The organism is Variovorax sp. PAMC26660, assembly GCF_014302995.1.
Lineage (GTDB): Bacteria > Pseudomonadota > Gammaproteobacteria > Burkholderiales > Burkholderiaceae_C > Variovorax.
Genome location: NZ_CP060295.1, coordinates 3,737,143 through 3,851,265, shown reverse-complemented (window position 1 = coordinate 3,851,265; position 114,123 = coordinate 3,737,143). Strand labels below are relative to the sequence as shown.

Annotated in this window: 97 protein-coding genes and 1 pseudogene (2 of these 98 cut by a window edge); 47 read left to right on the top strand and 51 right to left on the bottom strand. The window is 66.4% G+C overall.

From position 1 onward, the window contains the following. Positions 1 to 95, bottom strand: partial view of a lipid A biosynthesis acyltransferase gene (locus H7F35_RS18195; protein WP_187108010.1) — the 5' end (the start) only. It extends 790 nt beyond the left edge of the window; 95 of the gene's 885 nt are visible here — the first part of the coding sequence; the start codon lies at positions 93 to 95; the stop codon falls past the left edge of the window. Continuing rightward, positions 92 to 985, bottom strand: coding sequence for a lysophospholipid acyltransferase family protein (locus H7F35_RS18190; protein WP_187108009.1), 894 nt, complete (start codon positions 983 to 985; stop codon positions 92 to 94). Before H7F35_RS18190 ends, H7F35_RS18195 begins: the two co-directional genes overlap by 4 nt. A 214-nt stretch (positions 986 to 1,199) precedes the next feature. On the opposite strand from H7F35_RS18190, the gene metK reads away from it, so the two are divergent. Beyond that, the gene (gene metK, locus H7F35_RS18185; RefSeq protein WP_187108008.1) at positions 1,200 to 2,381 is read left to right on the top strand and encodes a methionine adenosyltransferase; all 1,182 of its coding nucleotides are present in this window, start codon (positions 1,200 to 1,202) and stop codon (positions 2,379 to 2,381) included. 19 nt (positions 2,382 to 2,400) lie between these two features. Here metK and H7F35_RS18180 read toward each other — a convergent pair whose 3' ends face one another. Together H7F35_RS18180 and H7F35_RS18175 are read right to left on the bottom strand one after the other, a co-directional pair. After that, on the bottom strand, positions 2,401 to 3,822 hold the full coding sequence (locus H7F35_RS18180) for a sensor histidine kinase (RefSeq protein ID WP_187108007.1): 1,422 nt from the start codon (positions 3,820 to 3,822) through the stop codon (positions 2,401 to 2,403). Positions 3,823 to 4,152: 330 nt separating this feature from the next. Continuing rightward, positions 4,153 to 4,827 (bottom strand): response regulator transcription factor, encoded by a 675-nt coding sequence (locus H7F35_RS18175; RefSeq protein WP_187108006.1) that lies wholly within the window; start codon positions 4,825 to 4,827, stop codon positions 4,153 to 4,155. 178 nt (positions 4,828 to 5,005) lie between these two features. Here H7F35_RS18175 and H7F35_RS18170 point away from each other — a divergent pair, with 178 nt between their 5' ends. The 3 genes from H7F35_RS18170 to H7F35_RS18160 are packed head-to-tail and all read left to right on the top strand — an operon-like array spanning position 5,006 to position 7,751. Further along, the gene (locus H7F35_RS18170) at positions 5,006 to 6,025 is read left to right on the top strand and encodes an ABC transporter substrate-binding protein (RefSeq protein ID WP_187108005.1); all 1,020 of its coding nucleotides are present in this window, start codon (positions 5,006 to 5,008) and stop codon (positions 6,023 to 6,025) included. A gap of 2 nt (positions 6,026 to 6,027) precedes the next feature. Next, positions 6,028 to 6,843 (top strand): ABC transporter ATP-binding protein, encoded by an 816-nt coding sequence (locus H7F35_RS18165; protein WP_187114327.1) that lies wholly within the window; start codon positions 6,028 to 6,030, stop codon positions 6,841 to 6,843. A 35-nt stretch (positions 6,844 to 6,878) separates the two neighbouring features. Beyond that, positions 6,879 to 7,751 carry an ABC transporter permease gene (locus tag H7F35_RS18160; protein ID WP_187108004.1) on the top strand — a complete coding sequence of 291 codons (873 nt, stop codon included), beginning with the start codon at positions 6,879 to 6,881 and terminating at the stop codon, positions 7,749 to 7,751. Between the two features lie 346 nt (positions 7,752 to 8,097). Here H7F35_RS18160 and H7F35_RS18155 read toward each other — a convergent pair whose 3' ends face one another. From H7F35_RS18155 to H7F35_RS18140, 4 genes are all read right to left on the bottom strand, one after another. Beyond that, positions 8,098 to 10,233, bottom strand: a complete 2,136-nt coding sequence (locus H7F35_RS18155) for a TonB-dependent receptor (protein WP_187108003.1) — start codon at positions 10,231 to 10,233, stop codon at positions 8,098 to 8,100. 70 nt (positions 10,234 to 10,303) lie between these two features. Beyond that, a complete protein-coding gene (locus tag H7F35_RS18150) occupies positions 10,304 to 10,495 on the bottom strand; it encodes a hypothetical protein (protein WP_187108002.1) in 192 nt (63 codons plus the stop codon). Beyond that, entirely contained in the window at positions 10,492 to 11,679 is a 1,188-nt protein-coding gene (locus H7F35_RS18145; RefSeq protein WP_187108001.1) for a PepSY-associated TM helix domain-containing protein, read from the bottom strand. The genes H7F35_RS18150 and H7F35_RS18145 overlap by 4 nt, the downstream gene beginning before the upstream one ends. A gap of 30 nt (positions 11,680 to 11,709) precedes the next feature. Next, positions 11,710 to 13,809 (bottom strand): TonB-dependent siderophore receptor, encoded by a 2,100-nt coding sequence (locus tag H7F35_RS18140; RefSeq protein ID WP_187108000.1) that lies wholly within the window; start codon positions 13,807 to 13,809, stop codon positions 11,710 to 11,712. A 179-nt stretch (positions 13,810 to 13,988) separates the two neighbouring features. Here H7F35_RS18140 and H7F35_RS18135 point away from each other — a divergent pair, with 179 nt between their 5' ends. Further along, on the top strand, positions 13,989 to 15,578 hold the full coding sequence (locus tag H7F35_RS18135; protein ID WP_187107999.1) for a phospholipase D family protein: 1,590 nt from the start codon (positions 13,989 to 13,991) through the stop codon (positions 15,576 to 15,578). Positions 15,579 to 15,594: 16 nt separating this feature from the next. Beyond that, entirely contained in the window at positions 15,595 to 16,521 is a 927-nt protein-coding gene (locus H7F35_RS18130) for a LysR family transcriptional regulator (RefSeq protein WP_187107998.1), read from the top strand. 2 nt (positions 16,522 to 16,523) lie between these two features. On the opposite strand, the gene H7F35_RS18125 is transcribed toward H7F35_RS18130, so the two are convergent. From H7F35_RS18125 to H7F35_RS18115, 3 genes are all read right to left on the bottom strand, one after another. Next, positions 16,524 to 17,816, bottom strand: coding sequence for a Zn-dependent hydrolase (locus tag H7F35_RS18125; protein ID WP_187107997.1), 1,293 nt, complete (start codon positions 17,814 to 17,816; stop codon positions 16,524 to 16,526). Between the two features lie 113 nt (positions 17,817 to 17,929). After that, the gene (locus H7F35_RS18120; protein WP_261803267.1) at positions 17,930 to 20,935 is read right to left on the bottom strand and encodes a GH92 family glycosyl hydrolase; all 3,006 of its coding nucleotides are present in this window, start codon (positions 20,933 to 20,935) and stop codon (positions 17,930 to 17,932) included. Positions 20,936 to 21,032: 97 nt separating this feature from the next. Then, positions 21,033 to 23,726: a GH92 family glycosyl hydrolase gene (locus H7F35_RS18115; protein WP_261803266.1), complete on the bottom strand. Its 2,694-nt coding sequence runs from the start codon at positions 23,724 to 23,726 to the stop codon at positions 21,033 to 21,035. A gap of 247 nt (positions 23,727 to 23,973) precedes the next feature. Here H7F35_RS18115 and H7F35_RS18110 point away from each other — a divergent pair, with 247 nt between their 5' ends. Then, positions 23,974 to 24,951 carry a LacI family DNA-binding transcriptional regulator gene (locus tag H7F35_RS18110; RefSeq protein ID WP_187107995.1) on the top strand — a complete coding sequence of 326 codons (978 nt, stop codon included), beginning with the start codon at positions 23,974 to 23,976 and terminating at the stop codon, positions 24,949 to 24,951. Between the two features lie 476 nt (positions 24,952 to 25,427). Further along, positions 25,428 to 26,936: a carbohydrate porin gene (locus H7F35_RS18105; RefSeq protein ID WP_187107994.1), complete on the top strand. Its 1,509-nt coding sequence runs from the start codon at positions 25,428 to 25,430 to the stop codon at positions 26,934 to 26,936. 117 nt (positions 26,937 to 27,053) lie between these two features. On the opposite strand, the pseudogene H7F35_RS35150 reads toward H7F35_RS18105, so the two are convergent. The 4 genes and pseudogenes from H7F35_RS35150 to H7F35_RS18090 all read right to left on the bottom strand — a co-directional run. Next, positions 27,054 to 27,665, bottom strand: a pseudogene (locus H7F35_RS35150) (TniB family NTP-binding protein); the annotation flags it as partial. 2 nt (positions 27,666 to 27,667) lie between these two features. Beyond that, complete coding sequence (locus H7F35_RS18100) at positions 27,668 to 28,078, bottom strand: hypothetical protein (RefSeq protein WP_187107993.1); 411 nt, start codon at positions 28,076 to 28,078, stop codon at positions 27,668 to 27,670. Further along, positions 28,075 to 28,257 carry a biotin/lipoyl-containing protein gene (locus H7F35_RS18095; RefSeq protein WP_187107992.1) on the bottom strand — a complete coding sequence of 61 codons (183 nt, stop codon included), beginning with the start codon at positions 28,255 to 28,257 and terminating at the stop codon, positions 28,075 to 28,077. Before H7F35_RS18095 ends, H7F35_RS18100 begins: the two co-directional genes overlap by 4 nt. Continuing rightward, positions 28,254 to 28,439, bottom strand: coding sequence for a hypothetical protein (locus H7F35_RS18090; protein WP_187107991.1), 186 nt, complete (start codon positions 28,437 to 28,439; stop codon positions 28,254 to 28,256). The genes H7F35_RS18095 and H7F35_RS18090 overlap by 4 nt, the downstream gene beginning before the upstream one ends. A gap of 845 nt (positions 28,440 to 29,284) precedes the next feature. Here H7F35_RS18090 and groES point away from each other — a divergent pair. Together groES and groL are read left to right on the top strand one after the other, a co-directional pair. Next, positions 29,285 to 29,575 (top strand): co-chaperone GroES, encoded by a 291-nt coding sequence (gene groES / locus H7F35_RS18085; protein ID WP_093125512.1) that lies wholly within the window; start codon positions 29,285 to 29,287, stop codon positions 29,573 to 29,575. A 51-nt stretch (positions 29,576 to 29,626) separates the two neighbouring features. Then, positions 29,627 to 31,279, top strand: coding sequence for a chaperonin GroEL (gene groL / locus H7F35_RS18080; protein WP_099795250.1), 1,653 nt, complete (start codon positions 29,627 to 29,629; stop codon positions 31,277 to 31,279). Between the two features lie 76 nt (positions 31,280 to 31,355). Here groL and xylB read toward each other — a convergent pair whose 3' ends face one another. The 11 genes from xylB to H7F35_RS18025 all read right to left on the bottom strand — a co-directional run bounded on the left by xylB (position 31,356) and on the right by H7F35_RS18025 (position 43,434). Next, a complete protein-coding gene (gene xylB / locus H7F35_RS18075) occupies positions 31,356 to 32,822 on the bottom strand; it encodes a xylulokinase (RefSeq protein WP_187107990.1) in 1,467 nt (488 codons plus the stop codon). A 40-nt stretch (positions 32,823 to 32,862) separates the two neighbouring features. Beyond that, positions 32,863 to 33,804 carry an AraC family transcriptional regulator gene (locus H7F35_RS18070; RefSeq protein WP_187107989.1) on the bottom strand — a complete coding sequence of 314 codons (942 nt, stop codon included), beginning with the start codon at positions 33,802 to 33,804 and terminating at the stop codon, positions 32,863 to 32,865. Positions 33,805 to 33,815: 11 nt separating this feature from the next. After that, entirely contained in the window at positions 33,816 to 34,784 is a 969-nt protein-coding gene (locus tag H7F35_RS18065) for a carbohydrate kinase family protein (RefSeq protein ID WP_187107988.1), read from the bottom strand. Between the two features lie 17 nt (positions 34,785 to 34,801). Next, positions 34,802 to 35,473: a transaldolase family protein gene (locus H7F35_RS18060; protein ID WP_187107987.1), complete on the bottom strand. Its 672-nt coding sequence runs from the start codon at positions 35,471 to 35,473 to the stop codon at positions 34,802 to 34,804. A 387-nt stretch (positions 35,474 to 35,860) separates the two neighbouring features. Beyond that, positions 35,861 to 36,649, bottom strand: a complete 789-nt coding sequence (locus H7F35_RS18055; protein ID WP_187107986.1) for an L-iditol 2-dehydrogenase — start codon at positions 36,647 to 36,649, stop codon at positions 35,861 to 35,863. Then, positions 36,646 to 38,025, bottom strand: coding sequence for a D-arabinitol 4-dehydrogenase (gene dalD, locus H7F35_RS18050; protein WP_187114325.1), 1,380 nt, complete (start codon positions 38,023 to 38,025; stop codon positions 36,646 to 36,648). The genes H7F35_RS18055 and dalD overlap by 4 nt, the downstream gene beginning before the upstream one ends. Before the next feature lie 82 nt (positions 38,026 to 38,107). After that, positions 38,108 to 39,148, bottom strand: a complete 1,041-nt coding sequence (locus tag H7F35_RS18045) for an ABC transporter ATP-binding protein (protein WP_187107985.1) — start codon at positions 39,146 to 39,148, stop codon at positions 38,108 to 38,110. 18 nt (positions 39,149 to 39,166) lie between these two features. After that, complete coding sequence (locus H7F35_RS18040) at positions 39,167 to 39,991, bottom strand: carbohydrate ABC transporter permease (protein ID WP_187107984.1); 825 nt, start codon at positions 39,989 to 39,991, stop codon at positions 39,167 to 39,169. A gap of 10 nt (positions 39,992 to 40,001) precedes the next feature. Beyond that, positions 40,002 to 40,859 (bottom strand): carbohydrate ABC transporter permease, encoded by an 858-nt coding sequence (locus tag H7F35_RS18035; protein WP_187107983.1) that lies wholly within the window; start codon positions 40,857 to 40,859, stop codon positions 40,002 to 40,004. A gap of 152 nt (positions 40,860 to 41,011) precedes the next feature. Beyond that, a complete protein-coding gene (locus H7F35_RS18030) occupies positions 41,012 to 42,322 on the bottom strand; it encodes an ABC transporter substrate-binding protein (protein WP_187107982.1) in 1,311 nt (436 codons plus the stop codon). Between the two features lie 182 nt (positions 42,323 to 42,504). Next, positions 42,505 to 43,434, bottom strand: a complete 930-nt coding sequence (locus H7F35_RS18025; RefSeq protein WP_187107981.1) for a LysR family transcriptional regulator — start codon at positions 43,432 to 43,434, stop codon at positions 42,505 to 42,507. A 94-nt stretch (positions 43,435 to 43,528) separates the two neighbouring features. Between H7F35_RS18025 and H7F35_RS18020 the strand changes: the two genes are divergently transcribed. Continuing rightward, positions 43,529 to 44,506, top strand: a complete 978-nt coding sequence (locus tag H7F35_RS18020) for a Bug family tripartite tricarboxylate transporter substrate binding protein (protein WP_187107980.1) — start codon at positions 43,529 to 43,531, stop codon at positions 44,504 to 44,506. A gap of 47 nt (positions 44,507 to 44,553) precedes the next feature. After that, complete coding sequence (locus tag H7F35_RS18015; protein WP_187107979.1) at positions 44,554 to 45,618, top strand: 4-hydroxythreonine-4-phosphate dehydrogenase PdxA; 1,065 nt, start codon at positions 44,554 to 44,556, stop codon at positions 45,616 to 45,618. Between the two features lie 354 nt (positions 45,619 to 45,972). Here H7F35_RS18015 and pgi read toward each other — a convergent pair whose 3' ends face one another. Then, complete coding sequence (gene pgi, locus H7F35_RS18010) at positions 45,973 to 47,526, bottom strand: glucose-6-phosphate isomerase (RefSeq protein WP_187107978.1); 1,554 nt, start codon at positions 47,524 to 47,526, stop codon at positions 45,973 to 45,975. 2 nt (positions 47,527 to 47,528) lie between these two features. Further along, entirely contained in the window at positions 47,529 to 48,485 is a 957-nt protein-coding gene (gene tal, locus H7F35_RS18005) for a transaldolase (RefSeq protein WP_187107977.1), read from the bottom strand. A gap of 235 nt (positions 48,486 to 48,720) precedes the next feature. Here tal and H7F35_RS18000 point away from each other — a divergent pair, with 235 nt between their 5' ends. Beyond that, positions 48,721 to 49,398, top strand: a complete 678-nt coding sequence (locus H7F35_RS18000; protein WP_187107976.1) for a lipocalin family protein — start codon at positions 48,721 to 48,723, stop codon at positions 49,396 to 49,398. On the opposite strand, the gene H7F35_RS17995 is transcribed toward H7F35_RS18000, so the two are convergent. From H7F35_RS17995 to H7F35_RS17975, 5 genes are read right to left on the bottom strand one after another with little or no spacing between them, the layout of a single operon-like run. Continuing rightward, a complete protein-coding gene (locus H7F35_RS17995) occupies positions 49,344 to 50,006 on the bottom strand; it encodes an HAD family hydrolase (protein WP_187107975.1) in 663 nt (220 codons plus the stop codon). The two genes, H7F35_RS18000 and H7F35_RS17995, sit on opposite strands and share 55 nt — an antisense overlap. A gap of 12 nt (positions 50,007 to 50,018) precedes the next feature. After that, positions 50,019 to 51,062 carry an ABC transporter ATP-binding protein gene (locus tag H7F35_RS17990; RefSeq protein ID WP_187107974.1) on the bottom strand — a complete coding sequence of 348 codons (1,044 nt, stop codon included), beginning with the start codon at positions 51,060 to 51,062 and terminating at the stop codon, positions 50,019 to 50,021. Beyond that, positions 51,059 to 51,610 carry a hypothetical protein gene (locus tag H7F35_RS17985; RefSeq protein ID WP_187107973.1) on the bottom strand — a complete coding sequence of 184 codons (552 nt, stop codon included), beginning with the start codon at positions 51,608 to 51,610 and terminating at the stop codon, positions 51,059 to 51,061. Before H7F35_RS17985 ends, H7F35_RS17990 begins: the two co-directional genes overlap by 4 nt. Before the next feature lie 12 nt (positions 51,611 to 51,622). Continuing rightward, on the bottom strand, positions 51,623 to 53,881 hold the full coding sequence (locus H7F35_RS17980) for an ABC transporter permease (protein ID WP_187107972.1): 2,259 nt from the start codon (positions 53,879 to 53,881) through the stop codon (positions 51,623 to 51,625). Then, the gene (locus H7F35_RS17975) at positions 53,882 to 54,895 is read right to left on the bottom strand and encodes an ABC transporter substrate-binding protein (RefSeq protein ID WP_187107971.1); all 1,014 of its coding nucleotides are present in this window, start codon (positions 54,893 to 54,895) and stop codon (positions 53,882 to 53,884) included. It lies immediately after the preceding gene. A 142-nt stretch (positions 54,896 to 55,037) separates the two neighbouring features. Here H7F35_RS17975 and zwf point away from each other — a divergent pair, with 142 nt between their 5' ends. Next, positions 55,038 to 56,510: a glucose-6-phosphate dehydrogenase gene (gene zwf / locus H7F35_RS17970; protein ID WP_187107970.1), complete on the top strand. Its 1,473-nt coding sequence runs from the start codon at positions 55,038 to 55,040 to the stop codon at positions 56,508 to 56,510. Positions 56,511 to 56,539: 29 nt separating this feature from the next. Here the strand turns inward: zwf and ygiD are convergent, their stop codons facing one another. The 10 genes from ygiD to H7F35_RS17920 all read right to left on the bottom strand — a co-directional run bounded on the left by ygiD (position 56,540) and on the right by H7F35_RS17920 (position 67,804). Then, positions 56,540 to 57,442: a 4,5-DOPA dioxygenase extradiol gene (gene ygiD, locus H7F35_RS17965; RefSeq protein ID WP_261803265.1), complete on the bottom strand. Its 903-nt coding sequence runs from the start codon at positions 57,440 to 57,442 to the stop codon at positions 56,540 to 56,542. Between the two features lie 81 nt (positions 57,443 to 57,523). Continuing rightward, positions 57,524 to 59,029, bottom strand: coding sequence for a monocarboxylate uptake permease MctP (mctP, locus tag H7F35_RS17960; protein WP_187114324.1), 1,506 nt, complete (start codon positions 59,027 to 59,029; stop codon positions 57,524 to 57,526). Then, positions 59,029 to 59,208, bottom strand: a complete 180-nt coding sequence (locus H7F35_RS17955; protein WP_187107968.1) for a DUF3311 domain-containing protein — start codon at positions 59,206 to 59,208, stop codon at positions 59,029 to 59,031. The genes mctP and H7F35_RS17955 overlap by 1 nt, the downstream gene beginning before the upstream one ends. Before the next feature lie 94 nt (positions 59,209 to 59,302). Next, positions 59,303 to 60,334: an ABC transporter ATP-binding protein gene (locus tag H7F35_RS17950; RefSeq protein ID WP_187107967.1), complete on the bottom strand. Its 1,032-nt coding sequence runs from the start codon at positions 60,332 to 60,334 to the stop codon at positions 59,303 to 59,305. Beyond that, positions 60,331 to 61,401 carry an ABC transporter ATP-binding protein gene (locus H7F35_RS17945; protein WP_187107966.1) on the bottom strand — a complete coding sequence of 357 codons (1,071 nt, stop codon included), beginning with the start codon at positions 61,399 to 61,401 and terminating at the stop codon, positions 60,331 to 60,333. Before H7F35_RS17945 ends, H7F35_RS17950 begins: the two co-directional genes overlap by 4 nt. 22 nt (positions 61,402 to 61,423) lie before the next feature. Further along, entirely contained in the window at positions 61,424 to 62,335 is a 912-nt protein-coding gene (locus H7F35_RS17940) for an ABC transporter permease (RefSeq protein WP_187107965.1), read from the bottom strand. A 161-nt stretch (positions 62,336 to 62,496) separates the two neighbouring features. Next, on the bottom strand, positions 62,497 to 64,077 hold the full coding sequence (locus H7F35_RS17935; protein WP_187107964.1) for an ABC transporter substrate-binding protein: 1,581 nt from the start codon (positions 64,075 to 64,077) through the stop codon (positions 62,497 to 62,499). Between the two features lie 31 nt (positions 64,078 to 64,108). Continuing rightward, a complete protein-coding gene (locus tag H7F35_RS17930) occupies positions 64,109 to 65,380 on the bottom strand; it encodes a M20 aminoacylase family protein (RefSeq protein WP_187107963.1) in 1,272 nt (423 codons plus the stop codon). A 1-nt stretch (position 65,381) separates the two neighbouring features. Further along, positions 65,382 to 66,362, bottom strand: coding sequence for an ABC transporter permease (locus H7F35_RS17925; protein ID WP_187107962.1), 981 nt, complete (start codon positions 66,360 to 66,362; stop codon positions 65,382 to 65,384). A 173-nt stretch (positions 66,363 to 66,535) separates the two neighbouring features. Continuing rightward, positions 66,536 to 67,804 (bottom strand): porin, encoded by a 1,269-nt coding sequence (locus tag H7F35_RS17920; protein ID WP_187107961.1) that lies wholly within the window; start codon positions 67,802 to 67,804, stop codon positions 66,536 to 66,538. A gap of 281 nt (positions 67,805 to 68,085) precedes the next feature. On the opposite strand from H7F35_RS17920, the gene coq7 reads away from it, so the two are divergent. Then, a complete protein-coding gene (coq7, locus tag H7F35_RS17915) occupies positions 68,086 to 68,715 on the top strand; it encodes a 2-polyprenyl-3-methyl-6-methoxy-1,4-benzoquinone monooxygenase (RefSeq protein WP_187107960.1) in 630 nt (209 codons plus the stop codon). Between the two features lie 8 nt (positions 68,716 to 68,723). Here coq7 and H7F35_RS17910 read toward each other — a convergent pair whose 3' ends face one another. After that, positions 68,724 to 69,173 carry an OsmC family protein gene (locus H7F35_RS17910; RefSeq protein WP_187107959.1) on the bottom strand — a complete coding sequence of 150 codons (450 nt, stop codon included), beginning with the start codon at positions 69,171 to 69,173 and terminating at the stop codon, positions 68,724 to 68,726. 272 nt (positions 69,174 to 69,445) lie between these two features. On the opposite strand from H7F35_RS17910, the gene H7F35_RS17905 reads away from it, so the two are divergent. Beyond that, complete coding sequence (locus H7F35_RS17905) at positions 69,446 to 70,711, top strand: porin (protein ID WP_187114323.1); 1,266 nt, start codon at positions 69,446 to 69,448, stop codon at positions 70,709 to 70,711. Between the two features lie 94 nt (positions 70,712 to 70,805). On the opposite strand, the gene H7F35_RS17900 is transcribed toward H7F35_RS17905, so the two are convergent. Then, positions 70,806 to 71,936 (bottom strand): hypothetical protein, encoded by a 1,131-nt coding sequence (locus tag H7F35_RS17900; RefSeq protein ID WP_187107958.1) that lies wholly within the window; start codon positions 71,934 to 71,936, stop codon positions 70,806 to 70,808. Between the two features lie 50 nt (positions 71,937 to 71,986). On the opposite strand from H7F35_RS17900, the gene ilvA reads away from it, so the two are divergent. Beyond that, entirely contained in the window at positions 71,987 to 73,597 is a 1,611-nt protein-coding gene (ilvA, locus tag H7F35_RS17895; RefSeq protein WP_187107957.1) for a threonine ammonia-lyase, biosynthetic, read from the top strand. Positions 73,598 to 73,677: 80 nt separating this feature from the next. Here the strand turns inward: ilvA and H7F35_RS17890 are convergent, their stop codons facing one another. After that, positions 73,678 to 74,298 carry a type II secretion system protein N gene (locus H7F35_RS17890; protein ID WP_187107956.1) on the bottom strand — a complete coding sequence of 207 codons (621 nt, stop codon included), beginning with the start codon at positions 74,296 to 74,298 and terminating at the stop codon, positions 73,678 to 73,680. A gap of 49 nt (positions 74,299 to 74,347) precedes the next feature. Here H7F35_RS17890 and gspG point away from each other — a divergent pair, with 49 nt between their 5' ends. From gspG to H7F35_RS17805, 17 genes are all read left to right on the top strand, one after another. After that, positions 74,348 to 74,788 (top strand): type II secretion system major pseudopilin GspG, encoded by a 441-nt coding sequence (gene gspG / locus H7F35_RS17885; RefSeq protein WP_187107955.1) that lies wholly within the window; start codon positions 74,348 to 74,350, stop codon positions 74,786 to 74,788. Next, entirely contained in the window at positions 74,763 to 75,266 is a 504-nt protein-coding gene (locus H7F35_RS17880) for a prepilin-type N-terminal cleavage/methylation domain-containing protein (RefSeq protein ID WP_187107954.1), read from the top strand. Before gspG ends, H7F35_RS17880 begins: the two co-directional genes overlap by 26 nt. After that, positions 75,263 to 75,643 (top strand): type II secretion system minor pseudopilin GspI, encoded by a 381-nt coding sequence (gene gspI, locus H7F35_RS17875; RefSeq protein WP_187107953.1) that lies wholly within the window; start codon positions 75,263 to 75,265, stop codon positions 75,641 to 75,643. Before H7F35_RS17880 ends, gspI begins: the two co-directional genes overlap by 4 nt. Next, positions 75,643 to 76,362, top strand: a complete 720-nt coding sequence (locus H7F35_RS17870) for a type II secretion system protein J (protein WP_187107952.1) — start codon at positions 75,643 to 75,645, stop codon at positions 76,360 to 76,362. The genes gspI and H7F35_RS17870 overlap by 1 nt, the downstream gene beginning before the upstream one ends. Continuing rightward, positions 76,359 to 77,369 carry a type II secretion system minor pseudopilin GspK gene (gene gspK, locus H7F35_RS17865; RefSeq protein ID WP_261803264.1) on the top strand — a complete coding sequence of 337 codons (1,011 nt, stop codon included), beginning with the start codon at positions 76,359 to 76,361 and terminating at the stop codon, positions 77,367 to 77,369. Before H7F35_RS17870 ends, gspK begins: the two co-directional genes overlap by 4 nt. Positions 77,370 to 77,495: 126 nt before the next feature. Next, positions 77,496 to 78,707: a type II secretion system protein GspL gene (gene gspL / locus H7F35_RS17860; RefSeq protein ID WP_187107951.1), complete on the top strand. Its 1,212-nt coding sequence runs from the start codon at positions 77,496 to 77,498 to the stop codon at positions 78,705 to 78,707. Next, positions 78,704 to 79,243, top strand: coding sequence for a type II secretion system protein GspM (gspM, locus tag H7F35_RS17855; protein WP_187107950.1), 540 nt, complete (start codon positions 78,704 to 78,706; stop codon positions 79,241 to 79,243). The genes gspL and gspM overlap by 4 nt, the downstream gene beginning before the upstream one ends. A 16-nt stretch (positions 79,244 to 79,259) precedes the next feature. After that, complete coding sequence (locus H7F35_RS17850) at positions 79,260 to 80,060, top strand: type II secretion system protein N (protein WP_187107949.1); 801 nt, start codon at positions 79,260 to 79,262, stop codon at positions 80,058 to 80,060. A gap of 7 nt (positions 80,061 to 80,067) precedes the next feature. Beyond that, entirely contained in the window at positions 80,068 to 82,380 is a 2,313-nt protein-coding gene (gene gspD, locus H7F35_RS17845; RefSeq protein WP_187107948.1) for a type II secretion system secretin GspD, read from the top strand. Between the two features lie 55 nt (positions 82,381 to 82,435). Beyond that, positions 82,436 to 83,827: a GspE/PulE family protein gene (locus tag H7F35_RS17840; protein WP_187107947.1), complete on the top strand. Its 1,392-nt coding sequence runs from the start codon at positions 82,436 to 82,438 to the stop codon at positions 83,825 to 83,827. Positions 83,828 to 83,844: 17 nt separating this feature from the next. After that, complete coding sequence (gspF, locus tag H7F35_RS17835; protein WP_187107946.1) at positions 83,845 to 85,083, top strand: type II secretion system inner membrane protein GspF; 1,239 nt, start codon at positions 83,845 to 83,847, stop codon at positions 85,081 to 85,083. Between the two features lie 28 nt (positions 85,084 to 85,111). Continuing rightward, entirely contained in the window at positions 85,112 to 86,011 is a 900-nt protein-coding gene (locus H7F35_RS17830) for a 5'-nucleotidase (protein WP_187107945.1), read from the top strand. A gap of 248 nt (positions 86,012 to 86,259) precedes the next feature. Continuing rightward, on the top strand, positions 86,260 to 88,677 hold the full coding sequence (locus H7F35_RS17825) for a phosphocholine-specific phospholipase C (protein WP_187107944.1): 2,418 nt from the start codon (positions 86,260 to 86,262) through the stop codon (positions 88,675 to 88,677). Positions 88,678 to 88,805: 128 nt separating this feature from the next. Continuing rightward, the gene (locus H7F35_RS17820) at positions 88,806 to 88,985 is read left to right on the top strand and encodes a hypothetical protein (protein ID WP_187107943.1); all 180 of its coding nucleotides are present in this window, start codon (positions 88,806 to 88,808) and stop codon (positions 88,983 to 88,985) included. 26 nt (positions 88,986 to 89,011) lie between these two features. After that, positions 89,012 to 91,273 (top strand): phosphocholine-specific phospholipase C, encoded by a 2,262-nt coding sequence (locus H7F35_RS17815; RefSeq protein WP_187107942.1) that lies wholly within the window; start codon positions 89,012 to 89,014, stop codon positions 91,271 to 91,273. Between the two features lie 20 nt (positions 91,274 to 91,293). Further along, positions 91,294 to 92,685: an 8-oxoguanine deaminase gene (locus H7F35_RS17810; RefSeq protein WP_187107941.1), complete on the top strand. Its 1,392-nt coding sequence runs from the start codon at positions 91,294 to 91,296 to the stop codon at positions 92,683 to 92,685. 378 nt (positions 92,686 to 93,063) lie between these two features. Continuing rightward, positions 93,064 to 95,070, top strand: coding sequence for a lipoxygenase family protein (locus H7F35_RS17805; protein WP_187107940.1), 2,007 nt, complete (start codon positions 93,064 to 93,066; stop codon positions 95,068 to 95,070). 40 nt (positions 95,071 to 95,110) lie between these two features. Here H7F35_RS17805 and H7F35_RS17800 read toward each other — a convergent pair whose 3' ends face one another. Genes H7F35_RS17800 through H7F35_RS17790 form a run of 3 tightly spaced genes read right to left on the bottom strand, consistent with a single transcriptional unit; the run spans position 95,111 to position 97,301 of the window. Beyond that, positions 95,111 to 96,397, bottom strand: a complete 1,287-nt coding sequence (locus tag H7F35_RS17800) for a c-type cytochrome (protein WP_187107939.1) — start codon at positions 96,395 to 96,397, stop codon at positions 95,111 to 95,113. 11 nt (positions 96,398 to 96,408) lie between these two features. Beyond that, entirely contained in the window at positions 96,409 to 97,116 is a 708-nt protein-coding gene (locus H7F35_RS17795; protein WP_187107938.1) for a c-type cytochrome, read from the bottom strand. Beyond that, positions 97,113 to 97,301: a DUF2970 domain-containing protein gene (locus H7F35_RS17790; RefSeq protein ID WP_187107937.1), complete on the bottom strand. Its 189-nt coding sequence runs from the start codon at positions 97,299 to 97,301 to the stop codon at positions 97,113 to 97,115. The genes H7F35_RS17795 and H7F35_RS17790 overlap by 4 nt, the downstream gene beginning before the upstream one ends. 99 nt (positions 97,302 to 97,400) lie before the next feature. On the opposite strand from H7F35_RS17790, the gene H7F35_RS17785 reads away from it, so the two are divergent. Continuing rightward, positions 97,401 to 98,819 carry a PLP-dependent aminotransferase family protein gene (locus H7F35_RS17785; RefSeq protein ID WP_187107936.1) on the top strand — a complete coding sequence of 473 codons (1,419 nt, stop codon included), beginning with the start codon at positions 97,401 to 97,403 and terminating at the stop codon, positions 98,817 to 98,819. A 20-nt stretch (positions 98,820 to 98,839) separates the two neighbouring features. Here H7F35_RS17785 and H7F35_RS17780 read toward each other — a convergent pair whose 3' ends face one another. Then, complete coding sequence (locus H7F35_RS17780) at positions 98,840 to 100,093, bottom strand: MFS transporter (protein WP_187107935.1); 1,254 nt, start codon at positions 100,091 to 100,093, stop codon at positions 98,840 to 98,842. A gap of 118 nt (positions 100,094 to 100,211) precedes the next feature. Between H7F35_RS17780 and H7F35_RS17775 the strand changes: the two genes are divergently transcribed. From H7F35_RS17775 to H7F35_RS17760, 3 genes are read left to right on the top strand one after another with little or no spacing between them, the layout of a single operon-like run. Continuing rightward, complete coding sequence (locus tag H7F35_RS17775) at positions 100,212 to 101,111, top strand: DapH/DapD/GlmU-related protein (protein ID WP_187107934.1); 900 nt, start codon at positions 100,212 to 100,214, stop codon at positions 101,109 to 101,111. 22 nt (positions 101,112 to 101,133) lie between these two features. Further along, positions 101,134 to 102,351, top strand: a complete 1,218-nt coding sequence (locus H7F35_RS35060) for a GNAT family N-acetyltransferase (RefSeq protein ID WP_315970457.1) — start codon at positions 101,134 to 101,136, stop codon at positions 102,349 to 102,351. Then, complete coding sequence (locus tag H7F35_RS17760; protein WP_187107933.1) at positions 102,348 to 104,492, top strand: tripartite tricarboxylate transporter substrate-binding protein; 2,145 nt, start codon at positions 102,348 to 102,350, stop codon at positions 104,490 to 104,492. The genes H7F35_RS35060 and H7F35_RS17760 overlap by 4 nt, the downstream gene beginning before the upstream one ends. Positions 104,493 to 104,565: 73 nt before the next feature. Here the strand turns inward: H7F35_RS17760 and H7F35_RS17755 are convergent, their stop codons facing one another. After that, entirely contained in the window at positions 104,566 to 105,387 is an 822-nt protein-coding gene (locus H7F35_RS17755; RefSeq protein WP_187107932.1) for a GntR family transcriptional regulator, read from the bottom strand. A 133-nt stretch (positions 105,388 to 105,520) separates the two neighbouring features. On the opposite strand from H7F35_RS17755, the gene H7F35_RS17750 reads away from it, so the two are divergent. The 9 genes in view from H7F35_RS17750 to H7F35_RS17710 are tightly spaced (at most 40 nt apart) and all read left to right on the top strand, a layout consistent with a single transcriptional unit that may run on beyond the window. Continuing rightward, positions 105,521 to 106,402, top strand: coding sequence for an oxaloacetate decarboxylase (locus H7F35_RS17750; RefSeq protein ID WP_187107931.1), 882 nt, complete (start codon positions 105,521 to 105,523; stop codon positions 106,400 to 106,402). 1 nt (position 106,403) lies between these two features. Then, positions 106,404 to 107,882, top strand: coding sequence for a 3-isopropylmalate dehydratase large subunit (leuC, locus tag H7F35_RS17745; protein ID WP_187107930.1), 1,479 nt, complete (start codon positions 106,404 to 106,406; stop codon positions 107,880 to 107,882). A 2-nt stretch (positions 107,883 to 107,884) separates the two neighbouring features. Then, positions 107,885 to 108,511, top strand: coding sequence for a 3-isopropylmalate dehydratase small subunit (gene leuD, locus H7F35_RS17740; RefSeq protein ID WP_187114320.1), 627 nt, complete (start codon positions 107,885 to 107,887; stop codon positions 108,509 to 108,511). Continuing rightward, positions 108,508 to 109,128 carry a YbhB/YbcL family Raf kinase inhibitor-like protein gene (locus H7F35_RS17735; RefSeq protein ID WP_187107929.1) on the top strand — a complete coding sequence of 207 codons (621 nt, stop codon included), beginning with the start codon at positions 108,508 to 108,510 and terminating at the stop codon, positions 109,126 to 109,128. The genes leuD and H7F35_RS17735 overlap by 4 nt, the downstream gene beginning before the upstream one ends. Positions 109,129 to 109,165: 37 nt before the next feature. Further along, complete coding sequence (locus H7F35_RS17730) at positions 109,166 to 110,155, top strand: Bug family tripartite tricarboxylate transporter substrate binding protein (protein WP_187107928.1); 990 nt, start codon at positions 109,166 to 109,168, stop codon at positions 110,153 to 110,155. Between the two features lie 40 nt (positions 110,156 to 110,195). Then, positions 110,196 to 111,368, top strand: a complete 1,173-nt coding sequence (locus tag H7F35_RS17725; RefSeq protein WP_187107927.1) for a 2-methylaconitate cis-trans isomerase PrpF family protein — start codon at positions 110,196 to 110,198, stop codon at positions 111,366 to 111,368. Next, positions 111,365 to 112,342, top strand: coding sequence for a Bug family tripartite tricarboxylate transporter substrate binding protein (locus tag H7F35_RS17720; protein ID WP_187107926.1), 978 nt, complete (start codon positions 111,365 to 111,367; stop codon positions 112,340 to 112,342). The genes H7F35_RS17725 and H7F35_RS17720 overlap by 4 nt, the downstream gene beginning before the upstream one ends. A 19-nt stretch (positions 112,343 to 112,361) precedes the next feature. Next, on the top strand, positions 112,362 to 113,792 hold the full coding sequence (locus H7F35_RS17715; protein ID WP_187107925.1) for an MmgE/PrpD family protein: 1,431 nt from the start codon (positions 112,362 to 112,364) through the stop codon (positions 113,790 to 113,792). Positions 113,793 to 113,823: 31 nt separating this feature from the next. After that, positions 113,824 to 114,123 carry the 5' end (the start) of a Bug family tripartite tricarboxylate transporter substrate binding protein gene (locus tag H7F35_RS17710; protein WP_187107924.1) on the top strand. 705 nt of this gene lie beyond the right edge of the window, so the window shows 300 of its 1,005 coding nt (coding positions 1–300); it begins with the start codon at positions 113,824 to 113,826; the stop codon falls past the right edge of the window.

The window sequence follows — 114,123 nt, the reverse complement described above, 5'->3', positions numbered from 1 at the left end:
CGGCCGAGGAGCGCGCCGAAGCCACGCACCAGCGGCAGGGGCAATGGCGCGATCGCCCGCATGAAGCCGATGCCGAGTTGGGAACCGAGGCTCATGGCGCCTCCCCGGCCGTGGCGGCAGTCACTCGCTCGGCGCGCGGCTCCTTGTAGCGTGCGTAATCCCACACGTACTGGCCAGGCAGGCTGTGGATCAGCCGTCCGATGGCGTCGTTCATGGCGGCGGCGGCCTCCTCGATGGAGGCCTTCGGATCGGTCAGCGCCGTGCCCACGATGGGCTCGAAGCGGATCACGTAGCCGGCACCGCGCGGCAGGCGTTCGCACACGCTCAGGAAGCAGGCCGCGCCGGTTTGTTGCGCCAGGCGCGGAAGCAAGGTCATGGTGTAGGCAGGCCGTCCCAGGAACGGCGCCCAGACGCCCTGCCCCAGCGGCGGCACCTGGTCGGGAAGGATGCCGGTGTAGCCGCCGCCGCGCAGGGTGCGGATCAGGCCGCGCACACCGCTGTTGTTGGTCGGCAGCGTCTGCAGGCCGGGCCGGTCGCGCGAGCCCGCAGCGATCAGGTTGGCCATCCATTTCTTGCGTGCCGGGCGGAACAGCGCCGTGATCGGGCCATAGGCTGCCAGGAAGCGTTCGCCGATGGCCTGGCCGCACATTTCCCAGCTGCCGAGGTGCGGCGCCACAAGAATCACGCCCTTCTTCGCCTGCATGGCGGCCTCGAAGGCCTCGACGCCTTCCCAGCGCAGCACGCGCGGCAGCACGGTCTCGCCCTGCGGGCGCAGCCACAGCCAGGGCAACTCGGAAGCCATCTTGCCGGCGGCGGCGATGGCGGGACGGTATTGGTCGGGCGCGAAGCCCGCGCGCTCGGCGTGGGCCTTGAAGCGGCGGCGGTAGTCCGGCGCGCTCCACCAGACCAGCCAGCCCAGCATGGCGCCGAGGCGATGCATCAACGGCATCGGCACGCGGGCAAGCAGGCGGAACAGGGTGATCATTGAAACGGGAGGGTCAAAAAACGGACGCGCGCGCATGGTATGCGCGGCTCGAATAGAATCCAAATTGTCGCCGAGTTACGGAACAACTTGCAGGGCGACAAACACAAGCGCAAAGCGATTGTGCCCCGCCGATTCTCGGCACCTGCTAAAGCGTTCGCCAGGGCTCCGCAGAGTTGGCAACGCGCCAATCTCAACTTCAAGGAGCTTTGAAAAAATGGCGAACGATTTCCTCTTCACTTCCGAATCCGTTTCCGAAGGCCACCCCGACAAGGTCGCCGACCAGATCTCGGATGCCATCCTGGACGCGATCTTCGAGCAGGACCCCCGCAGCCGCGTGGCCGCCGAAACGCTGACCAACACCGGCCTCGTGGTGCTCGCCGGCGAGATCACGACCAACGCGCACGTCGACTACATCCAGGTTGCGCGCGACACCATCAAGCGCATCGGCTACGACAACACCGAGTACGGCATCGACTACAAGGGTTGCGCCGTGATGGTCTGCTACGACAAGCAGTCCAACGACATCGCCCAAGGCGTGGACCATGCGAGCGACGACCACCTGAACACCGGCGCCGGCGACCAGGGCCTGATGTTCGGCTACGCCTGCGACGAAACGCCCGAGCTGATGCCCGCGCCCATCTACTACGCGCACCGCCTCGTGGAGCGCCAAGCCCAACTGCGCAAGGACGGCCGCCTGCCTTTCCTGCGCCCCGACGCCAAGAGCCAGGTCACGATGCGCTACGTGGACGGCAAGCCCCACAGCATCGACACCGTGGTGCTCTCGACGCAACACAGCCCTGACCAGAGCGAAACCTCGACCAAGATGAAGGCCTCGTTCAACGAAGCCATCATCGAAGAGATCATCAAGCCGGTGCTGCCGAAGGAGTGGCTGCAGAACACGCGTTACCTGATCAACCCGACCGGCCGCTTCGTCATCGGCGGCCCGCAAGGCGACTGCGGCCTCACCGGCCGCAAGATCATCGTCGACACCTACGGCGGCGCCTGCCCGCACGGTGGTGGCGCGTTCTCGGGCAAGGACCCGTCGAAGGTCGACCGCTCGGCCGCCTACGCCGCGCGCTACGTGGCCAAGAACATCGTGGCCGCCGGCATCGCACGCCAGTGCCAGATCCAGGTGGCCTACGCGATCGGCGTGGCCGAGCCGATGAACATCACGGTCTACACCGAAGGCACCGGCGTGATCTCCGACGAGAAGATCGCAGCCCTCGTGCGCGAACACTTCGACCTGCGTCCCAAGGGCATCATCCAGATGCTCGACCTGCTGCGCCCGATCTACCAGAAGACCGCCGCCTACGGCCACTTCGGCCGCGAAGAGCCCGAGTTCACCTGGGAAGCGACGAACCAGGCCGCAGCCCTGCGCGCAGCCGCCGGCCTCTGAGGCCGAACCCCGGCCGCGTTCAGGCGACCGGCGGAAACCGCACCGTGACCAGCAGCCCCTGCGCTTCGCGCGGGTTGGCTGCGAGGTCCACGTTGGCATCGAAGGCCCGCGCAATCTCGCGCACGATGGCCAGCCCCAGCCCCGTTCCCTCGGTGTCCTGCGCCACCCGGTAGAAGCGCTCGAACACGCGCTCGCGCGCCTCGACGGGAATGCCGGGGCCGTTGTCTTCCACCGTCAATTCCACAACAGCACCTGCCACCTGTCGCACGCCGACGGTCACGCGACCGCCTTCTTGCGTGTAGCGCAGCGCGTTGTCGAGCAGGTTGGTCACCAGCGCATCGAGCAGCGCGGGCTGCGCCAGCACGCACGCGCCCTGCGGCCCTGCATCCGCCTCCAGCCCCAGGTCGATGCCGCGCCGGTCTGCCAGCGCCGCCAGTTGTTCCACGCAGCGCAGCGCCACCGCGGCCAGATCGACCCGCTCCAGCCGCGTGTGCGCGTCGCCGTGCTCGGCCTGCGCCAATAGCAGCAGCTTGTTGGTCACGTCGACCAGCCGGCGGTTGCTGGTCTGCATCGCGATCCACATCGCATCCATGTCGGTGCGGCGCGTGTCCCATTCGCCGCGGTGCTGTCGCGTGTAGCGCGCAAACTCGATCTGCGAGGCCTGCATTGCCAGCGGCGTGCGCAACTGATGCGCCGCATCGGCGATGAAGCGACGCTGCGCTTCCGAGTGCGCCTTGAGTTGCCCCACGAAGCGGTTGATGGTGTCGGCCACCGGCCGCAGCTCGGTATGCAGCGCCTGCGGGTCGACCACCAGGTCGAGGTGCAGCGGGTCGCGCTGCGCAAGCTGCTGGCTCAGCCGCACGATCGGGCGCAGCTCCAGCGTCAGCGCGGCCACGGCCAGCGCGATGGTGAGCACCAGTGCAATCAGCAGGTACTCCATCGACGGCCACCACAGCGTGCGCAGCATGTGGTCACGACTGCGCTCGGTCTTGCCCACGGCGATCGTGATGTCGCGCGCGCCGCCAGCCTCGTACATCGAGCGCGTGGTGACGACGGCGCGCAGCGGGACACCGGCGAAGTGGGTGTCGTACCACTGCGCGCGGTCGGTGCCCTCGGGCTTGCGCACGGCGGGCAGCGGAAAGTCAGGCGAGCCGGCCAGCACCTCGCCGGCGCTGCCCGTCACGCTCAGGAACACGCGGTCGCGCTCGGGCGACACGAACAGGCTCAGCGCAGAAGGCGGCACGCTGGCCTTGACGTCGTCGTCCTCCCAGATCAGCCGGTCTGACAACACCTTGGCGGAAGACAGCAGGTCGTGGTCCTGCACATAGTCGGCCACCTCTGCCGCATTGCGCCAGCTCAGGTAGCCGCAGATCGCCACGAACACAGACATGGGCAGCAGCAGCCAGAGTGCCAATCGCAGGCGCAGGCTGGCGCGCTTCATCTGAACTTCTCCGCCGTGGGGTTGGGGCACTTGCATTCGGGGCGCGTGCGAATGACACCGGGAGCTCCCCTGTGCGAATGTCCCCCGCTTCGCTCCTTCTTTATTTCGCTGCGGGGAGCACCCGGTGTCATTCGCACAGGGGCACGCGGCTGGTGCTTCGCTGAACAACGACCGCTCTGTCCAACGCTCACGCCGATACGGGGCTCTTTTTCGCGAAATAAAGGAGGAGCGAAGCGGGGGACATTCGCGAAAAAGAGCACCGTGTCGGCGTGAGCGTCGCCCTGAACAGCAGCGCTCAGAGCGCACAACACATCGAATCGCCTTTTCACCCTAGTCTTCCTGGCGCGTGCGCAACAGGTAGCCCACGCCTCGCAGCGTGATGATCGTCGCCTGGCTCGCCTCAAGCTTCTTGCGCAACCGATGGATGTAGATGTCGACCGCATCCGCGCTCGGCTCATCGTCCAACCCGAAGATCGCGTCGATCAGCGCCTGTTTCGACACCGTGCTCCCCGCCTTCAGCATCAGCGTTTCCAGCAGCGTGCGCTCGCGCGGCGGCAGCGCCAGTTCCTCGCCCGCCAACGCGAACTGCCGTGTGCGCAAGTCGTAGTGCAGGTCGCCGCAAGCAATGTCGTTGGCCTTGCCCGGCATCTGGCGGCGCACCAGCACCTTGATGCGCGCGACCAGCTCGCGGATCTCGAAAGGCTTCACGAGGTAGTCGTCGGCACCGATCTCCAGGCACAGCACCTTCTGGTCGAGCGACGCGGTGGCCGTGAGGATGATCACCGGCACCGCATCGCCGCGCTCGCGCAACCGCCGCAGCACCGCCTTGCCCGAGAGCTGCGGGATGTTCAGGTCCAGCAGCACCACGTCGTAGGCCGTCTGCAGCAGCAGGCGGTCGGCCGCGTCGCCGTTGTCCACGTGGTCGACCACGAAGTCCTGCTCGCGCAGCAGGCTCGCGAGCCAGTGCGCAAGTTGCGGGTTGTCTTCGATGAGCAGCAGCTTCATGGGGTCGGATGGGTGGCGGTGGATTCTAGGAAGCATCGCCCAGCCCTAGGGATAACCATGACAAATCACTCAAGGCTCCGAAAGCTGGCCGAAGGATGCCGCTTCCTAGACTGGCCTCGTCCTGCGACAGATGCGCGGGGACTTTCAACTTCTTCCAAAAAACGGAGACCCGAAAACCATGTCCGCTTCACGCCGCACCCTGCTGGCCGCCGCCATTTGCACCGCGCTCGCCGCCACCGCCCCGCTCGCACAGGCCGCCGACGCGCCCATCACCATCATGGTGGGCGGCATCAACAAGATCATCTACCTGCCGGCCAAGCTCACCGAGGCACTGGGCTACTTCAAGGACGAAGGCCTGAACGTCGAGCTGCAATCGCAGCCCGCCGGCGTCGATGCCGAGAATCAACTGATCGCCGGTGCGGTGCAGGGCGTGGTGGGCTTCTACGACCACACCATCGACCTGCAGAGCAAGGGCAAGGAAATCCAGGCCATCGCCGTGTTCTGCAAGGTCCCGGGCGAAGTCGAGCTGGTGTCGACCAAGGCGGCAGCCGCAGGCTTCAAGACCATGGCCGATGCCAAGGGCGGCAAGACGCTGGGCGTGACGGGCCTGGGCTCTTCCACCGACTTCCTCACGCGCTACCTGGCCGACCGTGCCGGCGTGGCCTCGAAGGACTACTCGCTGCTGCCCGTGGGCGCCGGCAACACCTTCATCGCTGCCATGAAGCAGGACCGCATCCAGGCCGGCATGACCACCGAGCCCACCGTGTCGCAGATGCTCAAGACCGGCGACGCCAAGGTGCTGGTCGACCTGCGCACCGAGGCCGACACCATCAAGGCGCTCGGTGGCCTGTACCCCGCCGCCAGCCTCTACGTGCAGAACACCTGGGCCGAGTCGCACAAGGCCGAGGCCACCAAGCTGGCCCGCGCCTTCGCTCGCACCATGGAATACATCCACACCCACAGCGCCGAAGAAATCGCCGAGAAGGTGCCGCGCGACTACTACGGCAACGACAAGGAGCTGTACGTCACGGCGCTGAAGGCCTCGCTGCCGATGTTCACCACCGACGCCAAGATGCCCGCCGGCGGCCCCGAGACCGTGCTGAAGGTGCTCGCCACCTACAAGCCGCTGGTCAAGAGCAAGAACATCGACCTGTCGAAGACCTACAGCAACGCCTACCTGGCAGCGGCGGCGAAGTGACCATGCGCAACGGAACGCCCCCCACCAACAGCAGCAGTGCCGTGACGTCGGCGATCGACTTCAACGACGTGTCGCTGCGCTTCATCTCGCAGGACGGCAACGCCACCGTGGCGCTGCGCAACTTCAGCATGTCGGTGGCGCGCGGCGAGTTCGTCGCCATCGTCGGGCCCACGGGCTGCGGCAAGTCGACCACGCTGAACATGATCACCGGCCTGCTCAAGCCCACCGTGGGCGACGTGAAGGTGATGGGCCAGCCCGTGAACGGCATCGATCCGCGCATCGGCTTCGTGTTCCAGGCCGACGCGGTGTTCCCCTGGCGCAGCGTGGAAGACAACGTGGCCGCTGGCCCGATCTTTCGTGGCAAGCCCAAGAAGGAAGCCATGGCGCTGGCGCAAGAGTGGATCCATCGCGTGGGCCTCTCGAAGTTCGGCAAGCACTACCCGCACCAGCTCTCGGGTGGCATGCGCAAGCGCGTGGCGCTGGCGCAGACCTTCATCAACAACCCCGAGATCCTGCTGATGGACGAGCCTTTCTCTGCGCTCGACATGCAGACGCGCACGCTGATGCAGGACGAGCTGCTGCAGCTGTGGTCGGGCAACGGCGGCTCGGTGGTGTTCGTCACGCACGACATCGAAGAAGCCATTGCGCTGGCCGACCGCGTGTTCGTGCTGTCGGCGCGGCCCGCCACGCTCAAGCGGGTGTACGAGATCGACCTGCCGCGCCCGCGCGTCATGTCCGAAGTGCGCTACACGCCGCAGTTCATCGAAATCTCGAAGCACATCTGGGACGACCTGCGCGAAGAAGTGGTCATCCAGTGAACACCGCCACGACGACAACAACAACGACGAAGACCATGACGCCCTCCCCCATCCCCGCGGCAGCCGTGCTGCCCTCCTCGCTCAGCGATGCCGCGCTGGCGCGCGAGTCCGAAATCGCGCAAGCGGCCATCCGTGGCCGCCGCCGCATGATCATCGCGCTGCGGCTGATCGTGCTGGTGGTGGTCCTGGGCGGCTGGGAGATCGCGGCGCGCCTGAAGTGGATCGACCCGTTCTTCTACTCGATGCCCTCGATGATCTACGACCAGCTCGTGGAGTGGATGCGCGACGGTACCTCGCAAGGCTCGCTGTGGATGCAGGTCGCGGTGACGCTCGAAGAAACGGTGATCGGCTTCCTGATCGGCGCCATCGCCGGTGTGTTCTGCGGCATCCTGCTGGGGCGCAACAAGCTGCTGTCGGATGTGTTCAGCCTCTACATCCAGATCGCCAACTCGATCCCGCGCGTGGTGCTGGGCTCGATCTTCGTGATCGCCCTGGGCCTGGGCATGGCGTCGAAGGTGGCGCTGGCTGTGGTGATGGTGTTCTTCGTGGTCTTCGGCAATGCTTTCCAGGGTGTGCGCGAGGCCGACAAGTTCATGATCGCGAACGCGCAGATCCTCGGTGCTTCGCCGCGCCAGGTGACGATGTCGGTGGTCATCCCATCGGCCATGTCGTGGATTCTTGCCAGCCTGCATGTGAGCTTCGGCTTTGCGCTGGTCGGTGCGGTGGTCGGCGAGTTCCTCGGCGCCAAGGAAGGCATCGGCCTGCTGATCTCGACGGCACAAGGCGCGTTCAATGCCAGCGGTGTGTTCGCGGCGATGATCGTTCTTGCTGTTGTGGCACTGGCGGCGGACTTCTTGTTGAGTTCGCTCGAGAAGCGATTGCTGAAGTGGCGGCCTGCTGCGTTCTGACGGCGGCACGTTGATAGAAAAACGGCGGGCATTACCCGCCGTTTTTTGTTTTTGTGTCCGTGGTTCGGGGTGCGTGCGAATGACACCGGATGCTCCCCTCCGCGAATGTCCCCCGCTTCGCTCCTCCTTTATTTCGCTGCGGGGAGCACCCGGCGTCATTCGCACCTGGGCACGCTGCTGGTGTATCGCCGATCAACAACCGCTCTGTCCAACGCTCACGTCGATACGGGGCTCTTTTTCGCGAAATAAAGGAGGAGCGAAGCGGGGGACATTCGCGAAAAAGAGCACCGTGTCGGCGTGAGCGACGCCCTGAACAGCAGCAGCGCCCACCGCACAACGCGTCAACTCAGAACCGATAAGCGCCACTCAACCCCACGGTCCAGTTACGCCCAGGCGCAGGCTCGTAGTAACGACCGTTGCCCTCGTTGACGATCACCGACCCCACGTAGCGGCGGTCGAACAGGTTGTCGATGCGCGCGAAAGCGTTGAGCTCCCAACGCTCCCACTTCTTCAGATAGCCGGCATAGGCCGCAGCGACCGCGTAGCCAGCGGCGACGGCAGTGTTGACGTCGTTGGCCTGGATACGGCCCAGCGCGCGCATTTCCACACCCGCGCGCCAGCCTTCGGGTGGCACCCAGCCCAGCGACGCGAACAGCGACTGCCGCGCGATGCCCGGAATGCGATTGCCCGCAGCCACGGTGTTCGCGGCGCCGCAGGGCGACGGTGAGCAGAAGGCGTCACGGTACGTCGCGTCCAGCCAGGTGTAAGCCAACTGCGTGCGCCAGTGGTTGGCCGTCTCGTGCTGCCACCCCAGCTCGAAGCCGTTGCGCCGCGTGCGGCCGGCATTCTGGAACGTCGCACGGCCGCCGACGTTGGTGTCGGTCACGATCTCGTCGCGCGTGCGGGTCTGGAACAGTGCGGCCGTCAGCAGTCCGCCCGCAAGCCGGGCCTTCGCACCCAGCTCGATGCTGTCGTTGACCGAAGGCCGCAGCGCAAAGTTGAGCCCGCTGGCGCCGTTCGCGCGGTATGAGAGTTCGTTGAGCGTCGGCGTCTCGAAGCCCCGGCCGATGGAGCCATACAACGCGAGGTCCGGCGTGGCCTGGTAACGCAGCGACGCCACGGGCAGCGTCCTGCTGTAGCGCACGTTGCCGCTGTCGTCGCGGTTGGTGCCGACGATGTAGTGGTCCTGCGAATCGAAGTGCACGCTGCTGCGGCGCACACCCGCTTCGAGCGTCCAGCGGTCGGTGAAGCGCCAGGTGGCTTGCGCGTAGGGGTCGAGGTTCCACACCGTGTTGCGCTCGTTGCGGCGCAGTCGCCCTTGCACGCCGAGCAGCGGCGCCGCAACGGGGCCGAGGTAGTTCTCGTAGCCGCGGCGCTGCTCGCGCAGGCTGTCGTAGCCCAGGCCTGCGACCACGTCGAGCGGCCGTTCGGCCAGCTTCAGCGCGGCGCTCCAGCGCAGGTCGACGCCGCCGTACTGGCGCGACAGATCGATCACACCGCCCGCGTGCAGCGGGTTCTGCTGCGCCGACACCGGGATCGACTGGTACTGCGTGGTCTTGCGTTCACCGCCGTAGACCATGAGGCGCAGCGCCTGGTCGGCATCGATGCGCCGCTCGTAGAGCAGGCCGATCTGCGTCTGCTCGACCGTCTTGCGGGTGTTGTACTGGTTGGCGAGCGGCGCATTGCGCGGCGCCAGGGCGTACTGGTCGGCCGTGAGGCCCAACGGGTCTTGCGCGTCAATGCGCACGCTGTTCAGAATCAGCGTGAGCTTGTCGCCGTTGTCCAGCGCAATGCCGAGCTTGCCGTTGGCGATGTCGCGCCGCGCGGCGCTGTGCTCGCGCCAGCCGTCGGTGTGAAAGCGGCTCGCATCGAGCATGTAGTCGACCGCGCCCTGCGAACCGCTGAGCTGCAACGACTGGCGCCAGGTGCCGAAGCTGCCGCCGGCCAGCGAATACGACAGCCGGGGCGCGCCCTCGCCCGAGGCGGTGAATGCCTGCACCACGCCGCCGGAAGAATTGCCATAGAGCGCTGAGAACGGCCCGCGCAACACCTCGATGCGGTCGACCGAGCCGATGTCGATGTTCGAGGTCTGGCCCTGTCCATCGGGCAAGGTGGCGGGAATGCCGTCGACGTACAGCCGCACGCCGCGCACACCGAAGGTGGAGCGCGCCCCGAATCCGCGAATGGACAGTTGCAGGTCTTGCGCGTAGTTCAGCCGGTTCTGCACCTGCAGCCCCGGCACGGCGCCCAGGCTTTCGGAGAGATTGACCTGCAGGCGGCTGTCGCGCATCTCGTCGCCATCGATGCGGTCCACCGAGCCGGGCACGTTGAAGGGCGTGACCTCGCCGCGCGGGGTGGAGACGGTCACTTCACGCAGCCGGGCCGCTGCCGTGTCAGCCTGCGGCTCCTGCTGCTGTGCCTGCGCGGCGAATGGAACGCCCAGCATCAGCAGGCGGGCGACGGTGGCGAAGGCGACATTCATCGCACCGATTCTGCTTCGGTGCGCCGGGCGGCCTCCCTAGCGAGAACCCGCTCAGTGGCAAGAAACGCAGTCAGCGCGCAGGCGCAGGGCGGCGCCAGCCATACCAGGCACACACGACCACCGGGATGCCCAGCGCGAACCAGGCAAAGATGTCGCCCAGCCCGCCGTCGCTGAAGAGCGCGGAGATCAGGCCGAAGCTTGTCAGCAAGCCCAGCACGATCGGCCAGCGCCACATGCGCCAGAAGCTGTGATGCTGTTTCATGCCTGCGCTTTCATGGCCGGTGCCGGCTCGGGTTGCGATGCGTCGGGCGCATGTTTTTCATGCGTCACCGCCTTGGTGGATGCGGGCACGGGGTTGCCGCGCTTGAGCCAGAGATACAGCCCGCTGCCCAGCACGATGATGGTCGCGATGTCGAGCAGCGCCCAGAGGATCTGCATCGGCATGCCGCCGTAGTCGCCGAAGTGCAGCGGCTGCGACACGAGCAGCGCCGTCAGGTACCAGGGCATCTTCGGCGCCGCCGTGACTTCGGTGGTCTTGGCATCGACCAGCACCGGCTGCAGCAGCTTGGAAGTGAAGGGCTCGCTGCCGCGCAGGAAGAAGGTGTTGTGGTGCGGGCTCGAGAAAGAAGTACCGGGGAAGGCGATGAACGACAGCTTCATGCCGGGGGCGCGCTGCATGGCCTGCTCCATTGAGCGCTGCACCGAGCCGCGTTCGGACGCCGCCACCACCGGCTCGTTCTTGTAGGGCGCGAGCAGCACACTGAGCTGGTCGTACTGCCAGTACTTGATGACCAGGTCAGCCCACGTGTTGATCATGCCGGTGGAGCCCACCACGAACAGCCACACCAGCGTGACGACGCCCAGCAGGTTATGCAGGTCGAGCCACTTCAGGCGGGGCCGCTTGTCGCGCCGTACCGTGCCGAATTCAAGCTTGCGCATGAAGGGCGAATACAGCACCACGCCCGAGACGATGGCCACCAGCAGCAGCAGGCCCATGAAGCCCAGGAAGAGCTTGCCCGGCAGCCCCGCGAACAGGTCGACGTGCAGCTTGAACATCACGTACATGAAGCCTTCGTCGAACTTCGGCTGTGCAAGCACCTCGCCCGTGCGCGAGTCGACCGCCACCGACTTGAAGTCGTCGGTGGGCGCCGGCGTGGGCGTGAGCGTGACGAACCACAGGCCGTCGTCGTCCTCGGGCTGCGAGGCGAACTGCACCACGCGGTCGGGGTGCTTGGCCTTCGCGATGTCGAGCACGCGGTCCAGGCTGATGTGCGGCGTGCCCGCAGCCATCTTCGGCGCTTCGACGTCCGTGCCCAGCAGGTGCCCGAGTTCGTGGTGGAAGATCAGCGGCAGCCCCGTGATGCACAGCAGCAGCATGAACACGGTGCACACGAGGCTGCTCCACTTGTGCACCCAGGCCCAGGTCTTGATCTTTCGGCTGTTCATGTCGTGGTGGTTGTGGTCTGAGGGCGGATTTTAGAAACGATAAGTCGCGCTCGCGACGATGTTGCGGCGCGAGCCGTACCAGCAATCGCCGCGCGAAAGACAGGTGCTGAAGTACACCTTGTCCGTCACGTTGTTGATGTTGAGCGCATAGCGCCAGCGCTCGGTGTCGTAGGCGAACACGAGGTCGGCCAGCGCCACGCCCGGAATGCGCGGCCCGACGCCGGACTGCATGTCGCGGAACGAACTCATCAGGCGCAGACCCGCGCCGGCCGAGAAGCCGTTCACGCCGCCGATGGAAAACCGGTACTTGGCCCAGACGCTGGCCTGGTGCTTGGGCAGGCCTTCGATCTTCGCGTCGGCGTCGGTGTAGTTGTAGTGGGCGACCAGGTCGACGTTCGAGCCGATGGAGCCCTTGGCCTCCAGCTCCACGCCCCGGGTCCTGGTCTGGCCGAGTTGCGAGAACACCTTGGGCTGCAGCTCGACGATCTGGTTCTTCTCGCGCAGGTCGTACACCGCGGCGCTGAAGGCCAGGGCACGGTCCTTGGGTTCGTACTTCACGCCGGCTTCCCATTGCTCGCCGCGCAGGGGCGTGAAGATGCGGCCTTCGCGCGCCGACTGGGGCGTGAACGATTCGCTGTAGCTCAGGTACGGCGACCAGCCCGATGGCAAGGCGTACATCACGCCGAATCGCTTGGTGGTTGCGCTGCTCTTCTCGTCGTTGCTGCCTTCGGCGCTCGACACGGCCTTGTCGTGGCGCAGGCCCGCCACGAAGATCCAGTTGTCGAACTTGATCTGGTCCTGCAGGTAGAAGCCGTTCTGGCGCTGGCGGGTGCGTGGCCGGGCGGTGCGCTCGGGCACATCGGCATGGCCGTAGACGGGCGCATAGACGTCGATGGTGTCGAAGGTGGTGCCGCCCCAGACGCTCTCGCGCTGGCGCGCGAAGTCTGCGCCCACGAGCAGCGTGTGCTTGAAGGCGCCGGTCTGGAAATGACCTTCGACGTGATTGTCGAGCGTCTGCGTGCGGTTGCGCGTCAGCGAGCTGTCGTAGTAGCGGCCCAGCACGCGCTTGAAGACCGGGTCTGCGGCCCAGCCGCCGGGATCGCTGAAGGAATCGCCGTAGTGGTAGCGGTTGTCGTTCTGGTTGCGCGCGTAGCGGAAGTTCTGCCGCACGGTCCAGTCGTCGTTGAACTTGTGCTCGAACTGCCAGCCGAAGGTCTTGCGCTCGCTGTCGTAGTGGTCGAAGCCCGGCTCGCCGATGAAGCGGCTGGTGGGAACACGGCCGTTGATGCTGGGCAGCAGCGTGCCCTGCCACGGCAGGAACTGCGAGCTGCTGCCGCTCTTGTCTTTTTGCCACAGGCCTTGCAGCGTCAGCGAGGTCGCGGCGTTGGGCCGCCAGGTCAGCGAGGGCGCGATCACGCTGCGGTCGTCGGGGACGTGGTCGACCTGCGTGTCGGACTTGCGCTGCAGGGCGATCAGGCGGTACGACAGGGTGCCGTCCGCATTCAGCGGACCGGTCAGGTCGGCCTGGATCTGCTTGCGGCCGAAGCTGCCGAACTGCACGCCCACTTCGCGTTGCGCCTCCTGCAGCGGCCGCTTGCTCACCATGTTGATCACGCCGGCGGCCGTGCCTGCGCCAAACAGCATGCCCGAGGGGCCGCGCAGCACTTCGAGGCGCTCCAGCGTGTAAGGCTCGGTGCGGGTGGTGCTTGTGTAGTAGCCGTAGGCTTGGCGCAGGCCATCGAGGTAGACGTCGGGCAGCGCACCGCGCACGCGCACGGAATCGTTGCGCGAGTCGAGGCCGTAGGCGTCGGAGCGCACGCCGGCCGCGTAGTTGAGCGCGTCCTGCAGATTGGTTGCGCCCTGGTCGACCATCTGGTCACGGGTGACCACAGTGACGGATTGGGGGGTTTCGGACAGCGGGGTGTCGGTCTTCGTGGCGGTCACGGCGTTCTTCGCGCGGTAGCCGATCACGGGCGATTTCGCGGTTTCGGGCTCGGCGTTTGCATTCACCCGCACTTCCGGCAGCGAACCCGTGCCCGCCGTCTGGGCCAGCACCTGATGCTGCATGTAAATCGCCAGGCACCCCACCAGCACCGATGCGGCTTTGCGCCGCGCCAACAACCTCGTCATTCCTGCTCCACTCCGAAAACACAATTAAGAACCATTCGCATTCTATTAGCCAAAAAGTCTCAATCCGTTCAAATTCCACCCTTGGCGGGGGACGTTGCGTTGTGAAATTGCGTCTTCGATCACAGGCGAAGCGGCTACGATGCCGCGCGCACGGGCTTCTCCGTGCGTTGGCGGCCCTCATGCTCAAGCTCATTGCCTTTCTGTTTCCTGCGCTGCGCGGTCCGGCTCTGCTGCTGATTGCCTTTGCATTGGTGGGCTGTGCAGGCCTGCCTCCCCGGACACCCGAACCACCGACGCTCGCGATTGCCGCTTCGCCCGCCACCGCGCTCGGCCGCGCGGCCGAAAGCCTGAACTCCCCGCCCGACGGGCTGTCCAGCATGCGGCCGTTGATCGAAGCGTCCTACGCGCTCGATGCACGGCTGGAACTGATACGCCGCGCGCAGTCGTCGCTCGATGTCCAGACCTACCAGCTCGGCAACGACAAGACCGGCCGCCTGCTGCTGCGCGAGCTGCGCAATGCCGCCCGGCGCGGCGTGCGCGTGCGATTGCTGCTCGACGATTTCTACACGGCCGGCATGGACCGCCTGCTGCTGGGCCTGGCCGCGGAGCCCAATGCCGAGATCCGCCTGTTCAATCCCTTCGTCAACGCACGCGACCATTCGTCCGGGCGCTGGTTGGAATTCTTCGGTGATTTCCGCCGGCTCAACCACCGCATGCACAACAAGCTGTTCGTGGCCGATGGCGCCATGGCCATCGCAGGCGGACGCAACCTCGCCGACGAATACTTCCTGCGCAGCGAAAGCGCGAACTTCATCGATTTCGAGCTGCTCATGGCCGGCCCGGTGGTTCCCCAGGCCGCCGCCATCTTCGACACCTACTGGAACAGCGACGTGGTCTACCCGCTGCAGCGGGTCGCCAGCACCAGCCTGACGCCGGAAAAGCTGAAGGCCGATTTCGACGCCGACACCTCTTCGGCCCACGCCCCGCCGCCCGACCCCTTGCCCATCACCGACATGCTGGGCGACCTGCCGCTGGCCGCGCAACTCGCGAACATCGACGAGGTGAAATGGATGCGCGCCGAAGCACAGGCCACCGCCGACAGCCCCAACAAGGCGCTGGGCGTCATGACGCATCCCACCGAATCGCTGGCGCAACGCTTTCACGAAATGATGGCGACTGCCCAGTCGAACGTGGTGGTGATCTCGCCCTACTTCATTCCGGGCGACGAGGGCATGGCCCGCATCCGCATGGGGCGCGAGCACGGCGTGAACATCACGGTGATCACCAACTCGCTCGCCGACAGCGACGAGCCGCTGGTCAACATCAACTACAACCGCTACCGCGTCGACATGCTCAAGCTGGGCGTGAACCTGTACGAAGTCAGCACCCAACAGCTCAAGCGCAGCGGACAGTTTCGCGACCTGCTCAAGAAAGCACGCGGCCGGCTGCATGCCAAGCTGGCGCTGGTCGACCGCCAGTGGGTGCTGCTCGGCTCCATGAACCTCGACCCGCGCTCGGCCCTGCTGAACACCGAGTTCGGCGTGCGCGTGCGCAGCTTCGACCTGACGCAGGCGCTGCTGTTCGCCTACCAGCTCGACGACATCGAAGGCGTTTACCGCGTCGTGCTCAAGCCCGACGGCGAGAACGTGCAGTGGATCGGCACCGGCGACGTCAACAACGAGGTGCTCGACAGCGAGCCCGATTCGAGCATGCTGACGCGGCTGCAACTGCTGCTCTTTTCCTGGTTCGTGCCCACGGACCAGTTGTGAGTCGAGCAGCCCCGCCTTGAAAAATCATCTCGACCTGCCGATCAACTTCGAGCAATTGCGCACCTTCGCGCTCGTCATCGAGCTGGGCAGCTTTTCCGCAGCGGCCGAGCGGCTGGGGCTGACCCAACCGGCCGTGAGCGTCCAGGTGAAGCAGCTTGAAAAGCGCCTGGCCGTTCGCCTGGTCGAACGGGTCGGCCGCGGGGTCGGGCCGACGCCGGCTGGCGCGGACCTGATGGCGGAGCTTCCCGGCCTCGCAGCGGCCGTGTCCAACGCAATCAGCGCCGCCACGGTTCATTCGGAAAGCGTTGCGGGCCGCGTGCGGCTGGGAACCGGTGGAACCAGTTGCCTGTACCTGTTGCCTACCGTGCTGCGAGACCTTCGCATGCACTACCCGCTGCTGAACATCGTCGTGAGCACGGGAAACACCGAGAGCTATGTGCGTCGCGTCGAGGACAACACGGTCGACGCCGCGGTGGTCACGCTGCCGGTCACGTCGCGCGCGCTGGCCGTGACGCCGATCCTGCAGGACGAGTTTCTGGCCGTCTGCCAGCGCGGCGACTGCCATTGGCCGGCCGAGGTCACGGCGAGCGACCTGGAATCGCTTCCGTTGGTGAAGTTCGCTTCCGAAGCCAGCGCGCGGGGCCTCGTGGACGATTGGCTGCGCGCCGGTGGCCGCACCTCGGCGCCCGTCATGGAGTTCGACAGCGTCGCGGCCATCAAGGAAATGGTGGCGTCGGGGCTGGGGGTGGCGATCCTGCCGAAGATGGCGGTGACAGGGCGAGGACATCACCCCGAACTCGAACTGCGGCCGCTCTCCCCCAAGCTGTACCGCACGCTGGCGCTCATCACCCGCAATGACAAGCCGCTGAGCAAGGGCCTGCAGAAGCTGATCGAAGGCATTGTCGCAGCGGGAAAAGCGGTCGGAGCCGCCAGCGCACGCTGACCCTACGCGCCTGACGCATCCGTTGGCATGCCGGCCTCTGCATCGCATTGCCGGTCCAGAAGCACGAGCGTTTCCGCCAGCACGCGAACGCCCGTGGCCACTTGGTCCTGGTCCGCCCACTCCTCCTGGCAATGGCTGCGCCCGTTGAGACAGGGGATGAAGATCATCCCCATCGGGCCGGCCGACGCCACATGCATGGCGTCGTGGCCCGCGCCGCTGGGCAACGTCCGGTGCCGCAGCGCCAGCTGGTCCGCAGCCTGGCCGATGGCGCGCTGGACCAGACCCGAACACGCGACCGGCGGCGTCTGCGTCAGCGGTGCGGCGCTGGCTTCGACCCTCAGCCCTTGAAGACTGTCGCGGCACAGGGCCAGCAGGCGCTCTGGAAAGGTGTCCAGCACGGCCTGCGAATCGCTGCGCACTTCGAGCACCATGTCGACCCGGCCGGGCACGGCGTTCGGCACGTTGGGGCTCAATGCCAGCCGCCCGACCGTTGCCACCACGTAGTGCGGTTGTCCGTTCATTGCACTCGCCTCGCGGTGCGCCGCATCGATCACCCGGGCAGCGCCCACCAACGCATCGCGGCGAATGTCCATCGGCGTGGTGCCGGCGTGGTCAGGCTGGCCGGTCACGGTGATCGCCACGCGACGTATGCCGACGATATGGCTGACCACGCCGACGGGAAGCCCTTCGCTCTCCAATACGGGACCTTGCTCGATGTGCAGCTCGACGAATGCGGCGATGCTCCCCGGTCCCCTGGCCGCATGCGTCAGCGCTTCGGGCCGGGCACCGATGCGCCGCATCGCCTGCGCCAGGCTCTCGCCGGCGTCGTTGCACAAGGACAGCATGGCTTCGTCCAGCGTGCCGGCGAACGCGCGGCTTCCCACGCAGGAAACGCCGTAGTCGCTGGGCTCCTCGGACAGGAAGTCGATCACCTCCAGCGGGTGGCGAAGCGACACCCCGCTGTCTTGAAGCGACTGCGCCACCTCGATGCCCGCGAGCACGCCCAGGATGCCGTCGAAGCGGCCGCCACCCACCACGGTGTCGCAATGCGAGCCCGTCACCAGAGGTGGAAGCCCCGCTTGAGTCCCCTCGCGACGGCCTGTCAGATTGCCGGCGGCGTCGACATGTACCGTCAACCCGGCTTGCTCGAACTGCGCGCGCAGCCAGTCGCGGGATTGCACGAATTCGGCTGAAAAGGCGCGACGTGTCCACGGAACATCGGGACGGGTGAAAGCGGCGAGTGCGTCGATCCGCTGCCAGAGGCGGTCCGGCTGGATGGGAAATGAAGGATTCATTCCGCATGTTGACCCACACTGCGCCATCCATGAAGAGCGGGCACGTGATGCGCCCCATAAGTATTCTTTGGGGTTCGCCGCTGCTGATGCCGGCGACCCGCTTCAGCGCACTCCTACTTCAGCGTCATGGCAAACACATGCATGACCGCGCCGTTGTCGGTCTGGAACGGCAGCGTCACGCTCTTGACCATCCGCTGCTTGTCGAGCGCCGCGTCCCAGTAGAAGACGAACGCCTTGGTGGTGTCCGCCTTCCCGCTCTTGTCGATGCGGTGGTCCGTGGTCAACGCCACCTTGTTGTACGCGCCGACCTTGCCCCCGCCACCGCCAAGGGTCCAGTCGTCGAAGCGCAGATCGAAGTCTTGGCTGGTGCCGTCGGTGTAGGTCACTGTCAGCTTGCCCGTGGGCGCCGTCGACGCGACAGTGGCACTGCCGAGCAAGGCCAGCGTGCCCGCTGCCTGCGGTGTGGCGAAGCTCAAGGTCTGCCCCTGGACGACCATGTTGTCGAGCCCTGCCTTGCCATCCGGCCATCTAAAATCGATGCCGTTGAACGACACGGTGCCGCCCGGCGTCGCGCCCACCCCGGCCAGCGCCTTGGCAGAGTAGCTCCAGCCGCCCATGTCGAAGGTGTAGCCCTCCAGCGACCGGTCGGTGGCCTGGTCGTCGGTGCCGATGCCATGGTTGTTCAGCGCCGCGTCCAGGTTGTCGAAACCATCGAGCCCGAACGACGGCATGCGTGCAGCGGAGTCCTTGCCCCACTGCGATTCGCTGGCGCCCAGCGCAAAACCCAGTGTCGATTCCTTCTTGAGGTCCGCCAGCCACACCCACGGCGTGTCGATGGCTTGACCGTCCAGCTTCAGGCTCTGGATGTACGGCGCATCGGCGCCTGCGCCGGAAGCATCGAGCGTGAGCTTCTTCGCACCGTCCGCCCAGTGGATCACAACCTGGTCGAAGACCGGGCTGCCGATGGTCAGGCCACCGACTGACGGGATCTCGGGGTAGAGCCCCATCGCCGCCCACACGTACCAGGACGACACGGCACCGAGGTCATCGTTGCCCGGCAGGCCGCCTTCATCGTCGAAGAACACGGTGTTGATGACGTCGCGCACCACCTTCTGGGTACGCCATGGCGTGCCGGTCCAGTTGTAGAGCCACGGTGTCGCAAAGCTCGGCTCGTTGCCGACGTAGAAGTTCGGCTTGTTCATGCCCGCGTTCAGGTCCTGGAAGAACGCATCGAGCCGGGTAACCGCCGCGGCGTTGCCGCCGATCAGCCCGATCAGGCCGCGCGCGTCGTACGCCGACATCCAGGTGTATTGCTCTGCATTGCCCTCCACCATGTCTGCATTGGCCGTCGGGTTGAACATCCAGTTGCCGTTGCGGTAACGCGGCAGGAGCTGCTTGCGGTCGACGTTGAACTGGTTCTTCCAGTTGGCCGAGCGGCTCAGGAACAGGCGATGGTTCGTCGTGTCGCCCAGCGCTTTGGCCATCTGCGAGGTCGCGAAGTCGGCCGTCGCGAACTCGAAGGTCAATGAGCCGGCCCACCAGCCGTTGTCCTTGCCGGCATAGCCGCGCGTCAGGTAGTCGCCCATGCGGTTGGCGTCGTCGCGCAGGCCGCTGCCGGTGCACTTGAGATCGGCCTTGCTGCCGACCAGGGTCATGTAGCCAAGCGCCTTCTTCGCGTCGAAGTTCGTCGCACCGAAGGCGTAGGCGCCCGCGACCGTCGGCACGCCGGAGTCGCCCGGCATGATGCCCTGGTCCGAGTTGACCGGCGCCCAACGTGGAATGGCACCGCACTGGTCGGCGTCGTTGACCAGCGACTGCATCATGTCGCTGGCCTCTTTCGGAAACAGCATGCCAGTCAGCGGCATCAGGCTGCGGTAAATGTCCCAGTTCGAGAAATTGACGTACTGGGTGCGACCGTCCTGCACCTGGTGCACCGCCTGGTCGAAGCCGATGTAGTCACCGGTCACGTCGCTGTTGATGTTCGGCGAGAGCAGCGAGTGGTAGAGCGCCGTGTAGAACTTGCGCTTCTCGGTCAGCGTGCCACCGCGCGTCTCGATGGCGTTCAGCCGGTCGTTCCATGCGTCCGCTGCGGCGGTGCGCACGGTGTCGAAGCTCCACTCAGGGCTTTCCTTCTCCAGGTTCTTGCGCGCGTTGTCGCTGCTGACGTAGGACAGGCCGATCTTCATCATCACCGCGGGGTTGCTGCCGGTGACAAAGCTCACTTTGGCCTTGCCCGCCTTGATGGTGGCTGTGATCTCGCGATCGAACTTCGCGTAGAAGTACAGCTTGTACCTGCGTGCGCCGCAGAAATTACCACCGACCGTGGAGCCCGAAAGGCCATCCTTTCCTTCCATCTGGATCGTGCCCGTGGTGGACGCGATGGTGTTGGTGCGGGTGGCATCGATCACCAGGTACGGCTTCTTGCGGGTGCTGTCCAGGGCCGATTGCGCCGGGTAGGTGAAGCGGCCGAAACCGGTGCGGGAAGTGGCCGTCAGCTCGGTGGTCACGCCGTCTTTCAGCGTGACCTTGTAGTAGCCAGGGCTGGCCTCTTCGTCCTTGTGGTCGAAGTTTTCCTTGGCGCCGGGGCCGATGGAGCCGGTGTCGAAGGTCGGCATGACCGGCAGCTCGCCCGCATTGCCATCGCAGCCCGAGCCGCTCATCTGCGTGAGCGGAAAACCGGTGATGGTCTTTTCTTTGTAGATGTAGCCCACGGGATGGTCGTTGCCGCCGTTGCTCGGCGTCATCGGTGTCCACTGCACCATGCCAAAGGGCGTGGTCGCTCCGGGGAAGGTGCCACCGCGCGCACCGGCCGGCACGGGATCGGAGGCCGGCTTGGTCGCGTCCGCCGTGCCGACGAAGGGGTTCACATAGCTGGTCAGCGACTGCTTGGCAAACAGTTCGGCCGCTGGAAGCGGTGCGGTGCCATTCACCGCAAGCACTTCCGTGACCGCAGGCGCGCTGGCGTCCGCGATGGCGACCGGATCGCCGCCGCTTGCACCACCCGCCGCGCCGACCGGAAGGCCGGCCACCGGCACGTTGGAGCCGCTGCCACCGCCACAGCCAAGAAGGAACGCCACGCTCAGGGCGACCGCAAGCACTGTTTTCCGCTGAATCTTCATGATCATGTTTCCTTGATTTCCATTGATGGGGGCGGCACGCGCTCCAGGCGATGCCGATGCGGCTGCGGCCGCTCCGTTGCGCAGCAAGCTGTGCCGCTCAACCCGGCGACGCTGTCGCCCTGGTGTAGTCCGCTGCGGGCCCCGATGGGGGCGTCAATGCCGGATCTGAAGCCCAGTCGGTGGGCGTGGGCGACAGCGTGTAGCTGAGCGTTCCGCCATCCTTGATCTTGTCCAGCGGCAGCCACGAGCCTGCGTAGGTCGTCCCGTTGAACTTCATCTCGCCGATGTAGCGCACGTCGTCGAGCAGCGCCTGACGGTCAGCCTCGATCCGCAATTTCTTTCCGTTGCCCAGCCAGAGGGTCATGCCCGAGAACTGCGGTGTCGACACGGCCAGGCCCGGCGCCGACGGAATCACCGGATAGAGGCCCATCGCCGCCCACACGAACCAGCCCGAAGTCGCGCCCATGTCGTCATTGCCCGGCAGGCCACCCGGATCCAGGGAGAAGTTCTTTCGCAGGATGACCGGAATGATGTACTGCGCGTACTTGGCCGAACCGATCCAGTTGTAGGCCCACGGCGTCTGGAAGGCCGGCTCGTTGCCGATGTAGTAGTCGCTCGAATTTTCCCCGCCGTTCAGGTCCTGCCCAGTCGGCTCGCGCCCCTTGAATGGGTCCGCGGCATCCAGCGAGAACAGCTTGCCGAGCCGGTCCAGCGCGCTCGACTTGCCTCCGAGCTTTTCGGCGAGACGGGTCCAGTCGTAGGCGAACGTCCAGATGTAGTTGGCCTCGGTCGACTCGTGGAAGTCACCGCTGCCTGCCCACACACCGGCGGCAGTCTTCGACTGCAGCGACTTCGTGGTGTCGTTGAAGATGTTCTGCCAGTTGCCGGCCCGCTTGAGCACCTTCTGAATTACGCCCTGGTCCGCAACCCTCGTATCGGGGAGCGCATCGAGAAACGCCCCGACCGAGCGGTCCGTCGTGATCGCTTCGAGCGTTGTCGACGAGGGCTTGTCAAATCTCTTGCCGGAAGGAATCCAGCCGAGGTTGATGTAATCGATGCGGCTGTCGCCCGGCTTGCCGATCGCGAACTTGTCGTTGCATTGGCCGTTCGTGTCGCCGACCGCCTGAAGCATATATTTCCGGGCCGTCGCCAGATCGAACTTTCTCGCGCCGAACAGATAGGAGCCGGCAACGACGGTGGGTGCGTGGTCGCCATTCATCGGCACGGTGTCTTCGCTGCCGTCCACCCAGTGCGGGAAGGCGCCGCATTGCTGCGCGTCGGCCACCAGCGACTGCATCATCTCGCTGGCCTCGTTCGGCGCGATCAGTGCCAGCAACTGCGACTGGCTGCGGTAGGTGTCCCACATCGAAAAGCCGCTGTAGTGGGTCTTGTAGCCCGCGTCCTTTCCATCGACCTTGAACTTGTAGTTGGCGACGTTCTCGTTCGCTCGCGGAGGCAGCACGCCGCTGGATTGCGAAAGATCGACCTGCTTCATGCTGCGGTAGTCGCCATTGACGTCGCTGTAGACCGTCGGGCCGCTGTAGACGCGGTAGAGGGCCGTGTAGAACTTTGTCAGATTGGTGGTGGCGTCGCCCTTCTTCTTCGCGTCCACCTTGTCGACTTCACCCGGCTTCGCAAGATCGAGCTGGACGACATTCAGCCGGCGGTTCCAGGTGTTCTCGGCTGCCGTCCTGACCGTGACGAAAGACCAGTCTGCGTTTTCCGCTTCGAGGTTCTGCCTGGCGTTGGCGGTGCTGACCGAGGAAATTCCGACCTTGACCTGCACGGCGAGGTCCGTGCCGCTCAAGTCGAACTGCAGGATCGCCGCTTTCCCCGACACGGCGGCGCTTGCCTTCAGCGGCTTGTCGAAGGTTGCGTAGTAGTAGACGGGCTGCTTCCACGTGCCACCGCAGAACTCGTTCGCGACAGCGGTTCCGGAAACGGATTTGCGGTCGTCGCTCAACGCAATGGCCGTCAGCCCGGTGTAGGACACACCGTCCTGGTTGGGGTTGTTGCGGGCCGAGTCGATGACGAGAAAGGCCTTGTCCTTGTCCGCGTAGCTGATCTTTGCCATGCCGGTGCGCGTCGTCGCGGTCAGCTCGCTGGTGATGCCGTTGTTGAACTTCACCTTGTAGTAGCCGGGTGCGGCCGACTGGTTGGCCTTGGTGTAGGCAAGACCGTCCGAGGGAATGCCGGTGCCCACGTCGTTCGGCAGAAGGGCCACGGCCCCCTGCCCTCTGCAGCCGGGCCCGTTGAGATGGGTCATGCTGAAGTAGCGGATGGCCGCGTCGTCGTAGTAGTAGCCGCCCGAGCCGTAGCCCCACGGCGATCCGCTTCCCCTGGTTTCGGGGCCGAAACTCACCATGCCGAACGGTGTCTGAGCACCCGGATTGACGTTGCCGGAATGGCCACTGCCGGTGTCGGAGATCTTTGTTCCGACAAAGAGATTGACGTACTTCGTCAACGGAATATCGACCCGCACTTCCTGTGCGGGCGCCGGCAACGTCGTGCCGCCATCAGGCCCGGTGGCCGATGCGCCCACGACCTCGGGAGTGCCCGCGCCGGTTGCCGTTGTCGATGGTGGAACGGCCTCCTGTGCGGGCCCCGGCAACGTCGTGCCGCCATCAGGCCCGGCGGCCGATGTGCCCGCGACCTCGGGGGTGCCCGTGCCGGTTGCCGTTGTCGATGGCGGAACGCTGAAGCTGCCAGAGCCTCCACCGCCACAGCCACCCAGCAACAACACGACGATCAGCCCCGCTGCCAGGCTTTTGCATGCGCTTTTCTTTTTCATGTTGTCTCCCTTGCTGCTTGCACATCGCTCGTGGTCCGAGCGCCAAACGGCCGCAGTGTATGCACGGCCTCCATGCAAGCGCTCTTGTGATTTCCCGAACGAAACACAGCGCTGGGAACGCAACAAGCTTGCGTTGGCTTCTGTTCTCGCGCAGCGAGCGGTGCGCGTGAAGGACTGCCTCGACAACCCGCGACGGTCACAGCAACAATGGCGTCTTCCAAGTGAGAACAACACCAAAGAACGAACCATGCCCGTGACCATCCGCGATGTGGCCGAAGCCTCCGGCGTCTCCATCAGCACCGTCTCGCGTGCGTTGAAGAACCAGCGCGGCCTGTCCGACGAGACACGTCGCATGATCCGGAAAGTGGCGCGAGAGATCGGCTACAACTCGGGACGGTTGCGCGGGGCCAAGGCCAAGCAGTTGGCCTTCATGGTGCACCGGCAGCACAGCCACTTTTCGACCAATCCGTTCTTCTCGGACGTGCTGCACGGCGTCGAGGAGGCGTGCCGCAAGTTCGGCATCGTGCCCACGTTGCTGACCTGCGGGCCGACCGATCCGATCCGCGAGCAGTTGCGCATGCACGAGCCCGACATGGTGCTCGCGGCCGGCTACTTCGAGAGCGAAGTGCTCGACATGGTCGCCGGACTCGACCTGCCGATCGCGCTGATCGACTGCTCGCTGCGGGACCTTCCTTCGGTGAACCCCGACAACGCGTTGGGTGGCTACCTGGCCACGCAGCACCTGCTGGACATCGGGCGTCGGCGCATCGCCTACATCGCGGGCTCGCTGGCGCACGTGAGCATCCTGGAACGTGCGCAGGGCTATCGTCGGGCGCTGTTCGAAGCCGGCATCCTGGCCGACCCGGAACTGGAAGTGGTGGCACCGCCCGGGCAATTGCACGACCTGGGCGCCTCGGCGGCCATGCAGCAGTTGCTGCGGCTGCGCCGGCCACCGGATGCCGTGTTCGCCTACAACGATGCCGCAGCGCTGGCGGCGCTCGCGGCCTGCCGGCAGGCGGGCCTGTCCGTTCCCGGAGACATCGCCATCGTCGGCTTCGACGACACCCTGGCGGCCGCGCAAGCCAACCCGCCGCTGACGACCCTGCGCGTGGACCGGCAAGAGCTTGGCCGTTTCGGCGTCGAGCTGGTGATGCAGGGGCCTTCCATGCCCCGATTCAACACGCTGCCAGTCGAGTTGATCGTGCGGGCAAGCACCCGGGCCTGACGCCTGTCTCGAAGGCCATGCCGTGCGATCTGCGCGGTATGGCACCAGGTGTTTTGTTGCGCTGGGCACGCTGTGTTTCGTCCGGGAAATCACACGAGACCGCGCGAAATCACGCTCCTACACTGCGTGCCGTCACACATCAGGCCCTCTCACACGAGGCTCTTTGGCAAGTGGCAATACGCAGCACAAAAAAGAGGAGACACCACATGCCAACGCACTGCACGCACAACCGCCGTATGCCCGCGCGCTGTCCCCTGCTGCCATCCGGTGAACCCGCACCCTGCGGCGCCACCGCGCGTCCTCCTTCTCACGAACGCTTCGCACATCGCCCGATGAGGCGATAGCGCGCCCCTTCCCCCTCTTCGTTCGAACGCAACACCGCCGGTTTCGGCCGGTGCGGGAGAGCTTTTTCCCGAAGCGGTCGCACGCCCCCTTGCCCCCATCCCACAACAACCACCCCGACCAAGGAGACAACCGTGAAATTCAAGTTGAACCGATTCGCCACTGCCGCCATCGTGCTGCTCGCTGGATTCCAGGGGCTGGCCCACGCCCAGCTGACGGATGCACCGCCTGAAGCCGAGGTGAAGACCGACCCCACCAAGGACTTCATCAAGAAGGTCAACGACGCCACCGGCCTGGAGTTCTGGGGCTATGGCCGCGGCGGCTTCTTCGGCGCGCCCAAGGGTGCGCCCAAGGGCGGCTACTCGCTCGGCGGCGACCTGCAGAAGTACCGCCTGGGCAACGAGGGCGACAACTACCTGGAATTCGGCATCGGCAAGAAGTTCGACCTGGGCGACGGCATCAAGTGGGGCGTGTTCTACATGCCCACGATCTACAACGGCAAGAGCGGCACGGCGCAGGCGTACTTCTCGCTCAGCGGCATCTTCGGCAACAGCGCCACGCTATGGGCCGGCCAGCGCTACCACCGCATCCAGGATGTGCACATCGTGGACAAGTGGGTGGTGGAGGACGGCGACAACTACGGCGCCGGCATCGACGACATCCCCCTTGGCGGCCTCGGCCGGCTCAACGTGGCCGTGCACACCGCGGACTCCGTCGACAACAAGAGCGGCAATCCGAACAACGCCAAGCGCATCAACGTGCAGTGGCGCGACATCCCGACGAACCCCGACGGCAAGCTCACGGTGACCGGCGGGCTGGTCTCGGGCAACTTCGCCAAGGGCAAGGACGGCGGCGCGCTGGGGCTCATGCACATCCAGAAGAATTTCCTGCTGCCGGGGCTGAAAAACATCTTCATCGCGCAGGCGTCCAGCGGGCACGCCTCGCTCAGCGGCAAGTTCTACAACCTGGACAACAGCACCACGACCACGGGGCTGCTGCTGCCGCCGGGCTTCGGTGCATCCGCGTCCGACACCTTCCTGTTCGCGCCGCTGGTGGAGCGCACGGTGGTGACGCCGCAGGCGGGTGCCAAGCAGCGCCGCATCCTGGACTCGATGGACTTCCAGATCGGGCGCTTCGGCGGCCAGACGCTGATCGGCTACCAGACCACGCGCCCGGACAACGGGCCCGAGACGAAGGACTTCACGCTCGGGCAACGACCTGGTGCTCTCCATCGCAGGCACGACCGACAAGGTCACGCTGCAGCGTCTTCGGATCGAAACGGTCTTGGCTGCGCCACATTCAACCTGCAGCGCAGCCAAGATAGCGTCACCATATTTGCCGTGGCGATGCGAAGCAAAAGACTCATCCCGGACTCATCCGATGCAGGGACCTTTGACACGGGCAGGTTACGACGCTCGGGCATATGGGCACCCCACGTCGGACGCGTCGCCGAAAGCTGCTCGGAAAGCTCTTGCCGCGTGCGATTCCAGCAAAACGCGGCCCCCCTCGTTCGCGGCACAAAGGCAGCACTCCGTGACAAACCGCTTGAAGGTGCGTGCGTTCCCTTCTACGAGTCTATGCAGCGTTTTGAGCCCGCTGTCGCTCAGGAACATGGTCAGATCGAACCCAGAGCATTGCCGTAGAAATGCATGGGCAAAGTTCACCCATTCGTCGTCGTAGAGGAAATTTTCTAAGCGCTCATGTGTCGCCACTCGACTCGCGAGCGAGGGATCGGTCTCCTCAAGGTTTGAGAGTAATCGTGATCCCAACAGCACGACGCCAACGCCGGTGTCATCGATGACCTCGCAGAGGTAGTCTGTCGCGGATGTCCCGTCGCCTTTTGTGGATGCCAGCCGTCGCATCTGAGGGCGAAGCAGATTGGACGCCTCGTCGACGCCGATCAGCTTGGTTTTTTTCTGCCGGATCGCCTCCTTGGTGATATTGATCCTTGGCTCCAGAGTTGCGCCTGAGGCACTTCGGATCGGGTAGCCATAGCAGCGCAAGACGGACGCCACCAGTTGGCCTGCAGCGGCGTTCTTTTTCGCACGAATGGTAATCACCCTAAGTTCGTCGCTGAAGAGCGTTTGCTTCGGCAACGAAGCTGCGAAGTACCGCAAGACCGAGGATTTCCCCGTCCCCACCGGGCCCTCAAGGCACATCCCCTGCGGCATCGACGTCTCCCTGGCAAGCTCGTAAATGCGGCTCACCGCGTTGACTGCGCGCAAGAATTGGGCATGCGCGACGAATACTTCATCGACAGGCAACGCCGCCTTCAAGGCATCGATTGAGTAAGTTCGATAGCGCCGCTCCAGGACCTGGCGCTCCTCGATCTCATAATCCGTCAGGTCGGTATCCACCGCAGGCTCGACCATCCTCATAGTGACCTCATCCGAAAGCCCTCGTACGATGGGGTATCAGGTAGGGTGAAGCAGACCTCCTCCGGCGCGATGATCTGCGAGGCGGGCGTTGGTGGCCGAATCTCAACGTCGTCGGCCAGCACAATCTGGTTGGAAGACAACCCCGAAAACTTCGCCGCGGTACGCAGATCCTGACGGCGATTGCGTCGTGCCAGGGGATTCATCCACAGTTCGTGAAGCTCCTGCTTTGCACGCATCAATCGCTCCTGGTCGCCACCGGCCACATGCTTTTCGCGCGCGTGCTTGCGGATGAGCCCATGCTGGACCCAGGACAGGCCCTCGGTGTATTCGCGCCGCAGGCTCGGCACCACCAATGCCCGCGAGGACACCGAGTTGTGCGCGCGTTCGGTTCTGAAGCTTTTCGTCAATCTGCCCTGAACACGATCAGCAAGTCTTTCGCTTGCATCCGGTCGCCGGGCTTCACAAGCAGCCGCTCGACAATCCTGGCGCGATCAGCCGTCATGTGCGTTTCCATCTTCATGGCCTTGAAGGACAGCAACGTCGCACCGGGCTCTACGCGTCGGCCTTCCGAAACGGCGACTGTCACGACGCGCCGGGCATCGGTGCGCCGATCTGCAAGGGGTTTCCAGGCTCGGCCTGATCACGCTGGAGCGCGCTTCCGGCCGCGTCTGACCGCGCCGCGATGACGGTGCGCGATTGACCATTGAATTCGCACCGAACCTTGGTCGCACCGGAAGACTCGTCATCGTGCAGGCCCTGCAAGCTCAAGATTATGGATTGCCGGGCCTACGTTGAACAAACCGCCATCTATGCAGTGGCAAAGGGCAAGCGAGTGGCCATCCTGTGTGTCCTCGATTGCAGCGCGAAGGACTCCGCTCCATGGCCGGCTGCCGAAGGTCTTGGGGTCCTGATGTCTGCACCTCCTGCGGCCGTTACGGTCGCCACCGTGGTCATGCAGGGAAACATCACGCGACCGAGCAAACTGTCCCGTTAAGCACGCGCGGTGAGTCTCGGCCCCTGTGTAGGTTGCGCAACACAGCGATTGCGGCCGCGACACAGCCCCGAGGTCTCCTTTTGGATCATAGCCGCCGGTCGATCGGTGAAGATGAGGGACAGCAACCGCTGCAAACCGGATGTTCGTCATGCGACCTCTGAGGGATGCAATGACCGATGAGTTGAGCTCGGTGCGAAGGAGGTTTTCCGCCGAGGTTGCTGTTCTAAATCTCGCCGACTGAACTTGTTACCCCTCTTCTGTGCCCCCTGGCGACGCACTTAATCTGCAGGGGCGAGCACCCGAATTTTATCCGGGTAGATCTACCCGTAGCCAGCAAAAGCCCGGTGGCGCACTCGCAAAAATCAGGGTCGCTTGTAATTACATAAAAAAGCACGGGCGTGCAATTCCGAGTTAGATGAGAAAAGTTCAGAGTTAGCTGAGAACCGACACCTGCCCCTCGGGCAACGCCCCCCGCCCTTGAAAGGCCGCCGATTGCCCTTATCATTAGCACTCGCTGATGATGAGTGCTAACAGCCCTCGCTCCCAGTCGATGGGCCGCCGGTCTTCCAGTTCGGCGCCCGACCACAAACCCGTTTCTTATCCATATCCAGGAGATGCAATGAAACTTCGTCCTTTGGCCGATCGCGTGATCGTCAAGCGTGTTGACAGCGAAACCAAGACCGCCTCCGGCATCGTCATCCCCGACGCAGCCGCCGAAAAGCCCGATCAGGGTGAAGTCCTGGCCGTGGGCCCGGGCAAGCGCACCGACAAGGGCGAACTGACCGCACTGACCGTCAAGGTCGGCGACCGCGTCCTGTTCGGCAAGTACAGCGGCCAGACCGTCAAGGTCGATGGCGACGAACTGCTCGTGATGAAGGAAGACGACCTGTTCGCAGTCGTCGAGAAGTAAGTCTTCTCCCTTTCGATCCATTCAATCCAATCCATTCGGAGTTAATTCATCATGGCAGCAAAAGACGTAGTCTTCGGCGGAGAAGCCCGCGCACGCATGGTCGAGGGTGTCAACATCCTGGCCAACGCAGTCAAAGTGACCCTGGGCCCCAAGGGCCGCAACGTGGTGCTCGAACGCTCGTTCGGCGCCCCCACCGTGACCAAGGACGGTGTGTCGGTCGCCAAGGAAATCGAACTCAAGGACAAGCTCCAGAACATGGGCGCCCAGCTCGTGAAGGAAGTGGCTTCCAAGACTTCGGACAACGCCGGTGACGGCACCACCACCGCGACCGTGCTGGCACAAGCCATCGTTCGCGAAGGTTTCAAGCTGGTGGCTGCCGGCATGAACCCGATGGACCTGAAGCGCGGCATCGACAAGGCCGTGACGGCCCTGGTCGCCGAGCTGAAGAAGGCTTCCAAGCCCACCACCACCTCGAAGGAAATCGCGCAAGTCGGCTCGATCTCGGCCAACAGCGACGAAACCATCGGCAAGCTCATCGCTGACGCGATGGACAAGGTCGGCAAGGAAGGCGTGATCACTGTCGAAGACGGCAAGTCGCTGGACAGCGAACTCGACGTCGTCGAAGGCATGCAGTTCGACCGCGGCTACCTGTCGCCCTACTTCATCAACAACCCCGAGAAGCAATCGGCGCTGTTGGACAACCCCTTCGTGCTGCTGTTCGACAAGAAGATCAGCAACATCCGTGATCTGCTGCCGGTGCTGGAGCAAGTCGCCAAGGCTGGCCGTCCGCTGCTGATCATTGCCGAAGAAGTCGAAGGCGAAGCCCTGGCTACGCTGGTCGTGAACACGATCCGCGGCATCCTGAAGGTTGTGGCTGTCAAGGCACCTGGCTTCGGCGACCGCCGCAAGGCCATGCTGGAAGACATCGCCATCCTGACGGGCGGCAAGGTCATCGCTGAAGAAGTGGGCCTGACGCTCGAAAAGGTGACGCTGGCCGACCTGGGTCAAGCCAAGCGCATCGAAGTGGGCAAGGAAAACACGATCATCATCGACGGCGCCGGCGCTGCTGGTGACATCGAAGCCCGCGTGAAGCAAGTGCGCGTTCAGATCGAAGAAGCGACCAGCGACTACGACCGTGAAAAGCTGCAAGAGCGCGTGGCCAAGCTGGCCGGCGGCGTTGCAGTGATCAAGGTTGGCGCTGCCACCGAAGTCGAAATGAAGGAAAAGAAGGCCCGCGTCGAAGACGCCCTGCACGCCACCCGCGCTGCAGTGGAAGAAGGCGTTGTGGCTGGCGGCGGCGTGGCTCTGCTGCGTGCCAAGCAAGCTGTGGGCGACTCGGTCAAGGGCGACAACGCTGATCAAGAAGCCGGCATCAAGCTGGTGCTCAAGGCCATCGAAGCGCCCCTGCGCGAAATCGTGAACAACGCCGGCGGCGAAGCCTCGGTGGTGGTGAACGCTGTGTTGGCCGGCAAGGGCAACTACGGCTTCAACGCTGCGAACGACACGTACGGCGACATGCTCGAACTGGGCATCCTGGACCCGACGAAGGTCACCCGCACCGCGCTGCAAAACGCAGCATCGGTGTCCTCGCTGCTGCTGACGACCGAAGCCATGATCGCTGACGCACCGAAGGACGAATCGGGCGCCGGCGGCGGCATGCCTGACATGGGTGGCATGGGCGGCATGGGCGGCATGGGCATGTAATGCCCGGCTGAGCACTGCTCACCAAAACAAAAAAGGGCCGCGCAAGCGGCCCTTTTTTATTGCGCGCCCCGTTCGTTCAACGGAATTGGTCGCGCAACGCCATGTACAGCACCTGGAAGCGCGCATGGCGCGTCTTGTGTCCATCGGCGCCTTCGGACGAAGGCACCAGCTTCTGCTTGACCGGCGGCAGCGTACACACCTCGGCCACCGCGCCACCGTGGGCCAGCCATGCCAGGCGCGCCGCACCGAGCGCCCCGCCCGTCTCGCTGCCCGCGTACAGCGTGAGCGGCACCTGAAAGATGTCGGCCAGCAGCTGGCCCCACCAGATGCTGCGCGCACCGCCGCCCACCAGCGCGACTTCGCGCAGTGGCATGTCGGCCGGCAGGCGCAGGGTGTCGAAGCCGTCGCGCAAGCCGAAGCTCACGCCCTCGACCACCGCATAGGCGATCTCCGCCGGGCCGTGCGCATGCGTCAGCCCGAACAGCGCGCCCTGTGCATTCGGGTTGTTATGCGGTGAGCGCTCGCCCGACAGGTACGGCAGGAACAGCGGGCATCGCGCCCGATCCACCAGCGCAACCGATGCCGCCGCTTCGAGCAGCGCTGCCTCGTCGGCAAACTTGAATGCCTTCACGGCCCAACTCACCGCGCTCGCGGCGGAAAGCATCACCGACATCTGGTGCCAACGCTTCGGCAGCGCATGGCAAAAAGCATGCATCGCCTGCGCGGGATTCGGCAAGAAGCGATCGGTCGACACGAACACCACGCCTGAAGTACCGAGCGACACAAAACCCTGTCCCGGCTCGACCAGCCCCATGCCGACCGCGCTGGCCGCGTTGTCGCCCGCACCGCCTGCGATCTTCACGCCCTCGTGCAATCCCCAGCGCGCCGCAAGCTCGGGCTTGAGTTGCGCCGACACCTCGCTGCCTTCGACCAGCCGCGGCATGTGATCGCGCGTCAGCCCCGTGGCTGCGAGCAGTTCGTCGGACCAGTCGCGTGCCCCCACGTCGAGCCACAGCGTGCCCGCCGCGTCCGACATCTCGCTGACCGCCTCGCCACTGAGCATGAAGCGCAGCCAGTCCTTGGGCAGCAGCACGCGCGCCACGCGCTTGAATATCTCGGGTTCGTGCTCGCGCACCCACAGCAGCTTGGGCGCAGTGAAGCCGGGCATCGCAAGGTTGCCCGCGATCTCGCCCAGGCGTGGCACGGCGCGCGTCAGCGCCTCGCACTGCGCGCCACTGCGCCCGTCGTTCCAGAGGATCGCCGGCCGCAGCACCTCGCCCGCCGCATCGAGCAGCGTGGCGCCATGCATCTGGCCCGACAGGCCGATGGCACGCACCGCCGACAGCGCCTCGCCATGCGCGGCCCGCAGGTCCGCCATGACCTGCTCCAGCGCCTGCCACCACTGGCCCGGTGCCTGCTCCGACCAGAGCGGTTGCGGTCGTTCGACCGTGAGTGCTGCACGTGCCACGCCAACGATGCAGTGATCGTCGGCGAGCAGCAGCGCCTTGAGCTCGGACGTGCCGAGGTCGAGTCCCAGATACAAGATAGTTCTCCCTGATTGCGCCTTGAAAACCCGGCGCTCGTCAGCCGAAGCGTGTGTCGGCCTGGCGCCTGAATTCGCTCGGCGTCATGCCCTTGATTTCAAGAAAGCGCCGGTTGAAGTTCGCCACGTTGTTGAAGCCCACCTGGTAGCAGATGTCCGTCACGTAGTGGTCGGTCTGCATCAACAGATGGCAGGCGCTGTTGATGCGCACGCGGTTGACGAAGTCGGTGAAACTGTTGCCGGTGGAGCGCCGGAAGAACCGGCTGAAACGGCTCTCGCTCATGCCCAACTCGGCCGCCACGTCCGACATCGAGATCGGCTCCGCCATGTTGTTGGTGATGCGGTTGACGATGCCGTTGATCTGGTCGACCTGCGCATCACCGTCTGCGCCCTGCGCGCCCTGCATCTGCACGCTCGACAGCAGCCGGTAGTCGGTGCATTGCGCCAGGTCGGCCATGAACTCGAAGAACAGCCCCAGGCGGCGCACGCCGCGCGCAGCCTTGATGCTGTCCCAGTGCGCCTGCGCCTGCTGCGACATGCCGAAGAACTCGATGCCGTGGCGCGCGCGTTCGAGCAACTGCATCACCTCGCGCAGCTCCGGAATATCAGAGGCGGCGCGCTCGATGGGCTCGTGGCGAAACTGGATCACGCGGTCTCGCCCGGCAGCGCCGCCTTCAGGCACGTCGAGCGAAATCCAGTTGTGCGGCAGCCGTGGCCCACACAGCACCAGGTGCCCTGGCTGGAACGGCCCGATCCAGTCGCCGATGAAGGCCTTGCCCGATGTCTCGGTGATCAGGTGCAGCTCGTAGTCTTCATGGAAGTGCCATCGCACCAGCGGGCTTGGAAAGCCGTGCGCCAGGCAGCGCACGAGGCCGGTTTCTTCAGGCGCCTCGTAGCCCAGCGAGGGCGAGCGCGCAAAGTCGCGCTCCAGCTCCGGCTGGCGCTGACGGGGAATCGCGCGTTTGCGTGTGGAGGTTGTCATGGCAGCACCGATCAGAACCGGGAAGCGACGGCCCCATTGTCTTCCTGCGCGAGTGCGGCGTGAACGGCTTCCAGCGTCGGTGGGTCCGCGCCCTCGCGGGTGCAGTTCAGGGCGGCGGCGGTGGCGGCAAAGCGCATCACCTCTTTCCAGGCCTCGTCGCCCAGCGCGTTGAGCTGCTCCGGCCGCTCGACGCCATGCGCCAGCAGCGAGACCGACAGCCCCGCAGTGAAAGTATCGCCCGCGCCGATGGTGTCGACCACCTTCACGCGCGGCGCGGCCACGGTCAGTGCCTCATGGCCCGTGCGCCAGAGCGTGGCGCCGTCACCGCCGCGCGTGACGATCACGGCACGCGCGCCAGCCGCAAGGCAATCGGCCGCAAGCGCCTCGACCGGCTTGCCCGGTGCAAGCAACTCTGCATCTTCATCGCTCAGCTTGACGAGGTCAGCCATTGCAAACCAGCTTGAGGCACGCGTCCGGTAGGTGGCCATGTCGGCAATCAGGCTGGGCCGCACATTCGGATCGAACACGATCACGCAGCGACCCGCGTTCGCCGCAATCAAATCGGCGATGCGCGTGGCGGCCGGGTCCTGCAGCAGCGAGATCGAACCGAAATGCAGGAAGCGGCACTCCGCCGGCAACTGCGGCAGCGGTTCGGGCGCCCAAGTGGCATCGGCACTGCCGCGCGTGTAGAAGGCATAGCGATTGGTCTGCGGCGTGCGCTCGACAAAGGCCAGCGTCGAGGGCGCGTTGCTGCGCAGGATGAAGCTGGTGTCCACGCCGTTGCGCTCAAGAAAGCCCATCAGCCGCTCGCCGAACAGGTCGGTCGACAGTTGCGTGAGAAAGCCGGTCGGCTGCCCAAGCCGCGCACAGGCCACGGCCGTGTTGAGCGGCGAGCCGCCTTCATGGCCCAGGAAGGCCAGGGTGCCCGCCTCGCTGGCGGTGAAATCGATCAGGGCTTCGCCCGTGAGTGCAATGCGCATGGTGCTTCGGTTTTTGATCAGGGCAAGGCGCGCGCATCCGCCAGGAAGCCGCGTTCGGCGGCCAGCGTGGCGGGATGGTCGAGCAGTTCGACAAAGAGGCGCGGCGGAATGGTGATGGCTCCCACGCCGAGCCCCAGCAGGGACAAGTAGGCTTCACGCGAGCGGATGCTGGCGACCAGCAGGCGCGTGCCCGACGAAGGCCGCTGTGCCACGAGCGATTGCATCTGAGCAATCAACGCCAGTCCGCTCACGCCCGCGTCTTCGAGCCGCCCGAGGTACGGCGCCGCGTAGGCCGCACCCAGTTGCGCCGCGAAGTGCGCTTGCTCAGGCGCATACACCGCAGTGAACGTGACCGGCACGCCCTGCGCGATGAGCCGGGCGCCGGCATCGAGGCCCTGGCGCGTGGCGGGAATCTTGATGACCAGTTGGCCCCGGTCGAACTGCGACAGCAGGGCCTGCGCGTCTTCGAGCATGCCGTCGACCTCGCTCGAATACACCTGCGCCTGCACCTGGCGCGCGCCCAGTTCGATGCAGCGCTTGAGCAGGTCAGGCACAGCGGCGCGGCCAACGCATGCGCGCTGCAGCAGCGTGGGATTGGTCGTCACGCCATGAACCACCGGGTGCGGCAGACAGGTCTTCAACTCTGTCAGGTCAGCACTGTCGAGGTACAGGTGGAAATCTTCGTTCATGGGGTGCACGCTGCAAAAGAAATCGATCTTCTCACTGTGCTGTGCGTAAGTCGCCGCGCCAAAGGGAACAACGCTGATACTTTTTTTGCTGGTGTGAGGTGTTCGGGGCGAGTGCGAATGACACCAGGTGCTCCCCTCCGCGAATGTCCCCCGCTTCGCTCCTCCTTTATTTCGCTGCGGGGAGCACCCGGTGTCATTCGCACAGGGCACGCTGCTGGTGATCGCTGATCAACCAGTGCTCTGAAAACGCTCACGCCGATACGGGGCTCTTTTTCGCGAAATAAAGGAGGAGCGAAGCGGGGGACATTCGCGAAAAAGAGCACCGTGTCGGCGTGTGCGCGCCCTGAATGCCCCCAACCCCGACGAACAGAAAAACAGGCGTCCATCTCAGCTCATGACGTTGCCGCCATCGACATTCAAGGTCTGCGCCGTGATGTAGCGCGCCTCGTCGCTGGCAAGAAATACAGCAGCACCCGCGATGTCTCCCGGCAAACCCATGCGCCCGAGCGGCACTTCGAGGCCGACACGCCGCTTCTTCTCACCGGGCGGCAACCCTTCGGCCTTGGCGAACAGGCTGTCGACATGGTCCCACATCGGCGTATCGACCACCCCGGGCGCAATGCCATTGACGCGGATGCCGTGCGGCGCCATGGCCAGCGCGGCGCTCTGGGTGTAGCTGATGACGGCCGCCTTGGTCGCACAGTAGTGCGACACCAGCGCCTCGCCGCGGCGCCCGGCCTGCGAAGCCATGTTGATGACCGACGCGCCCTGCGTGCCGACCTCCACCATGTGGCGCAGCACGGCCTGCATGACGAAGAACATGCCCTTCACGTTGACCGCGAACAGCCTGTCGAACGAGGCCTCGTCGCTGTCGAGCAGCGGTGCGAGGTCGAACACGGCCGCGTTGTTGAACAGCGTGTGGATCGGACCGAAGGCGACCTGCGCCTCGGCCAGCAGGTGCGCGATGGCCTGGGTGTCCGTCACGTCGGCCGCGATGTAGGCCAGGCTGTCGGGATGGCGCTGCTGGAGCGCCCGCACCGCATCGGGTGCCGCCATTGCACGATCGATCACGCTGCAGCGCGCACCTTCGGCAATGCAGGCCTCGGCCACCGCGAGCCCGATGCCGCCGCCCGCACCGGTCAGCAGCACATGGCGATCTTGCAGGCGGCTGCTCATGGCTGGCTTTCCGTTTCGACGAAGCGCGCCACGCGCTCGCTCGCGCGGCGCACCGCATCGACCAGCCGCGCATCGCCCGCGATGTTGCCCCACAGCGCCGCGCCTGCGCACAGCGCGGCCACTGGGTCGGTGGCGTCGCAGATAGCGTGCGCCGCCGCTTCGTCCATGCCCTGGTCCTGGTAAGCGTAGGGCAGCGACCCGTTGTGCCAGCGCTGCAGGAACGCCAGGAACAACGCGGGCAGCATCGCCACGCTGTCGATGCTCTGGCCCGCCGCCAGCCGCTCGCGCACGGTCGGTGCAATGAAGCCGGGGATCTTCGAGAAACCGTCCGCCGCCACGCGCTGGTTGGTGTCACGAATCGCGGGGTTGCCGAAACGGTCGAGCACCACGTCGCGGTAGGCCGCAAGGTCGATCGGACTCGGGCTCAGGCATGGGATCACGTCGTCGGTGACGTAGTCGTAGGCCATCTTGCGGATCGCCGCGTTGTGCGTGCCCTCGTGGATGAAGTCCAGCCCGATCAGCGTACCCGCCCAGGCGATGCAACTGTGCGTGGCGTTGAGGATGCGGATCTTGGCCTCTTCATACGGCTGCACCGATTCGACCAGTTCCACGCCCACGCGTCCCCAGTCGGGACGCCCGGCCGCGAAGTTGTCTTCGATGACCCACTGGATGAAGCTTTCTCCGGTGACCGGCGCCGCATCGTCGCGGCCGGTGGCGGCCTTCACGCGCGCACGCAGTTCGGGCGGTGGACGCGGCGTGATGCGATCGACCATCGCGTTCGGGCAACGCGTGTTCGCGTTCACCCAGGCCAGCAGGTCAGCGTCGCCCGCGTATGCGATGAACTCCAGCAGGCCCGCGCGGAAGCGGTCGCCGTTGTGGCGCAGGTTGTCGCAGTTGAGCAGCGTCACTGCGCCGGCCCCTGCCGCCTTGCGCGCACGCAGGATCGCGCAGACGGCGCCGTAGACGGTCTCACCCGCTTCGCCACGCCGCGCACGCTCGATGTCGGCCGCCAGGTCGGCGAACGACAGGTCCAGCTTGCCCTTGGTGTCGAGGTAGTAGCCGGCTTCGGTCACCGTGAACGACACGATGCGCGTGGACGGCGCCGCACCGCGCGCGATCACGGCCGCCAGCGAGCGCTCGTAGGGCAGCACCTCGCGGATGGCCTCGATCTGCTCGTAGCGGTATTCGCCGGCCGGCGACACGGTTTCGAGCGTATAGCGCCCGCCCTGCGCCTGCAGGGCCGCGACGACGTCGGCCATGTCGGGCCGGATGTTGGCGCCCGACAGCGACCAGCGGGTGTCTCCCGCATCGATCAGCCGCTGCAGGTAGACCGCCTGGTGCGCCCGATGGAACGAGCCCAGGCCCAGGTGAAGCACCGTGAACTCGGAAAGAGCCGGTGGCGTGTGTGCAAGAGACGCTGCTGCGAGGGTCACGGGGAAATGTCCGGAAGAAAAAAGATCAGGCGGAGACCGAACGGCCTTCGCGGTTGAACAGATGAAGCACCGAGGGGTCGAGTTCGATCGCCACGTCGTCGCCCGCCTGCAAGGGCGTGCGGTCGTTCTGTCGCGCGATCAGCGGCACGCCGCCCACGTCGACGTGGATCAGCGTGTCGGCGCCCAGCGCCTCGATCAGCTCGACGCGGCCCTGCACCTCCGACACCGGCGCACCCTGCTTCGGATGCACGCGCAGGCCCTCGGGGCGCACGCCCAGGAAGCCGTCGCTCGGCAAGCGGCCACCGGTGGCGGCGGAAAAACTCGGAATGGCGCTCGCCGCCACCATGTTCATCGACGGCATGCCGATGAACTGCGCGACGAACTGGTTGGCCGGGTGGTCGTACAGCTCCAGGGGCGTTCCGACCTGCTCGATCAGCCCGTCCTTGAGCACCACCACGCGGTCGGCCAGCGTCATGGCTTCGACCTGGTCGTGCGTGACGTAGATCGTGGTCGCACCCAGCGCACGGTGCAGCTTGTGGATTTCGACGCGCGTGTTGCCGCGCAGCGCCGCATCGAGGTTGGACAACGGCTCGTCGAACAGGAACACCTTGGGCGCACGCACGATGGCGCGGCCGATGGCCACGCGCTGGCGCTGGCCGCCCGACAGGTCCTTCGGCGTGCGGTCCAGGTACTGCGTGAGGTTCAAGGTGTTGGCCGCGTGCTCGACCTTGGTCTTGATCTCGCTCTTGGACACGCCCGCGAGCTTGAGCGCGAAGGACATGTTGTCGTACACGCTCATGTGCGGATAGAGCGCGTAGCTCTGGAACACCATCGCCAGGTCGCGCTTGCCCGAAGGCGCCCAGGTGATGTCCTTGCCGTCGAGCAGCAGGCTGCCGCTGGTGATCGGCTCCAGCCCCGCGATCAGGCGCAGCAGCGTCGACTTGCCGCAGCCCGAGGGCCCGACGAAGACGATGAACTCGCCCTTCTTTATCTCCAGGTCGACGCCCTTGATGATGTTGACGTCGCCAAAGCTCTTCTTGATGCTTTTGAGTTCGAGGTAGGCCATGAGGTGTCTCCCTTTTCTTTACTTGACGGCGCCGAAGGTCAGGCCTTGCACCAGTTGCTTTTGGCTGAACCAGCCGAACACGACGATGGGCGCAATGGCCATCAGCGAGGCGGCCGACAACTTGGCCCAGAACAGGCCTTCGGGGCTGGAGTACGAAGCGATCAGCGTGGCCAGCGTGCCGGCATTGGCCGAGGTGAGGTTGAGCGCCCAGAAGGCTTCGTTCCAGCTCAGCACCAGGCACAGCAGGCCTGTCGATGCAAGCCCACCGACCGACAGCGGCATCACGACATGGCGGAACTCGGTCCACAGGCTGGCGCCGTCCATGCGCGCGGCTTCGAGGATCTCGTTCGGAATGTCCTTGTAGGCGCTGTAGAGCATCCACACCATGATCGGCAGGTTCGACAGCGTGAACACGATGGTCAGCGCGGGCAGCGAATCGAGCATGCCCGCAGTCTGCGCAAGCACGTAGATCGGCACCAGCGCGCCCACGGCCGGCATCATCTTGGTGGAGAGCATCCACATCAGGATGTCGCGCGTTTTCTTGGTACGAAAGAAGGCCATCGAGTACGCGGCAGGAGCCGCGATCAGCAGGCCCAGGATGGTCGAGCCCAGGCTGGTGATGAGCGAGTTGCGCGCATACAGCAGGTAGGCGCTGCGGCGCTGCACTTCGCTGAAGTTGTCGAGCGTGGGCTCGAAGACGAACAGCGGCGGCACGTGGATCGCCTGCAGCTCGGTCTTGAAGGCCGTGAGGAACAGCCAGCCGAGCGGAAAGAACAGCAGCAGCGTGATGGCCCACGCACTCACGGTGCGCAGCGCCTGGGGAAGGAAATTGCTGGGTTGCATGGCGTGTCCTTCAGTCGAGGTTCTTGCCGATGATTCGGATGAGGAACACCGCGACGATGTTCGCAAGCACCACCGCGAAGAGCGCACCGGCGGAGGCCACGCCCACGTCGAAATTCATCAGCGACTGCTTGAAGATCATGTAGGTCATGTTCGTGCTCTCGTTGCCCGGGCCGCCATTGGTGGTGATGGCGATCTCGGCAAAGATGCTGAGCAGAAAGATCATCTCGATCATGATCACCACCGCCATCGGCCGGCCGAGGTGGGGAATGGTCAGGTAGAAGAAACGCTGGAACGAACTCGCGCCGTCCATGCGCGCGGCTTCCATCTGCTCGCGGTCGAGCGACTGCAGCGAGGTGATGAAGATCAGGCAGGCGAAGGGCAGCCATTGCCACGCCACCATGATGATCACCGAGAGCAGCGGCACGTCGGTGAGCCAGTCGATGGGCGTGGCACCGAAGAAGCGCCACAGGTCGGCGAGCACGCCGTAGATGGGGTTCATCATCATGTGCTTCCACAGCAGTGCATTGACTGCGGGCATGACGAAGAAGGGCGAGATCAGCAGCACCCGCACGATGCCGCGGCCCGGAAAAGGCTCGTTGACCAGCAGCGCGAGCAGCACGCCGAACACCACCGTGATGACGATCACGCTGCCGATCAGCAGCAGGGTGTTCCAGGTGGCGGGCCAGAAGTCGGGATCGGTGACGAAGTACCGAAAGTTCTCGATGCCCGCGAACGTGTGTTCGCCGGGCTGCATGAGGTTGTAGTTCACGAACGAGAAGTACAACGTCATCGCGAGCGGCACGATCATCCAGAGGAAGAGCGTGAGCACTGCGGGCGCCATGAGGGCGCGGGGCAGGAGTCTTTTCATGAGGAAGTCCCTTCTTGTTGTCTCTGGCTCCTTCCCCCTCTGGGGGAAGGCAGGGATGGGGGCTCCCTGATCGACCACCGCGGCGATTGATTGAGGCGCCGCGTGCCCCCACCCCGACCCTCCCCCGGAAGGGGAGGGAGCAAGGCCCGGGCTTACTTGTAGTAGCCAGCCTTCTTCATCTCACGCTCCGCAGCCAGCTGCGATGTCTTCAGCGCCTGGTCCACCGTGACCTTGCCCGACAGCGCCGCGCTCATCTGCTGGCCCACCGCCACGCCGATCGCCTGGAACTCGGGAATGGCTGCGTACTGCACGCCGACATACGGCGACTTGGGCAGCGTGCTGTCGGTGAGGTTGGCCGCATCGATGGCCTTCTTCTCGGCGACAGCGAACTTGGCGACCTTCTGGAACTCGGGGTTCGCATAGGTCGACTTGCGCGTGCCGGTCGGCACCGAGGCCCAGCCGGTTTCCTTGGCCACGAGGTTGATGTAGTCCTTGGAGGTGGCCCACTTGATGAACTTCTGCGCGGCCTCGTCCTTGGTCGAGCTGGCCGGAATCGCGAGGTTCCACGACCAGAGCCAGTTGGCGCCCTTGGGCGTGGCGGCGGTCGGTGCCTGCGCAAACGCCACCTTGTCGGCCACCTTCGACTGCTTCGGATCGCTGATGAACGAAGCCGCGATGGTTGCGTCGACCCAGGCCGCGCACTTGCCTTCATTGAACAGCGCCAGGTTCTCGTTGAAGCTGTTGGCCGACGCGCCGGGCGGGCCGTCCTTCTTCATCAGGTCGACGTAGAAGGTGATCGCGTCTTTCCAGGCCTTGGTGTCGATCTGCGGCTTCCACTGCATGTCGAACCACTGGCCGCCGTTGGTGTTGACCAAGGTGGTCAGGAAGGCCATGTTGTCGCCCCAGCCCGGCTTGCCGCGAAGGCACATGCCGTACACGCCACCCTTCGGGTCGTTGGCCTTGTCGGCGAATTCCTTGACCTGGGTCCAGGTGGGCTGGTCGGGGATCTTGATGCCCAGCTTGTCGGCCAGGTCCTTGCGGTACATGAGCATCGAGCTTTCGCCGTAGAACGGCGCGGCGTACAGCTTGCCGTCGGTCGACAGGCCGGCGCGGATGGCGGGCAGCAGGTCGTCCACGTCGTAGGCCGCATCGGTGGCGATGGGCTTGAGCCAGCCCTTCTTCGACCAGATCGGCGCTTCATACAGGCCGATGGTCATCACGTCGAACTGGCCGCCCTTGGTGGCGATGTCGGTGGTCACGCGCTGGCGCAGCGTGCCTTCTTCCAGCGTGACCCACTTGAGCTTGATGTCGGGGTTGGCCTTCTCGAAGAAGGGCGTGAGCTTCTGCATCTCGATCATGTGGCCGTTGTTCACGGTCGCGATCACGAGTTCGGTGGCGGCCTGGGACACGAGGCCCGTGCCGACGAGTGCGAGGACGAGGCCCGCTTTCAGAAAACGCTTCATGTTGTCTCCTAGAGGTGAGCGACGCCCTGTTGTGCCTGTCGGGTCGCCGTGGCCGAATTCTGGAGAAACGCGCTTGCGGCTTTGGTACTTCGACCGTCAACGATGGTACTTTCATGCACCAGTTGACTGGGATATTCCCTAGTTAACGCAATACAGCATGCAAACAGGGTGGTCCAAAGGCCTCAGGCGGCGCCCAGCAGTTGGCGCCGGAACTGCGCCGCCGCCGGCGACAGCACCCGGTCTTCGCGGGTGACGAGGCAGATCGGCGGCACCCGCACCGGCAACTCCAGCGGCACGGTGCGCAGCACGCCCAGCCGGGCGTAGTGATTGGCCTGCGAGGCAGGCATCACGGCCGCCATGTCGGAGTTTTCGAGCAACGCGGTGGTGGCGATGGGCGATGCCGTTTCGATGATGTCCAGGCGCGCCTGAATGCCCGCTTCGCGCATCGCCGCCTCGAAGCGCCCGCGCTGCGGCGAGCCCGGCGGCTGCAGCACCCACGACCAGTTCGCCATGTCGGCCAGCGTGACGGTCGCGCGCTCGAACACCGGGTGGGCCGTGCGCACCACGATCACCTGCGATTCGCCCAGCAGCGGCACGCTGGCGTATTTCGATTCGTCATGGCCGTCGGTGAGCCGGCCCAGCACGAGGTCCACGTCGCCCCGCTCCAGTTGCGACTGGATCACGTCGCTGGTTTCGACCACCACCGACACCGCCACCTGCGGATGGCGCCGGTGGTACTCGACAAGTGCTGGCACCAGCAGCTCGGGCACGGCGCCGGGCACGCTGCCCACGCGCAGGGCGCCGCTCAGGCCCGAGCGCAGCGCGAGCATTTCCTCGCGGGCAGAGCCGAAGTCGCTGAGCACGCGGCGGGCATAGCGGATCAGGATCTCGCCGTAGGGCGTGGGCTCCATGCCGCGCGCCAGGCGCTCGAACAGCTTTTCGCCCAGCGAATCCTCCAGTTGCTGCAGCAGCTTGGTGGCCGCAGGCTGGCTGATGTTCATGGCTTCGGCCGCGCGGCCGAGGTGCCGGTGGGTGTCGAGCCGGGCCAGCAACAGCAGTTGACGCGGCCGGACATGGAGCATCAGCGAGGCATCGGTCAGGCCGTTTGTCATGCACAAAAGTATATGGATCTTCAGGCTTTTTCGATTGGATCGTGCGAACGAAGCTCCGTAGGCTCGGGCCCATAACAAGCAGGAGACAAACCCGATGAAGATTTTTTCCCTCGCCCGCGGGGCGGGACTGGCGGCGGCGCTGCTCGCCGCGTCGCTGGCCGGCGCGCAGCCGGGCACCTACCCCGAAAAGCCCCTGCGCATCATGGTCGGTGCCTCGCCCGGCGGCGGCACCGACATCCTGGCGCGCGTGCTGGCCGAGAAGTTCTCGTCGGTGCTCAAGCAGCCCGTGACGGTGGAGAACCGGCCCGGCGCCTCCAACACCATCGCCGGCGAACTCACGGCCCGCGCGCCGGCCGATGGCGGCACGCTGCTGCTGGCCACCAACACGGCGCAGGCGGTGGCGCCGCACATCCTCAAGCTCAAGTACGACCCGCTGAAAGACCTGCAGCCCATCGGCCTCGTGGCCGTGATGCCCAACGTGCTGGTGGTGTCGGCGAACTCGCCCTACAAGTCGGTCAAGGATCTGGTAACGGCGATGGCAGCCAAGCCCGGCGGCTTCAAGTACGCCTCGTCGGGCATCGGTAGCACGCAGCACGTGGGCGGCGAGGCCTTCAACCTGGCCACGGGCATGAAGTCGATCCATGTGCCGTACAAGGGCAGCTCGCAGGCCCACATCGACATCATCTCGGGCGAGGTAGACATGATGTTCGACAGCACCTCCTCGGCCATGGGCCAGATCAAGGCCGGCAAGTTCCGCGCGCTGGCCGTGAGCGCGCCGCAGCGCTCGCCCGAGCTGCCCGACGTACCGACGCTGGCCGAGCAGGGCATCAAGGGTGCCGACGTATCCACCTGGTATGGCCTGTACGTGACGGCCGGCACGCCGCGCCCCGCCGTCGAGCGGCTGAGCGCCGAACTCACCCGCACGCTGAAGCTGGCCGATGTGCAGACCCGCATCAAGGCCCTGGGTGGTGAACCCGGCGCACTGACCGGCGAGCCCTTCGCGGCCATGAACAAGCAGGAGTTCGACCACTACGGCCAGCTCGTGCGCGACGCCAACATCAAGGCCGAATGAGGCGGCCTTCCTTCGTTTTTTCTCTTCCTTAACCGCATCCGACCGACATGCCCACCCCAACGAAAACCCCGAGCGTGATCTCCGCCAAACCCCGCATCATCGTGCTGCTCGGCGACCCCAGCGGCGTCGGCCCTGAAATGGCCGTGAAGCTGCTGGCGCGCCAGCGCAACCTCGACACCGCGCGCGTGCTGCTGATTGCCGATCCGGTCGTGCTGGCCGCAGGCGAGCGCGTGGCGGGGACGAAGCTCGACGTGCTGCACGTCGAGCACCTTGACGCCCTGCGATTCGAAGATGGCCGCCCCACCCTGCTCACCTGCGACTGGATGCAGGGGCAGGAGCCGGTGCTCGGCGAGTCGAACGAGCAGTCGGGCCGCGCGTCTTTCGAGGCACTGGAACTGGCGACGGCCACCGTGCGGCGCGGGCAGGCCGAAGCGATTCTCTTCGCGCCACTCAACAAGCATTCGCTGCGCCTGGGCGGCCTCACGCACGAGGACGAGTTGCGCTACATGCAGGAGCGCTTTGCCGTTACCAGCTTCGTTTGCGAGTTCAACCTCACGGGCTCGCTGTGGACTTCGCGCGTGACCTCGCACATTCCGCTGAAGGATGTGGCGAGCCACATCACCGTGCAGGGTGTGCGCGACGCAGTGAAGATCATCGCTTCCGCGCTGCGCCGCTCGGGCGTGGCGCAGCCGCGCATCGCGGTGACGGGGCTCAACCCGCATGCGGGCGACGGGGGTTCCATCGGCATGGAGGAAATCGAGATCATCGCGCCGGCCATCGAGCAGTTGCGCGCCGAAGGCTTCGATGCGCGTGGCCCGTTCTCGCCCGACACGGTGTTCATCGGTGCGCGGCGCGGCGACGTGGATGCGGTGGTGTCGATGTACCACGACCAGGGCCAGATCGCGATGAAGCTCATGGGCTTCGAGCAGGGTGTGACGTTGCACGGCGGACTGCCGGTGCCGGTGGCCACCTCGGCCAGCGGCAGCGCCTTCGACATCGCTGGCAAGGGCATGGCGCAGATCGAAGGGCTCCAGCAGGCCTTCGACCTGTGTGTGCGCATGGCAAGTGGCGCGCCGGTGCGGGCGCCTGCCGAGACGGCTACTACGTTCTGAAAATCAGTTCACGATCTCTGGGGTGAGCTGTACGGTGGGATGCGCTGTGGGTTCATTCGGGATACGTGCGAATGACACCGGGTGCTCCCCTCCGCGAATGTCCCCCGCTTCGCTCCTCCTTTATTTCGCTACGGGGAGCACCCGGTGTCATTCGCACCTGGGCACGCTGCTGGTGTGCAGCCGATCAACGACCGCTCTGACCGCTCACGCCGATACGGGGCTCTTTTTCGCGAAATAAAGGAGGAGCGAAGCGAGGGACATTCGCGAAAAAGAGCACCGTATCGGCGTGAGCCATGCCCTGAACAGCAGCGCCCAGCCCGCCCCGAACAGACACAAAAAGGCCCCGAAGAACCCTCAGGAACTCAGGCGCTTCAGCAGCCCCGCCGTCGAGGCATCAAGCCCCGTGATGTCGCCGGAAGCCAGGCGCGGTTCGATATCGCGCGCCAGCACCTTGCCCAGTTCCACTCCCCACTGGTCGAAGCTGTTGATGCCCCACAGCGCACCGCTGGTGAACACGCGGTGCTCGTACAGCGCCAGGAAGGCGCCGAGCGTTTCGGGCGTCAACTTCTCGAACACGAAGAAAGTGCTCGGCCGGTTGCCCGGAAAATTCTTGTGCCCACCGGCATCCAGCTTGCCCACCATCAACGCCTGTGCCTGCGCGAGCGCATTCGCCAACAGCTTGGGGTGATGGCCTTCGAGGTCGTGCGCTGCATCGCGCACCGCCACGAATTCAAGCGGAATCACGTCCGTGCCCTGGTGCAGCATTTGGAAGTAGGCGTGCTGGCCGTTGGTGCCGGGCTCGCCCCAGAGCACAGGCGACGTGCCGAATGCCACGGGCTTGCCGCTGGCATCGACCTGCTTGCCGTTGCTTTCCATCTCCAGCTGCTGCAGATAGGCCGGCACACGCTTCAGCGCGCTGTGGTACGGCGCGATGCTGCGGCTGGTGAACTTGTGGAAATTGCGATACCAGACGTCGAGCAGGCCCAGCCGCACCGGCAGGTTCTGCGCCAGCGGCGCGGTGCGGAAGTGCTCGTCCATTGCATGCGCGCCCGCCAGCAGACGGCGAAAACCGTCCGGGCCGATGGCCAGCGCAATCGGCAGGCCGATGGCCGACCACAGCGAATAGCGGCCACCCACCCAGTCCCAGAAGCCGAAGGTCGTGTCGATGCCGAACTTCTTCGCGGCCTCGACGTTGGTGGTGAGCGCGGCGAAGTGGCCCGCGATGTCCGTGCCGCCCGACTGCTCGTACCAGCGCTTGGCCGAGAGCGCGTTGGTCATTGTCTCGGTCGTGGTGAAGGTCTTCGAGGCGATCAGGAACAGCGTGTGCTCCGGTGCCAGGTCGCGCAACACGCCGGCCAGCTCGTGACCGTCGACGTTCGAGACGAAATGAAAGCGCTTGCCCGGTGCCGCGAACTCGGCCAGCGCAAGCACCGCCATCTGCGGGCCGAGGTCGGAGCCGCCAATGCCGATGTTGACCACGTCGGTGATCGTGTGATCGCCGCGCACCTTCTCTGCGTAGGCCAGCATGGCGTCGAGCGTGGCGTGCACTTCGCGCAGCTCATTCACTGTCTTCGGGCCGGTGGGCGCATCGGCCGGTGCGCGCAGCAGCGTGTGCAGCACCGCGCGGTCTTCGGTGTTGTTGATGTGCTCGCCCGCGAACATCGCGTCGCGGTGTGCTTCGAGGCCGCATTCGCGCGCCAGCGTCAGCAGCAACTCTTCGATGCGCGTGTCGATCAGGTTCTTCGACAGGTCGGCAAACACATACGGAGCTTCCTGGCTGAAACGCTCGTGGCGCCCGATGTCGTCGACAAAGGCATGGCGCACATCGAACTGGCGGCCCGCCGTCTCGAAGTAAGCCTGCAGTTGCGCCCAGGCCGGCGCACGGTCGCAGCGAAGGGTCATGGCCATGTTTACTTGCCGCTTTCCAGCATGAGCTTTTCGAGCTTCACCGCGTCGGCCGCAAAGGCGCGGATGCCTTCGGCGAGCTTCTCGGTGGCCATCGCGTCTTCGTTGAGCGCGAAGCGGAAGCCGGCCTCGTCGTAGCTCACCTTCTTCGTGTCGCCGGTGGCTGCTGCCTTGGCGTCGAGCGCGTGTTCCAGCAGCGCGTTGCTTGCGGCCAGTTCGGCCAGCAGTTCGGGGCTGATGGTCAGCAGGTCGCAACCGGCCAAAGCCTGAATTTGCCCCACGTTGCGGAAGCTCGCGCCCATCACCTCGGTCTTGATGCCGTGCTGCTTGTAGTAGTTGAAGATCTCGCGCACCGACTTCACGCCGGGGTCGTTGGCACCCGCGCTGGCGGCCTCGTCCCACTTGGCGCCGGCCGACTTCTTGTACCAGTCGTAGATGCGGCCCACGAAGGGCGAGATCAGTTGCACACCCGCGTCGCCGCAGGCCACGGCCTGTGCGAACGAGAACAGCAGCGTGAGGTTGGTGTGGATGCCCTTTTGCTGCAATGCACGAGCGGCCTGGATACCTTCCCAGGTGGAGGCAACCTTGATGAGCAGTCGCTTTTCGGTGTCGATGCCTTCGGCCTTGTAGAGCGCCACGATGCGCTCGCCGCGTGCCACGGTGGCGGCGGTGTCGAAGGACAGGCGGGCATCGACTTCGGTCGATACGCGGCCCGGAATGATCGAGAGAATTTCGGTGCCGAAGCGCACCAACAGGCGGTCGATGACCTCGTCGAGCGGCTTGCCGGCATGCTTTTTCACGGTCTCGTCGAGCAGGGGCCGGTATTCGGGCTTCTGCACGGCCTTGAGGATCAGCGACGGATTGGTGGTCGCGTCTTGCGGCTTGGAAGCGCTGATCTGCTTGAAGTCGCCGGTGTCGGCAACCACGGTGGTCCACTGGCGGAGGGCATCGAGTTGGTTCATGAAATCATTATCCTGTGCGGGTTGTGACAAGTCCTGCACGCAGTTGCGCGTCGGCCGATGTTTTCATGCGCACCGTAGCACGGGTTTTCACGCGGTGGCATCGGCCTGCTGGCCGTGTGGTTGTCCGGCCGCCCCGCCCTACACGGGCTGTGGTCCGCCGCTGACGGGGTTTGGCAAGAGGCCCGAGCTAACCTGCACCTTACGCCGAATGTTTGACCCCCTCAGGAGTGCACCCATGTCCCTTCGCCAACGCCCCGCAGCGCCCGCTGCAGCCGCCGTCAGGCCTTTCGATGACCGCCGCACCAGTGCCGCGATCGGTGCCATGGCCACCGCTTTCGTCGTGGGCGGCGTGGCAGCCTGGCTCACACTGGGCGCGGCGCGCACCGCCCGCGCCCAAGTGGCCGGCCCGGCCGATGGCGCGCCGCTGATGCGTGCGCCGCTGCAGGTGGTGGCGCCGGTCGATCTGCAGCGCTATGCGGGCATGTGGCATGAGCAGGCCCGCCTGCCGAACCGCTTCCAGAAGCAGTGCGCCGGCCCTGTGACGGCCGAGTACACGCCGCAGCCCGATGGCACGGTGCAGGTGCTCAACCGCTGCGTGCGGGCCGACGGCAATTTCGACGAAGCCCTCGGCGCCGCGCGCGTGGTGCCCGTGGCGGGCCAGCCCGGCGCGGGCCGCCTCGAAGTGCGCTTTGCGCCGTCCTGGCTGAGTTGGCTGCCGATGGTCTGGGGCGACTACTGGATCCTGAAGCTGGACCGCGAGTACCAGGTGTCGCTGGTCGGCACGCCCAACCGCGAGTACCTGTGGGTGCTGTCGCGCGCGCCGCGCCTGGACGACGCGGTACTGCAAGCCGAACTGGATTACGCCCGCAGCTTGGGGTTCGACACCGACAAGGTGGTGCTGACCGGCAGGTAACGCTGCAACTGCGACGCCAGCGTGGCTGGCGTCGTGCAGTGGATGGCCTGCCAGCCGAAGGCGCGCGCCGCCTCGACGTTGGCCGCCGAATCGTCGATGAACACGGTCTGCGCGGGGTCGAGCGCATGGCGCATCGCCAGCACTTCGTAGATTTCACGATCCGGTTTGACGAACTTCACGTCGCCCGAGAACACGCCGCCGTCGAAGCGGCGCATGAACGCATGCTGGCGCTCGATGGCGCGGGCATAGGGCGAGGGCATGTTCGAGAGGTAGTACAGCCGCAGCGGCTGGCCGGCCTCGCGGTGGGCGATCAGCTCTTCGAGCATGGCCACCGTCACGTCGATGGGCTCCAGCCGCTCACCCAGTGTGTCGAGCATCGCGTGAAGCGCCTCCGCCGGCAGCGACAGCCGGGCCGACATGCGGGCGATGGAATCACCCAGCGCGCGGGTGCCGCAATCGAAGCTGGTCCAGTCGTCGTGATGGAAAAGCGCACGTCCCAGGGCCGCGGCGGCGGCCTCGGTGGGCGCGTGCGGTGCGAGATGGGCCTGTACCAGCCGTGTGGGCTCCCATGCGAACAGCACGGCGCCAAGATCGAAAACCACGTTCATGGCGCCATTGTTTCACGGGCCGGGTACCACGCTCACGCCATGGGCTCCGAGGGACAGCGTGGTCTGTGCGCCCGCGGCCAACGGCTGCGACAGATCGGTCGACACCACGAAGACCGGCCCCAGCGTGGTGTCGAAGCCGTATTCGTAGAAGCTGCCGAGGTAGGCGGCCTTGCGCAAGGTGGCCGGCAAGCCCCCGGCGGTGCCGATCTGCCAGGCCTCGGGCCGCACCGCGACCTTCACCGCACCGGGCGCGACCGCATGGCGTGGCTGCAGGCGCAGCGGGCCCAAGGCCACGCTGCCGTCCGCTTCGGCGACGGCGGGAAACACCATGGCTTCGCCCATGAAGCCGGCGACGAATTCGCTCTCGGGCCGGCCGTAAAGCTGCTCGGGCGTGCCACGTTGGGCGATCACGCCGTGGTCCATCACGATGATCTGGTCGCTCACGGCCAGCGCTTCGCTCTGGTCGTGCGTGACGTAGGCGACGGTGAGCTTCAGCCGCTGCTGCAACGCGCGGATTTCCTCGCGCATCTCGCGTCGCAGGCGGGCATCGAGGTTGGACAGCGGCTCGTCAAACAGCAGCACCGCCGGTTCGAGCACCAGCGCGCGCGCCAAGGCCACGCGCTGCTGCTGGCCGCCCGACAGTTCGCTGGGCAGGCGCTCGTCGAAGCCGACAAGCCCCACGCCCTTGAGCGCATCACGCGCACGCGAAGTGGCCTCGTCCTTCTTCACGCCGCTCATGCGCAGGCCGTAGCCCACGTTCTCGATCACGTTCATGTGCGGGAACAGCGCGTAGCTCTGGAACATCATGCTGACGTTGCGCTCGGCCGGCCCGAGCGTGGTGACGTCGCGACCGCCCATGAAGATCGAGCCCGAGGTCGGCGATTCGAGCCCCGCGATCATGCGCAGCGTGGTCGTCTTGCCGCAGCCCGAGGGGCCGAGGATGGTGGTGAGCGTGCCCACGGGCACCTCGAAGCTGATGCCCTTGACGGCCATCGGCCCGTTCTTGTCGGTGCCGTAGCGCTTGGTGACGTTGCGGAATTCGATGCCGTTGCTCATGTGCTGCGCCTCTGCTCGGCAAGAAATTGGATATCGCGCTCGTATTGCGCATCGGCATCCACGCGCGTCACATCATCGATGCGCAGCCATAAATGCGAGGTCTGCCACGTCTTCATGGTTCCGAACTCGTTCAGAACGAAAGAGACTGTGTCGATCTGCGCGATCTCGCCAATGAACGTAATGGATGAATTGGAGTTCTCCGTCATTGCGTTGACGTAACCGAACGCCCTCTGGATCGATTCGAGGACTGAGCACGTCGATTCAAGATCGATTTCGGGCGCCGTTGGCCTCGACGCCTTTGCGTCGATCAAGGCCTGGATGGAGAGCAGCGCGTTGCCTTGCCATCTGATCCTGGTGACGTCACCCAGATGAACCACGCTGATGCCGTTGGGCAATCCGTCCTCGCTGAACAGGCTCAGGTAGACAAAGGTGTCGGTGAATCCGGAAACGACGCCGGTGAGCGACTCCTGGCTGAAACGGTCGCGGTACAGGTCGATCAGCGTTTGCGCCGTCTGGAGCTGACGCAAAAGGTCTGCATGAACACTCATCTTTTCTTTTCCTCAATGAACTGGCGCGGGCACGACCGGCGCCATTGCCTTGCGCCGCCCCAGCTTGCGCTCCCCGACCACGAACTGCACCAGCGCAATGGCCAGTGACATCAGGATCATGAGCACCGTGCAGTAGGCCAGTGCGATGCCGTAGTCACCGTTGCCGACGCGGCCAATGATGTAGGTGGTGGCCAACTCGTTCTCGGCGGTGACCAGGAAGATCACCGCGCTCACCGTCGTCATCGCGCGCACGAAGCTGTAGACCAGTGCGGCCACCAGCGCCGGCTTGAGCAGCGGCAGCACCACCTTGAAGAGCGTCTGCGAGGTCGAGGCGCGCAGCATCAGCGAGGCTTCGTCGAGCGAACGGTCGAGCTGCTTGAAGGCTGCCGTGCCGGCCCGCACGCCCACCGGCAGGTTCCGGAACATGAAGCACAGCACGATGATGAGCCCGGTGCCCGTCAGCTCCAGCGGCGGCACGTTGAAGGCCAGGATGTAACTCACGCCGAGCACCGTGCCCGGAATGGCGAATGCCAGCAGCGCGCCGAACTCGAAGGCGCCCTGCCCCTTGAACTCGTTGCGTGCCAGCAGCCACGCGATCAACAAGCCCAGCGCCGCGGTGATCGGCGCAGAAATGCTCGCCAGCTTGAGCGTGGTGATCAGCGAGTTCCAGGCCGTACCGGCCCAGACCAGCCCGAACTGCCCCCACTCCAACGCGAACGCACTCTTGAAGTGGTTCAGCGTGAACGTGTAGTCGCGCCCCCAGGTCTGCACGAAGCCGCCCGCGAAAGCGAACAGGTAAACCACCACGGTGAACGCGATCCACGGCAGCGCGATGCAGTAGATGGTGCGGCGCACGCCGTCGGGCAGCGCCATCGCGATGCCGGCGTCGCCCTTGCCGCTGACGGTGGTGTAGTTCTGCTTGCCCAGCAGGCCGCGTTGCAGCGCGAACACGCCGAGCGCGAAGATCGTGAGCACCCAGGCCAGCGAAGCGGCACGACCCTGGTCGTACTGCGCGCCGACGATGGCGAAGAAGATGTCGGTCGACAGCACAGAGAACTGACCACCCACCACCACCGGGTTGCCGAAGTCGGCAATGCTCTCGATGAAGCCGACCAAGAAGGCGTTGGCCAGCCCCGGCTTGAGCAGCGGCAGCGTGATCGTGAAGAAAGTGCGGCGCCGGTCGGCGCGCAGCATCTGCGCAGCCTCTTCGAGGCTGGGCGCGATGCCCTGCACCACGCCGCGCATGATCATGAAGGCGATGGGCGTGAAGGCGAACAACTGCGCCACCAGCACGCCCGGCATGCCGTAGAACCAGCGCGTGGGCTCGATGCCGAAGACGTTCTCCAGCACCTGGTTGACGATGCCGGCACGGCCGAACAGCAGGATCAGGCCCAGGCCGACCACGAAAGGCGGCGTGATGATCGGCAGCAGCGCCAGCACCCGCAGCACGCCCTGCCCGCGCTTGCTGCCGCGTTCGGCCATCAGCGCCATCAGGGTGCCAAGAAAGGTCGTACCGGCAGCCGTCAGCAAGGCCAGCACCAGCGTGTTCCAGGCCACGCCGCAGCGCACGCCGCCCGACAGGCAACCTACGCCCCAGATGCGCTCGGTGAACACGCGCGCAACGAAAGCGCTGATCGACCACTGGCCGTCTTCATTGAAGAAGGCACCGGCCAGCGCCTTGCTCACCGGGTAGGCAATGAACAGCGCCATCAGCACGCCGCAGCCGACGACCGCGGCCGCCACGAACAGGTCGCCCTTGAACAGACCGAGCCGCGCGATGCCGAAGGCTGCCAGCAGCGTGAGTGCGGTGAGCGCCAGGAAGCCACCCGCGCCGATGCCGAACTGGTTGATCGCCAGTTCGCCGAACTGTGTGTTGAGCGCCGCGAAGCTCCAGCCCTTCGCGCCGATGGTGAAGCCCGCGACCGCCAGGCCGACGGCGCCGATCGCGCCGCCCGCCAGCAGCCAGCGCCCCTGCGCCCGGCCCGCTGGCAGCCATGCGCCGACGCCGCACATCGCCAGTCCCGCGAGTCCGATGAAGAGCCAGACGCGGCCCTGCGTGATGGCCTGCATCAGGCCATTGGCGCCTTCGGCACTGCCGAAAACCTGCGGAACGGCTTCGTACCAGGTCGCGTCCTGGATCGCATACCAAGGCAGCAGCAGGTACGCCGCGAAGCCCAGCGCGACCCACGCCCAGATCCAGCGCTGCGAGCGCCGGGCCGCCGCCAGGGACGCCGGATTGACGGGCGCCCCTTCGATGGAACGCGCTTCCACTTAACGCGGCAGCGAGTTGACGTCTTTTTCCCAGCGCGCGATCAGGCGGCGGCGCTCTGCGCTGGCACCGTACTTCGCGTAGTCGTAGTTGATGAACTTGATCTTCTTGAAATCCGGAATGCGCGGGTCGAGCTTGGCGTTCACGTTGCTGGGCAACTGGAACTGCTTGTTGGCGGCGCCCAGTTCCTGTGCGGCCGGGGTCAGCGCCCATTCGTAGAACTTCCTGGCCGCGTCCAGGTTGCGCGCGCCCTTGATGATGCTCATGGAGCCGATCTCGGCGCCGGTGCCGTCGCTCGGCGTGATGGTCTCGACCGGGAAGCCCTGCATCTTCTCGCCCGGGCCGTCATGCACGAAGCTGATGGAGATGGCGGTTTCGCCACGCGCCACCGCCTTGATCGGGCCGGTGCCCGAGCGGGTGTACTGGCCCACGTTCTTGTGCAGCGCCTTCAGGTACTCGAAGGCCTTGTCCTCGCCCATCATCTGAACGAGCGTGGCGATCATGGTGTAGGCCGTGCCGCTGGAAGCGGGGTTGGCCACCTGGATGTCGCCCTTGTATTCAGGCTTGAGCAGGTCGGCCCAGGTCTTGGGCACGGGCAGCTTCTTCTTGGCGAGCAGCTCGGGGTTGTAGCCGAAGCCCAGCGGGCCCGAGTAGATGCCGACCGTCTTGTAGCCCGACTGCTTGGCCTGCTGCTGCGCCCAGGGGTGCAGTTGCGACAGCGTGGGCGACTTGTATTCGAGCGTCAGGCCCTGTTCGGCCGCCTGCAGGTGCGGATCGCCGGTGCCGCCGAACCAGACATCGGTCTTGGGGTTCTCTTTCTCGGCGATGAGCTGGGCCAGCGCCTCGCCCGAGCCCTTGAGCGCCATGTTGATGCGCACGCCAGTCGTGCGGGCATACACGGTCGAGATCACGTTGCACCATTCGGCCTGCACCGAGCAGATCACATTGACGGTCTGGGCCGATGCGGCGGCCGACAGGCCCAGCAGCACGGCTGCGGTAAAAATCTTGCTCTTCATTGGGTATCTCCGCCTCAGCAATAAAAAAAGGCCTTGCGGCCACAGGCGAGCGTAGCTTTAGTACAGGTCTCCCGAATCGGTACAAGTACCATCGCGACTGGCACACTGCCTGCTCGGCACTCAGACAAAGGAAAGTTTTCTCATGAGCTTCGATCTCGTTCTGTTCGGCGGTACTGGCGATCTCGCCTGGCGCAAGCTCATGCCCGCGCTGTTCCAGGCATTCCGGCACGGCAGCCTCCCGCCAGACGGTCGCATCATCGGGGTGGCGCGGGACGATCACTCCGACGACCAGTACCGCGAACTCATCCAGTCGCGCTTCAGCGCGGTCGAAGGCGCCAAGCGGCCGTCGCCCGAAGAGTTCAAGAAGTTCGCGTCGATGCTGCATTACCTGCGCATGGACCTGTCCAAGCCCGACGACTACGCACGGCTGGCCGAGTTGCTCAAGCAGCGCGATGCCAAGACGGTCGTGATGTACGTGGCCACCGCGCCGGCGCTCTTCACGCAGGTGGTCGAGCAGATCGCCGCGGCCGGCCTGAACGGGCCGAGCACGCGCATCGTGCTGGAAAAGCCGCTGGGCCACGACCTGGCGTCCAACCGCGCCATCAACGCGGCCGTGAGCAAGGTGCTCGAAGAAAAGCAGGTCTTTCGCATCGACCACTACCTGGGCAAGCCCTCGGTGCAGAACCTGTTCGCGATGCGCTTCGGCAATGCGCTGTTCGAGCCCATCTGGCGGCGCGAGCACATTGCCAACATCCAGATCACCATCGCGGAAGACCTGGGCGTGGAAAAGCGCGGCGCCTTCTACGACCAGACCGGCGCACTGCGCGACATGGTGCAGAACCACGCGCTGCAACTGCTGTGCGCCGTGGCCATGGAGCCGCCGATCAACGCGCACGCGGACGCGATCCGCGATGAAAAACTGAAGGTGCTGCGAGCGCTGAAGCCCTGGACGGCAGAAAGCCTGAGCCTGCATGCGGTGCGCGGCCAGTACACGGCTGGCACGGCTTACGGCGAGCGCGTGCCGGGCTACCGGGACGAACCCGGCGTGCCGCCCGACAGCCGCACCGAGACCTTCGTGGCGCTGCGCACCGAAATCGCCAACTGGCGCTGGGCTGGCGTGCCCTTCTACATCCGCACGGGCAAGCGGCTGGCCTCGCGCGACGCGCGCATCGAGGTCAACTTCCGGCCGACGCCGCACGCAATTTATCGCGCGCCCGCCGGCAATGTGAACAAGCTGGTGATCAACCTGCAGCCCAAGGACGGCCTCGAGCTGCACATGCTCGCGCAGGCACAGGACAACCGCCAGCGCACCAACGGCACCCAGAGCGCGGCCACGCAACTGGCGCCGGTGCAGCTCGACTTGGACTTCGACAAGCGCTTCGGCGCCGAACGCGTGGGCGCCTACGAGCGCCTGCTGCTGGACGTGATCGACGGCAGGCTCAACCTGTTCGTGCGCAGCGACGAGCAGGAAGAGGCCTGGCGCTGGGTCGAGCCGCTGATCGACAGCTGGGAATCGGATGGCGGCCCGCGCCCTTATGCGGCCGGCACCTGGGGACCGAGCGCATCGAGCGCGATGATCGCCCGCGACGGCTTCGCCTGGGGCGAAGAGCAGTAGTCAGCCGCAGCGGCGCGCTCGCTCTTCATTCAGCCGAACTGGATGCAGCGCATGCTGAGCGTGCCCGACTGGAATCCCTCGTAGACGGTCTTCGCGCGCTCGCCGGTTCCTGCCGCACCGAGGGCATAGAGAAACGGGAAGTAGTGATCGGGCGTGGCCACTGCGGTGGACGCGCCCTCCAGCTTTTCATAGCCGATCAAGGCGCGGTCGTCACGGCCTGCGAGCGCTGACTTCACTGCATCGTCGAAGGACTGTGCCCAGGGGCGACTCGCCTTCGGGCCATCTACGGTGCCGCGATCGGTCGCACGCAGGTTGTGCGCCACGTTGCCGCTGCCCATCACCAGCACGCCCTGGTCGCGCAGCGCCGCCAGATCGCGGCCCACGGCGTAGTGGAAGGCGGCCGGCTTGTCGTAGTCGATGCTGAGCTGGAACACGGGCACATCCGCCTTCGGATAGAGGTGCTTCAACACCGACCACGTGCCGTGGTCCAGCCCCCATTGGTCGGTGCCGATCACCGGCGCCTGCTTCACCGTGCCGATGGTTTCGCGCGCGAGCGCGGGGTGGCCCGGGGCCGGGTACTCCACGTCGAAAAGCGCCTGGGGGAAGCCGCCGAAATCGTGGATCGTCTTCGGCCGCTCCTGCACGCCGACGCCGGTGGCGCCCCGGCTCAGCCAGTGAGCCGACACGCTGAGGATGGCCGTCGGCCGGGGAAGCTCCTTTCCCCATGCCGACAGGCGGCGCGTGAAAGCGTTGTCGGTGATGGCATTCATGGGCGTGCCGTGGCCGATGAACACCACCGGCATGCGCCGCGAGGGCGCACCGGCCGCCTGCACGCTGCAGGCCAGGGAAGCCAGCACCGCGGTCGCACCGACGGCGGTGCCCATCAGGAAGCCGCGGCGGCCCAGTTCGGAGGTTGCAAGAGTCGTCGTCATTGGCATGGCCGCACTCTGCAACAGTTTTCGGCGCAAGGCGGTGCCTTTGCGCACACTTTCAACCGACTGCGGCTGGCTTGCTTATTTCCTCGCGAGCACGGGCGCTTCGCGCAGCGGACTGCCCTTGACCACCAGTTGCACCAGCACCGCCACGACGATGTTGAGCACCAGCGCCGTCAGCCCGGTGTAGAGCGTGTAGCTGCCATCGCCAATCACGAAGGTGTGGACCGGCTTGATGCCGTCCGAGAAGGCCAGCCAACTTCCGCCGACCAGCCCCACGGCCCATCCGGTGAGCAGCGCCGGCGCGCGGAACCAGCCGAAGAACAGGCCGAACACCACCGAGGGGAAGGTCTGCAGGATCCACAGGCCGCCCAGCAACTGCAGGTCGAGCGCGAACTGCGTGGGCAGGAACAGGATGAACACCAGCGCCCCCAGCTTGACCACCAGCGACACAATCTTCGCGACCTTGGCCTCGCCCGCCGGCGTGACGTCGGGCTGCACATAGGCCTTCCAGAAATTGCGCGTGAACAGGTTGGCCGCGCCAATCGACATCACCGCCGCCGGCACCAGCGCGCCGATGGCGATGGCCGCGAACGCGAAGCCCGCGAACCACGACGGGAACAGCGCATTGAAGAGCGCCGGCACCACGTCGTTGTTGCTCTTCACCGTGAGATGGGCCGCATAGGCCATGTAGCCCAGCAGTGCGATCAGCCCCAGCAGCACCGTGTAGGCCGGCAGGAAGACAGCGTTCTTGCGGATGGTGTTGGCGCTCTTGGCCGCGAAGATGCCGGTGAGCGTGTGCGGGTACATGAAGGCCGCCAGCGCCGAGCCCAGCGCCAGGCTCGCATATGGCAGGTACTGCGCCGGCTTGAGCGTGAGGCCGGTCGCCCCGCCCTTGGCCGCGAAGGCGTCGCCGGCGGCCTGGAACACATGGCTGTAGCCGCCGAGCTTCATGGGCACCAGCACCACCGCCACCAGCACCACGATGTAGATCATCAGGTCCTTGACGAAGGCGATCAGCGCCGGCGCGCGCAACCCGGCCGAGTAGGTGTAGAGCGCCAGGATCACGAAGGCCGCCGCCAGCGGCAGCTCGCCCGTGAGGCCCAACGCCTTGATGACGACCTCCATGCCGACCAGTTGCAGCGCGATGTAGGGCATGGTCGCGACCACGCCGGTGACCGCAATGGCCAGCTCCAGCGCGCGCGAGCCGTAGCGGCCATAGACCACGTCAGCCGCCGTCACGTGGCCGGCACGGTGCGCGGCATGCCAGAGCTTGGGCATGATGACGAAGACGATCGGGTACACGAGGATGGTGTACGGCAGCGCGAAGAAGCCGTAGGCGCCCACAGCGTAGACCAGCGCGGGCACGGCGATCACGGTGTAGGCGGTGTAGAAGTCGCCGCCCACCAGGAACCAGGTGATCCAGGTGCCGAAGTTGCGCCCGCCCAGGCCCCATTCGTCGAGATGAGCGCCCTTGCCCTTGGCGCCGCCGCTCTGCCAGCGCGAGGCCCAGAAGCCCATCACTGTGACCAGCAGGAAGAAGAAGACGAAGACCGCCAGCGCGGTCCAGTTGACGTGGCCGGCCATCATTCGTCTCCCTCGTCATACTGGCTGCGGTAGACGACCCAGATCAGCAGGGCCGTGATCGGTACCCACAGCAGCTGATACCAGTAGAAGAAGGGAAAGCCGAACAGTGCCGGCAACTCGCCGTTGTAGAACGGCGGCCACAACAACCCCACGAAGGGCAACAAGAGCAGGGCCCACATGTGCTGTTCTCCTTGGTGTGATTTTTACGAAAGCACCAAGGAGTTATAGACCTGAAGCGGAACACGCGGCGCCGACCCGGACAAAGGAACCCTGCTAGATGCGCCCCTCTTCCGCCGCATGGCAAGCCACCTGCACGCCCTTGATGCTCAACAGCTTCGGCCGCTCCGCCGAGCAGCGCGCATTGGCATGCGGGCAGCGCGGGTGAAAGGCGCAGCCCGTGGGCGGGTTCAGCGGGTTCGGCACCTCGCCCTGCACCGGCGTGCGCGAGCGCCCGGTGTGCTTCATCTGCGGGATAGCGTCGAGCAGCATGCGGGTGTACGGGTGCTGCGGCTCCGCGAAGAGCTTGTGCTTGTCGGCCACCTCGACCAGCCGGCCCAGGTACATCACGCCGACCTGGTCGGCCACGTGCCGCACCACCGCGAGGTTGTGCGAGATGAAGAGGTAGGTCAGGCCCTGCTCGCGCTGCAGGTCCTTCATGATGTTGAGTACCTGCGCCTGCACGCTCACATCGAGCGCGGAGGTGGGCTCGTCGCACACCAGGAACTCGGGCTGCGTGGCAAGCGCACGCGCAATCGAGATGCGCTGGCGCTGGCCGCCCGAGAACTGGTGCGGGTACTTGCTCATGTCCAGCGGCGACAGGCCGACCGACTTGAGCAGTTCGCCCACGCGTTCGCGCAGCGCGGCCTTGTCGGTCAGGATGTCGTGCTCGCGCAGCGGCTCGCCGATGATGTCTTCCACGATCCAGCGCGGGTTCAGGCTCGCGTAGGGGTCCTGGAAGATCATCTGGATGCGGCGGCGCAGCTTGCGGCCTTCGGGCGTCTTGAACGCGGCGTGCGCGTCCTGCCCGTCGAACTGCAGCCCGCCGCGCGTGGGCGCGTACAGGCCGACCAGCAGGCGCGCCACGGTGCTCTTGCCGCAGCCCGATTCGCCCACCAGCGCCAGCGTCTTGCCGCGCTCGATGGAAAAACTCACGCCGTCGACCGCATGCAACAGCACGCGCGGCTTGCGCTCCAGCACGCGGTTGAGCCAGGGCGGCGACACGTCGAAGGTACGGGCCAGGTCGTGGGCCACCACCAGTGGTTCGCCGGCGCCAGCGTCCTTGCGGGGTTCGATCACGGCACTCATCGCGTCACCTCGGCGAGGGTTTCGGCCGCTTCGGGCGTGGCGCGTTCGCCGGCCGCCAATGCGTCGTGGTGCCGGGCCGCGATCTCGGCCTGGCCCGCATGCGGATCGGCGGCATCGTGCAGCCAGCAGGCGGCGCGCGTGGCACCGGCGTTCATCAGCTCGGGCCGCTCGCTCAGGCAGCGGGCAAAGGTGCGCGGGCAGCGCGGGTTGTAGGCACAGCCCGTCGGAATGGCATTGAGCCGGGGCATGGCGCCGTCGATCTGGTTGAGCCGCTCGCGGTCGCTCGTCATGTCGGGAATCGAGGCCATCAGGCCCGAGGTGTAGGGGTGCGCGGGCTGGTGGATCACTTCGTGCACCGGGCCGATCTCGGCGATGCGGCCGGCATACATCACGGCCACGCGGTCGCAGGTCTCGGCGATCACGCCCATGTCGTGCGTGATCAGCATCACCGCCGCGCCGCGCTCCTTGCAGATGCGCTTGAGCAGTTGAATGATCTGCGCCTGGATCGACACGTCGAGCGCGGTGGTCGGCTCGTCGGCCACGATCAGCTTGGGCTCGGCCGCGAGCGCCAGCGCAATCACCACGCGCTGCCGCATGCCGCCCGAGAACTGGTGCGGAAAGTGGTCGATGCGCTGCGCGGCGGCAGGAATGCCGGTGTCTTCCAGCAGGCCGATGGCACGGCGGCGCGCTTCGGCCTCGCTCACCGGCAGGTGGGCGCGGATGGTCTCCATCAATTGCCGGCCCACGGTGTAGAGCGGGTTCAGCGAAGTCAGTGGGTCTTGAAAGATCGCGCCGATCTTGCGGCCGCGAATCGGGCGCATCGCATCGAAACCGAGGTTGTCGATGCGCTGGCCTTCGAGCAGGATCTGCCCGCCTGCCACGCGGCCCGGCGGTTCGAGCAGGCCGATGATGGCCGCGCCGGTGAGCGACTTGCCCGCGCCCGATTCGCCCACCACGCCGAGGATTTCCCCGGGCGCGATGTCGAAGGAAATCTGGTCGATCGCGCGCAGCGTGCCGCGGCGGTGGGGAAATTCGACGACGAGGTCTTTGACCTGGAGCAGCGTCATGGTGGCGGTCTCCTTCTTGTCTTCAGCGCAGGCGCGGGTTGAGCGCGTCGCGCAGCCAGTCGCCGAGCAGGTTCACGCTGAGTGCGATCAGCACCAGCATCAGGCCCGGAAACACCGTGATCCACCATTCGCCCGAGAACAGGTACTGGTTGCCGATGCTGATGAGCGTGCCCAGCGAGGGCGAGGTCGGCGGCACGCCGACGCCGAGGAACGACAGCGTGGCCTCGGTGATGATCGCGGTCGCGACCTGGATCGTGGCCAGCACCATCACCGGCCCCATCACGTTGGGCAGCACATGGCGCAGCATGATGCGCAGCGGCGCGACGCCGGTGACGCGCGCGGCCTGCACATATTCTTTATTGCGCTCCACCAGCGTGGAGCCGCGCACCGTGCGGGCGTACTGCACCCAGCCAGTCAATGAAATGGAAATGATCAGCACGCCGAAGGCCAGCGACTCGTGCGCGTTGGGAAAGAGCGCACGACCGACGCCGGCAATGAGCAGCGCGACCAGGATGGGCGGGAACGACAGCATGACGTCGCACACGCGCATGAGGAAGGAATCGAGCCAGCCGCCGAGGAAGCCAGCCAACAGGCCGAACACGACGCCGACGAGCACCGACAGCACCACCGACACCAGGCCGACGATCAGCGAGATGCGTGCGCCGTAGATGACGGCCGAGAGAATGTCGCGGCCCTGGTCATCGGTGCCGAGCAGGTACTTGGATGTGCCCTCGGCGCTCCACGCGGGCGGCAGGCGCGCATCGCTCAGTTCGAGCGTGGCAAGGTCGAAGGGGTTGTGCGGCGACACCCAGCCGGCGAACACCGAGCAGAAGACGCACACCAGCGCAATGAGCGCCGCAGCCATCGCGACCGGCGAGGTGCGAAAGCTGTAGCCGACATCGCTGTCGAGCCAACGGGCCAATGTTTTTTTCATCGCCGGGCCGCCCCAAGAGGAAAAGCGGCCCCCTCAGGGGGCAGCGGACCTTGCGCAGCAAGGGGAGCGTGGGGGTTATTTTTCATCGTGAGGCAAAAAGGAATGGGCCCGCAAGAAGCGGGCCCATGGTCGGGCCGTGCAGGCGACGGCCCAGGGTCAACTTACTTGATGCTCATCCACTTGAAGTACATGAAGTTGTCGGCCAGTTGCACCAGCTCGACCTTCTTGCTCACGCCCCAGGCCAGCGACTGCTGATGCAGCGGCAGGTGGCCCACGTCGTCGGCGTGCATCTTGAAGGCTTCCTTGATCATCTCGTTGCGCTTGCCCTTGTCGGACTCGGACTGGATCTTCTTGGTCAGCTCGTCGAGCTTGGGATTGCAGTAAGCACCCAGGTTGAACTGGCCGGTGCCCTTGTCGTCGGGGCAGGAGGTGAGCGAACTGAGCGCGTTGTGCGAGTCGTAGGTGGTCGGGGTCCAGCCCAGCATGTAGAAGCTGGTGTCGCGGCGCAGCACCTTCGGGAAGTAGGTGCCCTTGGTCTCGGCCACGAGGTTGATCTTGACGCCGATCTTCGCAAGGTTGGACGCGACGCTCTGGCAGATCTGGCCGTCGTTGACGTAGCGGTCGTTCGGGCAGTTCAGCGAGACCTCGAAGCCGTTCGGGTAGCCGGCTTCGGTCAGCAGCTTCTTGGCGGCTTCGACGTCATAGGGCAGGCGTTTGTCCTGCTCGGCGGTCCAGCCGTTGATGCCGGGGCCGACCAGCAGGCCGGTGGGACGCGAGGCGCCGCGCATCACGGTCTTCTGGATGCCGACGATGTCGATGGCCTGGTAGAAGGCCTGGCGAACGCGCTTGTCCTTGAACGGGTTCTTGCCCTTGATGTTCGAGTACTGCAGCTCGTCGCGCTTCTGGTCCATGCCCAGGAAGATGGTGCGCATCTCGGGGCCGGTGATGACGCGCGCATTGGGTGCGGCGTTGATGCGGGCGATGTCCTGCACGGGCACGGGTTCCATCACGTCGACTTCGCCGGAGACCAGCGCGGCCACGCGGGTGGCGGGGTTGGCAATGGGCGTGAAGATGATCTCTTGCGCGTTGCCTTCGATCTTGCCCCAGTAGGTGCCGTTGCGCGTGAACACGGTGCGCACGTTGGGCTGGCGTTCGCGCACGCGGAACGGGCCGGTGCCGTTGGCCTTGAAGGAGGCGGTGTTCTCGATGCCCTTGCGTCGGTCGACCGGCTTGGTGGCCTGGTTTTCCTCGCACCACTTCTTGCTCATGATCATGGTGAGCGAAATGACGTCGGGCAGGATCGGGAACGGGCCGTTGGTTTCGATTTCGACGGCAAGGTCGCCGACCTTGCGCACGGCCTTGATGTCGCTCAGCGTGGCGCGCATGTCGGAGCCGTCGCCCTGCGCACGCGCGAAGCTGAAGACCACGTCGTCGGCGGTGAACGGCGTGCCGTCATGGAACACCACGCCCTTGCGCAGCTCGAAGCGCCAGACGTTCGGCGAGGTCTGCTTCCAGCTGGTGGCGAGCAGCGGCGCAAGGCTCAGGTCCTTGTTGCGCCCCACGAGGGTTTCATAGACGTTGGCGGTCACGCTCAACTGCAGCGATTCGTTGAGCGAATGCGGGTCGAGCGAGAGCGCATCGCCCTGATTCGCGATCCGGATGGTCTGCGCATTCGCGACCAGGCTGGCGGTGCTCAGCGCGCACAGGGCTGCGGCCGCGGCCACTTTCTTCTTGAAACTCATGGGAACACTCCTCGGGTTGAAATCGAACACATCACGACGCCGCGGTGGCGGCGGCTTTCCCTGGCTGCGCGCCGCGGGTAGCGGCAAGCGGCATGCCCTGCTCGACCAGGCCCGCGTGCAACGCGGCGCCCAGCGGCAGGATCTCGTCATTGAAGTCGTAGCGGCTGTTGTGCAGGAAGGCGCCGCTGCGGGCGTCCTGGCCGATGCGCAGGTAGGCGCCAGCCTTCTTCTGCAGCATGAAGGAGAAGTCTTCGGCGCCCATGCTGGGCTCCATGCTGCGGTCGACGTTCTTCGCGCCGACCAGCGACTCGGCCACGTCACCCGCAAACATCGCCTCGGGGGCGGTGTTGATGGTGGCCGGGTAGATGCGTTCGTACTTGATGGCGGCGGTGGCGCCGAAGCCCGTGGCCACGGCCGTGCACAACTCGGTCAGGCGCTGCTCGACCTGCGCCTGCACGCGCGCGCTGAAGGTGCGCACGGTGCCGACCAGCGTGGCCTCGCCAGGCACCACGCTCATCGCGCCGAGATCGCCCGCCTGCATTGCGCAGATGCTGACGACGGCAGCGTCGATCGGGCGCACGTTGCGCGAGACGATGCTCTGCACCGCAGTGATGATGTGCGCGGCGACCACCACCGGATCGACGGTGAGGTAGGCATGCGCGCCATGGCCGCCCTTGCCCTTGATGCTGATGGTGATGCGGTCGGCCGCCGCCATCATTGCGCCGCGGTTGATGCCGACGGTGCCGGCCGGCATGGCGGGCCAGTTGTGCATGGCGTAGACGGACTGCACGGGAAAGCGGTCGAACAGGCCGTCTTCGATCATCACGCGGGCGCCGGCAAAGCCTTCTTCACCGGGCTGGAAGATCAGCACGGCGGTGCCGTCGAAGTCGCGGGTTTCGGCGAGGTAGCGGGCGGCGCCGACCAGCATCGCAGTGTGCCCGTCGTGGCCGCAGCCGTGCATGAGGCCGTCATTGGCGGAGCGCCAGCCGAAGTCGTTGTCCTCGCGCATGGGCAGCGCATCCATGTCGGCGCGCAGGCCGATCATGCGGCCGCTGGCGGTGGACCTGCCGCGGATGACGCCGACCACGCCAGTCTTGCCGATGCCCTCGTGGATCTCGTCCACGCCGCAGGCCCGCAGCGCCTCGCGCACGCGGCCCGAGGTGTAGACCTCTTCGAAGCCGAGTTCGGGATGGGCATGCAGGTCGCGGCGAAAGGCCGTGATCTCGGGGTAGAAGCTTGCGATGTGCGCGAATGCCCTGCCAGAGGCTTGCAGGCGCGGTGCGGTAGCGGTCGCTGTCGTCATTTCAATGCCCTCCTGCCTTGCCCACGCGCAGACGCGGATCGACCACGAAGTACAGAAGGTCGACCACGAGATTGATCACCACGAAGATCAAGGCAATGAGGCACAGGTAGGCGGCCATCACCGGAATGTCGGCGAAGGTCACGGCCTGGATGAACAGCAGGCCCATGCCAGGCCACTGAAACACCGACTCGGTGATGATGGCGAAGGCGATCAGGCCGCCGAGCTGCAGGCCGGTGATGGTCATCACCGGCACCAGCGTGTTCTTGAGCGCATGGCCGAAGTGGATGGCGCGGTTCGACAGGCCACGTGCGCGCGCGAACTTGATGTAGTCGGTGCGCAGCACCTCGAGCATCTCGGCCCGCACCAATCGCATGATGAGCGTGAGCTGGAAGATCGCCAGCGTTACCGCCGGCAGCACGATGTGGTGCCAGCCGTCGGCCTTGAAGAGCCCGCTGCTCCACCAGCCGAACTGCACGGTCTCGCCGCGCCCGAAGCTCGGGAACCAGCCCAGCGTCACCGCGAAGACGAGGATCAGCAGGATGCCGATCAGGAAGGTGGGCAAGGACACGCCGAGCAGCGACACGGTCATGAACACCTGGCTCATGAAGGTGCCACGGCGCAATGCGGTGTACACGCCCATCGGAATGCCGATGAACAGCGCCAGCGCGGCGGCCACGAGCGCAAGTTCGAGCGTGGCCGGAAAGCGCTCGCCGATCAGGCGCGACACCTTCGCACCCTGGCGCAGGCTCAGGCCGAACTCGCCTTGCGCCGCATTGACGAGAAAGTGCCAGAACTGCACGAAGAAGGGCTGGTCAAGCCCCAAGGCAGAGCGCAGTTCGCGGATCTGGTCGGGCTTGGCGTCTTGTCCCAACAGGAACACGACGGGGTCGCCGACATATTGGAACAAGAGGAAGGCAATGAACGCGACCGCGACCATCACGATCACGGCCTGGATCAGGCGGCGCAGTACAAAGGCAGTCATTCAGAAACAAAAGTGATCGGGCATGCTAGCAGTGCAAGGTGCGTGCCCGCACGGTGGTTCCCCGGGGGTGGAGCGCATGTTTTTCCGGGTTGCAGAACGAAAAAAAGCCACTCGACTTTCGTCGAGTGGCTTTCGCATCTTTCGATTCGAAGCTGGCTTACGCCAGCGTCAAATTAGAAAGCGTGACGGATACCGAAGTCGTAGCCGGTTGCGCTCTTCGGAGCGTAGCCGCCACCAGCCAGGTAAGCAGGCGAGCCACCGGTGGTTGCGCCCATGACGGCCGGGTTGTTGTAGGCGTTCTTCAGGTTGATGCGCGACAGCGTAGCGTACAGGGCAGTGCGCTTCGACAGGTTGTGCACGTAGCCGATAGCGAGCTGGTTGCCGCGAGCATTGCCGTTGTTCGTGTTGAAGAAGTTGAACGTCTGCGGAGCGCCGTTCTTGTACTTCACCGACGAATACGAAGCGCGGATCAGGCCAGCACCGACCGGCACGGTCACACCCAGCAGGTAGCCGTTGTACTTGTCGCTCTGCGTCGTGGTTGCCAGGTACGGCAGACCGAGCAGGGCAACCGGAGTGCCGAGTTGGTTCTTGTCCTTGACTGCCGAGTACTCGCCGAACAGCTTGACGGGACCGAAGTCGTAAGAAGCACCCAGGTTGAAGGTGTTGATCTTGCGATTTTGGCTGGCCGTCAGGCTGGCCGAGTCGGCTGCCGTGCTTTGACCGTACGAAGCTGCGACGTCCAGCGGGCCGTTGGCGTAGCCGAAGCGGCCACCAACGTAGCGACCCTTGCTCGACGGGCTGCTGGTCGTATCGCTCAGCTTGACGTTCTCATGCAGGGCGTACTGGAACTGACCGTAGAAGCCACCCAGGTTCGGCGGCAGGAAGTAGCCGATCGAGTTGCCGGTACGAACGTAGTTGTCGCTAGCAGCGACTGCGGAGCCAGGGCCCGCAGAGCTTGCCAGACGAGTGTTGACATTCGAGATCAGGTTGGTGCCAACGCCGTTGGTGCCGAACGGATCGAACACGGTGTCGTTCCAGAAGGTCGGGGTGTAGTCGCGACCGAGGCGAACTTCACCGAAACCACCCGACAGGCTCACCGTCGAACGACGGTTGAAGTTATTGATGCCCTTGGCACCGTCATCGTTGCTGATGCCGGATTCGAGCCAGAAGCTGGCAGCCAAGCCACCACCGAGGTCTTCCGTACCACGGAAGCCCAGGCGGCTCGAGTTGTAACCCGAGTTAGCCAGCGACGTCTGGCTTTGCTTGCGGCCAGCGGGAACGGCAAAAGGCTGGATCGCGAACGGGGTCGCGGGCTGCCAGGTGCTCTTGGTCGAGTAGTTACTGATCGACGCGTCGACCACACCAAACAGAGTGACGGACGACTGGGCCGAGGCGACACCGGCAACAGCCAGGGCAGCCAGAGCAACTAGAGATTTTTTCATTGCAAGTTTCTCCAAGGTTAAACATAGGGCTCCGGTGCGAAGGGCTCACCGTGACTGGCACTTTGTGCTCCCACCGGACCCCGGGCCAACCTCCTTTTGGGAAGTTGATGCTATTGCACCAGAGCCGCTGCGGCAGGGCAAAACAATTCGCCCGAAATCTTGGATGGCCAGCGCGTTTCGTTGCAGTCGTGCAACAAAGGACTTAGCCCACCTGGCGCACCACGATATGAAATCGAACGGCGATTCCGCGCGACATTTGCCATGTGCGTTCAAATAGCTACATGACGCCCTTGCTCGACCCTGTTCTGACCGCAGCAGATGCGGCATTGCGCACCCTTTTTGCTCGCCCTCATGCAACCCGGCCCATACCCCTGCCTTCGCAAGCGCCCGGAGAAATGAGCGAAAGCGAACGCCGGGACGCCGGTGCATTGATGCGCGTGAATCATGTGGGTGAGGTCTGTGCGCAGGCGCTGTACACGGCCCAGGCGGCCGTCGCACGCGATCCGGCACTTCGCGCCCAGCTCATGGAGGCTTCGCATGAAGAAACCGATCACCTCGCGTGGACACGCCAGCGCCTCGATGAACTCGGCGCGCGGCCTTCGATCCTGAATCCGCTCTGGTATGCGGGAGCGTTCGGTCTCGGCCTCGTCGCGGGGCGCCTCGGGGATCCGCTGAGCCTTGGGTTCGTCGCGGAAACCGAACGCCAGGTAGAAGCTCACCTCGACAGCCACCTGGATCGTCTTCCACTTGCTGACAGCGCTTCCAGGGCCGTGGTCGAGCAGATGAAGCTCGATGAAGCACGCCACGCCGCACAGGCTGTCGACGCTGGCGCGGCGGAACTCCCGGCGCCGGCCAAGGCCCTGATGCGCGTGGCCTCCCGCGTGATGACCACGCTGGCGCATCGCATCTAGGGGCGACTTCAGGTTTCGATCAGGTCGAAACTGGTGGTGATCTCGGCGGTCTTCGCAAGCATGATGCTGGCCGAGCAATAGGTTTCGTGGCTCAGTGCAATCGCGCGCTCCACGGCCAGCGTCGGAATTCCCTTCCCCGCCACGGTGAAGTGCATGTGGATTTTCGTGAAGACCTTCGGGTCTTTTTCCGCACGTTCGCTGGTCAGCTTGACGCTGCAGCGTTCGACACGATGGCGCCCGCGCTTCAGGATGAGCACGACGTCATAGGCCGTGCACCCTCCCGTACCGGCGAGCACGGCTTCCATTGGCCGGGCCGCGAGGTTCTGTCCGCCGTTTTCGGGTTTCGCGGCATCGGGGGCGCCATCCATCATCAAGACGTGGCCGCTGCCCGTTTCGGCAACAAAGCCCATGGCCGATCGGGTGCCTGCGTCGCCAGTCCAACTTACTGTGCATTCCATGGTTTTTGAGGGTTCCAGTCGGGGATGTCGGGCAAAAATGCACGCCGGCATCCATTTATGTGTGGGAAAAGCATCACTCGCTTGTTGCAACGCAACAAACAGTCGATATACTTTATTTCATTGCGCGCCAAGCTGTGCGCACCCAGTTGTCTCCTCCACCCTTCCAATTGGTGGATTTAGCCCCGAGCTGCAAAGCTCGGGGCTTTTTTCTTTCCGGTGAGGCACGGGGACGCCGAAGCCACTCTAGTGCACGTCCGAAAAGGGCAGCTGCTCTGGCTGCCCTGGCTGTTGCCGGTGTTGCCTCGGCCCAGTCGTCCGTCACGCTGTTCGGTGTGGTCGACGCGTCGATCAGCGGCTATTCGAACAGCTCGCGTGATCTGAACAATGGCGTCACGCGCAATGCCAACGGTCTGCCGGTCATCGATCCGTTCTACGTGAACCAGGGTAGCGTCAAGACCAGCAAACGCGCTCTGGCCAGCTCGGGCTACAACGGCAGCCGTCTGGGCTTCCGCGGCACCGAAGACCTCGGTGGCGGCCTGGCTGCCAGCTTCTGGCTCGAAGCCCCGATCAGCAATGACGATGGCGCCACCGGCGTTTCATCTTTCAAGCGCCGCTCGACCGTGAGCCTGTCCGGTGGCTTCGGTGAACTCCGCCTCGGTCGCGACTACACCCCGACCTTCTGGAACGACACCGTGTTCGATCCGTTCGGCACCAACGGTGTGGGTACCAACCTGATCAACACCGCCAATGGGTACAACACCAAGAGCAGGTTCGACCCTACAGCCGCTGGTGGTTTTGGCGGCAATACGAACTATGACCGCGCAAGCAATTCGATCGGCTACTTCCTGCCGCCGAACCTCGGAGGCTTCTACGGTCAGGTGATGTATGCCTTCAACGAGCAGACGAAGTTCAAGTCCAACTCGGCCGCTTTGACCAATGCGTTCTACAAGGACAACACGGCACGCGCCGGTCGCTACGTCGGTGGCCGCTTCGGGTACGCCAATGGTCCGCTGGACGTTGCAGTCGCCTACGGCAGCAGCACCACTGGCGATCAGTACCAAGCCGGCATCACCAGCAAGGTGAACACGTTCAACCTCGGCGCTTCGTACGACTTCGGTCCCGTGAAGCTCTTCGGAGAGTACTCGAAGGCCAAAAACAAGGTTGACTACGAAACCCAACAGTTCGACATCCTTGGTCGTGACAACGGCACCGATCTGACAGGCTACCTGCTCGGCGTGACCGTGCCGGTCGGCGCTGGCCTGATCCGCGCTTCGTACTCGGCGGTCAAGTACGACCGGAATCAGAAGTTCGCGTTCAACCAGTTCGCGTTCAACAAGGCTGATGAGAAGGCCAACAAGCTAGCCCTCGGCTACGTGCACAACCTGTCGAAGCGCACGGCTCTGTACGCAACGATCGCTCGTGTCAGCAACAAGAACGGCGCTGCTCTGTCGACCAGCAACCTGCTCTTCAGCAACAACACGACCTTCACCCCGAAGACGTCGACCGGCTACGACTTCGGCATCCGTCACGCGTTCTGATCCGCAATTCTTGATTCCCATGCTGGCTCACGCCAGTTCGAATCGGCAAAGCCTCAAGTCGCCCAGCTCACGCTGGGCGGCTTTTTGTGCTTTCTCAGCTCATCCGGCCACGCCTGCTTTGCAGCAGCCCCACATTCATTTCTCCGCTCAGCACCGATGCGTAGAAACGCTCGACCATGTTGACGCTCGTTCGCGCATTGCGCGCCAAGGTCAGCATGTCGATCCCCTGCCCATACAGAAGCCGCAACGTGATTGCGGTATGGCGCAGGCAATACAGCGTCCTCGATTGACCCAGTGGCCCCTTTCCGAGCCCCGTCTTTTCGAGCACCCAGTGAAAGAAAAAATTGAGCACCGCGAGCGCGTGCTCGCGGTTCTTCAACTGCGGCAGGAAGATGTAGTCTTCCGCCCCGCCAAAACCATGCTCGCGGCGATGAACAAGCAAGCATTCGTAGACACGCACGGCCGGACGCAAGCTCACGATGGGCTGGCTGTGCCGCTTGGTCTCAGGCAGGTTCATCCGCAGGTAGACATGCTTGCCGCGCACAACCTCGATGTGCTTGTGCTTCATGAGCTTGATGTCGCTCGGACGAACGAAGGTGTTCACCATCCAGCGGATCAACCAGGGCAGCTCGTCGGGCATGACGAGCAACTCGCGCGCAATCCAGAAGCGCTCGCCGGCGGAAAGCCGGTCGAGCACCGGATGCGAATGTCCGCGCAGGCTGCGCGCAGCAGCAATCAACGCCCGGTACTCCGCAACGCTGAAGCTGCCACGTGGCTGGCTGCGCACCTTGATCTTCGGAAATGCAGGCGCGTCGCGCAGCACGCCGGTGTGCACGCCGTGCATCACGACCTTGCGCAACAACACCAGGTACTGGGCGATCGTCGTGCTTGTGAAACCTTGCGCCCCCAGGTGATCGATCAAGCGTTGCGCATCGGCCGTCCCGAATTCTTCTGCAGGCAAATCACCCAGCAGTGGAACGATGTGCGCCCGCAATCTGTTGCCCATCACCTGCCATGTGGGTCGTCCAATTTCTTTTCGCTGAACGCGTGCGGCCTCGGCTTTCATCAGTCCTTTGGAAAGGTCACTGACAGAAACTGATAACAAATTTTGCTCAACGTTTACTAGTTTGGCGGGCGTATGAATCGCGGAATAGGTGCGTTTAAAAAAACCCGAATCATTTGCTGCTGGGACGCGAGGGAAGAGGTTTATGACATTTGTGTCCATGTACTCTTCCGCAAGCAATCCCGATGCCTCTTATCATCGTCAGTTAGCAAATGAAAACTCCCTTGAAAAAAATCGTGCGCGATGCGCCTGTTCATTCGGCGCTGACGCCCGCTGACTATCTCAGAAAAATTCTCAACGCCCGGGTCTACGACGTTGCCGTCGAGTCCGCGCTGGAGAAAGCGCGCGCGCTCAGCGAGAGGCTCGGCAACACTGTTCTGCTCAAGCGCGAAGACCAGCAACCTGTCTTCAGCTTCAAGCTGCGCGGTGCATACAACAAGATGGCGCACCTGGATGCGGAGCAATTGGCGAGGGGGGTGATTTGCGCGTCGGCCGGCAATCACGCGCAAGGCGTCGCATTGGGTGCACGCAAACTCGGCACGCGTGCGGTCATCGTCATGCCGGTGACCACACCCAAATTGAAAATCGATGCGGTTCGCGGCTTCGGTGGCGAAATCGTTTTGCACGGCGACAGTTATTCAGACGCCTATTTGCACGCGCTCGAATTGCAGGCCCGGCAAAACCTGACCTTCGTTCATCCATTCGACGACCCCGATGTGATTGCGGGCCAAGGCACCATCGCCATGGAAATCCTGCGGCAGCACCAAGGTCCGCTCGATGCCGTGTTTGTGGCGATCGGCGGCGGTGGCCTGATCTCCGGCGTGGCCAACTACATCAAGGCCGTGCGACCCGAGATCAAGGTGATCGGCGTGCAGATGAACGACTCCGACGCAATGATGCAATCGGTCGCTGCGCACAAGCGTGTGAGCCTGCCCGACGTGGGCCTGTTCTCGGACGGCACCGCCGTCAAGCTCGTCGGCGAGGAAACCTTCCGCATCGCCAGCGAGCTGGTCGACGACTACATCGCCGTCGACACCGACGCCGTATGCGCGGCCATCAAGGACGTCTTCGTCGACACGCGCAGCATCGTCGAGCCGGCGGGTGCGCTGGCGGTGGCGGCAATCAAGCAATACGTCGCCCAGCACGGCCGTCATGGCGAGACCTACGCAGCCATCCTGTGCGGCGCCAACATGAATTTCGACCGGCTGCGTTTCGTGGCCGAGCGGGCCGAAGTCGGCGAGGAACGCGAAGCGCTGTTCGCAGTCACGATCCCCGAGGAGCGCGGCAGCTTCCGCCGCTTCTGCGAGCTGGTCAGCGAGATGCCCGCGAGCACCGCCGAAGCCTCCGGCGGCGGCGCGCCACGCAACGTGACCGAGTTCAACTACCGCATCAGCGATGCCGCCAAGGCCCACGTGTTCGTCGGCCTCACCACGTCGGCACGCGGTGAATCGGCCACCATCGCGCAGACCTTCATCGACCACGGCTTCGACGCGCTCGACCTCACGCACGACGAACTCGCCAAGGAGCATCTTCGGCATCTCGTCGGCGGCCGCACGGGCCTGGCGCACGACGAACGCCTGCTGCGCTTCGTGTTCCCCGAGCGTCCCGGTGCGCTGCTCAAATTCCTGAGCCTGATGCGGCCGAACTGGAACATCAGCCTGTTCCACTACCGCAACCAGGGCGCCGACTACGGCCGCATCCTGGTCGGGCTGCAAGTGCCGGCCGGGGAGTCCACCGCCTTCGATGCCTTCCTCGAAACGTTGGGCTATCCCTACGTCGAGGAAACGACCAACCCGGCGTACCGCCTGTTCCTGCAAGCCTGACGCACGACGGAAAAAGAAAAGCCGGCGCAAGGCCGGCTTCGGTCGTCCGTTCGCGCGCTCGCGCGACAACACAGACAGCGCTATTGGGCAGCCGCCTGGGGCGGCACCGTCATTGCGGGCTGCTGCAAGGTTCCGCCGGTTTGCTGCGGTGCCACCACGGCCGGCATGGTCGACGGCAAGAGCCCTGCCGGTGCAGGCAGCGGCGCGGGCACGACGGCCATCGGGGGCGGCGCCACGCTGCTGACACTGATCGGCGCTCGCACCGGCAGTTGCAGCGTGAACGCTGCAGGCCCATCGAACTGGGCACCGAGCGTTGCCGCGCGCACGCCCACCGACTGCAACACGTAGTTGTCACCGACCCGCGAGCCGACACGGAACGGCCGAGGCGGCTTGCCGTCGATGGAGATCAACGCAGCCCCCTGCCTCGAGGGGTCCGCCACCACGCCCGACAGCGCGAAGCGGCTGGCCGCTTCGGGAGCCACAGGCGCAGTGTGCGACGAGGGAAGCACGCCGAGCAACCGCGCGACCGCGTCGGAATCGGCGGACACCGAAGGTCGGGGCATGGTCGCCGCAGCCGCCACGGCATCGGCCGGCGAAGCCAGGCGCAGCACCCAGAACACCGCGGCGCCAGCGGCCAGTGCCCAAAGGCCGGTCGTTGCAAGTGGGGCATGCCAGCGGGCTGCGGAGTAAGGACTTGTCATGGCCGCGGATTATCATGCAGCGCGCTTTCCGAACCATGTCACCCAACCTATGACCAAATTCATTCGTGCCGCTTCCCGCACCGCCCAACGCGGCTTCACGCTGATCGAACTGATGGTGGTGCTGGTCATCATCGGCGTGCTGGCGGCATTGATCGTGCCGAACGTGATCGAGCGCGCCGACGATGCCCGCGTGACGGCCGCCCGCACCGACATCAACAACCTGATGCAGGCGCTCAAGCTCTACCGCCTGGACAACCAGCGCTACCCGACTGCCGAGCAGGGCCTGCAGTCGCTGCTTACGCGCCCGACCACCGGACCGGCCGCACCCAACTGGAAGCCTTACGTCGAGAAGTTGCCCAATGACCCCTGGGGCCATCCGTACCAGTACATGAACCCGGGCATCAAGGGCGAGATCGACGTGCTCTCGTTCGGCGCAGACGGCGTGAGTGGTGGCGAAGGCAAGAATGCCGACATCGGCAGCTGGCAGTAGCAGCACGGGCGCCCGGCGCCACACAAGGCAACAGCCGCGTGCCGCTCGCGGCTTCACCCTGCTGGAGCTGATCGTCGTGATCGCGATCATCGCGATCGCCACCGCCAGCGTGAGTTTTGCGATGCGCGACACCAACGCGGCCAAGCTCGACCGCGAAGCCGACCGGCTCGCCGCCCTGCTCGAATCGGCCCGCGCCCAATCGCGGGCCAGCGGCGTTGCGGTGCGGTGGCGCCCGGTCGAAGGCAGTTTCGTGTTCGATGGCCTGCCGGCCGATGCGCTGCCCGGCGGCTGGGTCGCCGAGGGCATCACCGCCCAGGCCTCGCTCGCCAATGGCGTGCTGGTTCCTGCCCTGCAGCTCGGGCCCGACCCGATCATTGCGGCGCAGCAGGTCACGCTGTATTCCGCCGGCCCGCCTGCGCGTTCGCTGCGCATCGCCACCGATGGTTTGCGCCCCTTCACCGTCTCCCCCGTGCCATGAGCCGCAGGCCTGCTTCTTCTTCACGCATCGGCGGCTTCACGCTGATCGAGGTGCTGATCGCGCTCGGCATCGTCGCGCTGGCGCTTGCCGCCGGTTCGCAGGCCACGATGTCGCTCACGCGCAATGCGCAGCGGCAGTCCGACCTGGTGCTGGCCGACCTGTGCGCAGAGAACGAACTCGCCAAGGCTCGCCTGTCGCGGCAGATGCCGGCCGTGGGTGACTCGGGTTCGATCTGCGTGCAAGCGGGTGCGTCGTTCAACGTGACGACCTCGACCGTATCCACGCTCAACCCGAATTTCCGCCGCGTCGATGTGCAGGTGCGCGACGAGGGCAACGCACCGATCCTGCGCATCTCGACCGTGGTGGGGCGCTTCTGATGACGCCACGCGTCCATCGCACAAAGGCCCCGCGCGGCTTCACGCTGATCGAACTGCTGGTCGCCATCTCCGTCATGGCGCTGCTTTCGCTCGTGAGCTGGCGCGGTCTGGACAGCATGTCGCGCGCCACCACGCAGAACCAGCAGCGTGCCGACGCCGTCCTGACGCTGCAGGCCACGCTCGCCCAATGGGGCGCCGACCTCGACGCCACGACCGCCCTGGCGCAGACCCGCCCGATCGACTGGGACGGCCGCGTGCTGCGCCTCACGCGCCGCAACAGCGACGCGACCGCGCCTTCGGTGCTGGTGGTGGCGTGGACCCTGCGCGGCGGCCCCGATGGCGTGCGCTGGCGACGCTGGCAATCGCCCTCCTTCACCACACGCGGCGAATGGCAGCAGGCCTGGAATCTCGCTGCCAGTTGGGCGCAGGACGGCGGCGCGCAACCCGGCGGCTACGGCGATGTCGCCTTGATGGCCGCCGACAGCTGGCAGCTTTACTTCTTCCGCGACAGCACCTGGGTGCCGGCCGGCCAGTTGCCCAATGCCACGCCGCCGCCGACCAATCCGCCCACACCGGGCAACCCCGCCAACCCCACGGGCCCGATCGTCAACATGCCCGACGGCGTGCGCCTGGTGCTGAGCCTGCCGCCCGGCGACGGCCTGTCGGGCGTGCTGACCCGCGACTGGGTCAGGCCGACGGTCGGGGCGCCGAAATCATGACGCCGCAGCGCACCGCCAAGCCGATGAAGCGCACGCATCGCCAGTCCGGTGCCGCGCTGCTCGCCGCGATGCTGACCGTGATGCTGGTCGCCACTTTCTCCGCCTCGGCGCTGTGGCAGCAATGGCGCGCCTCGGAAGTCGAAGGCGCGGAGCGCGCACGCGTGCAGGCGGCTTGGGTGCTGATTGGCGCGCTCGACTGGTCGCGCCTGATCCTCGGTGAAGACGGCCGCGCCGGCGGCCCCGACCACCTGGGCGAGCCCTGGGCCGTGCCGCTCGAGGAAGCGCGCCTCACCAGCTTCCTGTCGGCGGACAAGAACGTGTCGAGCGACAACCTCGAAGGGCTGCCCGACGCCTTCCTGTCGGGCCGCATCGTCGATGCGCAGTCCAAGCTCAACGTGCTGTCGCTGGTCGATGGCGGCAAGCCGATGCCGGCGAGCGTCGCCACCTTCACCCGGCTGTTCAACCTGCTGGGCCTGCCGGTGTCGGAACTCAACCTGATGACCAGCCGCCTCGCAAGCGCGCTGTCGAACGGCACCGCGTCCGACGGCAGCGCCGATGTCGACGCCGGCGCTGCGCCGCTGATGCCGCAGGAGGTCTCGCAGCTGGTGTGGCTCGGTCTCTCGCCTTCGACCGCCACGGCCCTCGAACCCTACGTGACGATCCTGCCGGTGCGCACCACGCTCAACATCAACACCGCCAGCGCCGAGGCGATCAGCGCCAGCATGGAATCGCTCAGCATCGCCAACGCGCGCCAGTTGGTGGACCGGCGCACGCGCTCCTTCTTCAAGGACCTCGCCGCAGCCAACGCCGCATTGCCCAGCGGCGGCACGCCCTTCAACGCGACGCAGCACGGCGTGGGCACGCAGTTCTTCGAGGTGTACGGCAAGCTGCGGCTGGACCGCACCTGGGTCGAAGAGCACTCGCTCCTGCAGCGCAACGGTGTCACGGTGACGACGATCTGGCGCACGCGCGGCGCCGGCGCAACGAACACTCCGGTCAAACCCTGATCCCGGTGACATTTTTTTAACAAAAAAGCCTTCAAATGGGCGTCACACCTACGCGCTACGCTATCGAAATTAGAGCGCTTTGCTGTAAGACGCCCACCTACAATCACCGGCTTTTCCAAGATCGACATGACCCCCCTGCTGCTCATTGCCCCCCTCCCTCCGGCCGACGCCGCGGGTGAGTACGACTGGGCCCAGGCAGGCGACGACGGCATTGCGTTGCGCAACCAAGGCCGCGCGCTGCTGGCGCTCCTGCCCTCGAGCACAGAAGTCACGCTCGGCATTCCTTCCGCGGCGTTGTCGTGGCACCGCATCGCGCTGCCCAAGGGCAGCATGGGCAGCGCCTCCAAGCTGCGCGCCGTGCTCGACGGCCTGCTCGAAGAGCATCTGCTCGACGAGCCCGAGGTCCTGCACTTCGCGCTCGAACCCGACGCCAAGGCCGGTGGCCCGGTGTGGGTCGCGGCCTGCAATCGCATCTGGCTGCGCAGCATCGTGCAGGGGCTCGAAGCGGCCGGTCGGCGCGTGGTGCGCATCGTCCCCGAGTTCGCACCCCAGCCGGCCGACGGCCCGCCGCTGTTGCAGATCACGGGCGAGCCCGAGGCGCCGCAGCTCACGGTCTGCGATGCCGACGGTGTCGTCTCGCTGCCGCTGGCCGGCGCCGGGCTGGCCCTGTCGGGCGGCCTGCCGCTGGACACCGCCGTCATCACCACCGAACCCGCCGTGGCCGAAGCGGCCGAGCACCTGCTCGAACGCCGCGTGCCCATCGTGCAGACGCCGCAGCGCTGGCTGCAGGCCGCGCGCACGCCCTGGGAGCTGGCGCAGTTCGACCTTGCCGTGACGGGCCGTGCGCGCGCCGGCAAGAAGTTCGCGTCGGTGTTCCAGACCCTGCGCTATGCGCCCGAATGGCGCGCCGCGCGCTGGGGCGCCGTGGTGCTGCTGCTGACCCAGTTGATCGGCCTCAACGCCTGGGCCTGGAAAGAGCGCAACTCGCTCGAAGCCAAGCGCAAGGCCGCCGACGTCATCCTCACCCAGACCTTCCCCTCGGTGAAGATCGTGGTCGACGCGCCGCTGCAGATGGCGCGCGAAGTCTCGGCGCTGCAGCAGGCCGTGGGCGACGTGGCCGGCAGCGACTTCGAACCCATGGTCGGCGCACTCGCCACGAACCTTCCGCCCGGCAAGGTGCCCAGCGCCGTCGACTACAGCGCCGGTCAGTTGCGCCTGCGCGGCCTCGGGCTGCAACCCTCCGAGGTCTCCCAGCTCACCGGTGCGATGGCGCCGCGCGGCTACAACGTTCGCACCGAAGGCGATCTGCTGTTGGTACAGGCCGAGGCCACCCGATGAATTTCAGCGAACAGCTCAAGGCCCGCTGGGCCGCCCTTGAAGCGCGCGAGCGCCGCATGGTCGCCGCCGCCATCGCGCTCGTGGCACTGGCCTTGCTTTGGTGGATTGCGCTCGCTCCCGCGTTGCGCACGCTGGCTGCGGCCCCGGCCGAACACGCGAAGCTCGATGCCCAACTGCAGCAGATGGCCACCTTGCAGAACCGCGCGAAGGCGCTGCAGTCGCAGCCCCGGCTGAACCGCGACGACGCCATGCGCGCGCTCGAAGTCTCGGTACGCGACGGCCTCGGCACAAGCAACGCCCAGCTCATGAACGCCGGCGGCGACAGCGCCACCGTCACGCTGCGCGCAGCGCCTGCGAACGCGGTCGCCCAATGGCTGGCGCAGGCACGCGGCAACGCCCATGCCGTGCCACGCGAAGCCCACCTGACCCGGGCCCCCGCCGCCCCGCCGGCGGCAGGCGGCAAGGACGCCTCGTCGCAAACCCCGCAGATCCGCTGGGAAGGCACGCTCGTCATGGCGCTCCCCGCAGCGCGATGAGCCACGGCAACCCGGCATGGTGACGCGCCCCCTTCTTCCCGAAACCAAACCGCGCCGCGGCTGGCGCTGGGCGCTGCTCGGCATCGCGATCGGCGCGGTGCTGGCGGTGGTGCCGTTCGCGCCGGCGCGATGGCTCTCGGGGGCACTGTCGAACTGGAGCCAGGGCCGGCTGGTGCTGGCCAACCCGCGCGGCACCGTCTGGAACGGCACGGCCGCCGTAGTGTTTGCCAGCGGTGTCGGCGGGGCCGAAGCCATCTCGCTGCCGGGCCTGCTGCACTGGCGCATGCGCCCGAACTGGAGCGGCCTGTCCGCCAGCCTCGATCTGCCCTGCTGCGCGGCCACACCGCTCGAACTCAAGGCCAGCCTGCGCGCCGGCGGCATGCAGCTCGAGTGGCAGGACGCCCGCTCGCGCTGGCCCGCCACCATGCTCACCGGCCTGGGCGCGCCCTGGAACACGCTCAAGCTCGACGGTGCGCTCGACCTTTCCACCAAGGCCTTCGCGATGCAGTGGGACGGCCCCACGCTGCGCATCGCGGGGCAGGCGACGCTCGACGCCACCGATGTTTCTTCCAGCCTGTCGACCCTGCGGCCGATGGGCAGCTACCGGCTCACGCTCGAAGGCGGCAATCGCCCCACGCTGCTGCTCAGCACGCGCGAGGGCAGCCTCGAGTTGAACGGCAGCGGCAGCTGGAACGGCACCACCTTCCGCTTCAACGGCGAAGCCAGTGCCGCGCCCGGCCGCGAAGACGCGCTTTCCAATTTGTTGAACATCATCGGACGGCGCGACAACGCGCGTTCGATCATCACCCTGGGTTGATCCGATCATGATGAAGCCACTGTCTTCGCCCGGCGCCCGCCTCGGCATCGTCGCACTCGCGGCACGCATGCTGATCGCGGCGTCTCTCCTGCAGGCCGTCTCGCCCGCCTTCGCGCAGGCCGGCGACGCACCGCGGCGCGGCGAACCGATCACGCTGAACTTCGCCAACGCCGACATCGAGGCCGTGGCCCGCACCATGGCGGTGGTGACCGGGCGCGACGTGGTGGTCGATCCGCGCGTCAAGGGCACGATGAACCTCGTTACCGACCGCGCCATCGCGCCGGCCGCCGCGTTCAACCAGTTCGCCTCGGCCTTGCGGCTGCAGGGCTTCACGGTGGTGGAAGCCGATGGCCTCTACAAGGTGGTGCCCGAGGCCGATGCCAAGCTGCAGAGCAGCACGGTCAACACCTCCATCGGCGCGACCGCGTCGAGCGGCAGCAACCAGATCGTCACGCAGATCTTCAGGCTGAACTACGAGTCGCCGAACAGCCTGCTGCCGGTGCTGCGCCCGCTGATTCCGCCCAACAACACCATCAACGTGAACCCGGGCAACAACTCGCTCGTGATCACCGATTACGCCGACAACATGCGCCGGCTGGCCCGCATCATCGCGTCGCTCGACGTGCCGAATGCGTCGGACATCGAGATCATCCAGCTCAAGCACTCCGTGGCCACCGACCTGTTGCCGCTGGTGCAGCGGCTGGTCGACGGCAGCGGCTCGGGCGCACCGGGCGCCGCCGCGGCGCCGGGCGCGGCCGATGCGTCGTTCCGCACCACGCTGCTGGCCGACCCGCGCAGCAACTCGCTCATCTTGCGCGCGGCCAATCCGGCGCGCGTGCAGCTCATTCGCACGCTGGTCGAGAAGCTCGACCGCGCGCCGACCGAAAGCAGCAACGGCGTGGCCGGCAACATCTATGTGGTCTACCTGAAGAACGCCGACGCGGTGCGGCTGGCGGCCACGCTGCGCGCCGCGATGGCGGCGAACCAGCAGTCGGGCACGCAAGGTGCCGCGGGTGGTGGTGGCGGCGGCAGCCCGGTGCCGCAACAGAGCAGCGCGCCACAGGCCATGCAGGCCAGCATGAGCGGAGGCAGCGGAGGCTCGGCCGCCGCCAACGCGCCGCTGAACAACAACAACCAGCCCTCGACCGGCGGCCAGATCCAGGCCGACCCGTCGACCAACTCGCTGATCATCACGGCGCCCGAGCCGCAGTACCGCCAGATGCGCGCGGTGATCGACAAGCTCGACGGCCGGCGCGCGCAGGTCATGATCGAGGCGCTGATCGTCGAGGTGAGCGACACCGCCGCCGCGAAGTTCGGCGTGCAATGGCAAAGCGCGCTGGGCGGCAATGCCGTGATCGGCACCAACTCCACCGTCGCGGGCGCCAGCATCCTGGCGCTGACGCAGGCGCTGGCCACGCGCAACGTGAACGGCCTCAATCTGGCGCCGGGCATGAACCTCGGCATTGCCGGCAAGGTGGGCGGCCAGTACATCCTGGGCGCGATCGCCAGCTTCTTCGACAGCGACAAGGACGCCAACGTGCTGTCCAAGCCCAACCTGCTGACGCTGGACAACGAGGAAGCCAAGATCGTCATCGGTCAGAACGTGCCCTTCCCCACGGGCTCGTACGCCAGCACCTCGGGCTCGGTGGGCGTCAATCCGTTCACCACGGTCGAACGCAAGGACGTGGGCCTCACCTTGCGCGTGCGCCCGACCATCAACGAGAACGGCACCGTCAAGCTGACGATCTTCCAGGAAACCTCCACGGTCGACCAGCAGACGCTGACCAACGTGAACGGCCCGACCACCAGCAAGCGCTCCATCGAGTCGAGCGTGCTGGTGGAAGACGGCGGACTGGTCATGCTCGGCGGCCTGCTGTCGGACAGCTACAACAACACGGTCGAGAAGGTGCCGCTCGCGGGTGACATTCCTGTGCTCGGCAACCTGTTCAAGAGCCAGGCCCGGTCGCGTGAAAAGATCAACCTCATGATGTTCCTGCGTCCGGCGGTGATGCGCGACGGCAATGCGACCGACAGCTTCGCCTACGACCGCTACGACGAAATCCGTGGCTTGCAACAGCGCTCGCAACCGGACACCTCCAACGTGATGCTGCGTGCCGTGGACGGCGCCAACGTGTTGCCCGCGCTGCCGGCGCGCACACCCGACACGACCAGCACCAGGCAGAGAGAGTCCCGCATCGAAGGCACTCAGCTCATTCCGCCGCCGCAACCCGCCGCGGACACCCGCCGGCTGGCCCCGAGCCCGCTGCGCGGCGCACTCCCGCCCACGGGCGACCCGGTGAGTTCGCGCGAACTGCCTTGATGCCTCTATCCTCTGCCTCAACGCCACCCACGCACACGCCCCGCTGACCCTGCCCATGCGCTATCCCCTGCCCTATGCCTTCGCTCGCAGCCAGCAATTGCTGCTGGAGGAGGCCGACAACGGCCGCTACACGCTGTGGATGTCGGCCCACCCCGCACGCAGCGCGGTCGGCGAGGTGTCGCGCAAGTACGGCGTGCAGGCCTTCGAGGTGCTGGCCGGCGGCGCGCTGGCGCAGCGCATCAGCGCGGCCTATGCGCAGGGCGAATCGAGCGCCGCCGCGGTGGTGAGCGAAGTGCAGAACGACGCCGACCTCTCGCGCATGATGCAGGAGCTGCCGGCGGTCGAAGACCTGCTGGCCAGCGCGGGCGACGCGCCCATCATCCGCATGCTGAACGCGCTGCTCACGCAGGCCGCGCGCGACGGCGCCAGTGACATCCACATCGAGCCTTACGAGCGCACCTCGTCCGTGCGCTTTCGCATCGACGGCACGCTGCGCGAAGTGGTGCAGCCCAACCGCGCGCTGCACGCCGCGCTGATCTCGCGCCTGAAGATCATGGCCGACCTCGACATCTCCGAGAAACGGCTGCCGCAGGACGGGCGCATCAGCTTGCGCATCGGCACGCGCGCGGTCGATGTGCGCGTCTCCACGCTGCCCAGTGCGCATGGCGAACGCGCCGTCCTGCGCCTGCTGGACAAGAGCGAGTCGAAGCTCACGCTCGAATCGGTCGGCATGCAGGGCGACACGCTGCAGCGCTTCGAGAAACTCATCACGCAGCCCCACGGCATCATCCTGGTGACCGGCCCGACCGGTTCGGGCAAGACCACCACGCTGTATGCGGCACTGGCCCGGCTCGATGCGAGCCGCAGCAACATCATGACGGTGGAAGACCCCATCGAGTACGAACTGCCGGGCGTGGGCCAGACGCAGATCAACGCCAAGATCGAACTGACCTTCGCCAAGGCCCTGCGCGCCATCCTGCGGCAAGACCCGGACGTGATCATGATCGGCGAAATCCGAGATTTCGAGACCGCACAGATCGCCATCCAGGCGTCGCTGACCGGCCACCTCGTGCTGGCCACGCTGCACACCAACGATTCGGTCAGCGCCGTCACGCGCCTGACCGACATGGGCGTCGAGCCCTTCCTGCTGAGTTCGTCGCTGCTGGGCGTGCTCGCTCAGCGCCTCGTGCGCAAGGTCTGCACGGCCTGCGCCGGCGAGGGCTGCGATGTCTGCGGCCAGACCGGCTACCAGGGCCGCACCGGCATTTTCGAGCTGCTGGTGGCCGACGAAACCGTGCAGGGACTGATCCACAGCAAGGCGGCCGAGAGCGAACTGCTCCAGGCCGGCGCGCGCGGCGGCCTGCGCCTGATGCGCGAAGACGGCGAACGGCTGGTGCAGGCCGGCATCACCTCGCGCGCAGAACTCGTTCGCGTCACGCGAGACTAGGCCACCAGGCGCTCCCCATGCCCGCCTATTCCTTCGAAGCCATCGATGCCAGCGGCCAGTCGCGCGAAGGCGTGCTGGAGGCCGACACCGCGCGCAGTGCCCGCAGCCTGCTGCGCGCGCAAGCGCTGATTCCGCTGTCGGTCACGCCGGTCGGCAGCGACCACATCAATGGCACCGGCCAGCGCAGCGGCCTCGGCCGATGGCTCGGCGGCGGCAAGCGTGTCTTCAATTCCACCGGCCTCGCGGTGTGGACGCGGCAGCTCGCGGGCCTCGTGTCTTCAGGCCTGCCGCTGGAACGCGCGCTCACCGCGCTCACCGACGAAGCCGAGTCCGAGCCGCAGCGCAACCTCGTCGCCTCGCTGCGCTCCGAGGTCAATGCGGGTTCGCCTTTCGCGCGCGCACTGTCGGCGCACTCGCGCGAGTTCTCGCCCATCTACACGGCCGTGATCGGCGCCGGCGAACAGAGCGGCAACCTCGGGCTGGTGCTCGACCGCCTCGCCGACGACCTCGAAGAACGGCAGGCGTTGCAGCAGAAGCTGATCGGTGCGGCGCTGTACCCGGCCATCGTCACGCTGGTGGCCATCGTCATCGTGATCTTTCTCGTGAGCTACGTGGTGCCGCAGGTAGCACAGGTATTCGCTGGCACCAAGCGCTCGCTGCCCTTCCTCACCACGGTGATGCTGTCGCTGAGCGCGGGCGTGCGCAGCTACGGCTGGTGGATGCTGTGCGGCGTCGTGCTCGCCGCCATCGGTGTGCGGGTGGCGCTGGCGCAGGAAGCCTTCCGCCTGAAGTTCGATGCGGCGTGGCTCAAGCTGCCGCTGGTCGGCAAGCTCGCGCGCGGCTACAACGCGGCGCGCTTCGCGAGCACGCTCGCCATGCTGGCCACGGCCGGCGTGCCGATCCTGCGCGCGCTGCAGGCCGCCTCTGAAACGCTGGGCAACCGCGCAATGCGCGCCGACGCGCTCGACGCGCTGGTGCTGGTGCGCGAAGGCGCGCCGCTGGCCTCGGCACTGGCGCAGAAGAAACGCTTTCCGGGCCTGGTCTCGATGTTCGCGCGCCTGGGCGAGCAGACCGGCACGCTGCCGCTGATGCTGCAGCGCGCGGCCAACCAGCTGGGTGCCGAAGTGCAGCGCCGCGCGATGCACCTGGCCACCATCCTCGAACCGCTGTTGATCGTGGCGATGGGCGGCGTGGTGATGCTGATCGTGCTGGCCGTGATGCTGCCGATCATCCAGCTCAACCAGTTCGTCAAGTGACAACGACGGCCAGCAAGCAGGACGCCCCATGCCGGTAACGCTCGAAGACAAACTCGTGGTCGCGATCTCCTCGCGGGCGCTGTTCAACCTCGAAGAAGAAAACAAGATCTTCGAGGCCGGCGACAACGAGGGCTACATGCAACTGCAGCTCGACCGCATCGACGTGCCGGCCGCGCCCGGCATCGCGTCCTCGCTGATCCGCAAGCTGCTGCGCTTCAACGACGACGGCGTGCAGCGCGTCGAAGTGGTAATCCTCTCGCGCAACGACCCGGTATCGGGCATGCGCATCTTCAAGTCGAGCGCGGCGGCCGACATCAAGCTGCAACGCGGCGTGTTCACGCAGGGCCGCCCGCCCTTCGGCTACCTGCGCCCGCTGCGCGCGCACCTGTTCCTGTCGGTCAATGAGCAGGACGTGCGCGAAGCGCTCGGCGCGGGCTTTCCGGCCGCGCGGGTGCTGGTCGAATCGGTCAAGGCCAGCGCCGCCTGGCCGAACGAAGTGCGCATTGCCTTCGACGGCGACGCGGTGCTGTTTTCCGATGAGGCCGAGCGCGTGTTCCAGGCCGAAGGGCTCGACGCCTTCCAGGCGCATGAACTGAGCAAGGCCGACCTGCCGCTGCCCGAAGGCCCGTTCAAGCCGCTGCTGGCCGCGCTGCATCGCCTGCAGATGGCCGGCAATGCGCAGATGCGCATTCGCACCGCGCTCGTCACCGCGCGCAGCGCGCCGGCGCACGAACGCGCCATCCGCACGCTGATGAAGTGGAACATCCGCGTCGACGAGGCGATGTTTCTGGGCGGCCTGCCCAAGGGCGAGTTCCTGCGCGAGTTCGAGCCCGACTTCTTCTTCGACGACCAGACCGGCCATGTCGATGCAGCATCGCTGCATGTGCCCGCCGGCCATGTGTCCAGCGGCATCAGCAACGAGCCCTGAGAAGGTGCGAACCTCGCGCGGCGCAGCCTCGCTGCACGCGCTGCACGCACTCCATAGCGCCAAGGATTGCACACGCGCCGGCATCTTGTGCCGGCGGATTCATCCCGCTGTCATCCGCGCTTTCTAGTCTCGAAGCTCGGCACCGGGAATCCCCGCCATCCATTCAATGGGTCTGCCTTCGCACGGGCATCGAGCCCAGGATGTGCTGCGCGCCGATCCCGCTCATGAAGAACCACCACAAGACACCCATGACCTCCCGTCGCAAATTCCTTCAGCGCGCCGCCAGCACAACGGCCGCCGCCGTCACGCTCTCGGCGCTCCCGCTCGGCATTCGCCGCGCGCTCGCGATTCCAGCCAACAACAAGACCGGCACGATCACGGACGTCGAGCACATCGTGATCCTGATGCAGGAGAACCGCTCGTTCGATCATTACTTCGGCACCCTCCAGGGCGTGCGCGGTTTCGGCGACCCTCGGCCGGTCGCCTTGCCCAACGGAAAACCCGTCTGGTACCAGCCCAACGGCGGCGGCTATGTGCTGCCCTATCACCCGGATGCCGGCAATCTCGGCTCGCGGTTCACCTCTGGCCTGAACCACAACTGGGGTGACGGGCACGACGCGTGGAACAAGGGCCGATACGACGGCTGGGTGGCCGCAAAGAGCGTCCGAACGATGGCCTACATGACGCGCGAGGACATTCCCTTTCATTTCGCGCTGGCCGACGCCTTCACGATCTGCGATGGCTACCACTGCTCGCTGCTGGGCCCCACCGACCCCAACCGGTACTACATGTTCAGCGGCTGCTGCGGCAACGACGGCACCAACGGCGCCACCGGCGGGCCCGACATCTCGAATGGCGAGACAGGCAACTACAGCTGGACAACCTATCCCGAGCGGCTCGAGGCGGCAAATATCTCGTGGAAGGTCTACCAGGACATCGGGCTGGGGCTCGGTGGCAAGGCTCCCGCCGGACAAGGCTGGGGCTGGACCCAAGACAAGTTCATTGGAAACTACGGCGACAACTCGTTGCTTTACTTCAAGCAATACCGAGCCGCCAAGCCGGGCGAGCCGCTGCACGACAAGGCCCGGACCGGAACCAACATCGCCGTCACCAAGGGGTCGCTCTTCGAGCAACTCAAGAACGATGTCGCCAGCGGCAATTTGCCAAAGGTGTCGTGGATCGCCGCGCCCGAGGCCTACACCGAGCACCCCGATTGGCCGTCGAATGGCGGCGCCTGGTACATCGACCAGGTCTTGCAGGCACTGACCTCCAATGCAGACGTGTGGAGCAAGACCGTGCTGCTCGTGACCTACGACGAGAACGACGGCTGGTTCGACCACATGCCGCCGCCTTTCGCACCCTCTTCGAAGAACCAGGGCCAATCCACGGTCAGCATCGTCAACGAATACCACACCGACGGGCAGCCCTTTGGCCTGGGCGTGCGCGTGCCGATGCTCGTGGTTTCGCCCTGGTCCAAGGGCGGCTGGGTCGACTCCCAGGTGTTCGACCACACCTCGATCATCCGTTTCATCGAAGCCCGGTTTGGCGTGCAGGAGCCGAACATCTCGCCCTGGCGCCGCGCAGTCTGCGGCGACCTGAGTTCGGCTTTCAATTTCGCCAATCCGGACCCGGTCATTCCGGCACTCTCGCCCACCGCCGGCTATGTGCCGCCTGCGACGAACCCGGGCAGCTTCGTATCGACGGTCCCTGCGGTTCAGACGCTGCCAAGGCAGGAACCCGGCCAGCGACCCGCTCGCCCAGTGCCCTACGAACTGTTCACGCATGGCAGAACCGATGCAGCCACCGGCCGGTATTGGCTCGACTTCGGCAATACCGGAAGCGTGGCCGCGGTGTTCCAGGTTTACGCCGGCAACCGCACGGACGGCCCCTGGGTGTACACCGTCGAAGCGGGCAAGAAGCTTTCCGATTACTGGAGCGCCGTTGCCTACACACAGGGCATCTACGATCTCAGCGTCTACGGCGCCAACGGCTTCCTGCGCCAGTTCAAGGGCAATGTGTCGACCGCGACCACCCCCGGGCATGCCAACCCGGAAGTCGCCGCCTGCTACGACGTGACCCGCCGCAACATCCTGCTGACGCTCAAGAACACGGGCGATACGCCCTGCCAGGTGACGGTGACCCATGGCTACGGCAACGCGGCGCCCCGCAACTTCACATTGAGCGCCGGCGCCAGCCTCGACGACTACTGGGACCTGGGCACCAGCGACGGCTGGTACGACCTGTCGATCACGGCCAACACCGGCGACGACTTCCTTCGGCGCTTTGCGGGGCATGTCGAGAATGGCCAGCCGAGCAAGTCTGACCCGAAGCTGGACCTGGCGCCGCCCGTGATGCCGCCCGCCGCAGCCCCCACGCTCGCGGCGTTGAAGAACAGCATTGCGGCGGGAAGCAGCATCGATTTCAGCTACAGCATTTCGGCTGCGAGCGTGAGCGCCAAAAATTGGATCGGTGTCTTTCCGGCTTCCAGCACCGTGCCGGATCAGACGGGCTATCGCACGTACAGCATCTATGGATATGCGACCGGTGCCAGCGGCCAGGTGACGCTGAAGACGACGACCCTGGCCGCAGGTTCCTACAAAGTCTGGTTCCTGGCCAACGATGGCTACGGTGTCCTGGCCGGACCCGTGGCGTTCTCCGTGACTTGACCCACCACAGGAATCGATGACGAGGGGCAGCGCGCGCGATGTGCGCTTGCACCTCGTCACCCCAAGTTCATGCCGGTGTCCCTGGCGCTTTCCAGCCTCGGGACGCACAACATCAGGAGGTTCTCTCTATGCGGTTCTTCTCCCTTCGCCAATGCCTTGCAGCCGCATTGGTCATCATGGCCTGCACACTCTCCGCCTGCGGTGGCGGCAGCGACAGTGTCGGCGTCTTCAGCGGCTTGCCCACCGCGGGCACGCCCACGACACCACCCGACACCAGCGTCAAGTCCGAGATGCATTGCGCGCCCTGAACGCCCGGGGCAGACTTCGTAAGACCATGCCCTCACGCCGCCAATTCCTCACAGGCACCGCCACCACGGGCGCCGCGGCGCTTGCGCTGTCGGCCTTTCCGCCGAGCATCCGCCGCGCGCTCGCGATTGCCGCCAACAACAAGACCGGCACGATCATGGACGTCGAGCATGTCGTGATCCTGATGCAGGAGAACCGCGCCTTCGACCATTACTTCGGCACGCTCAAGGGCGTGCGCGGCTTCGGCGATCGCATCACCATTCCCCTGCCCGGCGGCCTGAGCGTGTGGCAGCAGCTCGACGACGCGGGCAGGCAGGTGGTGCCCTACCACCTCGATGCCACCCAAGGCAACGCGCAGCGCGTGAGCGGCACGCCGCACACCTGGGTCGACTCGCACAAGGCCTGGGACGGCGGCCGCCTGTACCAGTGGCCGCGTTTCAAGAAGGTGAGCAAGACGTCGCCCTTCACGCAGTCGATGGGCTACCTGACAGAGGCAGAGCTGCCATTCCAGTTCGCGCTGGCCAACGCCTTCACGATCTGCGACGCCTACCACTGCGCGATGCACACCGGCACGCACGCCAACCGCGCTTTCCACTGGACCGGCACCAACGGCCCCACGGGCGCCAACGTGGCCTACGTGAACAACGTCAACACCTGGGCGATGACGGGACCCTCAAGCGAAGGCTATGAGTGGAAGACCTATGCGGAGCGCCTGCAGGAAGCGAACGTCAGTTGGCTCGTCTACCAGAACATCTCCAACAACTACGGCTGCAATCCGCTGCTGGGCTTCAGGCAATACCGCAGGGCGAACGAAGCGTCCGCCAAGCCGGTGAATTCCACCGACGCCCAGGGAACCGCACACGCCTATGCACCCGGCGACGACACCGGCAACCCGCTCTACAAGGGCACCGCCAACACGCTGCCGGTGGCCGACCAGGCCGCCTTCGACGCGGGCGCGATCTTCGATGCCTTCCGCGCCGACGTGAAGGCCGGCCGGCTGCCGCAGGTGTCATGGATCATTCCGCCCGACGTGTACTCCGAGCACCCCAGCCCTTCGAGCCCGGTGCAAGGCGCGTGGTACATCCAGCAGGCGCTGGACGCGCTCACCGCGGTGCCCGAGGTGTGGAGCAAGACCGTGCTGTTCGTCAACTTCGACGAGAACGACGGCTACTTCGATCACGTGCCCTCGGCCTCGGCGCCCTCGCCCATTCCCTCGGCCGACGCCGGCGTGAAAGTCTTCGCCGGCAAGACCACCATGTCCGACGCAGACCTGAGCTGCGAGTACTTCAACCACCCGCCGCCGCCGGGCGTGCCCACCGCCCAGCCCAAGCCCGACGGCAACGTCTACGGCCCCGGCATGCGCGTGCCGATGTACGTGATCTCGCCCTGGAGCCGCGGCGGCTGGGTCAACTCGCAGACCTTCGACCATACCTCGGTGCTGCGCTTTCTCGAAGCGCGCTTCGGCGTCAGGGAAACCAACATCAGCCCGTTTCGCCGCGCGGTCAACGGCGACCTCACGAGCGCCTTCAACTTCGCCACGCCGAACCAGGACGCGCTGCCTCCGCTCGCGGGCAGCAGGACCAAGGCCGAGGCTGACCAACTGCGTGCCGCGCAAGACCCACTGCCGCAGGTCACGCCGCCGGCCGACGGCAAGCTGCCCGTGCAAGCCCCCGGCACACGGCCTTCGCGCGCGCTGCCCTACGAGTTGCACGCGAGCGCCAAGGCCGATGCGGCCGGCGGCACATTGCAGTTGCTGTTCGCCAACACCGGCAAGGCCGCCGCCGTGTTCCATGTGTACGACAAGCTGCACCTCGACCGCCTGCCGCGCCGCTACATGGTGGAAGCAGGCAAGACACTCGACGACACCTGGGCCGCGATGACCGACGACGCCGGCGCCTACGACCTGTGGGTGCTGGGGCCGAACGGCTTCCATCGCCACTTCAAGGGCGGCCTGCGCAGCGTGCAGGCAAGCGCTGCGGCCATTCCCGAGGTGCGCGTGCACTACGACACCACCCACGGCAAGGTCCACCTGCGCATGCGCAACGACGGCAAGAACGCCTGCACCTTCACCATCGCGGCCAAGGCCTACCGCACCGATGGCCCGTGGATCGCAACGGTGAACGGCGGTGCGACCGCAGACCAGAACTGGGACCTGGCGAACAGCGGCCAGTGGTACGACTTTGCCGTCACCTGCGACGCCGACCCCGCCTACTACCGGCGCTTTGCGGGCCGCATGGAAACAGGCAGGCACACGGTGAGCGATCCGGCGATGGGCTTGCCGGACCTCTGAGCGCAGGCAAGAATGCTGGCATGCTGATCCTTCGACATGCCGACGTTCTGGTCACCATGGACGCCACGCGGCGCGAAATCGCCGATGGCGCCGTGGTGTGCGACGGGCCCGCCATGGCCTGGGTGGGACCCACGGCCGAGCTGCCCGCCGTGTACCTCGATGCGCTGCGCAACGGCGGCGCCGAAGCCATCGACATGCACGGCCACGTCGTGATGCCGGGCCTGGTCAACACGCACCACCACATGTACCAGAGCCTCACGCGCGCCGTGCCCGAGGCGCAGAACGCCGAGCTGTTCAGCTGGCTCACCAACCTGTACCTGCTGTGGGCGCGCCTCACGCCCGAGATGATCCGCGTGTCGACGCAGACCGCAATGGCCGAGCTGATGCTCTCGGGCTGCACCACCACCAGCGACCACCTCTATCTTTTTCCCAATGGCTCGAAGCTCGACGACTCGATCGAGGCGGCCGATGCGATGGGCATGCGCTTTCATGCGGCGCGCGGCAGCATGAGCGTGGGCCGCAGCACCGGTGGCCTGCCGCCTGATGAAGTGGTGGAGACGGAAGAAGCGATCCTGCGCGACAGCGAACGGCTCATCGACCGCTGGCACGACGCCTCGCGCCATTCGATGCGCCGCATCGTGCTCGCGCCCTGCTCGCCGTTCTCGGTCTCGCGCGACCTGATGCGGCTGTCGGCCGAGCTTGCGCGCGAGCGCGGCGTGTCGCTGCACACGCACCTGGCCGAGAACGACAACGACGTCGCCTACTCGCGAGAGAAGTTCGGCATGACGCCGGCCGAGTACGCCGAAGACCTGGGCTGGGTCGGCCGCGATGTGTGGCACGCGCACTGCGTGAAGCTCGACGAAGCAGGCATCGCGCTGTTCGGCCGCACCGGCACCGGCGTGGCGCACTGCCCCTGCTCCAACATGCGGCTCGCCTCGGGCATCGCACCCATCGGCGCGATGCGGCGCGCGGGCGTGCCCGTGGGGCTGGGCGTGGACGGCAGCGCATCGAACGACGGTGCGCACATGCTGGGCGAAGCGCGGCAGGCCATGCTGCTGCAGCGCGTGGGCTACGGGCCGGCCGCGATGACGGCGCGCGAGGCGCTGGAGATCGCCACGCTCGGCGGCGCGCGCGTGCTGGGGCGCGACGACATCGGGGCGCTGGCACCGGGCATGTCGGCCGACGTCGTGGCCTTCGACATGCGCGGGGTGGCGCATGCGGGCGCGGGGCATGACCTGGTGGCGGCGTTGGTGTTCTGTACGCCGGGAGCCGCCTCACTGAGCGTGGTCAATGGCCTCGTGAAGATTCGCGATGGGCGCTTCACCGGGCTTGAACTCGCCCCGCTGCTTGCAAGGCATCGCACCCTCGCGCGCACTCTCTACGAGAGCGCACGGCATCCACACAGCGCCTGAGAGCCTGTTCTACGCCCCCTGGGCACAGGCAAGACAATAGCGCTCAGGAACCGGACCCTGCGCGCCTGCAAACGTCCCTGACCCAAGAGCTGCGGATTTCCCAATCGGGCCTCTCCTTGTCATCGAACACGATTTGCCCGCTGTCTCGCGAAACCAGCAGGTAGGTCGTGGCGCCGGCTGGAACGGACCCTGCGCCGTTCGCACGCCCCTGAGCATCCTCAAGTGATTACCTTCGCGCTAGGCACCAACCCTCATTGCCAACGCCAGAGCACCTCCGCAGAATCCGCCCACTGAATAGAACGGTCGTTCGATTTAGTGGGCCGAATCCATCCCCCCCTCTTCGGCTCCCCCACACCCACAACAACAGGGACCCCTTCGATGAAGCGCAGAGACATCCTCAAATGGTCCGCCTCGGCGGGCGGCCTGGGCCTGCTGGCCGGCAAACCTTCGACCGCGTCGGCGGCCTTGCCGGTGCTCAAGCCCACGCTGCCGCAGAAGATCGATCCGATCAGCGCCACGCTGCGGCGGCTCGAACTGGTGGGGCGGCAGGCCACCTACCTCTGGACCGAATCGCACATCAACCTTGCCGGCGTGCCGATGGGCGCGGTGGTGCCGCTGGGCGAGCTTCCAGCGGTCGAACACCAGCTGAAGACGGTGGCGAAGGCGGTCGAGGCGGTGATCAATTTCGCGGCCTCGTTCGCCACGGGCACGCTGGCGTCAAACAATCTGCAGACGCTCGACAACCTGCGCACGCGCATCGCCGGGCTGCAGGCCAGCTTCGACCAACTGGCCTCGCAGAATGCCGGCCTGCTCACGCTGCCGGCCGCGGTGCTGGCGCTGCTGGGAACGCTTACGAGCAGCGTGGGCGACATCGGCACGCAGCTCAAGCAGATCCATCACGACCTGCTGTCGCAAGGCCCGCTGGGGGCGCTCAACGGGCCGAAGACGCTCGCGCAGTACGACGCGCTGTTCGTGACCATCGACAAGCCGGCGATCTCGCAGATCCTGCATGACAACGACCTGTTCGCGTACATGCGCGTCGGCGGCCCGAACCCGATGCTGCTGCAGCGCGCCACCTCGCTGCCCACGAAGTTTCCGCTGGTCGATGCGCAATACCGGCAGGTCATGGGCAATGACGACAGCCTCGCCGATGCGGCGGCATCGGGCCGGCTCTACCTGCTCGACTACGTGGGCCTGGGCGACATGGCGCCGACCGGCCCGGTGACCAAGCCGCTCACGGGCACGAGCTATGTCTATGCGCCGGTCGCGCTGTTCGCGCGGCCGAAGAGCGGGCGCTCGCTGGTGCCGGTGGCGATCCAGTGCGGGCAAGACCCGTCGCTGCATCCGATCTTCCTGCGCGTGGACGACACCACCAACGCCGAGGCGTACTGGGGCTGGCAGTCGGCCAAGACCACGGTGCAGGTGGCGGACTTCAACTACCACGAGATGTTCGTGCACCTGGGCCGCACGCACCTGATGTCCGAGGCCTTCACGATGGCCACGCAGCGGCAGTTCGCCACGGCGCATCCGCTGAGCCGGCTGCTCTCGCCGCACCTCGAAGGCGCGATGTTCATCAACGAGTTCGCAACGCTGATCATCATGGCGCCGCTGACCACGGGCGACGTGATCCTGACCGCGCCCATCGAGACGCTGCAGCAACAGTGCGGCCGCGACCGGCTGGCCTACGACTTCTACGACAGCATGCTGCCCAACGACCTGCGCACGCGCGGCGTGGACGATGCCACTGCATTGCCCGACTACCCCTACCGCGACGACGCGCTGCTGGTGTGGAACGCCATCGCGCAGTGGGTCGGCGACTACGTGGCGACCTACTACATCGGCGATGGCGACGTCACCGGCGACTACGAACTCAAGGCCTGGGCCACCGAGCTGGCGACCACCGGGAAGGTCAAGGGCTTTCGCGCCATCACGACGCGTGCGCAACTGGTCGATGTGCTGACCGCGATCATCTTCAACACCAGCGCGCAGCATGCGGCGGTGAACTTCCCGCAGTATTCGGTGATGACCTATGCGCCCTTCAGCGCGGGCGCGGGCGGCACGCCGGCCCCCACAGGCAACGCGGGCCAGAGCGAGGCGAGCTGGTCGCAGATGCTGCCGTCACGGCTGGCGGCGCAGGAGCAGATATTGCTGTTCCACATCCTGGGCGGCGTGTACTACCGGCCACTCGGCGAATACAAGGACAACGCCTTTCCCCACCTGCCGGTGCTGCTCGACCCGGCCATCGCGGGGCCGGGCGGGCCGCTGGAGCGTTTTCGCAATGCGCTCGGCGGCATCGAGAACACCATCGGCCAGCGCAACGCCACGCGCTCGCGGCCTTACGAGCATTTGCTGCCGAGCCGGATTCCGTCGAGCACCAACATCTGACGGACGAAGGAAGGCCGCAGCAGCAGCCCGGTGCGGTGGCTCAGCGCCGCATCGTGTCGAGTTGCGTGACCGGCGCGCTGTTGTTGCCCCACGAACCGCGGATGTAGGTGAGCACCGAGGCCACCTCTTCCGCATCGAGCGTCTGCCCGAACGGCGGCATGCCGTAGGGGCGCGGATTGCCCGGTGTCGAGGGCAGGAAGCCGCCGTGGGCGATCACCTGGATCAGGTTGGTGGGCCGCGCCATGTTCACCGCGCGGTTGCCCGCGAGCGGTGGGTAGGCGCCAACAGCGCCCTGTCCCTGGTCGCCATGGCAGTAGGCGCAGCGCTGGTCGTAGATCTTCGCGCCGCGCGCCATGATGCCGGCATCGCGGCGGATGGGCGCCTTGGTGCTGGTGGACGCTTCGGGCTTCAGCGCGTCGGGCAGGTCCTTCAGGTAGCTCGCCATCGCCGTCAGGTCCGAATCGCTCAGGTACTGCGTGCTGCGGAACACCACGTCGGCCATCGGCCCCATGACCGAGCCGCGTGGCGCAACGCCGCTCTTGAGCAGCGACACCACGCCGGCCACGGGCCAGTCGGCCAGGCCCGCCTCATGCGGATCGGTGAGCGACGGGGCATACCAGTTCTCGACGGCAATCAGGCCGCCCGAGAGGCCGAGCTTGGTGTCCGTGGCGCCCAGCGAATTGCGGCTGCCGTGGCAGGCGATGCAATGGCCCAGCCCATCGACAAGGTAGGCACCGCGATTCCACTCGGCCGGCTTGCCCGCGTTGGCGACGAAGGCCTCGGGCTTGAACGAGAGCGCGCGCCACACGGCCAGCGCGGCCTGCGTGTCGTACGGAAAGCGCAGCCGGTGCTCGCGGTTCTGTTCCGTTGCGGGCTCCAGGCTGCGCAGGTAGGCGTAGATCGCGTCCGAATCCTCGCGCGTCACCTTGGTGAAGTTCGGATACGGAAAGGCCGGGTACAGCAGGCGCCCGTCCTTGCTGCGGCCGTTGTGCATCGCGCGCCAGAAATGCGCGCTGCTCCAGCCGCCGATGCCGGTCTGCGCATCGGGCGTCAGGTTGCTCGAATAGATGGTGCCGAAGGGGGTTTCGATGGGCAGGCCGCCCGCATAGGGCCGGCCGCCGCGCGTGGTGTGGCAGCCCGCGCAGTTGCCGGCCAGCGCGAGGTATCGGCCGCGCTCGACCAGTTGGGGCGTGGCGTTGAAGCTTTCGGCCTGCTCGGGCAGGGCATCTTCGCCGCGCAGGTTCATCATCACCAGGACGCCGGCGACCAGCGCCGCCAGCACGACCAGCACCAGCGCCACCCAACCGGTGCGTCGCAGCAAACTCATGGGGGCTTTCGTCACTTCGAGGTCCCGCCGCAGGCAATCGGCATCGGTGCCGGCAGCGACGCCACGGCCTTCGCGTTGGCCGGCATCGGTTGCGTTGCCAACCAGCTCGTCACGGCATTCACGTCCGAAGTCCACATGCGGCGGCCGACTTCGGCCATGCAGTCGGGCGCGATCGCATGCCGCTCGTTGGTGAGCCAGGCACCGAGCTGCGACGCCAGGTAGAGGCGCGGCAGGCCCAGCAGGCCCGGCGTGGCGGGCTGCACGCCCGTCAGGGCCGCGCCGTGGCACTGCACGCAGGCCGGCAGCCGGCGCTCCGCATCGCCTTGCAAGGCGAGCACACGGCCGCGCTCGAGCACTTCGGGCTTGGCGTCGCTCAGCGGCGAGATCGGTGGATAGGGCAGGTCGAGCCCGGCGAAGTACTCGGCCATCTCGCGCAGGTAGTCGTCCGAGAGGTGCTGCACCATGTAGGTCATGTCGCTGTTGAAGCGCCGGCCGTCTCTGAAGCTCACGAGCTGGTTGAACAGGTAGCCGGCCGGCTTGCCCGCCAGGCGCGGAAAGTAGCCGGCATTGGTGGTCGCGCCTTCGCGGCCGTGGCAGGCGATGCAGGCGGCCACGCGCTGTTCGATGGTGTCGGGCACCGTCGCTGGCGTTGCAGCACTGACCATGCCGGACACGAAAAGCAGCAGCGCGGTCGCGGCGAACCGAAGGCGCATCCTCATGTGCCGGCTGCGAAGTGCGCCAGGCCCAGCAGGCCCGCGATCACCAGCAGCACCACGACGAACGCCACACCGATCAGCGGCAGGATGCCGACCTGCGCGGTTCGCTTATCGGCGTCGGCGCGACGGCCACCGAGCCCGATGAAACTCCAGAGGACGGCGCGCACCGCGCGCATGAGATTCGACATGGGGTCAAGTGTCGCCCAGGCGGGCCAGAAAAAACAGATGCAGATCCACCTCGATTCACCGGTGCAGATAAAGTCCCTGCGAATGACCACGACCCCGCGATGAAGCGTTACGAAGCCCTGGCCGCCGACATCGAGGCCTCGATCCGCAACGGCACCCTGAAGACCGGCGACCGCCTGCCCTCGGTACGGCACACCGGCCAGAGCCGGGGCGTGAGCGCATCCACCGTGTTCCAGGCCTATTACCTGCTGGAAGCGCGCGGGCTGGTGCGCGCACGCGACCGCTCGGGCTATTACGTCGCCGGCGGCGGCCTGCGCGACGCACCGCCCGAATCGACCCTCACCTCCCGCCCCGCCGACGGCCCCATGTCGCTCGACGTGAGCGACCAAGTGTTCGACATCCTCGAAGCCAGCATGTCGCGCAAGGTGGTGCCCTTCGGCTCGGCCTTTCCGAGCCCGCTGCTGTTTCCGCTCGCGCGGCTCGGGCAGTTCATGGCCGCCAGTGCCAAGTCGCTCGACCCGTGGAGCACGGTGGACGACCTCACGCCCGGCAGCGCGGCGCTGCGGCGCCAGATCGCGCTGCGCTACCTGGCCGACGGCATGCCGGTGCCGGCCGATGAGATCGTCATCACCAATGGCGCGCTGGAGGCGCTCAACCTGTGCCTGTCGGCGGTCACGCGGCCGGGTGATGCGGTGATCGTCGAGTCGCCCACCTTCTACGCCGCGTTGCAGGCGCTGGAGCGCATGGGCCTGCAGGCCATCGAGGTGCCGACGCACCCGGGCGAAGGCATCGACCTTGCCGCGCTGGAACTGGCCATCGCGGCCCACAAGCCGCGCGCCTGCTGGCTCATGACGACGTTCCAGAACCCGCTCGGCAGCCTGATGCCCGATGCGAAGAAGAAGGCGCTGGTCGAACTGCTGGCGCGGCATGAACTGCCGCTGATCGAAGACGACGTGTACGCCGAGCTTTACTTCGGCGACCGGCGGCCCCCCCCGGCCAAGGCCTTCGACACGCAGGGACTGGTGCTGCATTGCGCCTCTTTCTCGAAGTGCCTGGCGCCGGGCTACCGCATCGGCTGGACATCGGCCGGGCGCTTCGCGCGCAAGGTGGCGCGGCAGAAGCTCACGACCACTCTCAGCACTTCGGCGCCGGCGCAACTCGCGCTCGCCAGCTATCTGGAAAAAGGTGGACTCGACAAGCACCTGCGCAAGCTGCGCCAGACCCTGGCGATGCAGCAGGCCACCTTCGCGCAGGCGGTGGGGCATTACTTTCCGGCGGGCACGCGCGCGACACGGCCGCTGGGCGGGTACTTCCTGTGGGTCGAGCTGCCGGCGCATGTGAATGCGCTCGACATTCACCGCAAAGCGCTGGAACTGGGCATCAGCGTCGCGCCCGGTCCGATCTTCTCGGCCACGCGCGCCTTCACCAACTGCCTGCGGCTGAACTATGGCCACGCATGGGACACGCAGAGCGAGCAGGCGATGCAGACCCTCGGCCGGCTGGTTGCAGAAGCCGTCTGAAAAAAGTCCGGCGCGCTTCTTCAGGCCATCGCGAGCGCGCGGCCCCGGCGCAGCCTGAACAGCAGGAAGGCCGCGATGCTCACGTTCACCAGGTTCCAGCCGATGCCGTTCAGGAAGGCCGCGTGGTAGCTGCCGGTCAGGTCGAAGACCTTGCCCGACATCCAGCCGCCCAGCGCCATGCCGAACAGCGTGAACATCAGCACCGTGCCCACCCGCGCACCCGCTTCCGCCGGCGGGAAATGCTCGCGCACGATGATCGCGTACGACGGCACGATGCCGCCCTGGAACAGCCCGAACAGCGCCGAGATCACATACAGCGGCACCAGCCCGTCGAAGGGCAGGAACAGCAGCAGCGCCACGCACTGCAGCACGCCGCCCAGCATCAGCGTGCGCAAGCCACCGATGCGGTCGCAGATCACGCCTGACACCAGCCGGCTCACGATGCCGAAGCCCAGCATCAGCGACAGCATCATCGCGCCCTGCGCCGGCCCGTAGCCCAGGTCGCCGCAGTAGGCCACGATGTGCACCTGCGGCATCGCCATCGCCACGCAGCAGGCCACGCCCGCCACGCACAGCAGGCCTTGCGCCGTGCCCATGCTCAGGCCGAAGGGACGCGTCAAGTCGCGCGGCAGGGCGGTGCTCGATGCGTTGGCTTTCACCGGCGCCTGGGCGAGTGCCGGTGGCCGTGCCCTGAAGCAAAGGGCCAGCAGCGCCATCGTGATCCCGCAGAAGATGCCCATGCCGATGTAGGTCTGGCGCCAGCCCACCGTCTCGACGAAGTGCTGCGCAATCGGCGGCCATATCGCGCCCGCAAGGTAGTTGCCGCTCGCGCACACCGCCACCGCGATGCCGCGCCGCTTGACGAACCACAGCGAGGTGTCGGCCACCAGCGGCGCGAAGGCCACCGAACTGCCGAGCAGCCCGACCAGCAGCGCCTGCGCAATGGTGAACGACACGATGCCGCCGGACATGCCGGTGGCGATGTACCCCGCACCCAGGAACACCGAGCCGAACAGCAGCGGCCACATCACGCCGACGCGGTCGGCCAGCTTGCCCATCAGCACGCCGCCGAAACCGAAGCCCAGCATCAGCAGCGTGTAGGGCAGCGAAGCGTCGGCGCGCGCGATGCCGAACTCGGCCTGCACGGCGGGCAGCATCACCGACACCACATACATGCCGCTGCTGCCGACCGTCATGATCAGCAGCGTGAGGGCCAGGCGAACCATGGCGTAGCGCGAATCCGCCTGGTGGGCGGTTGTCTCGTGTGTTGTCACTGTTTTTCTCCGCGCCGGGAATGGCCGGCGCATGTCGTGTGGCATTCTCGCGGAAGACCGCCGCCGGCCTGCTGCCGGCCTTCTTTCCAGCACGCCACATCACCGAAGCAGAACTTCCATGACCCTCCAGCGCACCGGCCATCGCTACCGCGACGTCGAGACGGGCAAGACTCTCGACGTCTGGTTCCCCACGCACGCCACCTTCAACCACCGGCGCTGCCTTGCCGAGAAGGTCGGACTGATCGCGGGCGACACGGTCGAAGTGCGCATCGAATCGCTCGATGCGCCGCCGCTGTCGACCGAAGATGCCTACCTGCGCCTGCACCTTCTGTCCGAACTGGCGGTGCGGCCGAACGAGATCAACCTCGAAGGCCTGTTCGGCCTGCTGCAGAACGTGGCATGGACTTCGGCAGGCCCGGTGCTGCCATCGAAGGTCGATGAACTGCGGCACCTTGTCGCGTCCGAATACCACCACCTCACGGTGCCTTCGATCGACAAGTTCCCCCGCATGAGCGACTACGTCGTGCCGACCGGCGTGCGCATTGCCGACGCCGACCGCGTGCGGCTGGGTGCGCATCTCTCGCCGGGCACCACCGTCATGCACGAGGGCTTCGTGAACTTCAATGCAGGCACGCTGGGCGAGTCGATGGTCGAGGGGCGCATCACGCCGGGCGTGACCGTCGGCAAGAACTCGGACATCGGCGCGGGCGCGTCCATCATGGGCACGCTCTCCGGCGGCGGCAAGACGAAGAACGCCATCGGCGAGCGCAGCCTGCTGGGCGCCAACGCGGGCATCGGCATTTCGCTGGGCGACGAATGCATCGTCGAGGCGGGCCTGTACGTGACCGCGGGCACCAAGGTCAAGCTGCCGGATGGCAGCGTGGTGGCTGCCCGAACGCTGTCGGGCAAGTCAGGGCTCCTGTATCGAAGGAACAGCCAGAGCGGGGCTGTCGAAGTGCTGGAAACCAATGCGCAACGCTGGGGTGGCTTGAACACGACGCTGCACAGCAACGACTGAGGCACGCGGCAAAACACAACGCATGAACGTCGTCTACAGAAAAGCAGTCCCTGAAGACACGCCCGGGTGCCTCGACCTGAGAGGCAAGACACGGGAGAACGCCTTCTCGGTCGAAGAACTGAAAGCCATCGGCATCACGCTGGAGAGCTGGCAGTCCGCCATCGCCGACGAATCCCTGCCCGGCTACGTGTGTCTGGTCGATGGCGAGTTGGCCGGCTATTGCTTCGGTGATCGCGAGACCGGCGAGATCGCTGTGCTTGCACTGCTGCCGGCCTGCGAAGGCCAAGGCATCGGCAAGGCGCTTCTGAGCCTGATGGTTGAAGAATTCAAGGCGCTGGGTTTCAAGCGACTTTTTCTCGGCTGCTCGTCCGATCCGAAGGTCCGGTCGCATGGGTTCTACAGGCGGCTGGGCTGGAAGCCCACGGGCGAGATCGATGCGGCGGGAGACGAGGTGCTGGAGTACCGGCCTTCCCAGGAACGCACAGTGGACAGTTTCATCCCGGCCGCGCCGAGCGGACCGCTTCAACCCGAATTCGAAGCGCTCGTTCACGATGTCCGCGCCACGCTCGTGTCCGAAGTGGGGCCGCTGCTGGACGGCATCTACCTGTATGGCAGCGTCGCGAGGGGAACCGCCGAGGCAGGTTCTTCGGATCTCGACCTGACCCTCGTGTTTCGCGATCCGCTGTCTGCGCAGGACAGCGCGACAGTGGAAGCCGTGCGCAAGGCGCTGGAGGTGCGGCACAGCGAAGTCGTGAAGATCGATTTCGACATCGGCAGCCGCGCCGAGGCACTCGCGCCCAAGAACCTGTACAGCTGGGGATACTGGCTCAAGCACCACTGCCGCTGCATATGGGGCAACGACCTGGCGGCGCACTTCGAGCGATTCAAGCCCTCGCGCGACATCGCCCTTGCAGTCAATGGCGACTTCGGGGTGGTACTGCGGAGCTACGCGCAGCGCATCGATCAGGCGAACGATCCCATCGAATTGCAGCGCTTGCAGAAAGAAGCCTCCCGCAAACTGATACGCGCAACGAACATTCTTCGCACAGACGAGGACAGCACCTGGCCCCAGACCCTGGAAGACCATGCCTGGCAGCTCCTGCAGCGCCACCCGTCGGTAAAGCCGCAGATCGACTTCTTCCTGTCTCACGCCCGAAGCCCCACGGCTTCGGGCGAAGCATTCGGCCATCGCCTGCGGGCCTTCGTGGACTGGATGGAAAAGGAGAACGCCACCCGATGAAGCGCCTGCATGTTTTCGCAAGCCTGTTGTGGCTCGGCACGGCCCTCTCTTCGGCCCACGCAGCGCCACCGAGTTACCAAGAGCTGCACAGCAACCCCGAGCGCGCGTTGCCGATGCAACCTGCGTGGCACTTGCGGCCGGTGGCTGCACAAGCGCCGCCGTGGGAAGACATCTTCGTTTTCACCATCGGCATCGACCCCGATCTAATGGCGCGGTCGCGCTGGTTGAGCCTGAATCCCGGCCAGGACAACGAGCGCAGCGAGCGAGCACCCGCGCTGTTCGACACCCTCGACGGGCACGCCCTTTTCCTTTCACCTGCTGCCCGCAGCTTCTGCGGCGGCCGCTGGCAAGCCGTGTGGCTGGAAAGGATCGGCATCAACACCGCACTCCAGCCCACGCTCAAGGTGTGGCTGGTCGAACGAAAGCCCGAGGGCGGACAACGGACCACCGTGGCCTACGGGCGCATCGATGCGCAAGGCCGGTGGGCCGTGCCGCCCGTGAGCTGCGATGGCAAGGACACGACGTCCCTCGATACGCCCACTGCCCTCTCCTACCCGATGCCCGGCGACTCCGCGCAGGCCGCATCCGACCTGCGGGTGGACACGGTGGCCGGGCAGCCCGGCTTGCGCGACGCACAAGGACAGTGGCGCACGCCGCTGCCGCAACGCGACCTCGCAACCGCGCAATGGATGCGCGACAGGCAACAGCCGATTCCACCCGGCTCCACCGCCACGGGCCTTGTCGACGCACAGGGACGCGCGGTGATCCCGTTCATCTTCAGCGAGCTGCCCGACGCGACGGCCCAGCGCCGCATCCGCCTGTGCACAGCCGCCGGGCAGGATCGCCAACTCAACGCCAGCACGCCGCGCATGTGCCGCTGGCAACGGCTGCGCGGCAGCAATGCCGACGCCGCGCCGCAGCCCGTCAAGGACACCGACAGCGGCCGCTGGGGCTACCAGGACGCACAGGGCAACTGGGTGATCGCGCCGCAGTTCCAGGCGGCGCGCCCTTTCCGTCATGGCTATGCCGTGGTCACGGGCACGTTCCCGCAGGACTGGCGACCGCCCGGGTGGCAGGACAGCCGGCCGATCATCCGGAAACTCCAGCGCATGGGCCGGCATTGGGTGGCCGAAGCCATGGTGATCAACGCCTCCACCGGCGGACAGTGGGCGCTGCGCTATGGCGTGCTGAACGACGCGGGGCAATGGCTCGCCCCTGTGCCGGAACCCACGCTGCACGTCACCGTGCTGTTTCCGCCCGGTGGCCGCAGCAGCCACTACGCCGGGATGCTGGCCAGTCACCTGCCCAACCTTCTGGGGCGCAACGTGCAGGTCGATCATGTGCCGAAGGCCACCGAGGCCGATTACCGCCGGCTGATGACAGAGGGCGGCAACGCGAAGGTATTGCTCGCTGCGCTGCGATTGCCGCGCGGCGGCATCGAGGGCGTGCACAAAGGTCCGCCGATCGATGCGCTGATGCATTCCCTTCGCCCCGTCACGCTGCTGGCGTCACAGCCGCTGGTGCTGGCCATCGACAGCACGAAGGCCGACACGCTGGGCATCCACAGCACCGACGACCTGCTTGCCTACGCGCGAGCCCACCCCGGCAGCCTGCGCATCGGCACGGGCGAAGACGGCTGGACGGGGCATCTGGCCTTCGGCCAGTTCCGCGCGCTGAGCGGCGTCGATGTGCAGCGCGTGGTCTTCAAGGGCATGTACCCCGATTCGGACGTCATTACCAAAGCGCATGCGGTGGACCTGCTGTTCGCGCCAGTGAACGGCGTCGCGGTGGCGGTGCAGCGCGGCCAGTTGCGCGTGCTGGGCACCACCGCCGACGCGGCACACCCGCAAACCTTTGAAGGCGCGACGTGGCCGGCGTTGGCTTCCAGCGCGCCCTTGGCCGGCTATGCGGCGTACGACCGCTTCAGCCTCTGGGCGCCAGCGGATTCGGATGCCGCGTCCAATCGCGCCTTGCAGGAAGCCGTGGACCAGGTGCTTGCCAAGCCCGAGGTGCAAAAGCAGCTGCAGGACCTTCAGGTCGTCGGCGGAGGAGGTTCGCCAGAGAGCTTGCTGGCGCTGGAAGACGAAGAGCGCGAACGCTGGGCACGCGCACTCTCGGCACCGGCATCGCCGCCGCGTTGAATAGCCCGCCTGCCGATCAGCACACGGACAGCGCGGACGTCGAACGCCGCGCCGGGCGGCGCCGCCTTCTCCTCTAGCCGCGCCGCCGGGGCGGCGACGGCGGGTGCACATCGTGCACCACCTGCCCCGCAGTGAGCGTGTTGATCGTCTCGCCCGCGATGTCCATGAGGATGCGGCTGCGCTCCGCCGTCAGCGATACGGTGAGGTGCTGCACTGGCTGCGCGTCGAGGTCGTGCAGCAGCCGCACCATCTTCAGCAGCGGCGCGCCGGTCTCGACCTGCAACAGCCGCGCGCGCACCGGATCGGCCACCTCGGCGGTGATCTCCTGCACCACACGGCCGAACTTCACGCCCTGCGCCAGCAGGATCTCGTAGAGCGCGTGCTTGCGCAACGCGCTGGCCGACACGCGCTTGCCCAGCTGTGCCGGCACCCAGGCGTCGGTGAGCATGACCGGCACGCCGTCGATGCTGCGAAGGCGCAGCGCATGCACCGCCTTCTCGCCGGGTTCGAGCTGCAGCAGCGCGGCCACGTCGGGCGGCGCCACGGCATGCGCGACCTCGAGCACCTCGACATCGGTTTCCAGCGCCGCCTTGCGCAGCCCGTCGATCAGGCCGAGGCTGGGCCGCGCGCGCACCTGCGGCAGGTCGGCGCGCACGAAGGTGCCCAGGCCGTGCCGGCGCTCGACGAGGCCGAGCGAGGCCAGGTCGGCCAGCGCGCGCCGCACCGTGATGCGCGACACGCCGAAGCGCTCGCACAGCGCCTCTTCCTTCGGCAACGCGCCGGAGGCGTAGACGCCACGGGTGATTTCGTCGCGCAGCACGACGAAGAGCTGCCGGTGCAGCGAGGTACCGGGACCGCGTTCGAGCGAGGGAGCAGATGCGGGAGGACGTGCCATGACGGAAGGAAAAACGAGGGCCGAGCATAGCAAGACGCCCGGCGGGCGGCCGAATCGTGCGCTTGCGGATTCCATCTAGTTGTATTTAGAATATAAACACATAAACTCAAACACCACCGAACAAGGCCCTGCCATGAACCCTTCCTCGACGCTCCTCTCGCTTCGCCAGTTGCTCGATGCGCCCGGCATGGTGATTGCCCCCGGCGCCTACGACGCCATCGGCGCGCGCCTGATCGAACAGGCCGGCTTCGCCGCGGTCTACATGACAGGCGCCGGCACCTCGGCCGCGCGTGGCTTTCCCGACTTCGGCCTGCTCACGATGAGCGAGATGGTCGACAACGCGGCGGTGATGGCGCGCTCGATCGCCATTCCGCTCATTGCCGACGCCGACACGGGCTACGGCAACGAACTGAACGTGACGCGCACCGTGCGCGAGTACGAGGCGCGCGGCGTGGCCGCCATTCACATCGAGGACCAGGTCTCGCCCAAGCGCTGCGGCCACCTTGACGGCAAGGAGGTGGTGTCGCGCGTGGAATTCGTCTCGAAGATCCGCGCCGCGGTGGAGGCACGCCGCACGAAGGACTTCGTGGTCATTGCCCGCACCGACGCGCGCGCCATGCTCGGACTGGAAGAGGCCATCGCCCGCGCCAATGCCGCGCTTGAAGCCGGTGCGGACCTGGCCTTCGTCGAGGCGATGCAGACTGCCGAAGAAGTGGCCGCGGTACCAAAGCGCGTGCACGGCCCCTGCCTGCTCAACGTGGTGCCCGGCGGGCGCACGCCGGTGTTCGACCTGCGCGAGGCCGAAGCCATGGGCTACAAGCTCGCGATCCTGCCGGGGCTGATGCTCAAGGCCGCCATCGAGGCGGGCGACGCGGCGCTGGCCGAACTCAAGGCGACCTTCAAGGCGCCGACGGTGAACGCCACCGTGGCGCAGACCTTCCGCCGCTTCGGCGCGGACGAATGGGATGCCCTGCGCACCCGCTTCAATGCCGGCGCCACGATGGAAAGCCGCTGAAATGACACCCCCACGCTCATCGCTTCGTGCATCGCTGCCCCCCGAGGGGGCGCTGGCCTCCCGTGGGGCGGCCCGGCGGGAGGCACGCACCCTGTTCGACAAGCTCTGGGACGCCCACGTGGTGCGCGCGCTCGGCGACGGCTGGGCGCTGCTGCATATCGACCGGCACCTGCTGCACGACCTCTCGGGCCCGCCCGCGATGGCCGAGGTGGCGGCGCGCGGGCTGCCGCTGCACAACCCGGAGCTGGACTTCGCCACGCCCGACCACGCCGCATCGAGCCAGCCGGGCCGCACCCCCGGCACCTTCCCGCTCGGCGGCCGGCTGCACGGCGCGTTGCGCGACCTCAGCGCGAAATCGGGCGTGCGCTTCTACGATCTGGGTCATCCCGGCCAGGGCATCGTGCACGTGATGGGGCCCGAGCTCGGCATCGTGCTGCCCGGCCTCACGGTGATCTGCGGCGACAGCCACACCTGCACCAACGGCGGCCTGGGCGCGCTGGCCTTCGGCGTCGGCTCTTCGGAGAGCACGCACGCGCTGGCCACGCAGACGCTGCGCCAGCAAAAACCCAAGCGCATGCGCATCCGCTGCGACGGCACGCTGGGCGCGGGCGTCACCGCCAAGGACCTGGCGCTGCACATCATCGGCACACTGGGCGCCGCGGCCGGCGTGGGCTATGCGATCGAGTTCGCAGGCGAGGCGGTGCGCGCCCTCGATGTCGAGGCGCGGCTCACGCTGTGCAACCTCACGGTGGAACTGGGCGCTCGCTTCGGCCTGATCGCGCCGGACGAGCGCACCATCGAATGGGTGCGGGGCCGCGTCTTCGCGCCCACCGGTACGGCCTTCGATGCCGCGGCCGCGTATTGGCGCACGCTGCCGGGCGACGACGACGCCGCGTTCGACCACGAAGAAACGATCGACGCATCGGCCGTCGCGCCCACGGTGACCTGGGGCACCAGCCCCGAAGACGCCATCGCCATCGACGGTGCGACGCCGGACCCTGCCGCCGCGGCCGACCAGGCCACGCGTGAGGCCGTCGAGGCCGCGCTCGCCTACATGGGCCTGCAGCCGCGCACGGCCATCGCGGGCACGCCGGTCGACTGGGTCTTCATCGGCTCCTGCGCCAACTCGCGCCTGCCCGACCTGCGCGCCGCCGCCGACGTGGCGCGCGGCCGGCATGTGGCGGACGGTGTCACCGCGTGGGTGGTGCCCGGCTCCGAGAACGTCAAGCGCGCGGCCGAAGCCGAAGGCCTGCGCGAGGTGTTCGAGGCCGCGGGCTTCCAGTGGCGCGAGCCCGGCTGCAGCATGTGCGTGGCCGCCAACGGCGAACAGGTGCCGCCGCAGGCGCGCTGCGTGTCCACCTCCAACCGCAACTTCGTCGGACGCCAGGGGCCCGGGGCGCGCACGCATCTCGCGAGCCCTGCGATGGCCGCGGCCGCTGCGGTGACCGGCCGCATCACCGACGTGAGGACACTGACATGACGATGACCCCTTTCACCGCCGTCACCGGCGCCGCCGTGCCGCTGATGCGCGCCAATGTCGACACCGACCTGATCGTGCGCATCGAACGCCTCACCGCTTTCCAGAAGGACCAGCTCGGCCCCTACGCACTCGAGGCGTTGCGCCTGCGCCCGGACGGCAGCGAAGACCCGACCTGCGTGCTCAACCAGCCGGCCTTCCGCCACGCGCCCGTGCTGCTGGCCGGCGAGAACTTCGGCTGCGGCTCGTCGCGCGAAGGCGCGGTGTGGGCCCTGATGGGTCTGGGCGTGCGCTGCGTGATCGCGCCGAGCTTCGGCGACATCTTCTTCAACAACTGCTTCCAGAACGGCGTACTGCCGGTGCGCTGGCCGATCGCGCAGGTGGAAGCGCTGGCGGCGCAGTGCGCGGGCGGCGCGGCCGTCACGGTCGACCTGCATGCGAAGACCGTGACCGCGCCCGATGGCACCGGATGGCCCTTCGACATCGACCCGCTGCGCCGCGAGGCACTGCTGCACGGCCTCGACGACATCGGCCTCACGCTGAAGGACGATGCGCTGATCCGCGAATGGCAGCAGACCGACCGCGCGCGCAGGCCGTGGGCCTGGCCCTCTGCGCAAGGAGCCACGGCTTGAGCACCGTCGCACCGCGCCGGCCGCACCCCTGGGTGCTGCGCTGGGCCGGCCTGCTCACGCGCGGACGGCATGCGGGTGATACGAGCCTGGCCTGCAGCGACGAAGCGCTCGCGCGCCTGCCACTCGCGCTCGACCTGCGCAGCACCGGCTTCGCGCACGGCGGCGCGATGGCACGGCGCCACGCAGGCGAAGGCGTCGGCGACAACCGGTCGCCCGCGCTCGCGTGGAATGCGCTGCCACCGCAGGCCACGCACTGGCTGCTGTTGTGCGAAGACCCCGACGTACCGATGGCCCGTGCGATCACGCACCTGCTGGCATGGGGACCGCGCGCGATCGATGCGCTGGCCGAAGGCGCCCTGAACGCCGGCCACGCGCCCACGGGCGTGGCGCTGGTCCTGAACGGCCTGGGCCGCAGCGGCTACGACGGCCCCCGCCCGTTGCCCGGCCATGGCCCGCACCGCTACGTGTTCCAGCTCTACGCACTCGACGCCGCGCCACCGGCCGGCCTGTCGCGCGAGACCACGCTGCTGCCCTGGCTGCGCACCCATGCGCTCTCGCGCGGCCGGCTCGACGGCCTGTTCCGGCGCGACTGGCGCCAACGACCGATCGCGCCCTGACTCGCGAGCCGCCTTTCATTCATAAAACGGAGACAACGTGTTCAAGCACTTCAACAGGAACCAGCCACCACCGATATCGGCCTTGCTCGCGCTGTCGGCCTTCTGCGCGCTCGCGGCGCCCGCCACCGCGCAAACCACCTGGCACCCCGACCGCCCCGTGACGCTGGTCGTGCCCTACGCGGCCGGCGGCGGCACCGACGCCACGGCGCGCGCGGTCTCCAAGCAGCTCGGCGTGATCTGGGGCCAGCCGGTCATCGTGGAGAACATGCCCGGCGCCGACGGCCTCATCGGCACGCGCCGCGTGATGGAGGCCAGGCCCGACGGCTACACGCTGCTACTGCAGGTGCCCTCGATCGTCGTCACCCGCTATACGCCGGGCTTGAAGGGCATCGACCCGCTCGCGCGGCTGGAACCGGTGACGGCGGTGTCGCAATCGCCCGCGGCCGTGGTCGTGAGCGCCAAGCTGCCGGTGAAGACCTTCGGCGAGTTCGTGCAGTACTGCAAGGCCGCCGCGCAGCCCTGCTCGCTGGGCACCGGCGAATCGCTGGCGCGCATTTCCGCCAAGCAGCTCGCGGCCGAAGCGGGCCTGCCGAACCTGATCGTCGTCAACTACCGCGGCACCGGTGCGATCGTGACCGACATGATCGCCAACAACGTCAACATGGCGTTCACCGGCATCACCGCCGCGCTGCCGCACTACAAGGCCGGCACGCTGAAGATCCTGGCCACGCAAGGCCCGAAGCGCGCCGCCGCATTGCCCGAGGTGCCGACCACCGCCGAGGCCGGCTACCCGCAGTTCCAGTCGGTCACCTGGTTCGGCCTTTTCGCGCCCAAGGGCACGCCGGCGAGCGTGACGCAGGGCATCGTCGCCGGGCTGCGCGAAGCAGTGAAAGACGCCGACGTGCGCAAGACCATCGCCTCGGCCGGCGCCGAGCCGGTGGTGAACACGCCGGCCGCCTTCGCGGCGCAGGTGCGCGAGGAGAGCGAGCGCATGGCTGCGCTGGTCAAGCTCTACCCGCTCGAGTGACCGCGCCCCGCCCTCATTTCCAGAACTCCGGAGACACACCATGGCTTTCCCTTCCGAGACCGAACAGGTCGCCGTTCGCTGCGTGCTGATGCGCGGCGGCACCAGCAAGGCGCTGTTCTTCCATGAACGCGACGTGCCGCCCGCGGGCCCCGCGCGCGACCGCCTGCTCAAGCGCGCGATGGGCACGCCCGACGTGCTGCAGATCGACGGCATGGGCGGCTCGCGCCTCGTGACCTCGAAGGTCGCGATCATCCAGCGCTCCGCGCGCGAGGATGCCGATGTCGACTACACCTTCGCGCAGGTCGACGTGGACCGCAACGGCGTGGGCTACGACGCCAACTGCGGCAACATCTCCTCGGCCGTCGCGCCCTTCGCCATCGACGAAGGGCTGGTCGAAGCCGTCGAGCCGGTGACCACCGTGCGCATCTACAACACCAACACCGACAAGCTGCTGGTCTCGAAGGTGCAGGTGAAGAACGGCAAGGCCCGCGTGCACGGCGACTGCGCCATTCCGGGCGTGCCCGGCACGGGTGCCGAGATCCTCATGGACTACGCGGGCACCGTGGGCGCCAAGACCGGCCGTTTGCTGCCGACGGGCCAGGCGGTGGACACGGTGACGCTGGAAGACGGCCGCCGCATCGAGGTCTCGCTGTGCGACACCGCCAACCCCTGCGTGTTCGTCGCGGCGGCATCGCTCGGCATGAGCGGCAGCGAACTGCCCGACGCCATCAGCGCCGACCGCGCACTCATCGAGACGCTGGGCGAGATCCAGTCGAAGATGGGCGAGCGCATCGGCCTGTACGCCAACTGGCGCGAGGTGCACCTGCCGGGCCTGCCGCTGGCGGTGATCGTCGCGCCGCCGGCCAACTACGCGGACGTCAACGGCCAGACGCAGGAAGCTGCGTCCATGGACCTGCGTGCGCGCCTCGTGTTCCTCGGCAAGTGCCACGACAGCATGGCCGGCACCGGCTCGATGTGCACGGCCGCCGCCTCGCGCGTGCCGGGGTCGGTGGTGCACCAGGCCGTCGGCGCGGCGCGCGCGGCCACCGGCACGCTGCGAATCGGCCATCCGCTGGGCGTGATGGAGGTGAAGGTGGTGGCCGAGGCATCGGCCGATCCGGCAGACACGCGCTTCACCGCGCTCGGTCTCACGCGCACGGCGCGCCGGCTGATGGCGGGCGAGGTCTATGTGCCGGTGGAGGTGCACGCATGAACGCAACGATCTCGCGGCGCACGCTTGGCGCGCTCTGCCTCGCCGTGGTAGCCACCACGGCAGTGGCACAAGGCCCGCTGCCGACCAAGCCGCTGCGCATCGTGGTCGGCTACCCGGCGGGCCAGACGGTGGACATCATCGCGCGCAATTACGCGGCGGCGCTCACCCGGGAATTGGGCCAGCCGGTGTACGTGGACAACCGCGCGGGCGCCAATGGCAGCCTCGGCGCGCAGGAAGTGAAGAAGAGCGCGCCCGACGGCAGCACGCTGCTGCTGGGCACGCTGGGGCAGATGGCCATCAACCCGACGCTGTACAAGAAGCTGCCCTACGACACGCTGAAGGACTTCGCGCCGGTGTCGATGGTCAGCATGGGCCCGCTGCTGCTGGTGGCCAACCCGTCGTTTCCGGCGAACGACGTGAAGGAACTGATCGCGTATGCGAAGGCACGGCCCGGCAAGGTCGACTTCGGCTCGGGCGGCAACGGCATCACCGCGCACCTGGCGATGGAGATGTTCCAGGCGCAGGCCGGCATCCAGCTCAATCACATTCCCTACAAGGGCTCGCCCGCCGCGCTGAACGACCTGATGGGCGGCCAGGTGTCGCTGATGTTCGACGCCGTGCCCGCGGCGCTGCCGCACGTGAAGTCCGGCAAGCTGAAGGCGCTGGCCATCTCGGGGCTCAAGCGCAACCCGCAGTTGCCGTCGCTGCCCACCATGGACGAACAGGGCCTCAAGGGCTTCGACGTCAATTCGTGGGTCGGCTTTCTCGCGCCGGCCGGCACGCCGCCGGCCACGGTGGAGGCGCTCAACGCGGCCATCCACCGCGCCGCGGCCAGCCCCGAACTGCAGGAGGCCACGCGCGCCATCGGCTCGGAGGTGATGGTGGATTCACCCACCCACTTCGCCGCCTTCCTGCAGACCGAAGTGAAGAAGTGGGGCAAGGCCGTGACGGACGGCCGTGTCCAGATCGATTGACGAACCCGAGAAGCCCTCGATGCAAACCACGCACACCACCGCAGCCACCGACCCCGCGGGCCCCACCGGCCGCCTCGCCCACTGGCTCGCCGATTTCCGCCTCGACGCCGCACCCGCCTCCGCGCGCGAACGCGCCAAGGCGCTCACGCTCGACGGCATCGCCTGCGCCATCGTCGGCGCGCAACTGCCGTGGTCGCGCACGGCCGCGCAGATCGTGCAGAAGTTTGAAGGCCGCGGCGACCGCACCATCGTCGGCTGGGGCGCGCGCACCAGCGCACCGGGCGCGGCGCTGCTCAACGGCACCTTCATCCAGAGCTTCGAGCTGGACGACTACCACCCGCTGGGCCCGCTGCACAGCGCCTCGATCGTGCTGCCCGCGCTGTGGGCGGCCTCGGAGGGCGAGCTGAAGGTCAGCGGCCGGCAGTTCCTCGAAGCCGCGCTGGCGGGCTACGAAGTCGGCCCGCGCGTGGGTATGGCGCTGCACGGCGCGCAGATGCTCTCGCGCGGCTGGCACTCGGGCTCGGTGTTCGGCACGCACGCAGCGGCGGCTTCCGTCGGCAAGCTTCTGGGGCTGGACCCGGCGCGCTTCGAAGACGCACTGGGCCTGGCGGGCACGCAGTCGGCCGGGCTCATGGCCGCGCAATACGAGGCGATGTGCAAGCGCATGCACCACGGCTTTTCGGCACGCAACGGGCTCTACGCGGCGGTGCTGGCCGAGGGCGGCTACACCGGCATCAAGCGCGTGTTCGAGCGCGAGTACGGCGGCTTTCTCTCGACCTTCGGCGAGGGCCACGACCCCGACGCCTCGAAGATCACCGAGGCACTGGGCGAGCGCTGGGAGGTGGAGCGCATCGTCATCAAGCCCTATGCCGCGATGGGCGGCATCCACTCGCCGCTCGATGCGCTGTTCGACGCCGGCGCGCAGCGCAAGCTGGTGCCCGAAGAAATCGCGCGCATCGAGGTCGAGGTGAGCCATGCGGTCTACCACCACGGCTGGTGGCAGCCCGAGCGGCCGCTCACGCCCATCGGGGCGCAGATGAACATCGGCTACGCGCTGGCCGTGGCGGTGCTCGACGGCGAAGCCATGGTCAAGCAGTTCGCGCCCGCACGCATCGATGCCGACGATGTGTGGGCGCTGATTCCGCGCATCGAGGTGCGGCACCAGCCCGAGTTCGATGCCGGCGGACCGCTCAAGCGCGGCCGCGTGCGGTTGGCCGTCACGTTCACCGACGGGCAGCGCATCCAGATCGATCGCAACACGTCGCGCGCCATCGAGTCGCCGCAGACCAGCGACGAGGTCGCGGCCAAGTACCGCACGCTGACCGACGGACTGATCGACGGCGCACGGCAGAAATCCATCGAGCACATGGTGCGTTCCATCGAAGACCTACCCGACGTGCGCGAGCTGCTCGCGCTGCTGGCGCCGCCCGTGGCCGCGGCCTTCGACTGACGGCCGCTCGAAGAACGAAGGAGACAAGAACATGACGCACACATCCGCGAGCAGAGCCATGCACATGGACCGCCGCGCGTTCTCGCTGGGCCTGCTCGCGCTCGCAGGCGCCGCCTCGCTGCCCGCCCGCGCGCAAGGCCCCTGGCCTGCGGCCAAGCCGATCCGCCTGGTGCTGCCCTTCTCCGCCGGCGGCCCCGGCGACACCAACGTGCGCGCGATGGCGCAGGCACAGGGCAAGCGGCTGAGCCAGACGATCATCGTGGACAACCGGCCAGGCGCCGGCGGCATCATCGGCAGCGAATACGTCGCCAAGAGCGCGCCCGATGGCTAC

What these genes read in the sequence shown, in the direction of transcription:
- H7F35_RS18190 (WP_187108009.1), bottom strand. Translation starts at nt 985, where the DNA reads ATGATCACCCTGTTCCGCCTGCTTGCCCGCGTGCCGATGCCGTTGATG.
- metK (WP_187108008.1), top strand. Translation starts at nt 1,200, where the DNA reads ATGGCGAACGATTTCCTCTTCACTTCCGAATCCGTTTCCGAAGGCCAC.
- H7F35_RS18180 (WP_187108007.1), bottom strand. Translation starts at nt 3,822, where the DNA reads ATGAAGCGCGCCAGCCTGCGCCTGCGATTGGCACTCTGGCTGCTGCTG.
- H7F35_RS18175 (WP_187108006.1), bottom strand. Translation starts at nt 4,827, where the DNA reads ATGAAGCTGCTGCTCATCGAAGACAACCCGCAACTTGCGCACTGGCTC.
- H7F35_RS18170 (WP_187108005.1), top strand. Translation starts at nt 5,006, where the DNA reads ATGTCCGCTTCACGCCGCACCCTGCTGGCCGCCGCCATTTGCACCGCG.
- H7F35_RS18165 (WP_187114327.1), top strand. Translation starts at nt 6,028, where the DNA reads ATGCGCAACGGAACGCCCCCCACCAACAGCAGCAGTGCCGTGACGTCG.
- H7F35_RS18160 (WP_187108004.1), top strand. Translation starts at nt 6,879, where the DNA reads ATGACGCCCTCCCCCATCCCCGCGGCAGCCGTGCTGCCCTCCTCGCTC.
- H7F35_RS18155 (WP_187108003.1), bottom strand. Translation starts at nt 10,233, where the DNA reads ATGAATGTCGCCTTCGCCACCGTCGCCCGCCTGCTGATGCTGGGCGTT.
- H7F35_RS18150 (WP_187108002.1), bottom strand. Translation starts at nt 10,495, where the DNA reads ATGAAACAGCATCACAGCTTCTGGCGCATGTGGCGCTGGCCGATCGTG.
- H7F35_RS18145 (WP_187108001.1), bottom strand. Translation starts at nt 11,679, where the DNA reads ATGAACAGCCGAAAGATCAAGACCTGGGCCTGGGTGCACAAGTGGAGC.
- H7F35_RS18140 (WP_187108000.1), bottom strand. Translation starts at nt 13,809, where the DNA reads ATGACGAGGTTGTTGGCGCGGCGCAAAGCCGCATCGGTGCTGGTGGGG.
- H7F35_RS18135 (WP_187107999.1), top strand. Translation starts at nt 13,989, where the DNA reads ATGCTCAAGCTCATTGCCTTTCTGTTTCCTGCGCTGCGCGGTCCGGCT.
- H7F35_RS18125 (WP_187107997.1), bottom strand. Translation starts at nt 17,816, where the DNA reads ATGAATCCTTCATTTCCCATCCAGCCGGACCGCCTCTGGCAGCGGATC.
- H7F35_RS18120 (WP_261803267.1), bottom strand. Translation starts at nt 20,935, where the DNA reads ATGAAGATTCAGCGGAAAACAGTGCTTGCGGTCGCCCTGAGCGTGGCG.
- H7F35_RS18115 (WP_261803266.1), bottom strand. Translation starts at nt 23,726, where the DNA reads ATGAAAAAGAAAAGCGCATGCAAAAGCCTGGCAGCGGGGCTGATCGTC.
- H7F35_RS18110 (WP_187107995.1), top strand. Translation starts at nt 23,974, where the DNA reads ATGCCCGTGACCATCCGCGATGTGGCCGAAGCCTCCGGCGTCTCCATC.
- groES (WP_093125512.1), top strand. Translation starts at nt 29,285, where the DNA reads ATGAAACTTCGTCCTTTGGCCGATCGCGTGATCGTCAAGCGTGTTGAC.
- groL (WP_099795250.1), top strand. Translation starts at nt 29,627, where the DNA reads ATGGCAGCAAAAGACGTAGTCTTCGGCGGAGAAGCCCGCGCACGCATG.
- H7F35_RS18070 (WP_187107989.1), bottom strand. Translation starts at nt 33,804, where the DNA reads ATGACAACCTCCACACGCAAACGCGCGATTCCCCGTCAGCGCCAGCCG.
- H7F35_RS18065 (WP_187107988.1), bottom strand. Translation starts at nt 34,784, where the DNA reads ATGCGCATTGCACTCACGGGCGAAGCCCTGATCGATTTCACCGCCAGC.
- H7F35_RS18060 (WP_187107987.1), bottom strand. Translation starts at nt 35,473, where the DNA reads ATGAACGAAGATTTCCACCTGTACCTCGACAGTGCTGACCTGACAGAG.
- H7F35_RS18055 (WP_187107986.1), bottom strand. Translation starts at nt 36,649, where the DNA reads ATGAGCAGCCGCCTGCAAGATCGCCATGTGCTGCTGACCGGTGCGGGC.
- H7F35_RS18045 (WP_187107985.1), bottom strand. Translation starts at nt 39,148, where the DNA reads ATGGCCTACCTCGAACTCAAAAGCATCAAGAAGAGCTTTGGCGACGTC.
- H7F35_RS18040 (WP_187107984.1), bottom strand. Translation starts at nt 39,991, where the DNA reads ATGCAACCCAGCAATTTCCTTCCCCAGGCGCTGCGCACCGTGAGTGCG.
- H7F35_RS18035 (WP_187107983.1), bottom strand. Translation starts at nt 40,859, where the DNA reads ATGAAAAGACTCCTGCCCCGCGCCCTCATGGCGCCCGCAGTGCTCACG.
- H7F35_RS18030 (WP_187107982.1), bottom strand. Translation starts at nt 42,322, where the DNA reads ATGAAGCGTTTTCTGAAAGCGGGCCTCGTCCTCGCACTCGTCGGCACG.
- H7F35_RS18025 (WP_187107981.1), bottom strand. Translation starts at nt 43,434, where the DNA reads ATGACAAACGGCCTGACCGATGCCTCGCTGATGCTCCATGTCCGGCCG.
- H7F35_RS18020 (WP_187107980.1), top strand. Translation starts at nt 43,529, where the DNA reads ATGAAGATTTTTTCCCTCGCCCGCGGGGCGGGACTGGCGGCGGCGCTG.
- H7F35_RS18015 (WP_187107979.1), top strand. Translation starts at nt 44,554, where the DNA reads ATGCCCACCCCAACGAAAACCCCGAGCGTGATCTCCGCCAAACCCCGC.
- pgi (WP_187107978.1), bottom strand. Translation starts at nt 47,526, where the DNA reads ATGGCCATGACCCTTCGCTGCGACCGTGCGCCGGCCTGGGCGCAACTG.
- tal (WP_187107977.1), bottom strand. Translation starts at nt 48,485, where the DNA reads ATGAACCAACTCGATGCCCTCCGCCAGTGGACCACCGTGGTTGCCGAC.
- H7F35_RS18000 (WP_187107976.1), top strand. Translation starts at nt 48,721, where the DNA reads ATGTCCCTTCGCCAACGCCCCGCAGCGCCCGCTGCAGCCGCCGTCAGG.
- H7F35_RS17995 (WP_187107975.1), bottom strand. Translation starts at nt 50,006, where the DNA reads ATGAACGTGGTTTTCGATCTTGGCGCCGTGCTGTTCGCATGGGAGCCC.
- H7F35_RS17990 (WP_187107974.1), bottom strand. Translation starts at nt 51,062, where the DNA reads ATGAGCAACGGCATCGAATTCCGCAACGTCACCAAGCGCTACGGCACC.
- H7F35_RS17985 (WP_187107973.1), bottom strand. Translation starts at nt 51,610, where the DNA reads ATGAGTGTTCATGCAGACCTTTTGCGTCAGCTCCAGACGGCGCAAACG.
- H7F35_RS17975 (WP_187107971.1), bottom strand. Translation starts at nt 54,895, where the DNA reads ATGAAGAGCAAGATTTTTACCGCAGCCGTGCTGCTGGGCCTGTCGGCC.
- zwf (WP_187107970.1), top strand. Translation starts at nt 55,038, where the DNA reads ATGAGCTTCGATCTCGTTCTGTTCGGCGGTACTGGCGATCTCGCCTGG.
- ygiD (WP_261803265.1), bottom strand. Translation starts at nt 57,442, where the DNA reads ATGACGACGACTCTTGCAACCTCCGAACTGGGCCGCCGCGGCTTCCTG.
- mctP (WP_187114324.1), bottom strand. Translation starts at nt 59,029, where the DNA reads ATGGCCGGCCACGTCAACTGGACCGCGCTGGCGGTCTTCGTCTTCTTC.
- H7F35_RS17955 (WP_187107968.1), bottom strand. Translation starts at nt 59,208, where the DNA reads ATGTGGGCCCTGCTCTTGTTGCCCTTCGTGGGGTTGTTGTGGCCGCCG.
- H7F35_RS17950 (WP_187107967.1), bottom strand. Translation starts at nt 60,334, where the DNA reads ATGAGTGCCGTGATCGAACCCCGCAAGGACGCTGGCGCCGGCGAACCA.
- H7F35_RS17945 (WP_187107966.1), bottom strand. Translation starts at nt 61,401, where the DNA reads ATGACGCTGCTCCAGGTCAAAGACCTCGTCGTCGAATTTCCCCACCGC.
- H7F35_RS17940 (WP_187107965.1), bottom strand. Translation starts at nt 62,335, where the DNA reads ATGAAAAAAACATTGGCCCGTTGGCTCGACAGCGATGTCGGCTACAGC.
- H7F35_RS17935 (WP_187107964.1), bottom strand. Translation starts at nt 64,077, where the DNA reads ATGAGTTTCAAGAAGAAAGTGGCCGCGGCCGCAGCCCTGTGCGCGCTG.
- H7F35_RS17930 (WP_187107963.1), bottom strand. Translation starts at nt 65,380, where the DNA reads ATGACGACAGCGACCGCTACCGCACCGCGCCTGCAAGCCTCTGGCAGG.
- H7F35_RS17925 (WP_187107962.1), bottom strand. Translation starts at nt 66,362, where the DNA reads ATGACTGCCTTTGTACTGCGCCGCCTGATCCAGGCCGTGATCGTGATG.
- H7F35_RS17920 (WP_187107961.1), bottom strand. Translation starts at nt 67,804, where the DNA reads ATGAAAAAATCTCTAGTTGCTCTGGCTGCCCTGGCTGTTGCCGGTGTC.
- coq7 (WP_187107960.1), top strand. Translation starts at nt 68,086, where the DNA reads ATGACGCCCTTGCTCGACCCTGTTCTGACCGCAGCAGATGCGGCATTG.
- H7F35_RS17910 (WP_187107959.1), bottom strand. Translation starts at nt 69,173, where the DNA reads ATGGAATGCACAGTAAGTTGGACTGGCGACGCAGGCACCCGATCGGCC.
- H7F35_RS17900 (WP_187107958.1), bottom strand. Translation starts at nt 71,936, where the DNA reads ATGGACACAAATGTCATAAACCTCTTCCCTCGCGTCCCAGCAGCAAAT.
- ilvA (WP_187107957.1), top strand. Translation starts at nt 71,987, where the DNA reads ATGAAAACTCCCTTGAAAAAAATCGTGCGCGATGCGCCTGTTCATTCG.
- H7F35_RS17890 (WP_187107956.1), bottom strand. Translation starts at nt 74,298, where the DNA reads ATGACAAGTCCTTACTCCGCAGCCCGCTGGCATGCCCCACTTGCAACG.
- gspG (WP_187107955.1), top strand. Translation starts at nt 74,348, where the DNA reads ATGACCAAATTCATTCGTGCCGCTTCCCGCACCGCCCAACGCGGCTTC.
- H7F35_RS17880 (WP_187107954.1), top strand. Translation starts at nt 74,763, where the DNA reads ATGCCGACATCGGCAGCTGGCAGTAGCAGCACGGGCGCCCGGCGCCAC.
- gspI (WP_187107953.1), top strand. Translation starts at nt 75,263, where the DNA reads ATGAGCCGCAGGCCTGCTTCTTCTTCACGCATCGGCGGCTTCACGCTG.
- H7F35_RS17870 (WP_187107952.1), top strand. Translation starts at nt 75,643, where the DNA reads ATGACGCCACGCGTCCATCGCACAAAGGCCCCGCGCGGCTTCACGCTG.
- gspK (WP_261803264.1), top strand. Translation starts at nt 76,359, where the DNA reads ATGACGCCGCAGCGCACCGCCAAGCCGATGAAGCGCACGCATCGCCAG.
- gspL (WP_187107951.1), top strand. Translation starts at nt 77,496, where the DNA reads ATGACCCCCCTGCTGCTCATTGCCCCCCTCCCTCCGGCCGACGCCGCG.
- gspM (WP_187107950.1), top strand. Translation starts at nt 78,704, where the DNA reads ATGAATTTCAGCGAACAGCTCAAGGCCCGCTGGGCCGCCCTTGAAGCG.
- H7F35_RS17850 (WP_187107949.1), top strand. Translation starts at nt 79,260, where the DNA reads ATGGTGACGCGCCCCCTTCTTCCCGAAACCAAACCGCGCCGCGGCTGG.
- gspD (WP_187107948.1), top strand. Translation starts at nt 80,068, where the DNA reads ATGATGAAGCCACTGTCTTCGCCCGGCGCCCGCCTCGGCATCGTCGCA.
- H7F35_RS17840 (WP_187107947.1), top strand. Translation starts at nt 82,436, where the DNA reads ATGCGCTATCCCCTGCCCTATGCCTTCGCTCGCAGCCAGCAATTGCTG.
- gspF (WP_187107946.1), top strand. Translation starts at nt 83,845, where the DNA reads ATGCCCGCCTATTCCTTCGAAGCCATCGATGCCAGCGGCCAGTCGCGC.
- H7F35_RS17830 (WP_187107945.1), top strand. Translation starts at nt 85,112, where the DNA reads ATGCCGGTAACGCTCGAAGACAAACTCGTGGTCGCGATCTCCTCGCGG.
- H7F35_RS17825 (WP_187107944.1), top strand. Translation starts at nt 86,260, where the DNA reads ATGACCTCCCGTCGCAAATTCCTTCAGCGCGCCGCCAGCACAACGGCC.
- H7F35_RS17820 (WP_187107943.1), top strand. Translation starts at nt 88,806, where the DNA reads ATGCGGTTCTTCTCCCTTCGCCAATGCCTTGCAGCCGCATTGGTCATC.
- H7F35_RS17815 (WP_187107942.1), top strand. Translation starts at nt 89,012, where the DNA reads ATGCCCTCACGCCGCCAATTCCTCACAGGCACCGCCACCACGGGCGCC.
- H7F35_RS17810 (WP_187107941.1), top strand. Translation starts at nt 91,294, where the DNA reads ATGCTGATCCTTCGACATGCCGACGTTCTGGTCACCATGGACGCCACG.
- H7F35_RS17805 (WP_187107940.1), top strand. Translation starts at nt 93,064, where the DNA reads ATGAAGCGCAGAGACATCCTCAAATGGTCCGCCTCGGCGGGCGGCCTG.
- H7F35_RS17800 (WP_187107939.1), bottom strand. Translation starts at nt 96,397, where the DNA reads ATGAGTTTGCTGCGACGCACCGGTTGGGTGGCGCTGGTGCTGGTCGTG.
- H7F35_RS17795 (WP_187107938.1), bottom strand. Translation starts at nt 97,116, where the DNA reads ATGAGGATGCGCCTTCGGTTCGCCGCGACCGCGCTGCTGCTTTTCGTG.
- H7F35_RS17790 (WP_187107937.1), bottom strand. Translation starts at nt 97,301, where the DNA reads ATGTCGAATCTCATGCGCGCGGTGCGCGCCGTCCTCTGGAGTTTCATC.
- H7F35_RS17785 (WP_187107936.1), top strand. Translation starts at nt 97,401, where the DNA reads ATGAAGCGTTACGAAGCCCTGGCCGCCGACATCGAGGCCTCGATCCGC.
- H7F35_RS17775 (WP_187107934.1), top strand. Translation starts at nt 100,212, where the DNA reads ATGACCCTCCAGCGCACCGGCCATCGCTACCGCGACGTCGAGACGGGC.
- H7F35_RS35060 (WP_315970457.1), top strand. Translation starts at nt 101,134, where the DNA reads ATGAACGTCGTCTACAGAAAAGCAGTCCCTGAAGACACGCCCGGGTGC.
- H7F35_RS17760 (WP_187107933.1), top strand. Translation starts at nt 102,348, where the DNA reads ATGAAGCGCCTGCATGTTTTCGCAAGCCTGTTGTGGCTCGGCACGGCC.
- H7F35_RS17755 (WP_187107932.1), bottom strand. Translation starts at nt 105,387, where the DNA reads ATGGCACGTCCTCCCGCATCTGCTCCCTCGCTCGAACGCGGTCCCGGT.
- H7F35_RS17750 (WP_187107931.1), top strand. Translation starts at nt 105,521, where the DNA reads ATGAACCCTTCCTCGACGCTCCTCTCGCTTCGCCAGTTGCTCGATGCG.
- leuC (WP_187107930.1), top strand. Translation starts at nt 106,404, where the DNA reads ATGACACCCCCACGCTCATCGCTTCGTGCATCGCTGCCCCCCGAGGGG.
- leuD (WP_187114320.1), top strand. Translation starts at nt 107,885, where the DNA reads ATGACCCCTTTCACCGCCGTCACCGGCGCCGCCGTGCCGCTGATGCGC.
- H7F35_RS17725 (WP_187107927.1), top strand. Translation starts at nt 110,196, where the DNA reads ATGGCTTTCCCTTCCGAGACCGAACAGGTCGCCGTTCGCTGCGTGCTG.
- H7F35_RS17720 (WP_187107926.1), top strand. Translation starts at nt 111,365, where the DNA reads ATGAACGCAACGATCTCGCGGCGCACGCTTGGCGCGCTCTGCCTCGCC.
- H7F35_RS17715 (WP_187107925.1), top strand. Translation starts at nt 112,362, where the DNA reads ATGCAAACCACGCACACCACCGCAGCCACCGACCCCGCGGGCCCCACC.